The sequence below is a fragment of the Pseudoalteromonas sp. 0303 genome, assembly GCF_013349995.1.
In the GTDB taxonomy this organism is placed as follows: Bacteria; Pseudomonadota; Gammaproteobacteria; order Enterobacterales; family Alteromonadaceae; genus Pseudoalteromonas.
Genome location: NZ_JABVXF010000002.1, coordinates 57,672 through 173,014 on the forward strand (window position 1 = coordinate 57,672; position 115,343 = coordinate 173,014).

106 protein-coding genes, 1 pseudogene and 1 riboswitch (1 of these 108 only partly in view) are annotated in these 115,343 nt (G+C 41.9%); of the genes and pseudogenes, 42 read left to right on the forward strand and 65 right to left on the reverse strand.

What is annotated here, in order from left to right; genetic code table 11:
- A protein-coding gene (gene tkt, locus HUS62_RS02400) for a transketolase (RefSeq protein ID WP_175078426.1) crosses the window boundary here: on the reverse strand, positions 1-733 show its 5' end (the start). Its footprint begins 1,259 nt before the window's first position; the window shows 733 of its 1,992 coding nt (coding positions 1-733); its start codon is at positions 731-733; its stop codon lies beyond the left edge, outside the window.
- Between the two features lie 266 nt (positions 734-999).
- Here tkt and metK point away from each other — a divergent pair, with 266 nt between their 5' ends.
- Complete coding sequence (gene metK, locus HUS62_RS02405; protein ID WP_054551125.1) at positions 1,000-2,151, forward strand: methionine adenosyltransferase; 1,152 nt, start codon at positions 1,000-1,002, stop codon at positions 2,149-2,151.
- A 52-nt stretch (positions 2,152-2,203) separates the two neighbouring features.
- Here the strand turns inward: metK and HUS62_RS02410 are convergent, their stop codons facing one another.
- The 3 genes from HUS62_RS02410 to HUS62_RS02420 all read right to left on the reverse strand — a co-directional run bounded on the left by HUS62_RS02410 (position 2,204) and on the right by HUS62_RS02420 (position 4,854).
- Positions 2,204-2,608, reverse strand: a complete 405-nt coding sequence (locus HUS62_RS02410) for a diacylglycerol kinase (protein ID WP_054560915.1) — start codon at positions 2,606-2,608, stop codon at positions 2,204-2,206.
- A gap of 79 nt (positions 2,609-2,687) precedes the next feature.
- Positions 2,688-3,296 carry an START domain-containing protein gene (locus tag HUS62_RS02415; protein WP_175078427.1) on the reverse strand — a complete coding sequence of 203 codons (609 nt, stop codon included), beginning with the start codon at positions 3,294-3,296 and terminating at the stop codon, positions 2,688-2,690.
- A 37-nt stretch (positions 3,297-3,333) separates the two neighbouring features.
- Positions 3,334-4,854, reverse strand: a complete 1,521-nt coding sequence (locus tag HUS62_RS02420; RefSeq protein WP_175078428.1) for a CYTH and CHAD domain-containing protein — start codon at positions 4,852-4,854, stop codon at positions 3,334-3,336.
- A gap of 213 nt (positions 4,855-5,067) precedes the next feature.
- Here HUS62_RS02420 and HUS62_RS02425 point away from each other — a divergent pair, with 213 nt between their 5' ends.
- The gene (locus HUS62_RS02425; RefSeq protein ID WP_175078429.1) at positions 5,068-5,667 is read left to right on the forward strand and encodes a TIGR04211 family SH3 domain-containing protein; all 600 of its coding nucleotides are present in this window, start codon (positions 5,068-5,070) and stop codon (positions 5,665-5,667) included.
- Between the two features lie 48 nt (positions 5,668-5,715).
- Here the strand turns inward: HUS62_RS02425 and HUS62_RS02430 are convergent, their stop codons facing one another.
- Complete coding sequence (locus HUS62_RS02430) at positions 5,716-6,198, reverse strand: winged helix-turn-helix transcriptional regulator (RefSeq protein WP_054551119.1); 483 nt, start codon at positions 6,196-6,198, stop codon at positions 5,716-5,718.
- 166 nt (positions 6,199-6,364) lie between these two features.
- Between HUS62_RS02430 and putA the strand changes: the two genes are divergently transcribed.
- Positions 6,365-10,168: a bifunctional proline dehydrogenase/L-glutamate gamma-semialdehyde dehydrogenase PutA gene (putA, locus tag HUS62_RS02435; protein ID WP_175078430.1), complete on the forward strand. Its 3,804-nt coding sequence runs from the start codon at positions 6,365-6,367 to the stop codon at positions 10,166-10,168.
- A gap of 160 nt (positions 10,169-10,328) precedes the next feature.
- On the forward strand, positions 10,329-11,537 hold the full coding sequence (locus tag HUS62_RS02440; RefSeq protein WP_175078431.1) for an HD-GYP domain-containing protein: 1,209 nt from the start codon (positions 10,329-10,331) through the stop codon (positions 11,535-11,537).
- An 18-nt stretch (positions 11,538-11,555) separates the two neighbouring features.
- On the opposite strand, the gene HUS62_RS02445 is transcribed toward HUS62_RS02440, so the two are convergent.
- A complete protein-coding gene (locus HUS62_RS02445; RefSeq protein ID WP_175078432.1) occupies positions 11,556-12,608 on the reverse strand; it encodes a general secretion pathway protein GspB in 1,053 nt (350 codons plus the stop codon).
- Positions 12,609-12,621: 13 nt separating this feature from the next.
- Positions 12,622-13,539: an ExeA family protein gene (locus tag HUS62_RS02450; protein WP_058585795.1), complete on the reverse strand. Its 918-nt coding sequence runs from the start codon at positions 13,537-13,539 to the stop codon at positions 12,622-12,624.
- A 125-nt stretch (positions 13,540-13,664) separates the two neighbouring features.
- Between HUS62_RS02450 and HUS62_RS02455 the strand changes: the two genes are divergently transcribed.
- The gene (locus HUS62_RS02455; protein ID WP_175078433.1) at positions 13,665-14,774 is read left to right on the forward strand and encodes a tRNA nucleotidyltransferase; all 1,110 of its coding nucleotides are present in this window, start codon (positions 13,665-13,667) and stop codon (positions 14,772-14,774) included.
- Here HUS62_RS02455 and HUS62_RS02460 read toward each other — a convergent pair.
- The 4 genes from HUS62_RS02460 to HUS62_RS02475 all read right to left on the reverse strand — a co-directional run bounded on the left by HUS62_RS02460 (position 14,762) and on the right by HUS62_RS02475 (position 18,118).
- The gene (locus HUS62_RS02460) at positions 14,762-15,283 is read right to left on the reverse strand and encodes a DUF1566 domain-containing protein (RefSeq protein WP_175078434.1); all 522 of its coding nucleotides are present in this window, start codon (positions 15,281-15,283) and stop codon (positions 14,762-14,764) included. The two genes, HUS62_RS02455 and HUS62_RS02460, sit on opposite strands and share 13 nt — an antisense overlap.
- Position 15,284: 1 nt before the next feature.
- Complete coding sequence (locus HUS62_RS02465; protein ID WP_175078435.1) at positions 15,285-16,961, reverse strand: DUF1566 domain-containing protein; 1,677 nt, start codon at positions 16,959-16,961, stop codon at positions 15,285-15,287.
- A gap of 83 nt (positions 16,962-17,044) precedes the next feature.
- A complete protein-coding gene (locus HUS62_RS02470; RefSeq protein WP_175078436.1) occupies positions 17,045-17,377 on the reverse strand; it encodes a hypothetical protein in 333 nt (110 codons plus the stop codon).
- Positions 17,378-17,410: 33 nt separating this feature from the next.
- A complete protein-coding gene (locus HUS62_RS02475) occupies positions 17,411-18,118 on the reverse strand; it encodes a DUF2982 domain-containing protein (RefSeq protein WP_175078437.1) in 708 nt (235 codons plus the stop codon).
- Positions 18,119-18,359: 241 nt separating this feature from the next.
- On the opposite strand from HUS62_RS02475, the gene HUS62_RS02480 reads away from it, so the two are divergent.
- The 3 genes from HUS62_RS02480 to msrA all read left to right on the forward strand — a co-directional run bounded on the left by HUS62_RS02480 (position 18,360) and on the right by msrA (position 23,132).
- Positions 18,360-19,412 carry an efflux RND transporter periplasmic adaptor subunit gene (locus tag HUS62_RS02480; RefSeq protein ID WP_055198324.1) on the forward strand — a complete coding sequence of 351 codons (1,053 nt, stop codon included), beginning with the start codon at positions 18,360-18,362 and terminating at the stop codon, positions 19,410-19,412.
- A 3-nt stretch (positions 19,413-19,415) separates the two neighbouring features.
- Positions 19,416-22,514, forward strand: coding sequence for an efflux RND transporter permease subunit (locus tag HUS62_RS02485; RefSeq protein ID WP_175078438.1), 3,099 nt, complete (start codon positions 19,416-19,418; stop codon positions 22,512-22,514).
- 84 nt (positions 22,515-22,598) lie between these two features.
- Complete coding sequence (gene msrA, locus HUS62_RS02490) at positions 22,599-23,132, forward strand: peptide-methionine (S)-S-oxide reductase MsrA (RefSeq protein WP_175078439.1); 534 nt, start codon at positions 22,599-22,601, stop codon at positions 23,130-23,132.
- Positions 23,133-23,280: 148 nt separating this feature from the next.
- Here msrA and HUS62_RS02495 read toward each other — a convergent pair whose 3' ends face one another.
- The 3 genes from HUS62_RS02495 to HUS62_RS02505 form a co-directional block, all read right to left on the reverse strand.
- Positions 23,281-25,134 carry a TonB-dependent receptor domain-containing protein gene (locus tag HUS62_RS02495; protein WP_175078440.1) on the reverse strand — a complete coding sequence of 618 codons (1,854 nt, stop codon included), beginning with the start codon at positions 25,132-25,134 and terminating at the stop codon, positions 23,281-23,283.
- A 33-nt stretch (positions 25,135-25,167) separates the two neighbouring features.
- Positions 25,168-25,322: riboswitch (cobalamin riboswitch) on the reverse strand.
- A 165-nt stretch (positions 25,323-25,487) separates the two neighbouring features.
- Positions 25,488-25,727 carry a hypothetical protein gene (locus HUS62_RS02500; RefSeq protein ID WP_054551105.1) on the reverse strand — a complete coding sequence of 80 codons (240 nt, stop codon included), beginning with the start codon at positions 25,725-25,727 and terminating at the stop codon, positions 25,488-25,490.
- 143 nt (positions 25,728-25,870) lie between these two features.
- Positions 25,871-26,353, reverse strand: coding sequence for a YajQ family cyclic di-GMP-binding protein (locus tag HUS62_RS02505; RefSeq protein WP_054551104.1), 483 nt, complete (start codon positions 26,351-26,353; stop codon positions 25,871-25,873).
- Between the two features lie 157 nt (positions 26,354-26,510).
- Between HUS62_RS02505 and HUS62_RS02510 the strand changes: the two genes are divergently transcribed.
- Both HUS62_RS02510 and HUS62_RS02515 read left to right on the forward strand, forming a co-directional pair.
- Positions 26,511-26,861: a VanZ family protein gene (locus HUS62_RS02510; RefSeq protein WP_055021578.1), complete on the forward strand. Its 351-nt coding sequence runs from the start codon at positions 26,511-26,513 to the stop codon at positions 26,859-26,861.
- On the forward strand, positions 26,854-27,747 hold the full coding sequence (locus HUS62_RS02515) for a ketopantoate reductase family protein (RefSeq protein ID WP_175078441.1): 894 nt from the start codon (positions 26,854-26,856) through the stop codon (positions 27,745-27,747). The genes HUS62_RS02510 and HUS62_RS02515 overlap by 8 nt, the downstream gene beginning before the upstream one ends.
- Positions 27,748-27,911: 164 nt before the next feature.
- Here the strand turns inward: HUS62_RS02515 and thiI are convergent, their stop codons facing one another.
- Together thiI and HUS62_RS02525 are read right to left on the reverse strand one after the other, a co-directional pair.
- Complete coding sequence (gene thiI, locus HUS62_RS02520; RefSeq protein WP_175078442.1) at positions 27,912-29,369, reverse strand: tRNA uracil 4-sulfurtransferase ThiI; 1,458 nt, start codon at positions 29,367-29,369, stop codon at positions 27,912-27,914.
- A gap of 108 nt (positions 29,370-29,477) precedes the next feature.
- Positions 29,478-30,131 (reverse strand): TetR/AcrR family transcriptional regulator, encoded by a 654-nt coding sequence (locus HUS62_RS02525; protein WP_063529113.1) that lies wholly within the window; start codon positions 30,129-30,131, stop codon positions 29,478-29,480.
- A 217-nt stretch (positions 30,132-30,348) separates the two neighbouring features.
- On the opposite strand from HUS62_RS02525, the gene coaD reads away from it, so the two are divergent.
- Both coaD and HUS62_RS02535 read left to right on the forward strand, forming a co-directional pair.
- The gene (gene coaD, locus HUS62_RS02530) at positions 30,349-30,831 is read left to right on the forward strand and encodes a pantetheine-phosphate adenylyltransferase (protein ID WP_058585805.1); all 483 of its coding nucleotides are present in this window, start codon (positions 30,349-30,351) and stop codon (positions 30,829-30,831) included.
- On the forward strand, positions 30,828-32,204 hold the full coding sequence (locus HUS62_RS02535; RefSeq protein WP_175078443.1) for a capsule assembly Wzi family protein: 1,377 nt from the start codon (positions 30,828-30,830) through the stop codon (positions 32,202-32,204). Before coaD ends, HUS62_RS02535 begins: the two co-directional genes overlap by 4 nt.
- Before the next feature lie 10 nt (positions 32,205-32,214).
- Here HUS62_RS02535 and HUS62_RS02540 read toward each other — a convergent pair whose 3' ends face one another.
- From HUS62_RS02540 to argC, 8 genes and pseudogenes are all read right to left on the reverse strand, one after another.
- Complete coding sequence (locus tag HUS62_RS02540) at positions 32,215-32,742, reverse strand: hypothetical protein (protein WP_175078444.1); 528 nt, start codon at positions 32,740-32,742, stop codon at positions 32,215-32,217.
- 589 nt (positions 32,743-33,331) lie between these two features.
- Complete coding sequence (locus tag HUS62_RS02545; RefSeq protein ID WP_258536704.1) at positions 33,332-33,796, reverse strand: hypothetical protein; 465 nt, start codon at positions 33,794-33,796, stop codon at positions 33,332-33,334.
- 69 nt (positions 33,797-33,865) lie between these two features.
- Positions 33,866-34,072 (reverse strand): hypothetical protein, encoded by a 207-nt coding sequence (locus tag HUS62_RS02550; protein WP_175078446.1) that lies wholly within the window; start codon positions 34,070-34,072, stop codon positions 33,866-33,868.
- A gap of 250 nt (positions 34,073-34,322) precedes the next feature.
- Positions 34,323-36,187, reverse strand: a pseudogene (gene argH, locus HUS62_RS02560) (argininosuccinate lyase).
- A 52-nt stretch (positions 36,188-36,239) separates the two neighbouring features.
- On the reverse strand, positions 36,240-37,442 hold the full coding sequence (locus HUS62_RS02565; RefSeq protein ID WP_054551091.1) for an argininosuccinate synthase: 1,203 nt from the start codon (positions 37,440-37,442) through the stop codon (positions 36,240-36,242).
- A 9-nt stretch (positions 37,443-37,451) separates the two neighbouring features.
- On the reverse strand, positions 37,452-38,372 hold the full coding sequence (locus HUS62_RS02570; protein ID WP_054560941.1) for an ornithine carbamoyltransferase: 921 nt from the start codon (positions 38,370-38,372) through the stop codon (positions 37,452-37,454).
- A gap of 7 nt (positions 38,373-38,379) precedes the next feature.
- Positions 38,380-39,141, reverse strand: coding sequence for an acetylglutamate kinase (argB, locus tag HUS62_RS02575; protein ID WP_054560942.1), 762 nt, complete (start codon positions 39,139-39,141; stop codon positions 38,380-38,382).
- Entirely contained in the window at positions 39,141-40,151 is a 1,011-nt protein-coding gene (argC, locus tag HUS62_RS02580) for an N-acetyl-gamma-glutamyl-phosphate reductase (RefSeq protein WP_175078447.1), read from the reverse strand. Before argC ends, argB begins: the two co-directional genes overlap by 1 nt.
- A 221-nt stretch (positions 40,152-40,372) precedes the next feature.
- Between argC and argE the strand changes: the two genes are divergently transcribed.
- Positions 40,373-41,524, forward strand: coding sequence for an acetylornithine deacetylase (gene argE / locus HUS62_RS02585; RefSeq protein ID WP_175078448.1), 1,152 nt, complete (start codon positions 40,373-40,375; stop codon positions 41,522-41,524).
- 27 nt (positions 41,525-41,551) lie between these two features.
- On the opposite strand, the gene panP is transcribed toward argE, so the two are convergent.
- Positions 41,552-43,180, reverse strand: coding sequence for a pyridoxal-dependent aspartate 1-decarboxylase PanP (gene panP, locus HUS62_RS02590; protein ID WP_175078449.1), 1,629 nt, complete (start codon positions 43,178-43,180; stop codon positions 41,552-41,554).
- Positions 43,181-43,428: 248 nt separating this feature from the next.
- Between panP and HUS62_RS02595 the strand changes: the two genes are divergently transcribed.
- On the forward strand, positions 43,429-45,279 hold the full coding sequence (locus HUS62_RS02595) for a GGDEF domain-containing protein (RefSeq protein ID WP_175078450.1): 1,851 nt from the start codon (positions 43,429-43,431) through the stop codon (positions 45,277-45,279).
- On the opposite strand, the gene HUS62_RS02600 is transcribed toward HUS62_RS02595, so the two are convergent.
- The 8 genes from HUS62_RS02600 to folB all read right to left on the reverse strand — a co-directional run bounded on the left by HUS62_RS02600 (position 45,276) and on the right by folB (position 51,429).
- Positions 45,276-45,941, reverse strand: coding sequence for a tRNA (guanosine(46)-N(7))-methyltransferase TrmB (locus tag HUS62_RS02600; protein WP_062566421.1), 666 nt, complete (start codon positions 45,939-45,941; stop codon positions 45,276-45,278). The two genes, HUS62_RS02595 and HUS62_RS02600, sit on opposite strands and share 4 nt — an antisense overlap.
- Positions 45,941-46,708 (reverse strand): ABC transporter permease, encoded by a 768-nt coding sequence (locus tag HUS62_RS02605; protein WP_175078451.1) that lies wholly within the window; start codon positions 46,706-46,708, stop codon positions 45,941-45,943. The genes HUS62_RS02600 and HUS62_RS02605 overlap by 1 nt, the downstream gene beginning before the upstream one ends.
- Positions 46,708-47,637, reverse strand: coding sequence for an ABC transporter ATP-binding protein (locus HUS62_RS02610; protein WP_054551082.1), 930 nt, complete (start codon positions 47,635-47,637; stop codon positions 46,708-46,710). Before HUS62_RS02610 ends, HUS62_RS02605 begins: the two co-directional genes overlap by 1 nt.
- Positions 47,634-48,257, reverse strand: a complete 624-nt coding sequence (locus tag HUS62_RS02615) for a flavin prenyltransferase UbiX (protein WP_054551081.1) — start codon at positions 48,255-48,257, stop codon at positions 47,634-47,636. Before HUS62_RS02615 ends, HUS62_RS02610 begins: the two co-directional genes overlap by 4 nt.
- Before the next feature lie 22 nt (positions 48,258-48,279).
- Positions 48,280-49,623 carry a UDP-N-acetylmuramate:L-alanyl-gamma-D-glutamyl-meso-diaminopimelate ligase gene (mpl, locus tag HUS62_RS02620; RefSeq protein ID WP_175078452.1) on the reverse strand — a complete coding sequence of 448 codons (1,344 nt, stop codon included), beginning with the start codon at positions 49,621-49,623 and terminating at the stop codon, positions 48,280-48,282.
- Between the two features lie 159 nt (positions 49,624-49,782).
- Positions 49,783-50,586, reverse strand: coding sequence for an undecaprenyl-diphosphate phosphatase (locus HUS62_RS02625; protein WP_063703109.1), 804 nt, complete (start codon positions 50,584-50,586; stop codon positions 49,783-49,785).
- Positions 50,583-51,071 carry a 2-amino-4-hydroxy-6-hydroxymethyldihydropteridine diphosphokinase gene (gene folK / locus HUS62_RS02630; protein ID WP_062566423.1) on the reverse strand — a complete coding sequence of 163 codons (489 nt, stop codon included), beginning with the start codon at positions 51,069-51,071 and terminating at the stop codon, positions 50,583-50,585. The genes HUS62_RS02625 and folK overlap by 4 nt, the downstream gene beginning before the upstream one ends.
- A gap of 1 nt (position 51,072) precedes the next feature.
- Positions 51,073-51,429, reverse strand: a complete 357-nt coding sequence (gene folB / locus HUS62_RS02635; protein WP_055021570.1) for a dihydroneopterin aldolase — start codon at positions 51,427-51,429, stop codon at positions 51,073-51,075.
- A 228-nt stretch (positions 51,430-51,657) separates the two neighbouring features.
- Here folB and plsY point away from each other — a divergent pair, with 228 nt between their 5' ends.
- Entirely contained in the window at positions 51,658-52,260 is a 603-nt protein-coding gene (gene plsY, locus HUS62_RS02640) for a glycerol-3-phosphate 1-O-acyltransferase PlsY (protein ID WP_063527714.1), read from the forward strand.
- 9 nt (positions 52,261-52,269) lie between these two features.
- Here plsY and tsaD read toward each other — a convergent pair whose 3' ends face one another.
- From tsaD to HUS62_RS02655, 3 genes are all read right to left on the reverse strand, one after another.
- The gene (gene tsaD, locus HUS62_RS02645) at positions 52,270-53,283 is read right to left on the reverse strand and encodes a tRNA (adenosine(37)-N6)-threonylcarbamoyltransferase complex transferase subunit TsaD (RefSeq protein WP_175078453.1); all 1,014 of its coding nucleotides are present in this window, start codon (positions 53,281-53,283) and stop codon (positions 52,270-52,272) included.
- Between the two features lie 62 nt (positions 53,284-53,345).
- A complete protein-coding gene (locus HUS62_RS02650) occupies positions 53,346-53,936 on the reverse strand; it encodes a YjaG family protein (protein ID WP_058585822.1) in 591 nt (196 codons plus the stop codon).
- The gene (locus tag HUS62_RS02655; protein WP_055198283.1) at positions 53,920-54,285 is read right to left on the reverse strand and encodes a DUF2007 domain-containing protein; all 366 of its coding nucleotides are present in this window, start codon (positions 54,283-54,285) and stop codon (positions 53,920-53,922) included. Before HUS62_RS02655 ends, HUS62_RS02650 begins: the two co-directional genes overlap by 17 nt.
- A gap of 86 nt (positions 54,286-54,371) precedes the next feature.
- Between HUS62_RS02655 and HUS62_RS02660 the strand changes: the two genes are divergently transcribed.
- From HUS62_RS02660 to HUS62_RS02675, 4 genes are all read left to right on the forward strand, one after another.
- Positions 54,372-54,779, forward strand: a complete 408-nt coding sequence (locus HUS62_RS02660; protein ID WP_054560956.1) for a DUF2721 domain-containing protein — start codon at positions 54,372-54,374, stop codon at positions 54,777-54,779.
- A gap of 51 nt (positions 54,780-54,830) precedes the next feature.
- The gene (locus HUS62_RS02665) at positions 54,831-56,357 is read left to right on the forward strand and encodes a response regulator (RefSeq protein ID WP_058585823.1); all 1,527 of its coding nucleotides are present in this window, start codon (positions 54,831-54,833) and stop codon (positions 56,355-56,357) included.
- 115 nt (positions 56,358-56,472) lie between these two features.
- Entirely contained in the window at positions 56,473-57,360 is an 888-nt protein-coding gene (locus tag HUS62_RS02670) for a LysR family transcriptional regulator (protein ID WP_175078454.1), read from the forward strand.
- Positions 57,361-57,500: 140 nt separating this feature from the next.
- Positions 57,501-58,121: a 2OG-Fe(II) oxygenase gene (locus tag HUS62_RS02675; protein WP_175078455.1), complete on the forward strand. Its 621-nt coding sequence runs from the start codon at positions 57,501-57,503 to the stop codon at positions 58,119-58,121.
- Here HUS62_RS02675 and ubiA read toward each other — a convergent pair whose 3' ends face one another.
- Positions 58,122-59,000: a 4-hydroxybenzoate octaprenyltransferase gene (gene ubiA / locus HUS62_RS02680; protein ID WP_058585825.1), complete on the reverse strand. Its 879-nt coding sequence runs from the start codon at positions 58,998-59,000 to the stop codon at positions 58,122-58,124.
- Positions 58,997-59,542: a chorismate lyase gene (locus HUS62_RS02685; protein WP_175078456.1), complete on the reverse strand. Its 546-nt coding sequence runs from the start codon at positions 59,540-59,542 to the stop codon at positions 58,997-58,999. The genes ubiA and HUS62_RS02685 overlap by 4 nt, the downstream gene beginning before the upstream one ends.
- Before the next feature lie 201 nt (positions 59,543-59,743).
- On the opposite strand from HUS62_RS02685, the gene HUS62_RS02690 reads away from it, so the two are divergent.
- On the forward strand, positions 59,744-60,112 hold the full coding sequence (locus tag HUS62_RS02690) for a flagellar basal body-associated protein FliL (RefSeq protein ID WP_404936064.1): 369 nt from the start codon (positions 59,744-59,746) through the stop codon (positions 60,110-60,112).
- Positions 60,113-60,153: 41 nt separating this feature from the next.
- On the opposite strand, the gene glpG is transcribed toward HUS62_RS02690, so the two are convergent.
- From glpG to HUS62_RS02720, 6 genes are all read right to left on the reverse strand, one after another.
- The gene (gene glpG / locus HUS62_RS02695; protein WP_175078458.1) at positions 60,154-60,969 is read right to left on the reverse strand and encodes a rhomboid family intramembrane serine protease GlpG; all 816 of its coding nucleotides are present in this window, start codon (positions 60,967-60,969) and stop codon (positions 60,154-60,156) included.
- Positions 60,966-61,283 carry a thiosulfate sulfurtransferase GlpE gene (glpE, locus tag HUS62_RS02700; protein WP_175078459.1) on the reverse strand — a complete coding sequence of 106 codons (318 nt, stop codon included), beginning with the start codon at positions 61,281-61,283 and terminating at the stop codon, positions 60,966-60,968. The genes glpG and glpE overlap by 4 nt, the downstream gene beginning before the upstream one ends.
- A 54-nt stretch (positions 61,284-61,337) precedes the next feature.
- Entirely contained in the window at positions 61,338-62,363 is a 1,026-nt protein-coding gene (tdh, locus tag HUS62_RS02705; RefSeq protein ID WP_054551064.1) for an L-threonine 3-dehydrogenase, read from the reverse strand.
- A gap of 55 nt (positions 62,364-62,418) precedes the next feature.
- The gene (locus HUS62_RS02710; RefSeq protein ID WP_054560964.1) at positions 62,419-63,615 is read right to left on the reverse strand and encodes a glycine C-acetyltransferase; all 1,197 of its coding nucleotides are present in this window, start codon (positions 63,613-63,615) and stop codon (positions 62,419-62,421) included.
- 149 nt (positions 63,616-63,764) lie between these two features.
- Positions 63,765-64,316, reverse strand: a complete 552-nt coding sequence (gmhB, locus tag HUS62_RS02715; RefSeq protein ID WP_175078460.1) for a D-glycero-beta-D-manno-heptose 1,7-bisphosphate 7-phosphatase — start codon at positions 64,314-64,316, stop codon at positions 63,765-63,767.
- Positions 64,316-65,374: a glycosyltransferase family 9 protein gene (locus HUS62_RS02720; protein ID WP_175078461.1), complete on the reverse strand. Its 1,059-nt coding sequence runs from the start codon at positions 65,372-65,374 to the stop codon at positions 64,316-64,318. The genes gmhB and HUS62_RS02720 overlap by 1 nt, the downstream gene beginning before the upstream one ends.
- 124 nt (positions 65,375-65,498) lie before the next feature.
- On the opposite strand from HUS62_RS02720, the gene HUS62_RS02725 reads away from it, so the two are divergent.
- The gene (locus HUS62_RS02725) at positions 65,499-66,221 is read left to right on the forward strand and encodes a 3-deoxy-D-manno-octulosonic acid kinase (protein ID WP_175078462.1); all 723 of its coding nucleotides are present in this window, start codon (positions 65,499-65,501) and stop codon (positions 66,219-66,221) included.
- Here HUS62_RS02725 and hldE read toward each other — a convergent pair.
- Genes hldE through HUS62_RS02740 form a run of 3 tightly spaced genes read right to left on the reverse strand, consistent with a single transcriptional unit; the run spans position 66,211 to position 69,760 of the window.
- Positions 66,211-67,650: a bifunctional D-glycero-beta-D-manno-heptose-7-phosphate kinase/D-glycero-beta-D-manno-heptose 1-phosphate adenylyltransferase HldE gene (gene hldE / locus HUS62_RS02730; RefSeq protein WP_175078510.1), complete on the reverse strand. Its 1,440-nt coding sequence runs from the start codon at positions 67,648-67,650 to the stop codon at positions 66,211-66,213. The genes HUS62_RS02725 and hldE overlap by 11 nt on opposite strands.
- Positions 67,650-68,240 (reverse strand): SIS domain-containing protein, encoded by a 591-nt coding sequence (locus HUS62_RS02735; RefSeq protein WP_054560969.1) that lies wholly within the window; start codon positions 68,238-68,240, stop codon positions 67,650-67,652. Before HUS62_RS02735 ends, hldE begins: the two co-directional genes overlap by 1 nt.
- Before the next feature lie 32 nt (positions 68,241-68,272).
- Positions 68,273-69,760 carry a capsule assembly Wzi family protein gene (locus HUS62_RS02740; RefSeq protein ID WP_175078463.1) on the reverse strand — a complete coding sequence of 496 codons (1,488 nt, stop codon included), beginning with the start codon at positions 69,758-69,760 and terminating at the stop codon, positions 68,273-68,275.
- 153 nt (positions 69,761-69,913) lie between these two features.
- Here HUS62_RS02740 and waaA point away from each other — a divergent pair, with 153 nt between their 5' ends.
- Both waaA and HUS62_RS02750 read left to right on the forward strand, forming a co-directional pair.
- Complete coding sequence (gene waaA, locus HUS62_RS02745) at positions 69,914-71,173, forward strand: lipid IV(A) 3-deoxy-D-manno-octulosonic acid transferase (protein ID WP_175078464.1); 1,260 nt, start codon at positions 69,914-69,916, stop codon at positions 71,171-71,173.
- 50 nt (positions 71,174-71,223) lie between these two features.
- Positions 71,224-71,766, forward strand: a complete 543-nt coding sequence (locus HUS62_RS02750; RefSeq protein ID WP_054561196.1) for a DUF1415 domain-containing protein — start codon at positions 71,224-71,226, stop codon at positions 71,764-71,766.
- Positions 71,767-71,841: 75 nt separating this feature from the next.
- On the opposite strand, the gene HUS62_RS02755 is transcribed toward HUS62_RS02750, so the two are convergent.
- The 4 genes from HUS62_RS02755 to purL all read right to left on the reverse strand — a co-directional run bounded on the left by HUS62_RS02755 (position 71,842) and on the right by purL (position 78,853).
- Positions 71,842-72,177: a YdbL family protein gene (locus tag HUS62_RS02755; RefSeq protein WP_054551056.1), complete on the reverse strand. Its 336-nt coding sequence runs from the start codon at positions 72,175-72,177 to the stop codon at positions 71,842-71,844.
- 9 nt (positions 72,178-72,186) lie between these two features.
- A complete protein-coding gene (locus tag HUS62_RS02760) occupies positions 72,187-72,369 on the reverse strand; it encodes a YnbE family lipoprotein (protein ID WP_054551055.1) in 183 nt (60 codons plus the stop codon).
- Positions 72,362-74,830, reverse strand: coding sequence for a YdbH domain-containing protein (locus HUS62_RS02765; protein WP_175078465.1), 2,469 nt, complete (start codon positions 74,828-74,830; stop codon positions 72,362-72,364). Before HUS62_RS02765 ends, HUS62_RS02760 begins: the two co-directional genes overlap by 8 nt.
- 138 nt (positions 74,831-74,968) lie before the next feature.
- Positions 74,969-78,853 carry a phosphoribosylformylglycinamidine synthase gene (gene purL, locus HUS62_RS02770; protein WP_175078466.1) on the reverse strand — a complete coding sequence of 1,295 codons (3,885 nt, stop codon included), beginning with the start codon at positions 78,851-78,853 and terminating at the stop codon, positions 74,969-74,971.
- A gap of 311 nt (positions 78,854-79,164) precedes the next feature.
- Between purL and mltF the strand changes: the two genes are divergently transcribed.
- Complete coding sequence (mltF, locus tag HUS62_RS02775; RefSeq protein WP_175078467.1) at positions 79,165-80,646, forward strand: membrane-bound lytic murein transglycosylase MltF; 1,482 nt, start codon at positions 79,165-79,167, stop codon at positions 80,644-80,646.
- 102 nt (positions 80,647-80,748) lie between these two features.
- Positions 80,749-80,919, forward strand: coding sequence for a hypothetical protein (locus HUS62_RS02780; RefSeq protein WP_165385080.1), 171 nt, complete (start codon positions 80,749-80,751; stop codon positions 80,917-80,919).
- Here the strand turns inward: HUS62_RS02780 and tadA are convergent, their stop codons facing one another.
- Positions 80,920-81,417 (reverse strand): tRNA adenosine(34) deaminase TadA, encoded by a 498-nt coding sequence (tadA, locus tag HUS62_RS02785; RefSeq protein WP_175078468.1) that lies wholly within the window; start codon positions 81,415-81,417, stop codon positions 80,920-80,922. It abuts the gene before it with no gap.
- Between the two features lie 180 nt (positions 81,418-81,597).
- On the opposite strand from tadA, the gene HUS62_RS02790 reads away from it, so the two are divergent.
- Positions 81,598-82,902 (forward strand): inosine/guanosine kinase, encoded by a 1,305-nt coding sequence (locus HUS62_RS02790; protein WP_054551050.1) that lies wholly within the window; start codon positions 81,598-81,600, stop codon positions 82,900-82,902.
- A gap of 6 nt (positions 82,903-82,908) precedes the next feature.
- On the opposite strand, the gene glsB is transcribed toward HUS62_RS02790, so the two are convergent.
- The 5 genes from glsB to ftsY form a co-directional block, all read right to left on the reverse strand.
- Positions 82,909-83,829: a glutaminase B gene (gene glsB / locus HUS62_RS02795; RefSeq protein WP_175078469.1), complete on the reverse strand. Its 921-nt coding sequence runs from the start codon at positions 83,827-83,829 to the stop codon at positions 82,909-82,911.
- Positions 83,830-83,909: 80 nt separating this feature from the next.
- The gene (rpoH, locus tag HUS62_RS02800) at positions 83,910-84,773 is read right to left on the reverse strand and encodes an RNA polymerase sigma factor RpoH (RefSeq protein ID WP_054551048.1); all 864 of its coding nucleotides are present in this window, start codon (positions 84,771-84,773) and stop codon (positions 83,910-83,912) included.
- Positions 84,774-85,015: 242 nt separating this feature from the next.
- Positions 85,016-86,002, reverse strand: coding sequence for a permease-like cell division protein FtsX (ftsX, locus tag HUS62_RS02805; protein WP_054551047.1), 987 nt, complete (start codon positions 86,000-86,002; stop codon positions 85,016-85,018).
- Positions 85,999-86,676, reverse strand: a complete 678-nt coding sequence (gene ftsE / locus HUS62_RS02810; protein WP_054560978.1) for a cell division ATP-binding protein FtsE — start codon at positions 86,674-86,676, stop codon at positions 85,999-86,001. Before ftsE ends, ftsX begins: the two co-directional genes overlap by 4 nt.
- Before the next feature lie 53 nt (positions 86,677-86,729).
- The gene (ftsY, locus tag HUS62_RS02815) at positions 86,730-88,601 is read right to left on the reverse strand and encodes a signal recognition particle-docking protein FtsY (protein WP_175078511.1); all 1,872 of its coding nucleotides are present in this window, start codon (positions 88,599-88,601) and stop codon (positions 86,730-86,732) included.
- A 209-nt stretch (positions 88,602-88,810) separates the two neighbouring features.
- Here ftsY and rsmD point away from each other — a divergent pair, with 209 nt between their 5' ends.
- The 13 genes from rsmD (at position 88,811) to HUS62_RS02880 (ending at position 104,120) form a co-directional block, all read left to right on the forward strand.
- Positions 88,811-89,428, forward strand: coding sequence for a 16S rRNA (guanine(966)-N(2))-methyltransferase RsmD (gene rsmD / locus HUS62_RS02820; protein WP_175078470.1), 618 nt, complete (start codon positions 88,811-88,813; stop codon positions 89,426-89,428).
- 145 nt (positions 89,429-89,573) lie between these two features.
- Positions 89,574-89,789: a 30S ribosomal protein S21 gene (gene rpsU / locus HUS62_RS02825; RefSeq protein WP_002957797.1), complete on the forward strand. Its 216-nt coding sequence runs from the start codon at positions 89,574-89,576 to the stop codon at positions 89,787-89,789.
- A gap of 21 nt (positions 89,790-89,810) precedes the next feature.
- Entirely contained in the window at positions 89,811-90,257 is a 447-nt protein-coding gene (locus HUS62_RS02830; protein WP_054551044.1) for a GatB/YqeY domain-containing protein, read from the forward strand.
- A gap of 136 nt (positions 90,258-90,393) precedes the next feature.
- Positions 90,394-92,145, forward strand: a complete 1,752-nt coding sequence (gene dnaG, locus HUS62_RS02835; RefSeq protein WP_062566444.1) for a DNA primase — start codon at positions 90,394-90,396, stop codon at positions 92,143-92,145.
- 123 nt (positions 92,146-92,268) lie between these two features.
- The gene (gene rpoD, locus HUS62_RS02840) at positions 92,269-94,128 is read left to right on the forward strand and encodes an RNA polymerase sigma factor RpoD (RefSeq protein ID WP_175078471.1); all 1,860 of its coding nucleotides are present in this window, start codon (positions 92,269-92,271) and stop codon (positions 94,126-94,128) included.
- A gap of 64 nt (positions 94,129-94,192) precedes the next feature.
- The gene (prmA, locus tag HUS62_RS02845; RefSeq protein WP_175078472.1) at positions 94,193-95,074 is read left to right on the forward strand and encodes a 50S ribosomal protein L11 methyltransferase; all 882 of its coding nucleotides are present in this window, start codon (positions 94,193-94,195) and stop codon (positions 95,072-95,074) included.
- A 270-nt stretch (positions 95,075-95,344) separates the two neighbouring features.
- A complete protein-coding gene (gene dusB / locus HUS62_RS02850; RefSeq protein WP_175078473.1) occupies positions 95,345-96,316 on the forward strand; it encodes a tRNA dihydrouridine synthase DusB in 972 nt (323 codons plus the stop codon).
- Between the two features lie 21 nt (positions 96,317-96,337).
- Entirely contained in the window at positions 96,338-96,628 is a 291-nt protein-coding gene (gene fis, locus HUS62_RS02855) for a DNA-binding transcriptional regulator Fis (protein WP_002957804.1), read from the forward strand.
- Between the two features lie 230 nt (positions 96,629-96,858).
- The gene (gene purH, locus HUS62_RS02860) at positions 96,859-98,445 is read left to right on the forward strand and encodes a bifunctional phosphoribosylaminoimidazolecarboxamide formyltransferase/IMP cyclohydrolase (RefSeq protein ID WP_138619132.1); all 1,587 of its coding nucleotides are present in this window, start codon (positions 96,859-96,861) and stop codon (positions 98,443-98,445) included.
- Between the two features lie 102 nt (positions 98,446-98,547).
- On the forward strand, positions 98,548-99,369 hold the full coding sequence (locus HUS62_RS02865) for a class I SAM-dependent methyltransferase (RefSeq protein ID WP_175078474.1): 822 nt from the start codon (positions 98,548-98,550) through the stop codon (positions 99,367-99,369).
- A 15-nt stretch (positions 99,370-99,384) separates the two neighbouring features.
- Positions 99,385-100,671, forward strand: a complete 1,287-nt coding sequence (gene purD / locus HUS62_RS02870) for a phosphoribosylamine--glycine ligase (protein ID WP_175078475.1) — start codon at positions 99,385-99,387, stop codon at positions 100,669-100,671.
- A gap of 94 nt (positions 100,672-100,765) precedes the next feature.
- Complete coding sequence (locus tag HUS62_RS02875) at positions 100,766-103,264, forward strand: EAL domain-containing protein (protein ID WP_175078476.1); 2,499 nt, start codon at positions 100,766-100,768, stop codon at positions 103,262-103,264.
- Between the two features lie 46 nt (positions 103,265-103,310).
- Complete coding sequence (locus HUS62_RS02880; RefSeq protein WP_054560988.1) at positions 103,311-104,120, forward strand: DUF2797 domain-containing protein; 810 nt, start codon at positions 103,311-103,313, stop codon at positions 104,118-104,120.
- On the opposite strand, the gene HUS62_RS02885 is transcribed toward HUS62_RS02880, so the two are convergent.
- Complete coding sequence (locus HUS62_RS02885) at positions 104,117-106,621, reverse strand: EAL domain-containing protein (protein ID WP_175078477.1); 2,505 nt, start codon at positions 106,619-106,621, stop codon at positions 104,117-104,119. The two genes, HUS62_RS02880 and HUS62_RS02885, sit on opposite strands and share 4 nt — an antisense overlap.
- Before the next feature lie 78 nt (positions 106,622-106,699).
- On the opposite strand from HUS62_RS02885, the gene HUS62_RS02890 reads away from it, so the two are divergent.
- A complete protein-coding gene (locus tag HUS62_RS02890) occupies positions 106,700-106,993 on the forward strand; it encodes a hypothetical protein (RefSeq protein ID WP_175078478.1) in 294 nt (97 codons plus the stop codon).
- On the opposite strand, the gene HUS62_RS02895 is transcribed toward HUS62_RS02890, so the two are convergent.
- The 6 genes from HUS62_RS02895 to HUS62_RS02920 all read right to left on the reverse strand — a co-directional run bounded on the left by HUS62_RS02895 (position 106,990) and on the right by HUS62_RS02920 (position 111,929).
- Positions 106,990-107,910: a histone deacetylase family protein gene (locus HUS62_RS02895; protein ID WP_054560991.1), complete on the reverse strand. Its 921-nt coding sequence runs from the start codon at positions 107,908-107,910 to the stop codon at positions 106,990-106,992. The two genes, HUS62_RS02890 and HUS62_RS02895, sit on opposite strands and share 4 nt — an antisense overlap.
- 68 nt (positions 107,911-107,978) lie before the next feature.
- Positions 107,979-109,526, reverse strand: coding sequence for a serine hydrolase (locus HUS62_RS02900; RefSeq protein WP_054560992.1), 1,548 nt, complete (start codon positions 109,524-109,526; stop codon positions 107,979-107,981).
- Positions 109,523-110,038 (reverse strand): gamma-glutamylcyclotransferase family protein, encoded by a 516-nt coding sequence (locus HUS62_RS02905; RefSeq protein ID WP_175078479.1) that lies wholly within the window; start codon positions 110,036-110,038, stop codon positions 109,523-109,525. The genes HUS62_RS02900 and HUS62_RS02905 overlap by 4 nt, the downstream gene beginning before the upstream one ends.
- A gap of 7 nt (positions 110,039-110,045) precedes the next feature.
- Complete coding sequence (locus HUS62_RS02910) at positions 110,046-110,666, reverse strand: LysE family translocator (protein WP_054560994.1); 621 nt, start codon at positions 110,664-110,666, stop codon at positions 110,046-110,048.
- 6 nt (positions 110,667-110,672) lie between these two features.
- Positions 110,673-111,455 (reverse strand): hypothetical protein, encoded by a 783-nt coding sequence (locus tag HUS62_RS02915; RefSeq protein WP_054560995.1) that lies wholly within the window; start codon positions 111,453-111,455, stop codon positions 110,673-110,675.
- Between the two features lie 3 nt (positions 111,456-111,458).
- Complete coding sequence (locus tag HUS62_RS02920; protein WP_055196731.1) at positions 111,459-111,929, reverse strand: CreA family protein; 471 nt, start codon at positions 111,927-111,929, stop codon at positions 111,459-111,461.
- Between the two features lie 103 nt (positions 111,930-112,032).
- On the opposite strand from HUS62_RS02920, the gene HUS62_RS02925 reads away from it, so the two are divergent.
- Together HUS62_RS02925 and HUS62_RS02930 are read left to right on the forward strand one after the other, a co-directional pair.
- Positions 112,033-112,620 carry an outer membrane beta-barrel protein gene (locus tag HUS62_RS02925; RefSeq protein ID WP_175078480.1) on the forward strand — a complete coding sequence of 196 codons (588 nt, stop codon included), beginning with the start codon at positions 112,033-112,035 and terminating at the stop codon, positions 112,618-112,620.
- A 10-nt stretch (positions 112,621-112,630) separates the two neighbouring features.
- Complete coding sequence (locus tag HUS62_RS02930; RefSeq protein ID WP_054560998.1) at positions 112,631-112,960, forward strand: 5-carboxymethyl-2-hydroxymuconate Delta-isomerase; 330 nt, start codon at positions 112,631-112,633, stop codon at positions 112,958-112,960.
- On the opposite strand, the gene HUS62_RS02935 is transcribed toward HUS62_RS02930, so the two are convergent.
- The gene (locus HUS62_RS02935) at positions 112,961-115,090 is read right to left on the reverse strand and encodes a winged helix-turn-helix domain-containing protein (protein WP_175078481.1); all 2,130 of its coding nucleotides are present in this window, start codon (positions 115,088-115,090) and stop codon (positions 112,961-112,963) included.
- Positions 115,091-115,343 lie beyond the last annotated feature (253 nt).

The following is a 115,343-nucleotide window of genomic DNA, read 5'->3' on the forward strand; positions in this document are numbered from 1 at the left end:
TTTTACAACAGATTAATGATGGCTTATCAGTGATGCTACGCGCTTCTTCGATAGCGGCGCGAATTGCATCAGGGTTATGACCATCAACATCGCTTACTACGTGCCAGCCGTATGCTTTGAAGCGCGCTGGTGTGTCATCGCTGAACCAACCTTCTACTTCACCATCAATTGAGATGCCGTTGTCATCCCAAAACGCAACTAGTTTACCTAGGCCTAATGTACCGGCTAATGAACAGGCTTCGTGTGAAATACCTTCCATTAAACAGCCATCGCCCATGAATGCATACGTGAAGTGATCAACAATATCGTGACCTTCACGGTTAAACTGTGCAGCTAGCGCTTTTTCGGCAATTGCCATGCCCACTGCATTTGTGATCCCTTGACCTAATGGACCCGTAGTAGTCTCAATACCTGGTGCATACCCATACTCTGGGTGACCTGGTGTTTTTGAGTGCATTTGACGGAAGTTTTTAATTTCCTCTAGTGGTAAGTCATAGCCACTTAAGTGCAGTAGAGAATAGATCAGCATTGAACCGTGGCCATTCGAAAGAATAAATCGATCTCGGTCTGCCCACTCTGGATTCGTTGGATTGTGCTTTAGATAATCGCGCCATAGTACTTCTGCGATATCTGCCATGCCCATAGGGGCGCCAGGGTGACCAGATTTGGCCTGTTGTACTGCGTCCATTGATAAGACGCGAATAGCATTTGCAAGTTCTTTGCGTGATGGCATGAATTCTCCTACCTTTATGTATTTGCGCTGGTTGTTTATGAAGCCCCATTCTTACTTATTGTAAGGGTACAGTGCAATTAAAAATCCGCATTAAATGCACCAATTATGGGCGTTTGTTAAGAACAATACGTTATTAGTAATTTTAAATAGACGTCTAGGCGTAAAATTACTATGCAAACATATTTGTTTTAGATAAAATACGCCCCTTAATTTTTTAGCGCTATTACCGACGTTTGTGAAGCGCAATATTTGTGAGCAGAAATACAATGGCAAAACATTTATTTACTTCTGAATCTGTTTCTGAAGGTCATCCGGATAAAATCGCGGACCAAATCTCTGACGCGGTTCTAGATGCTATCCTTGAACAAGATTCTCATGCCCGTGTTGCATGTGAGACTTACGTTAAGACCGGTATGGTGATGGTTGGTGGTGAAATCACAACTAGCGCTTGGGTTGATATCGAAGAAATCACACGTAAAACAGTACGTGAAATCGGTTACACGCACTCAGACATGGGTTTCGATGCTGACTCTTGTGCAATCCTAAACACTATCGGTAAACAATCTCCAGACATCAACCAAGGTGTTGACCGTGCTCGCCCTGAAGAGCAAGGCGCTGGTGACCAAGGTCTAATGTTCGGTTATGCATGTAATGAAACTGACGTTTTAATGCCTGCACCAATCACTTATTCGCACCGTCTAGTTCAGCGCCAAGCTGAAGTTCGTAAAAGTGGTGAGCTTAACTGGTTACGCCCAGATGCAAAATCTCAAGTAACGTTTGCATACGAAAATGGCAAGCCTGTTGGTATTGATGCCGTTGTTCTTTCAACTCAACACTGTGATTCAATCTCACAAAACGACTTAGTTGAAGCGGTAATGGAAACGATCATTAAGCCAGTTCTTCCTGCTGAGCTAATCTCAAGCGCAACTAAATTCTTCATCAACCCAACTGGCCGTTTCGTAATCGGTGGCCCAATGGGTGACTGTGGTCTTACAGGTCGTAAAATCATCGTTGATACATACGGTGGTATGGCTCGTCACGGTGGTGGTGCTTTCTCTGGTAAAGATCCATCAAAAGTTGACCGTTCAGCTGCATATGCTGCTCGTTACGTTGCTAAAAACGTGGTTGCTGCAGGCCTTGCTGACAAATGTGAGCTACAAGTTTCTTACGCTATCGGTGTTGCAGAGCCAACATCTATCAGCATCGAGACATTTGGTACAGGTAAATTAGAAGAAGCGCGTCTAATCGAATTAGTACGTGAGCACTTCGACCTACGCCCTTACGGCTTAATCCAAATGCTTGATCTTGAGCGTCCTATCTATCAACCGACTGCGGCATACGGTCACTTCGGTCGTGATGAGTTCCCTTGGGAGCGTACAGACAAAGCAGACGCACTTCGCGCAGCTGCTGGCCTGTAATAGGTTTGATAAAATGAAAAAAGCGCCTTTTGGCGCTTTTTTTATGTCTGATTTAAAGGTAGGTAACTATCTTTTCGTAAACTGCGACACCCCAAACTAAGGCTAGAATTAGCAAGCTCAATGTCACTGCCGCAGAAGCCATATCTTTAGCTCGTCCCGATAATACATGATACTCAATCCCTACTCGGTCAGTGAGCGCTTCTATCGACGAGTTAAGTAACTCAACAATTAATAATAACAAGTAAGGAATAAACAACACTAACCAATGATTTAATGACTGCGCAAGAACCACTGACAAGGGTAATAAACACACCCCTAAATAGATTTCAGAACGAAATGCCGACTCTTCTTTAAATGCCGCTTTAAAGCCTTTAATAGAACACTTGGTTGCTTTTAAAATACGCCCAAAGCCAATACCATTTGGCTTATTAACTAGGGGAATTTTTGGTTCTTTCATTTTTTACCTACCCGCTCAGAATTAGCCTGATCATAATGATAAATTCTTACTCTGTCACCCAAATACGCTTGATTAAAAACTAGCAATCACCTGGAATGCTGCTGGTGCTAGCACGGGAAAACTGATTGTTAGTTAATTGTTCTCTCAGTGCTTGTAGCGTTTTATAAACGCTTTTTAGGGATACCTTGTTACTTAACCAATGCGGAATGGAACCACCTGGGTCTGCGTAGGCTTGATGGCTTACTAACAAGTTACTTTGTTGCTGCTCTAAACGCCAATAGGCGGTTAGGTCTTTAATACGCACAACACCAGAGACTTCGGCTTTTGCATAAGGTTGGCTTTTGATTTGTAACTCGGTTTTGTGCTCATCTAAAGCGTGATAACAAGAGTAACTGACTAAATCTCTATCTGATACCGGCCAAGGCGAATTAAAGTGGGTATAAACAAGGGTTTCTGAAGGGCTTAAGCGCTCCATTAGCGTCACGCTTTTGACATTTTCGAGCCAGTTTTCGGCGTTGTCGGTATCACTGAGCAATGCCATAAAGTCACTGGCCTTGGCGTTTTTTACCAGCACAGAAGCATTAATTTCTATAATGCCAGTTTCGTGCTTTTTATAGCTAACCTTTATGCCGTCTTGCTGTTTATAGGTTTGCCATTCAATAGGGTTAGCGACTGCCGAGAGACTCAAACATGCCAACCCTATCCATAGGCACAAGCGCATTTATTTAAAACCAATAAGGGTCTGTATTAAATGACGCGTGGCGACTTTGCTCCATCGCACTGACCAAAAACTCTGACTTTTGATCAAGCCATGATTGAATTTTTGTCAGCTCTAAGTCTTCTTGCCCTGCGCATAACTGCTTTAAGTACTCAAGAGTGCTTAACTCATAAATACCATGGGAGATATCAACCCACGGCATACGGAACTCATTTCTGTCTTCTTTATCGAACAAGGCACCTAAGCAGTTGCCGCTGAGTAATGAGTTTTCAAGACGGGTGCGTAGTGCCAAATAGTCTTTATCTGTAAACACTTGCTGCTCAGGAATAAGCTCGTGCATGTCGTGCCAATCTTTAGCAAATAAACGCTTAGCAATATCGGCAACTGGTTTTTCTGCAGCCTGAAACTCAGCCTGCCCCCATGATTTGCGCCATTGTTTTTCAATTAACCAGGTTGTTAATTGTAATAATAAGCGGTTGTATCGGGTGCTATGAAAAAGAGTTTCGATATCTTCAATACTTGGCTGTAACTCTTTTAAGTCATTAATAACTTGTGTGAGCTCAGGCGCACTGTTGATTTTTTTGTAGTATGCGTGGCGCTTAGATGTGTAAGTTTTTAGCTGAATAGCATTTTCAACCCACGCTAATTCGCTCAATAACCACTTTAACTCTGTACGCAATGAGTCGGTATCGTCTTTACTAACAATATCGTCAAACAGCCAAAATGTATGGCGAATTAAACGAATACCGTCGGTGACACGCTTAAGGGTTTTTAAGCTTGGTTTTATGAAGTAGCAGGCTTCATGTTTTTGTACAAAGCGAATCGCGTAGTTAATGCTTTCTACTAAAGCTTGTTCTTGGGTTGCACCACGTTTTAGTGGCACAAAGCCAATTGATTTGCTTGCTTTTAATGGTTTGTCATCTGCAAGGCGATAACCTCGAGCAGCTTTAGAATAAAGCCCTAAGCGAATATGGCTTTCACTAACCAGTTTATCTGCCAAAGCAAACAACTCACTACGGCTACCTTCGATTAGTTCGATTTCAAGTTCAGAGATTGGCTCAACCTGACCCGACGCAGCAACTTCACCTTTATCTAATACCACTTCAATTTTTGCGCCATTTTCGGTTTCGAGTAACCAAGTACGGCGTATAAAGTTAGTGCTAAAAATTGGGTACAAGTTTTCTGCAATACCAGTCACTTGCATACCATGCGGCCAAATAGCAGCATCAAATGCGAGTAAATCGGGGCGGTTACCTGACAGTGGTAAATTGTATTCTGGGCGCTGATGTAAGCCACCAACCACTTCGCCAGCAAGCTTGATGGTTTGCTCACACTCACCATCGCAACAGCGAGTACGAAGGCCAATATCTAAAGCACGTAGTTCTCGGCTTGGCGTATCGTAATAAGCATTTTGTAAGTTGCGTGACGGTTTATTGGTAACGGTTTTTGCAAATTGGGTAATTAATGCGGGGATCAGTGGAACAACGGCATCTGACACCAAAAACTTCAGTTCTATCTCAGTATCCATTCGCTTTGCGGAGTACATTTAAAATAAATAAGTGATCAAAATAAACAAAGCAGACTGTTAATGCAAATTTTTTCCTGTTTTTTGCGGTTAAGCTCACGCACGGATTACAATATCAGCCTTGCTATTAATAGTTGAAATCCCTACTATCTCTATACATAAAGAAATTATAAATTTAGCCACTTCTAGGCAAGATCACATTAACAAGGTAGATTGATGTTAAAACAGTGTATTTTTGGGTTGCTCCTTGCGGCCACCTCTTTTATTAGCTACGCAGAAGAAGCGCCAAGCAGCGACAACCAAAACACCGCCTACATAGTCGATAACCTGTACACCTTTATGCACTCAGGCCCAAGTAAAAACTACCGCATTTTGGGCTCAGTTGATGCTGGTACGCAAGTTGTGTTGTTGTCAGGTGAAGATAATGGCTACTTTAAAATTCGTGATGATAAAGATCGTGAAGGGTGGGTAGAGTCAAAATTTGTTACTGAAAACGCGGGTATTCAACAACAGTTTCAAGCGCTGAATAACGACATGACGGTAATGCAAGAGCAGCTTCGCCAAGCTGAAATTGAGTTGCCACAACTACAAGAGCAGAACAAATCACTAACAGAGCAAAACCTAGCTCTTAGCAAGCAAATCGAAACACTTAAGAACACCATTGAGTCTGAGCGCAATGCAAAGCAAACAGCCAGTGCTAAAGAGAAGCGTCAGCTACTTACATATGGCGGCGCAATTGCATTTATCGGCTTACTGTTAGGTATTATCTTAACCGTGGTGTTATCTCGCCGTAAACGTTACGACGGCTGGGCATAAGCCACTAAATAGTCAATAAAAAAGCACCTGATGGTGCTTTTTTTGTATCTATATATCGAACCTTAGTCCGGTATCTTGTTTAATTTTTTCGATCACCATATAGGTGTGATGCGTACCTACCCCTGGGATATCAACTAAATCCCCCAGCACTTGGCGGTATTCATCCATATCAGACACTCGTACTTTTAATAAGTAGTCATAGCCACCAGCAACCATGTCGCATTCAACCACTTGTGGAATATTTAAAATATATTCACGAAAGACTTTAAATACCGATGTATTCGAGGTCACTAACGATACCTGCACATGTGCTAACAAGCTCTGGTTAAGCTTTGCTTCGCTAAGCTTTGCGTAATAGCCTTCGATGTAGCCTTCTTGCTCTAAACGTTTTACACGATCTAGACACGGGCTTGGGCTCAGATTTACCTGTTTTGCGAGGTTTACGTTCGATATTCTGCCATTTTTTTGCAGAGCGTCTAAAATTGCTAAATCGATGCGATCTAACATGCGTAATCTATTCGGACTGGTCATAACAGAATTTTATGCGGCTAAGTTAACGGTATGCCCTGTAAATTATCGTAAATCGAAAAATTTAACCAGCATATTCTGCTGGATTTTAATTAGAATGCACGAATTATATCAATGGTAAGAAATGCAATAAGTTCATTTCTAGACTCCACATACCAGAGGGTTACATATGCTATTTAATGGCGATTTGACAACTGAATGTCCAATTAGACAAAAGATCCGTGATTTCTACCGTATTGACGAAAATGCGGTTATTGATCATATTTTGCCTTTGGCTGAAGTAGGCGTGAAAGCGCGTAGCCGAGCGTGGGAACGTGCTCGTCAAATGGTTTTAAATATCCGTCGCGATCAGGATGGTCAAAGCGGTGTAGATGCACTATTAAATGAATTCTCACTTTCAAGTGAGGAAGGCGTTGTATTAATGTGTCTTGCAGAAGCACTATTACGTGTTCCAGATAAAGAAACACAAGAGTCACTAATTCGTGACAAACTTGCTAAAGGTGACTGGAGCTCGCATTTAGGTAGCAGCGATTCTTTATTTGTAAACGCCTCTTCTTGGGGTCTGTTAGTAACCGGTAAAATGGTTAACTACAGCGACAAGTCAAAAGAGCAGCAATTCGGTGTTCTTAAGAAAACAATTGGTCGTTTAGGTGAGCCTGTTATTCGTAAATCTGTGAACTTCGCGATGAAGATCATGGGTAAGCAATTCGTTATGGGTCGTACTATCGACGAAGCAATTGAACGTGCAGCCGATAAAGAGCAAAAAGGCTACGTATACTCATACGATATGCTAGGTGAAGGCGCACGCACAATGAAAGATGCAGAGCGTTACTTCAACAGCTACATGACAGCTATCCACGCGATTGGTAAAGCAGCAAATGGCCGTGGTCCAATCAAGAGCCCTGGTATCTCAGTTAAAATTTCTGCAATTCACCCACGCTATGAGTTCACACATCGTGAACGAGTTATTGCTGAAATCGTACCTAAGTTAAAAGAACTTGCACTTGCAGCGAAAAGCTACGATATCGGCTTTACTGTTGATGCTGAAGAAGCTGACCGTTTAGATATTTCTTTAGATGTTATTGAAGCGGTATTCAGTGATGACGATTTAGGTAACTGGAACGGCTTTGGTTTAGCAGTTCAAGCATACCAAAAGCGCGCTATTTTTGTTGTTGAGTGGGTTGCAGAGCTAGCTCGTCGCGTTGGTCGTAAACTAATGGTTCGCCTTGTAAAAGGTGCATACTGGGATACAGAAATCAAAACCACTCAACAAGATGGTTTAGATCATTACCCAGTATTTACACGTAAAGCGACCACTGACGTTTCTTATAAAGCCTGTGCTATCAAATTACTTGAAGCACGTGATGTACTGTACCCGCAATTTGCTACACACAATGCCTACACTGCAGCAACAATCTTAGAAGTTGCAAAAGGTGATAACGAAGGTTTTGAATTCCAACGCCTACACGGTATGGGTGAGTCGTTATTCGACCAAATCGTAACCCAAGAGAAAATTCAATGTCGTGTTTACGCACCAGTGGGTCAACACGAAGACTTACTTGCCTACTTAGTACGTCGTTTATTAGAAAACGGTGCTAACTCGTCATTCGTTAATGCGATTGTTGATACGACTAAGCCTGTTGAATCACTATTACCTGACCCTGTAGAAACACTGCAAGGTTTACGTAACAAGTACAACACGCAAATCAAGATGCCAATTGATTTATATGGCGAAGAACGTGCTAACTCAAAAGGCATGGACTTAACTGATATCAACGTAATTACACCATTTAAAGAAAACCTTGATACCTGGTTTGATGAGCACCGCATTGAATTAAGCGATGTGCCAGAAGGCTCTCTTCCTGTGAAGAACCCTGCAAATCACAAAGAAATCATTGGTCATGTGAAACTACAATCTTCTGACGAAATGACTGCTCTTTTAGAGAATGCAGAAAAAGCATTTGAGTCATGGTCACAAACGCCAGTAAAAGAGCGCGCAAACTTATTACGTCGTGTTGCTGACATCTTAGAGCGTCACCACGATGAGCTTGTTGCTATCTGTATTAAAGAAGCTGGTAAAATTACCCAAGATGGTATCGATGAAGTTCGTGAAGCAGTGGATTTCTGCCGCTACTACGCAGCACGCGCTGAAGAACTTTCTGAAGATGAGCGCTTTGAAGCACGTGGTGTGATCTTATGTATCAGCCCATGGAACTTCCCACTTGCAATCTTCTTAGGTCAAGTAGCTGCAGCAATCGTGACTGGTAACACAGTTATTGCGAAACCAGCTGAGCAAACAAGCTTAATCGCACTTCGTGCAATTGAACTGATGCTTTCTGTAGGCTTACCTGAGCACGTTGTACAGCCAGTTATTGCCCGTGGTAGCGAAGTAGGTAAAACCATCGTTCCTGATGAGCGTATTCAAGCTGTTATGTTCACCGGTTCTACAGAAACAGGGACTCTTATTTCGCAAACTCTTGCTGCGCGTAATGATATCCAAGTACCGCTTATCGCTGAAACTGGTGGTCAAAACTGTATGATCGTTGACTCAACCGCTCTACCAGAGCAAGTTGTTGACGATGTGATCAGCTCTGGCTTCCAAAGCGCTGGTCAACGTTGTTCTGCACTACGTGTACTGTTCTTACAAGAAGACGTTGCTGATGGCATCATTGAGATGCTAAAAGGCGCTTTAAAAGAACTTCATGTTGGTGACCCGTCATTGCTTTCAACAGATATCGGTCCTGTTATCGACGAAAAAGCACTGAAAAACTTAAATGACCATGTTGAATACTTAAAAGGTAATGCAACTCTTCACTATGAGTGTGCGATTCCTGATAACAGCGAAAATGGCGCATTCTTCTTTGCTCCTCGTCTTTACGAGATCAAAGACTTATCTGTGCTTAAACGTGAAGTATTTGGCCCGTGTGTGCATATCATTCGTTTCAAGGGCACAGAGCTTGATAACGTAATTGATCAAATCAATGGCACTGGCTTCGGTCTGACCATGGGGATCCACTCACGTATCGAAGAGCGCTGCGAATACGTAGCGAAGATGTCACGTGCAGGTAATGTTTACGTCAACCGTAATATGATTGGTGCGATTGTTGGCGTACAACCATTTGGTGGCCGTGGTTTATCAGGCACAGGCCCTAAGGCCGGTGGCCCTAACTACTTACAACGTCTTGTGAAAGAAAAAGCATCACCAGATAACGTACAAATGACAAACCTAACACCTGATGAGCTAGATACTCACCACTACTCAGGTGCAGCTGAGCAAGTTGCTAAGCTGATGGAAAACTCATTACGCGATGAGAAAATCTGGCGCTCAACACCACTGAACGACCGAGTTTCTGCTGTGCGTCAATTACTTGCAAAAGTAGCGACTGTAGAAATCATCGACGAGCTTGCGGATGACTTAGCATTAACGCTAGCTGATGCACGTGCACAACTTAACCGTCTTGAAAAACACATGCGTAAGCACACTGTGTTACCTGGACCTACGGGTGAATCTAACACTCTTCACTTAGAGCCTCGTGGCTGTGTGGTTTGTTATGCTGATAAGAGTACGTCATTTAACTTCTGGGCAATTTCGATTATCACAGCACTTGCTGCTGGTAACACAGTAATCACGGTTGCTTCTGAGTTATTCTTTGACGAAGCGGTTGCATTCAGAGACAAGTTTATCTCAACAGGTATCGCTGAAGGTGTATTCCAAGTAGCTAAACCTAATCAGTTACAAGCTATCTTGGCGCACCCTCACCTTGCAGGTGCGGTTGTTGCAGCTCGTTCATCACGCTTAGGCTACTTTAGCCAGCAGCTAGCACAACGTAAAGGTGCAATCCTGCCAGTGATCAGCTCTGAGTACTATGACACGCTAATCAAGCGCTTACTCACTGAGAAAACAATCAGTGTTGATACAACCGCATCAGGTGGTAACACATCACTAATGACCTTAGTTGAAGACGACGAGTAATCGTATAAGTTAAAGGAAATTAAACTTTCCTGAGCTACTTAAAAGCCCTCGCATTTGCGGGGGCTTTTGATTTTACAGATACCTTTTTACTATTCTTGTTTACCGAGCTACAAATTTTCTGCTAGTTTTATAGTAATGTATTCGACTAGAAGTAAAGGCTTTGAAAACACTCCCTATCAATCAACTTAAGCCCGGCATGTTTGTCCAAAGTGTGACAAAACAAAAAGGCAAGATCCGTATAAAAAACCAAGGTTGGGTAAAAACACAGGGAAGCATAGACAAGCTGATCAAGGCTGGCATCTTAGAAATAGCGATAGACCCAGACAAAACACTGACCTTAGACAGTGAGAATAAAGTGGTTGAGCAGCAACATAACCCGCAACCTGTTGGCGAGACTACCGCTTTTGATCCTTGGCACACCACTCACAGTGTGTCGGCAGAAATGGGCAAAGCAAACAGCTTATATAACGAAGCAAGGTCATTACAAAGCAAAGCCTTTGACGATATCCGCGATGGCAACAAAATTGATATAGCCCCTTTTAAAGAACTCGCAAGTGGCTTTATTGATTCGGTTTTTCGTAATCAAGATGCGCTTGCCTGTATCACGCGTATGCGTGAAAAAGATGCTTATCTACTTGAGCATTCAATCAATGTATCAATTTTAATGAGTATTTTTGCTAAGCACTTAGGTATTGAAAAAGCCATTATCGAAGAGCTTGCAACTGGTGCTCTACTCCACGATATCGGAAAAATAAATATTCCCGATGAGATACTCAATAAGCCTGGCAAGTTAACTGACGAAGAGTACCAAGCTATTCAAGACCATGCTCGTTTCAGTAAAGAAATTTTAGAGCAAGCAGGCTTGAGCGGGATTGCTGTAGATATAGCTGGGTTCCATCACGAACGCTTAGACGGCAGTGGCTATCCGTTTGGTAAAAGTGGTGACGAGATAAGCTTGTACGTACGCATGGCTTCGATTGTTGATGTGTATGATGCATTGACCGCTGAGCGGGTCTACAAAGCAGGCATGGAGCCAATTAAGGCGTTTAAGATACTTAAAGATGGCTGCCCAGATAGCTTTGACGGAGACCTAGTCACTAAGTTTATTCAGTGCATAGGTGTTCACCCAGTCGGCACCTTAGTAAAACTTCAAAGTCAAAAGTTGGGAGTGGTCACTCACAGTAACCCTACTAGTCCTTTAAAACCTCAAGTTAAAGTGTTTTATAACGCTAAACATGCACGCTATACCGAAGTGCAAGATATTGATTTGGCTAACAGCCGTTGTCACGATAGCTTAGAATCAGCAGTCAGGCCGAGAGACTTTAACATCGACCTGATCCGCTTTTTTAAGAGTGCGATTCTACCTTAGCCCTAAAATTTAGACTGGCTACTCAGGCCAGTCTTGTAATGCTTTTAACGTAAACTCATAGCCATCGTAGCTTAATAAGCTCTGCTCTGGAGTAATTTCAATCACAGATAACACACCGATGTTATCGCCTTCGTATAACTCACGCCCATTTAACTTGATCCAGCGCTTCGATGTTTCTGAAGCATAAATATGCGCTTGGTATTTAATGGTAGGAATAAGGCTTTGTAATGCATCAGGTAAGAGCTCAATTGGCTCTGCATAAGACGTATTTTTAGTGCTACGGGTAATATCAACACTGTGTTTGTTATCAACATCTTCAACCGCTTTAGCAAAAGCATCTTTCAATGTATCTGGCACATCTCTGAGCTCATCATTTGTTGATGATTGAGAGACTGGTTGAGTTGACTGACCATTAAGTGGCTTGCCGAGCACCTTGTATTTACTTAAATCAATACCATTACTGCTCATTTGCTGCGGATTGATTTGTTGCATTGGCTGCGAAAACTGTGGCTGTGACTGATACACTGGTTGATTTTGATACACAGCTTGCTGCTGGTACTGAGGTTGTACTTGATAACCCTGATTAGCATACACAGGGGCTGAGTTAACCGGAACTTGCACCCACTGATATTGCTGACCTTGCACTGGAACCTGCTGCATCATTTGTTGCGGTACAGATTGCTGCACTTGCCCTTGTTGCATCGCTGCTACTTGAGCTGGGTTATTAATCGTTTGCTGGAGTTGGCCTTGCGCTACTTGCTGTTGCTTAGCAGGTTGTTGTGTTTCAGGACTTGCCTGAGCCTCAGTGGTAACGTTTTCAGTGGTTTCATTGCTGTTATTAACAAGCTTTGGCTGCTCAGCAACAGGTTTAGTTTGCTGTAACCATTTACCAATCGAAAACCCTGCCATAAGCGTTAATATAGCCGCCAGTAATAGCCCAAATGAAAAAGCTAAGCGGCGATAGCGTGTTAATTCTTGCTGTTGTTTGAGCGCAAGTGCGGCTTGGTCATGATCAACTGCAGTTTGTGCGTGCTGATCAGCTTGTTTAATTGCATCTAGTAATAATGACATAAATGGACACTCGTTATATTAGGTAGGATAAACCAATACCCATTCCTAATACGGCTAAAAATGAAACTGGGTAGAGCCAAACATAACTCGGCTCTTTATTTGCTACAGCAACAGGAGTACTGGTTGGCGGCAGTGCTTCTGCGGCTGAGCGCATCACAAGTTCGCTGTCGATACTCAATTTTTGCTGTGAAAATGCCCCCACTAAACAGCGCTCACATAATAAGTTGATTAATCTTGGTACGCCTTGAGTAACTTGATAAATCGCTTTTAACGCATCCCCAGAGAATAAAGCTTGCTCTGTGCCCGCTTTAAACAAACGATGCTTAACATAGGCAAATACTTGCCCTTCTGTCAGTGGCAATAAGTGATAGCGCGCAGTAATACGCTGAGCAAGTTGTCTTAATTCAGTGCGTTTTAGTAACTCTTGCAGTTCAGGTTGCCCTACTAAGACAATTTGCAGCAGCTTTTTATGATCTGTTTCGATATTGGTTAACAAGCGCAGCTGCTCTAGCACATCAGGTGCGAGTAATTGTGCTTCATCAATAATTAAGATGGTGTGACCGCCCGCTTGATTGTTTGCCTCAAGGTGCTTTTTAATCACATCAGTAAGGGTCTTCAAAGTCGCATTAGTACTGTCATACTCAATCTTTAATTCGTCACAAATACTGGCAAGCAGTTCAAGCTGTGACAAAGCCGGATTATGAATTTGTGCCACTTGGGTGTTTTCAGGTAACTGCTCTTGCAAGCTTCTAGTTAGTGTTGTTTTACCTGTACCCACTTCGCCTGTTAATAGAACGAAACCACCCGCTTCACCTAATCCATAGGTAAGGTGCGCTAATGCCTCTTTATGGCGTTCACTAAGAAATAAATACTCAGGATTTGGGGCAATCGAAAAGGGTTTTTCTGACAAGCCAAAATAGCTTAAATACACCGTGTTATTCCTTGCGTTTAAAATCACGGTCTATAATGGCAAAAAACATCGCTACTTAAAACCTTGTTTACATTTTATTGGCTAAATAACGTAAAATAGCGAAAAGGCAAAATTATAGGTGTTTTATGCAGGTTTATTTAGTCGGTGGCGCAGTCAGAGACGCCCTACTTGGTCGTGACGTTAAAGAGCGCGATTATGTGGTAGTTGGTGCAACGCCTGAACAACTTATCAACCTAGGCTATCAACAAGTTGGTAAAGATTTTCCGGTATTTTTACACCCACAAAGTAAAGAAGAATATGCGCTAGCGCGCACTGAGCGAAAACAAGGTCAAGGTTACACTGGCTTCATTTGTGATTTCACGCCAGATGTCACATTAGAGCAAGACTTAATTCGTCGAGATCTCACCGTAAATGCCATTGCTCAAGCTCAAGATGGCAGCTTAGTTGACCCTTTTTCTGGCCAACAAGACCTTGAAAATCGTGTATTACGTCATGTCTCCGATGCCTTTAGTGAAGACCCTCTACGCATATTACGCGTAGCGCGTTTTGCTGCTCGTTATCATTACCTCGGCTTTACTATCGCCCCAGAAACCAAGGCGCTTTTAATTGATATGGTCAAAGCCAAAGAGCTAAACACACTAACTGCTGAACGCGTTTGGTTAGAATGCGAAAAATCCCTCAGTGATGGCGCATTTTGCGAGTTTTTAAATGTGCTTGCCAGCATTGGCGGCCTGCATGTAATCAGCCCTGAGCTTGAAAGTAAATGGTGTGATGAGCTTTACCATACCTTACAAGCTCGCTTTGCCTATGCGAATAAACTGCAAGTTAGTGACACTGCGTTATTATTTAGCCAAGTTACCTTAGCGCTTTCAAGCGACGAGATAAAAGCGATAGCTAGTAATATACGCTTACCTAATGAAGTGCGCGATTTAGCGCTATTTAGCCAAACACATCAAACAACGTTAAGTGCAGAAAAACCATCTAGCGAGGCCGTTTTTGCCTGCTTTAACCAACTTGATTTATGGCGTCGTCCTGAACGTTATGAGCAAGTATTAAAGGTGTTAGAGATAAGCCAGCAACAGCCAGTAGCCCGCTATGACTCTTTAGTAAATGCAGCCACACAAGCACGAGCAGTCAACCCGCAACAGTTTATTGCACAAGGTATTAAAGGCGCAGAAATTAAAACCGCGCTTGAGCAAGCGCGGTTAGAGATTATTAAAGACTACTTTTCGTAGCGCACCAAACGCAAATAAACATCGGACGTTTTTGCGTGAAGGCTGTTGATGCCTTTATCAAATTGATACACCCAAGCTAGATCAGTGCGACTGATCCCTGAAGTGCTACTCCAATAGTTTTGCAGCTTAGTCGATAAAAATGCGTTTTCATTGATACTAGGCTGCACGCAACTATGCTCTAAAATACTTGCTAACTCTTTAACATTTGGTACATGCCAATCGCTGTAATCAGCAAAGGTTGCATTTTCAGCCCCGCGTAAAGCTTCGCCCCAAGTAAGTTGCTGGCTAGTACCCTCACAGGTATCTGTGTCACTATCATAGCTTTGACCAAACGTACAACGTTGCCACATAAGACCCGTTTCGCTATCACTTACTGTGCCATCTTCGTTTATTAGAAAACGGCTATCAGGTGTCGTTTCAGTGACTTCGCTATAACATACCTGCGCAGCGGCAAAACCCGATTGCAGAGCAATAACGGTAAGTGCTGTAATTAAAGTTAACTTTCGCATATTACTCTCCCGGCGTTCTAACTAAGCGCACAAAGGCGGTATTACTTTTTGGATATGCTAAGTCATTAGCACTACTCATATCGATAATATAAGCTTGCGATAAACTCGTACCATCTGCCGCTGTTTGCGAAGTCCAATAAGGCATGAATGAACTGCTACCGCTGCTTAGCTGAGTATCACTTGGTTGATTAGGGAAGAAATCACTATTAAGTAACGTAGACTCACCTTGCTTGGCATAATCTAATAACCCTAATAATTCGGTGTAAGTTGGCACACGCCAATTTGTACCACCGCAAAAATCGCTGCTATTCACATCATTAATGTAAGTTTGCAGGCCACAGTCACTGGTGCTTGGGCAAGTAGAGCTCGCAGCCCCTTGCACACTGCCTGTTTGCACACCACTTGAGCCATTTAAATACCAGGTATAATGGTTTGTAGCTGCACGATCGGCTGTCGACGGTGGTAATGTTGAACTGGTTTCTTTTACTTCCCAAATAAGGCCCGTGACATTATCGCGTACACAACTAAAGCTGATCGCATCATCAGGGAGTTCGTCGGCATATTCGTTCATTTTAGTAAAATCAAACGCTAAGTCGCCCTGACCTACTTTATCTAGTTGGTTTGCGACACTATCACGACCTACATCGGCATCTTGGCTTGGGAAATCTTCGCTGTCACAGTTAATTTTTTGTGAGTTGTTATAGCAATCACTCATGCCTGTATCGTTAATTAAACCAAGTGGTTTTGGGCTAATATCGATAATCACAGTATCTGTGTCGCTTCGCGATTTACTGTCTGTCACGGTAACGTCAAAACTCAGCTCAGAATCGGTATCAACATCAGGGGCTACAAACGTCGTGACGCATTGGTTCTGATTTGCCAAGGTCACGGTTTCGCCTGTTAATTGCTGCCAAAAACATGATTTTGTTGCCGTCACAATTTCACTATTGCTGGCATCAAGGGTTACGGTATCAAACTCGATAACCTGTTGATCTTCGCCTGCATCCGCAATGATTACTTCAACGGTTTTGTTTAAGGTAAACGACGCCTCAGTGCTTGCTGAGCCACCTTCATCATCCGTTACAGTTAAACGCCATGTCATCGCTGTATTTGATTCAAGTAGTGGGTGAGTAAAGCTAATGGTTTGATTGTTGTAGCTGTCAGCCGTTAAATCAGGGCCATCAAGTTGAGTCCACAAGTAACTGTCAACTGAGCCATTTTCATCAATATCAGCAGACTCTTCGCCACTTAATGTAATAACATCATTATATTGCGATGGTAACTCTTCAGGAGCTGTTTGCGAGATCACTGCAACAGGCAGTTGGTTATTTGATGTAATAAAAATACTAACCTGATCGGAAACAAGTTGCCCATCGGTTTGATAATTCACTTTTAAAACAAGTTCAGAGTCGAGTTTAATATCAGGCGCGGTAATGGTTTGTTCAGCACCCTCTGCAGGGAACCCTTCTAGTGCGGGGCCACTGACTCGCTCCCAAGTAAAGGTGCCATCAGCTGGTGAGCCTTGGGCAGAGACAGTAAATTCACTTTTTTCAATAATTTGCTGATCTGAGCCTGCATTAACTGTTGCTGCCACTGGATTCGAATCATTCGAACCACCACCGCCGCCACAGGCTGTTAATGTCGTTAATGCAACTAGGGTAAGAGGCACTAATCTCATGTTTACCACCTTAAAATGCAAAGTCGGTCATGACCGACTGCCAAATAAGCTAATAACAAGCAATTAAAGTGCCAGAGTCAGGGTTATAAATAACTTTCTTGATGAATACGAACGAAGAGCTTAGTGCCTATTTTACTGTAATCAACTTTGTACTCTCTGCCATCTAAGGCTTGGATAAACAACAAACGCTTTTCTTCTGCAAATACATCTGGGCTTGCTACATACACCATCTCTAAGTAGCGCTCTTTGGCTTCACGACGGTTTTTTGGCAGGTCTTCTTTAAACGGCTCTAAACCATTTTGAGTAACTTTAATGCGTGGGTGGTTCTCACCATTCACAACCACTAAGTCGAGTTTTTTATCTTTATGTATAATTGTGTTTCGACCGCTTTTAATAAAAGAACGTTCTTGACTCATAGTCTTATCCTGCTACTTACTGCACCTAACTGCTTACTTTTTCTGTAAGCGAGTCTCAATAAACTCATTAGGGTTCAGTTTCCAACGATTTAAATCTGTACTAAATTGCCAAATATCAACATCAAGAACATTGGCTGGCAATAATAAATCGTATCCTGTTAACTGCCTTAAATGTTGCGTACGATTAGCAAACATGGCAATCAATCCTTTGTAAACCTGACCACTTGGGGCAGTGTAGTCCGTCTCTTCTATTAACCATTCTGATGGGCAATCACCATTTTTGCAATACTTTTGAATGACTTGCATAAATAAATGACGTTGCTCTATTAGTAATCGTCCGGCAATTCTCGGGGAAATCTGAGTTAAAAATTCATCTATGTTATTGAGTTTAATACCAACTGCGTTTAACTCAAGGTATTCTAAGCCCTGTTCCACTTTTGGTATACCACTATGATGAAAATTAGCACGATTTAGCTGCCAATTCCCAACCTTATGATGATAAATAAGTAAATTCTGAGTAAATACTAGGCTAAAGTATGGTTCTTGAGTTTTTAAAAAGCCAATAAAAATTGCCGCTATGCAGGTTGTGGCTAAAAAAATCTCAACAATGCTAATTTCACCGGGCCTCAATAGGTTAACTAGCATAATAATGATTAACCCAATACCACCAACAATTAAAAACTCACTGCCATGGCGGGATGCTTGTGCGCGCACTCTAAGTGCAGGAGGTTTCTTATCCATAAACAGAAAAGTAAAAAATAAACATCACAATTGTGACCAAAACTATCTTTCGGAGCGTTAAACAATAATTACATTTTGGCTCTTTACCCATACTAAAACCTCTCTTTTAGTCACAATAAAGGAACAAACTAGCCGAACTTTTAACTTTTACGCCAAATGCACAAATTTATGAGATACCTGACATACGGGGCACGTACTAATTTTGTACACTACACTCAACTAATTTTCTGGTAACACGATGATGTATTCTACACAATCTGGTAAAGCACTTTTTCCTTTTATTATTACCCTTTTACTAGGGTTATGTATTTATTTGTATTTACCTTCAAGCCAAGGTGAACAAAGCAACTTTGGCGACCGTGCAACTCAAGTGACAGCGCACACTGTTACAGCCGAAGAAAATGCTGTGCTAATAGAAGCAATTGGTAGTGCTCGTGCTAACCAAGCGATTTATATTCGCAGTGCACAAAACGACTATGTTACCGATATCTTTTTCAATGATGGCGACTTAGTTAGTAAAGGTCAAAAGCTGGTTCAATTGCAATCTCAAGAAGAAGAGTTAGCAGTTAAAGAGCTAAGTATTAATTTACGTGAAGAACGCCGTCAACTTGAACGCCTTACTGAGCTATCTCGCTCACAGGCTACGGCTAAATCGTTACTAGAAGAGCAGCTATCTCGCGTTGACGCAACCGAAGCACAACTTGAAAGCGCTAAAACAAAACTTGCCGAAATGACTATTAAAGCACCGTTTTCTGGCTTACTTGGTAAGCGCGAAATTTCAATTGGTACTTATGTTAGCAATACTACAAACATCACCACCCTTGATGATATCAGCATCATTAAAGTCGACTTTAAAGTACCAGAAAAATACCTAGCGCAATTACAGCTAGGAATGAAAGTAATGACACAAAACGATGCTTACCCAGATAAAACCTTTAACGGTAAAGTGACGCATATTAGCTCGCGTATCGATTCAGTCACTCGTAGCGTTGAAGTGACTGCAAGCTTTATCAATGAAAAAGGCCTATTACGCCCAGGCATGCTGTTAAATACAGCATTAGAATTAAGCTCAAACCAAGCGCTAATGGTACCAGAAAAAGCCGTCATTCCTCAGCAAGACAAACATTACGTGTTCCAAATTGAAGATGGCGTTGCTAACAAAGTCGAAGTACATGTGGCTGGTCGTCACAATGGCTGGGTAGCAATTGATAAAGGCCTTGAAAATGGTCAGCAAGTTGTGACTGAAGGCATCATTAAGATCCGTACTGGCAGCAAAGTAAGTATCAAGGGCTAAACCATGAAAATTACTGATACTAGCGTTAAACGCCCGGTCTTTGCGATCGTAATAAACCTGTTGTTACTCACCTTTGGTTTGGTGGCTTTTTCTATGCTACCACTGCGTGAATACCCAGATATTGAAACACCGATTGTCAGCGTTAGCACCGATTACACTGGTGCCAGCGCAGAGATCATTGAAACTAAAATCACCCAAGTACTCGAAAACCGCATTTCGGGTATCGAAGGCATTAAAAGTATTAACTCATCAAGCCGAAATGGCCGCTCAAATATAACCATTGAGTTTAATATCAGCCGCGATATTGATGCTGCATCAAACGATGTACGTGAACGTGTAGCCCGTGCCCTTGATAGCTTGCCAGAGCAAGTTCGCCCACCAGAGGTCTCTAAATCAAACAGTGATGAAAGCCCAATTGCCTGGTTCGTACTAAACAGTACCACTATGGATTCATTGCAGTTATCTGATTACGCACAGCGCTTTATTGTTGACCGATTAGCGGTTGTTGATGGTGTCTCTAATGTACGCGTTGGTGGCGAGCGTAAATACGCAATGAAAATCTGGTTAAACCGTAAAGCGATGGCAGCACGCGGTATTACCAGTAGCGATATTGAAAACACCTTACGCACTGAAAACGTTGAATTACCTGCCGGTGAAATCGAATCTATCGACCGTGATTTTACAGTACGTACCGCGCGTAGTTATAAAGATCAGCAAGACTTTAGGAACCTAGTGATCAAACGTGGCGATGATGGCTATTTAGTACGTTTAGGTGAAGTGGCTGATGTTCACTTAGAAGCCGCTGACGACGAAAGCCTATTCCGTGGTAATGGCCGTAATATGATAGGTTTGGGTATCGTCAAACAAGCCAAAGCCAATACCCTAACCGTGGTTGATAATGCCCGCGCAGAGCTTGAAAAAATTAAGCGTAACCTGCCAGAAGGCACCACCATTCAAGACAGCTATGACTCATCAATTTTCATCAAAGAGTCTATTGATGAAGTGTATAGAACCCTTGGGATTTCAATGGCGCTGGTTGTCTTAGTTATTTACCTATTTTTAGGCAATATCCGCGCGACCCTAGTGCCTGCTGTAACCGTACCAGTGGCGTTAGTGGGCAGCTTTATGTTCTTGCTGGCTATGGGTTACTCAATCAACTTGTTAACTCTTCTGGCACTCGTGCTTGCTATCGGTTTAGTGGTAGATGATGCGATTGTAATGCTTGAGAATATTCACCGCCGTATAGAGCTAGGTGAACCACCACTGCTTGCTGCGTTTCGTGGTGCCCGTGAAGTTGGCTTTGCGATTATTGCCACTACCCTCGTATTGATTGCGGTATTCGTACCGCTAGTGTTTATGGATGGCCGTATTGGTGCCCTATTCACAGAATTTGCGATGGCAGTAAGTGCCGCGGTGTTCTTCTCGAGTATTACTGCATTAACCCTTTCTCCGGCGCTTTGTTCTAAAGTATTAAAAGCTTCAGAAAAAGAGAGTAAATTTAGCCAGTGGATGGATAGAACCTTTAACAAAATCGAAAACGCCTATCGTAACTCTCTGGCTTCAAATATGGGCCGTAAGTGGAGCTTACTACTGACTATGATTTTGGCCGGTGTTGCCAGCTTTATGCTGTTTCAAAAAGTGCCTTCAGAGCTTACTCCAAAAGAAGACCGCGGTACTTTCTTTATCATGATGAGTGGCCCAGAGGGCGCAAGTTATGAAAATAACGCTGCAAACATGGCTAAAATTGAAGAACGTTTAATGCCTTACTCTGAGTCTGGTGAATTGAGCCGAGTGCTTGTTCGTGTACCTGGATGGGGCGGCCAAGGTGGTGTTGCTATCATTGGTATGGCCGACTGGGATAAGCGTAAGCGCTCGACCTGGGAAGTAATGGATGAAATCAGCGGTAAAATGACTGAAGTGACCGATGTGCGTGCGTTTGCAATTATGCGTCGTGGTATTGGTGGCGGTGGTTCATCTCGCCCGATTGAATTTGTGCTGCAAGGTAACGATTACGACCAGCTAGCCGATTGGCGAGACCGTATTATCAAACGTGCTGAGAAAAACCCGGGCTTGGTAAGAATTGACCACGATTACAAAGAAACATTCCCGCAGTTTTTAATCAACATTGATAAAAACAAAGCCGCTGATTTAGGGGTTTCTGTATCGGATGTGGGCCGCACACTCGAAACCATGTTAGGGCAACGCCGCGTAACAACCTTTATCGATCGTGGTGAAGAATACGATGTGATTTTAAAAGGCACCAAAGAAGACTTTGCTAACCCGACTGATATCTCAAATATCTATTTAAAATCACGAAGTGGCGAATTAGTACCGCTTGATAGCTTAATTAGCTTAAAAGAAGAAGCCACTGCATCGCGTTTAAACCGTTATAACCGTATGCGCGCAATTACTTTAAGTGCGAACTTAGCAGATGGTTATACCCTAGAAGAAGCGCTTAACTTTTTAAATCAAGTGGCAGCGGAAGAAAACGACATCGACGGTGCAATCGACTACAAGGGTGAATCGCAGCTGTTCTATGAAGGTGCATCGGCAATGACCTATGTATTCATACTAGCACTGACTGTGACCTTCTTAGTACTTGCAGCCCAGTTTGAAAGCTTTATTCACCCATTTGTGATCATGCTTACTGTACCACTTGGTTTAGTGGGTGCGTTATTTGGCTTGTGGTACACCGGGCTTACTCTGAATATTTACAGCCAAATTGGTATCGTAATGCTGATAGGTTTAAGTGCGAAAAACGGTATCTTGATTGTTGAGTTTGCAAACCAGCTGCGCGATAAAGGCGTTGAGTTTAACGAAGCGATTAGCCAAGCTGCGACACAACGTTTACGCCCAATTATTATGACCTCACTAACCACAGTGATGAGCTCGGTACCACTAGTTCTTGCAAGTGGCCCAGGTGCAGAAAGTCGCATGGTAATTGGTGTGGTGGTATTTACAGGTGTTATTGTTGCAACCTTACTTACCTTGTTCGTAGTACCTGCAGCATACAGCGCACTTGCCCGAAATACCCAGTCGCCTGAGTACTTACAGAGCAAGTTAGAACAACAAGCAAAAGACAAGCCGTTAGAAGAAATTTAAACAAGCTTGAGCTTTAACAAAACGCCGTCTTTACGGCGTTTTGTTTTTTCGGCTATAGTCAGCAAAACGGTAAGGAAGTGAAATATGGATAACAATATACAAATCGCCACTTTTGGCGGCGGCTGCTTTTGGTGTATTGATGCTGCATTTAGACGTGTAAAAGGCGTGCTTAATGTCAGCTCTGGCTATGCCGGCGGTGAGATTGAAAACCCAAGTTATCAGCAAATTTGTACTGGCTTAACGGGTCACGCTGAAGTTGTTCAGCTCGATTTTGATAGCAGTATTGTAAGCTATAACACCCTACTTGAAATGTTCTTTACTTTACACGATGCCACACAGTTAAACCGCCAAGGTAATGATGTCGGCACCCAGTATCGAAGTGTTATTTACTATCATGATGAAAAGCAAAAAGCAGAATCTCAAGCCATGATTGATGCTTTACAAAAGCAAATTCGTGAGCCGATTGTCACCGAGCTTAGCCCGCTTACAAACTTTTACCCTGCAGAGCCGTACCATCAAGACTATTACAATGAAAACCCAAACCAAGGTTATTGCAGTATTCTGATTGCCCCTAAGCTTGCAAAGTTCGAACAGTATTACGCAGATAAACTAAAATGAAAAAAGCCCGCTAAGTAGGTAGCGAGCTTTTAGACGCAGAACTAATAATAACGCTGAGCTTGTTTTAACTTAAGACTAATGACATCAACGGGCAAATTAATGTCAATTACTCGCTATAAGTAAACAACTCAGCTGACCTTAGTGGTTATTAGAACTGATAGCGGGCACCTACAAACAGGCGACGCTCAGCCGTGTTGTAGTAATAAAATTCGTCGTTGATGTAATCACCATCTAGGTCTGTACCATAGGCATCAACGGCGTTGTACTCTTTATCGAATAGGTTTTCTACACGTAGTGACACAGTTAAGTTGTCAGTTGCTTGGTAGTGACCTACTAAATTCCATAACGTATACGAAGGTAAGTGCGTTAACTTGCCATCACGATCACCACGGTATTGCATATCGATACCGGCATCAAAATCACCCCATGCTTTGTTTAATGACCAATTCACACTGTGATTTGACACATAGGTTAGTGACTGACCTGTCTCAGTATCTTCCGCTGAAAGGTAGGTAAAGTTAAAGCTGTGATCAAAGCCAAACACTTGGTTCTTAAAGCTAAATTCAACACCTTCGTGGCGAGCTTCGTTTATATTGGTTGGCTGCCACTGCCCTGATGCATTTGGTGCCCAAGCGATTTTGTTGTCGATTTCGCTGCGGAAAATCGCAATATCAAGGCTGATATCATTCACATTGAGTGATAAGCCAAGCTCTTGGTTATCTGATGTTTCAGGGTTTAACTCTGGGTTACCTGAGCCTGGGTAATATAGGTCATTAAATGTTGGAGATTTAAAACCCGTACTTTGACTTACGCGGAATGTAGCAATGTCATTTAAGTGATAGCCAACAGCTGCGGTGTAAGTTGTTTCATCACCAAACTGCTGATCATCATCTTGGCGAACGGTTAGGTTTGCCAGTACTTGTTCGTCGTCATAATAAGCGCCAACAAACGCAGCGAATACTTCACGGCTGTCTTTTAAGTAAGTACCTGAGTTAGTGTTCACTTCATCTTTATACCAATTCAAACCACCACTAAGAGTCAGCGCTTGATTGAAAAAGTATTGGCCATTGTAATCAATTTGCTCACGCTCAGTTTCAAACTTATCGACCACCGTTGCGCCTGTGTAATCAATACGTGAGTCATCTGAACTATCACTTGATATTGCAATATCAATGGCATGGCTGTGTTTTTCGAAAGCTTTTTTCCAACCTAGTGAAGCTTGGTAATTTTCGAACTCGCCTTTTTCTACAGTGCTGTCTGTAGGGCTATAAGCGCTATCGTATTTTGCTTCGCCTTCTGAGTATTGTGCTTGCGCTAAAAACTCACCTAACTGCTCATTTTGATAACCTAGATTAAAGCCAAGGTTTTTGTTCTCGTAGCCGTCTTCATCTGACGCTAAGCCTTGCAGAACATCAAATCCATCTGTTTTTTCATAACCGGCATTAACGGCCACATCAACACCCGCAAACTGACCACCTGTCGCTACTTGGTACTCTTGGTAAGAGTCTGAGCCAAAAGTAACATCTAGGGTCGTGTTTTGTGCTTTACGGGTAATGATATTAATCACACCTGCTAGCGCATCAGAACCATATACAGCAGCACGTGAGCCTTTAATTACTTCAACACGCTCAATACTGTTTAAAGGAATATTGCTAATACTTTTATAGCCAAGTGTTGCAGAGCCGGTACGTACACCATCAATTAAAATAAGTGTATGACGAGAACTTGCACCACGTAATGAAACACCTGAGCTTTGCCCAAAACCACCATTGGCATTAATTTGAAAGCCCGCTTGAGTGGCCAGTAAGCTTGGTAAGTCACGAACATAGCTTGCTTCAATATCAGCACGGTCAATGACAGAAACGCTGGCTAATACATCATTAATTGATTGTTCGAATTTATTGGCAGTAACTGTGATATGCTCGATCGATTGCTCGTCAGCAGATACAGAAAAAGACAACGCAGCAGCAACCGCTACGCCTAACGCAGATTTATTTAGCATGATATCCCCTAGCCTGTGCCCACCGCACACGCGAATAGTAAGTTACTTCAAGGCCGGTCTCCGGACTCTGTAAATGCATGGCATATACATTACCGTTGCGGGGGCAGTGTTGGCATTGTTTTCTCCCTGAAAACGCACCGACTTCCCGATTATCTTGCGACTATTTCACCCTTTGAAATAAAACGTATCTGAAGATACAGCAAGCACCTCGAAAATAGGCCGTTATTGTGATGATTTTGGGGAAGAAAGTCAATGGACGGCTATACTGCTAAAATGAAGTTTTAAGCTTTAAGCTGTAAGCCGAAAGTAAAAAAGCCAATCAGCATGGCTGATTGGCTTTTATAAAACAATGATTACCAGAAATACTCATGAGGTTTCGAGTTTCCTAACGGAAAAACAATTCCTTCTGGGTCAGCACCATTCAGCACAAGCTTACAAAGAGCTTTATTTAAACGTCTTCTTGGCTTGGTCATCGTCATTTTCACCCACCAACTTGGTGTTTGTTGGTAAAAATAAGTACTGTGTGGGCCTGTGTATTTTCTGTTTATTTTACCGTGTTTATTACGATCTATTGCTTTGTTTTTTACTGACATAAATATCCTCTAGCTGAAAATAGCTAGAAGATATCTTTTTCTCTGTAACCTAATATTTGTCTCAAAATACGCTCCTTGTAAAGTTCAGAAACTTGTGGGCTTATAGCTTAAAACTTACAGCTTAAAGCTAAAAACATAGAGTATTAATCGCGGAAGTTTTTGAACTGGAATGGTTGACCTAAATCAGCAGTACGAACAACTTGCATTGCTTCTTGTAAATCATCACGCTTTTTACCAGTTACACGTAATTCTTCACCTTGAATAGCAGCTTGTACTTTGATCTTTGAGTCTTTGATTAACTTAACGATTTTCTTCGCTACGTCTTTTTCGATACCTTGCTTAAGAGCAACGTCACGCATTACGTATTTACCGCTACGCGACTCATCTTTTAGCTCAAGGCTAGATACATCTAAGCCACGCTTTGAAATTTTCGCAGCAAGAATGTCAAAAAGTTGCATAACTTGTTGTGGTGCTTCTGCTTTTAACTTAATTACTTTGTCACTTAGTTCGATTGATGCATCAACACCACGAAAATCAAAACGCGTCTCTAGTTCACGCTTTGCATTATCTACTGCATTCTGCGCTTCGTTCATTTCTACTTCAGAAACAATATCAAATGAAGGCATGGGGTTCTCCTAACATAGTCTTTTATAAATTCATTTATGGTTGGCAATTATAACGCTTATTTATAGATTCTTTCTATTTTTATCCAACTTGTTCAGGTGCGATGCAAAAATTGTTTGATATACTGGCCATTCAATTTCGGCATTTTTAGGGTTTATTGTGACAAGGCGTGTTTACCAAGTTATCTTTTTAGCCAGCATTATTGGCTTTACAATTTTATTTGCCAAAGAAATTAAAGGGGTGAGCAACCTCTTTCCACACGTAGATAAAGTGGCGCATTTTGGTATTTTCTTTGTACTGGCCATGGTGATGGACAAAGCCTTTAAATTGCCACTTATGGTGCAAATTTTACTGTTAGCCGGATATGGTGCAGCCATAGAGTTTATGCAAGATATGCTGCCTTACCGTCAAGCTTCGGTTGGGGATTTTGTCGCTGATTTTATCGGTGCAGTTAGCTACTTTATCATAAAACTTGGGTTTCATTTAGGTAGTAAACAACGTAATGGCTAACATTTTAATTGTTGGCGACGGTGCAATTGGCTTGTTGTTTAGCCATTTTTTATCTGCACAACATGACATTACATTGCTGACCCGTAAACCGACCCTGACCACACGTTTTTATCAAGCGAGTAATGGTAAATCAAACCCAATTAAAGCTCGCCTTATTCACCACAAAGAGCTAAGTCAATCCGCCCCCTTTGACTTGGTGTTAATCACAGTTAAAGCATTTCAGGTGCAAACTGCCTTTGGACAAGTAAAACCTTACCTCAGTAAAACATGCCAAATCGTTCTTTCTCACAACGGCATGGGGAATGTCGATGAGCTCAATGCCCTGCTTTTAAAAACGCAAGGGTTAGCGTTTTTAACAACGCGTTTAGCTGGTTTTAAAACAACGCCTTATAGTGTTAGCCATACAGGTAATGGCGAAAGCGTGTTAGGTGCATGTAATGCAGCTGCAAGCGAAAACCTCGGTGAACTTAAGCAGCAGTTTAGTTACTTACCACACTTTTCAGTAAGCGATGATATTCACTCATTGCGATGGCAAAAACTGTTAGTGAATATTGCTATTAACCCGTTAACAGCGATTCATAACGTAAAAAATGGCCAGTTACGTGCACCGCAATTTAGCACGCGCATAATCAATTTACTTAGTGAAGCGTGCCTAGTCGCCAATAAACAAGGAGTTAAAGTAAAACTCAGCGAGGCGCTGGATCAAGCCTACTCTGTGATGACAGCCACCGCTGAAAACTTTTCTTCTATGCAGCAAGACATCAGCCATAATCGAGAATCTGAAATTGATGCAATTTGTGGTTATGTGTGCGAGCAAGGCGCTAAGTTAGGGGTAAAAACTCCCTATAATCAGGCCATGCTGAGCATGGTAAAAATAAAAAGTTAATTAGCTGCTAGTTACTAGGGGAAAGAGGAAAGTTTCAAGGGGAAAGAGTAAAGCTACAAGGGGAAAGGAGAAAGCTACAAGGGGAAAGGAGAAAGAGTAAAGTTTCTCGTAATTATTTCAGGCATCAAAAAAGCGCGAACATGTCGCGCTTTTGTTAGCATCCCTTACGGGCGATACACTTTTACGTTGCTAAAGCCTTCTTCGTGCAAGATCAGCGCTTGTAGCTGGCTCATCACACCTTTAGCACAATATAAGTAATATTCTTTATCTTTTGGTAAGTCACCAAATTTAGTCGCTAAGCGGAAGAAAGGTAAATGTACAACTTCAATACCTTCAAGCTCTAATGGGTTTGCGTCTTCCTCTTCAGGTGAGCGAATATCAACAACAACCGCCCCTTTAGGTAAGTCAGATACAGACTCAGCTTCTTTCACTTCTTCTTTTGCTTCGGTATCAATATCGCGAATATCCATCACACGCGCATTTTCAACAACTGTATTTAGCACGTCGAAGTCAAACTTAGCTTCTTCGGCAAGAATAGTTTTGATTTTCGCTTTAACCGTTGGCTTTTTAGAAATTACGCCACAGTATTCAGGCATGCTTTCTGCCATCTCAGCCGTGCCGATTTGGCGCGCAATATTGATTATATCTTGCTTGTCGTGTTGGATTAACGGGCGAATGATTAAAGTTTCCGTCACACGGTCAATCACACTCAAATTAGCCAATGTTTGGCTTGATACCTGGCCAATACTTTCGCCAGTTACTAGTGCTTGTACACCTAGTTTTTCTGCAACTTGACTACCGGCACGCATCATCATGCGCTTAAGCACAACACCCATTTGGCTGTTTTCAACGTTCTCTAAAATCTCAGCAACAACAGGCTCAAAATCAACAGTAACAAACTTCACTTTATGAGTAGAGCTGAACTGTTTCCAGATATAATAACTCGCCTGCTTAACACCGATTTCGTGCGCAGCACCACCTAAGTTAAAGAACAAGAAGTGAGTACGCGCACCTTTACGGATCATTTGATAGCTGGCAACACCAGAGTCGAAGCCACCCGACATAAGCGACAATACATCTTCTTGTGTTGGCAGCGGGAAGCCCGCCATACCTATGTGAGTTTGAGTAACAATGTATGCTTTATCATCACGTACTTCTAAGCGAACAGTCACTTCAGGGTGAGATAATTTAACGCGCGCACCTTCAACATGCTGGTTTAAACCACCACCTACGTAGCGCTCTACATCGCTCGATGTGAAATCATGCTTACCAGAACGTTTACAACGCACACAGAAGGTTTTGCCCGCAATCGTATGGCCGATTAGTTCAAGTGCTTTTTGGTAAATATCGTCAATTGAGTCGAAGTCTGTTTCTGTTACTTCAATAAACTGTACGATACCTGGAATGCGTTTTAAGCCATCGATAATATCTAAGCGAACTTGCTCAGATTCTAGCAAGCTAACAACAGAGATATTATCCCAGTTGTTTCTTACCTGAACTTTTTCGTCAACACGACGCAAAACGATCTTAATGTTATTTTCTAATAACTTGGTAAAACGCTTACGAACAGATTTACTCTTGATCGCGATTTCAGGGTGTAATTTGACGATAAATTTAAGCATAGTTCACTCTTAGACTGTGGATTTCACACGCCCTAAGGTATAGCAACCTCAAGGGCGCGCGATTATAACAAAAATTATAGCGTCTAGGAAATAAACTGCTTTGCGGGATTATTGTTCGCTTTGCTCTGTTTCAGCAAGGGCTAAATACTTAGCTCTTAATTGGTTAACTTGCTCTAGGTGTTGCTCAGTGCAATGAGCTTTTAATAGTAGTAATACTTTTAAAATACCATTGTAAATATCAGCTCTGGCAAGTTCACCACTTAAGCGGCGAGCTTTGATGTAAGGCGTCCAGAAACTTACGGTCATTTTAAGCATATGCGCAAGTTCTGTAACATCTTCGTCTTCAATGCAAATAACACCACCTTCACGTAATGCAAACAGCACATCTTTGACTTGCTCTAAAAGCTCAGCTTGAAACGCAATGTAGCCTTTTTTCAGCTCTTCATCACGAGATAAAATATCGCCTAAGTTGTCGTAGAAAAACTGAAAACGCCACATTAATTCAAACAGTGAATCTAGATAACCGGCTAGGTTTTCTAGTGCATCATCGTCAGGAGCCAATGGCTTAAAGTGAGTATGTAAATGGTCGCTATACAAAGCAAATATGTGGCGAATAATATCTTCTTTATTTTTAAAGTGATAATACAAGTTACCTGGGCTTATCCCCATATGCGAAGCAATATGATTGGTTGTTATGGCACGCTCACCATGGCGATTAAATAACTCGATGCTGGTGTGTATGATTTTGTCCTTTGTGCTCATAGACTATTTACTCTGTTTTTTATGATTATTACGGTCCCCAGCCGAGCAGTATAAACAAATGCGCGACAATTAAATACTACCTTGAAAAATATTAACCTCAATCGGCTTAGTACCTTATATAGGTGAAGGTTCCTAATCCGATACGCGTATTTTCTAAGCTGCATCGTCGAGAAAACACTGTTAATATAGCAGGCAAATTTATAAATCGCTGATAGTTATGAACGTTACTGCAATCTATCCGGGCACTTTCGACCCACTTACAAATGGCCATACAGACTTAATTCATCGCGCGGCAAAAATGTTCGATAAAGTGATTGTTGCCATTGCGCATAATCCAAGTAAACAGCCCTGCTTTACCCTTGATGAGCGCGTTGAGCTTGCTAATAAAATTTTGGCGCATCTTGATAACGTGAATGTAATTGGTTTTTCAGGCTTATTAGCTGATTTAGCTCGCGACCATAATGCCGAAGTGCTTATTCGTGGTATTCGTGCGGTGTCTGACTTCGACTATGAATTTCAGTTAGCGAATATGAATCGTCGCCTAAACCCTGATCTAGAAAGTGTATTTTTAACACCGGCAGAAAAAAACTCATTTATTTCATCAACTCTCGTCAAAGAAGTCGCACGCCACAATGGCGATGTGAGCGAGTTTGTTGACCCTATTGTAGCCAAAGCCTTACAGGATAAAATTCACGGATGAAATTAAAAAAGTTCATTAGCTTAACTGCATTACTAATGATCTCTGCGCCAACTGTTGCAGGACCATGGATAGAAAGTGACGACCCGTTACTTCGCGCTTCAATAGAAATGCTATTTAACCAAGGCATTATTAAACAGCCTATTAATAGCTACCCATTAATGTGGCAAGGTATCGCACGCGACCTAGACGTTGCCAATACCAGCCAACTAGATGAGCGAAGCTTATTTGCTTATCAGCATGTTAAGCATGCCCTTGATAATGCTAAACAAAGAACCAGCTCTGGTATTCGCCTAAACTACAACAGCGAACCACTCACTCAGCAAGGGTTTGGTAAACGCCACCAGCAAGAAAGCGGTGTAAATAGTTATGGTTCAATCACAGGGAAACGTGTTAGCGCTAAAGTCAGTGTAAATTACGCCGATGACGCCCTTGATAAGCAGCATGTTACTTACCAAGATAGCTATTTAGCCGTACTCCTGGGTAATTGGTCAATCAGTGCAGAGCAAGTTAGCCATTGGTGGGGGCCAAGTAACGATAACGCCCTACTACTATCAAATAATGCGTCGCCAATGAAGGGCGTGCGCTTTACCAGAGCAAATACACAATATGTAGGCCCAAGTTGGTTGTCATTTATTGGTAACTGGCAGTTAACGGGTATTTACGCCAAACAAAAGCCATATCTAAATAGCTCAGATGACGGTGACTTTTGGGCGCTCCGATTTGCAAGCACCCCATTAACAGGCCTCGAAATAGCAATTAACAGTACAGGCTCTGATTATTTGACTAACCTAGAAATTGACCCAGTTACACTCGAAAGCAATGAGTCAACACACCGTTTAACTAGTTTAGATGTTAAGTACTCAACCACTTTAGCGGCGAAACCTATTGCTTTTTATGCTGAGGTAATGGGTCGAAATGAAAGTGGCTTAGCACCGAGCGAGCCATTTTATACACTGGGTGTTGAAAGCTATTTTGGCTCGAAAGAGAGCCTATTAAAAAGTTACTTTGAATACTCAAATACAGAGCAAACTTGTGAGCAAATTAGCGATTGCGTATATGGCTCTGGTAGCTATACACAACGCTCGCGCTTAATTGGCAGCTCAACACCGCAACAAAGTAAATCTGCTATCCTTGGCGCCTATTACCACACTCTAAATGGTTATGGTGGCCATGCTAAGCTTCGTTGGATTGAAAGCGAAACCACACACGCTGAGCTCGCATCAGATATGAGTCAGCTGCAGTTAGAACTCGGTTATCAGCAATCTGTGTTTAACGGCCTGTGGAAAGTGACAGGGCTTATTTCAAAAGATGAAATAGGTGATGAGTCAGAAACAAATACAGCCCTTAGAACCAGTTGGGAATACCGCTTTTAACTAATTGAGGTCAAGCAGGTTCAGCTTGACCTTTCCTGTACAGCTTCACAAGTCCTAAAAAGTCTTTATTACTGAAAAGTGCGATGAGCATCATGATATCCATCAGGTTCACAGTGATACTGTAGACATCCCAAAACCACCAGCTTCCTGTATAGGCGTAGTTAATATCGATATACATACCTAAAAACAGTGATGAGTTAACTATAAGCCCTGTGTATATATAAAGTTTTGCCGGAACCTGCTCAAGATTTCGCTTACGTGCAATTAACCACACAATGAGTAGTATTGTTAAATCAGATAGCGCCCAAATTACATAAGCAAAGCTTGAGTCTAACATATCATAGCCAAGCGCCACGTTAAGTAATGGGTCGCTCATCATATAGGAGATAAACAGTGCAAGTGAAATCCACATCACTGTTTTGTCACCATTCGGGGCAGATGATTTCTTTACCATGTTATAAAGAAACGACATCAAGAAACCCCACATAATAAATGCTGCGAGGTATACTCCAAAATTGTCTTGGATTAGTTTAAGCATGAAGTAAGTCTTAAAATTCAGATACTCTTAAAATAGGGCGAGTTTCATTAAGCGTTAGTAAGGTGCTCTGATTTATCTAAAAATGACGGTCTAATTTTATATTTCATATAACTGCAAAATTTATGAAATAGTAAAAAGTCGCGATTTGTAATCAATGCAATGAGCATCATTATATCAATGGTATTTACTCCAAACGAATAGATACTCCAGAGTGCCCAAGGTGTTCTGTTTTCGGTAACTACAATATCTATAAATATGCAAATCATCAAAATTGCGTTTAAAAACAATCCCAAGACTATGTAGTAGATCGCATTAAAACCGCCTATTTTTGCATAGTAAGTCCACGCTAAAATTGTTGTTATGGTTAGCAGGTCGAAATAAAACCAGTTTAGATAGCTATAGATAGATAAGTTAAAAATACCACTTAGAAAGTATGAAATCATCATTATAAACGCCAAGATAACCAAGCGTTTATCAGGTTTATTAATGTGGGTCACTAAACTAAAAAGAAAAACCATCAAGAACCCCCATTCAATGAAGGATCCTATCAAACTTCCAACAACATCACTTATATACATGGCTTTTAATATTAAGCTAACTTATGGTTATTTGCAGAAGACAATACAAGGCTTTTTAGTTTGTTCAATAGTAGGAAGTCACGATCAACAATTAGAGCAATGATCATTGTAAAATCAACAATATTAACCCCAATCGAATATACATCCCATAAAATCCAATGAGTTGTGTTCTGGTAGACTTCAACGTCTACATAAACAGAAAGGAACAAGATTGTATTGATGATCAAGCCAGCAATGAGATAGATAAATGAAGGCGTAGTGCGTCTTACAAAATAGAAAGAAATAGCCAAAAATGTAAGTGTTGCTAGATCATACAGTGCCCAATCTAGAAAAGTGGTAGCGGTGTAAGTTATCCAATTAAAAAAGTAATCTCCAGCTAAGTAGGAGAACATCATTATGAATGAGCTTATGAGCAACGTGGTTTTTCTTTTATTTTCATCTATACAATAAACAAAAATATTAAAAAAAAATGCCATTAAAAATCCCCATGCACTCATTGCAGATAGGGAAAAAAACCTAGTTGCTCAATAAAAGACATTCAGTACCTATTGCTCTTTCTTACTAGGCGGGAGCATTGCACCGCCACCGCGTTGGATTTCAGCACCACCAGATAAAGCCAGCGCTTCACTTGATAAAGTTACTGTATCAGATTGCAGGGTTTTATTACTAGTAGTTTGTTCCAAAGCAGGCTTTGTTTGTTGCATTTGGCTGTATGCTTGCATTTGCAATTGGCTATTGTTTGAAATTTGCATAAGTTAATTCCTTTAAGTTAATTGTTTTTTAAGTACAGCTTACAATAGCTTGCAAGCTGAGTTAAGCGTTCTCATTTTTTTGACGCTTTTTTATACTTCATCGCGACGTTGCCACCGCGCTGATAATAAAAGCAATTAACGATCCAACTTTTATAAATTTTGATCTTTTTGATCATAAAAGTCAGCAAATCTAAATTTCAGGCATAAAAAACGCACAGGGGTAACCGTGCGTTTTTCTCATCCAGGGAATTTAAGCCACGTGTTTACACGGGATCACCGCGCTATTACTTGGCTTTAAAATATATTCCATTGCCACTTCATCGCAGTTCTCTTTGCGAAGGCAAAGCTCACAATCTTTGATCACTTTTTCTGGCAAACTGTCTTTGCTACAAAAGCTGAAACCTTGGCTTGCAAAAAACTCTGGCACTCTTGTCAGGACAATTACCCGACTAAGCGCCAAGCTTTTGGCTTTTTTTAGCAAATGTTCAACAAGTTGACGCCCCTGCCCGGCAATTCGTGATTCGGGGTCCACCCCGAGCGAGCGAATTTCAGCAAGACCAGTGTCGTAAATATACAGCGAGGCACAGCCTGCAACTTGGTTTTCAACTTCAGTGACAGCAAACTCATTAATTGAGTGAATCATGTCGCTTTTAGCTCGTGGTAGGTTTTCACCTACAGTAGCCCAATGCTGAATAAGCTTAGCGATGGACTCAACATCATTTAAGGTTGCGTCACGTACCGCTATTTGCTGTTTTTTTTTGCGTATTTGATGGCACTTGTTACTTGCTCAAGTGAGGTGCCACCCAGAGCTTGTCTTGCTTTAATACAGGCGTCTATTTCTAATACAGGATATACATCTGATTCGAAAATGCTATGCACTGACTTAAATTGCTCTAAACTTAAATCTTCTAAGTTATTCCCTTGTGCAATAGCCATTTGCACAAGCGTACCAACAATGTGGTGACCTTCTCTAAATGGAATACCTTTAGCCACTAAATAGTCAGCAAGTTCAGTCGCATTTGAGTGGCCGCCTTTTGCAGCAGCTAATGTTTTATCTGCATTAACTTTAATACCTTTGATACACGCTTGCGCCATATGAATACATGCCAGCCAAGTTGGCATCGCATCAAATAAGCCCTCTTTGTCCTCTTGCATATCTTTATTGTAAGCGAGTGGTAGCGCTTTAAGTGTCATCATCATGGCACTGAATGCGCCAAAAACACGGCCTGTTTTACCACGAATTAACTCTAGTGCATCTGGGTTTTTCTTTTGCGGCATTAGTGAAGAGCCTGATGTTACCCCATCAGAAAGCTCAATAAAGCCCGCTTCACCCGAGTTATAGAAAATTAAATCTTCAGCCATGCGCGACAAGTGGATCATCGAAATCGATGCGCAGCTTAATAGCTCAACTACAAAATCACGATCTGATACAGCATCAAGGCTATTGCGTGTGGCACCGGTAAAACCTAACCCTTCGGCAAGAGTTTGCCTATCAATTGGGTACGCAGTCCCGGCTAATGCACCGCTACCAAGTGGGCAATAATTCATACGATTTTTGGCATCGGTTAAGCGGCTTTCATCACGCTCAAGCATTTCAACATAGGCCATACACCAATGACTAAATAACACAGGTTGTGCGCGCTGTAAGTGTGTGTAACCCGGTAAAATAGTGCCAAGCTCACGCTCAGCTAAGGCAATAAACTCACCTTTCAGCTCTGCGATTGCTTCAAGAATATGCTCAGCTGTATCACGACACCATAAACGGAAATCTGTTGCTACTTGGTCATTACGGCTACGACCGGTGTGTAACTTTTTAGCAAGGTCACCCACTTTATCAATCAGTGCTGATTCAACATAAGAATGAATATCTTCATGTCCTGCTACAGCCACTGCTTGTGGGTTCGCTTTAACTTCATCTAACAGCTTATTAAGTGCTGCAACGAGGTCATCGTATTCTTGCTGGTTTAGAACGTTGACTTGTTTTAACGCCCCAGCCCAAGCAACTGAACCAATAATGTCTTGCTCTGCAAGTTGATAATCAAAAGGAAGTGAATCGTTGAATTGTTTAAACGCTTCATCTGGACCCGTAGAAAAACGTCCGCCCCATAGTGCCATTGAACTGTCTCCAAATTCGGCTATTGCCCTGCAATGCAGGGCAATAATTAAATTACTTTTTCGTTAGTGCTGAGATTCTGCTAGATAGCGAGAATAAACGAATGAAGCCTTCTGCATGTGATTGGTCATATACATCATCTTCGCCGAAGGTTGCGAAATCTTCGCTGTATAAGCTATTCGGTGATTTTTTCTGTACCGCCGTGACTTGGCCTTTATAAAGCTTAAGCACTACTTCACCCGTTGCTAACTTAGACAGTGATTCAGCACCTGCAAGAATCGAGTCTTTTAATGGCGTAAACCAACGACCGTCATAGACTAAGTGAGAGAACTCGCCACCAAGTACTTCTTTCCATTTACGGCTTGATTTATCTAGTACTAGCTCGTCAATCGCTTGAAGAGCAGCCATGATCACTGTGCCCCCTGGTGTTTCATAACAGCCACGCGACTTCATACCCACCAAGCGGTTTTCTACGATATCAACACGACCCACACCATGCGGCGCAGCAATGTCATTTAATTTAACTAAGCAGTCATATGGTTTTAGTGATTCACCATTAACAGCAACTACTTCACCTTCAACAACGTTTAATGTTACATATTCTGCTTCATTTGGCGCTTGCTCTGGCGAGTTAGTCCAAGTCCATACTTGATCACTTGGTTGGCACCATGGATCTTCAAGCTCACCACCTTCGTGAGAAATGTGCCAAGCATTAGCATCACGGCTATAAATTTTTGTTGCTGATGCAGAACACGGAATATTACGCTCAGCTAAGTAATCAAGTAATGATTCACGGCTTGATAAGTCCCACTCACGCCACGGTGCAATCACTTTTAGATCAGGTGCAAGGGCTGCGAAACATGACTCAAAACGCACCTGGTCGTTACCTTTACCAGTACAACCATGCGAAAGCGCATCAGCACCTACTTTACGGGCAATTTCAACCTGCGCTTTAGCAATGATTGGACGCGCCATAGACGTACCTAATAAATAAGTGCCTTCGTAAATAGAACCCGTTTTTAAAGTTGGGTAAATATAGTCACTGACCATTTCGTCTTTTAAGTCAACGATATGACATTCCGACGCACCTGAAGCTATGGCTTTTTCTTCAACGCCTTCAAGCTCTTCTGCGCCTTGGCCAACATCAGCAACAAACGCGATTACTTCACAGCCGTAGTTTTCTTTTAACCATGGCACGATTGCCGATGTATCAAGACCACCAGAATAGGCTAATACGACTTTTTTAATTGAACTCATTGGTGTTCCTTAAACAAAATTTGGATTTAATAATGTGACAAGTAGAGCATTTTGCGCATGCATACGATTCTCTGCTTGTTGTATAATTTTTGATGCTGGGCCATCCATTACCTCAGAGGTAATTTCAAACTCACGATGCGCTGGCTGACAATGCAGTACAGTTTGCGCACCGGTTTTCTCTAGTAGGGCTTGGTTAAGCTGATATGGCATATATTTAGCTTTAACCTGCTCAAGCGGTGTTTTATCACCCATTGAAACCCAGGTATCAGCATAGACTGCATTTGCGCCAACTGCCGCCTCAATTCTGTCACTCACCATAACAGACGCACCATTCATTGCTGCAATTTGCTCTGCTTGCTTAAGAATTTGCGAATCTGGCGAACTGCCTTTAGGACAAACTGCAACAAAATCAGTACCTAAAGTGGCTGCTAATAACATTAGAGAGTGTGTGACGTTGTTACCTTCACCTAAGTAAGCAAGCTTTAGTTTGCTAACATCGCCATGGACTTCTTGCAGCGTTAAAAAGTCAGCAAGCGCTTGGCACGGGTGATATAAGTCACATAAGCTGTTAACAACAGGCACCGATGAATATTCAGCAAGTGTGGTCAGTGTTTTGTGTGCATTCACGCGAGCAACAATGCCATCTGCCCAAGTTGAGATATTAAGAGCAAAGTCTTTAACTGATTCACGAGCGCCCATAGCACCATTTTGTGAATCTAAATAAACTGCGTGACCACCTAGTTTATTAATACCAATATCAAATGATAAACGAGTACGTAAACTTGGCTTTTCGAACAATGTAACCACTGATTTGCCCGCTAATGCTTGGCTGAAGTCTGTTGGGTTTGCTTTAATTTTTTGCGCTAAGTTAAGTAATTTAAGTGCGCCTTTTTGGTCTAATTCAAGACCATTTAAGAAATTCTTTAACATGAAATACCTATGGTGTAATTTTCGTTCCTACATGTTCGCCTTTTAATAAAGCGACTAAGTTCTCTGGCTTCAGCCAGCTTGAGATATACACACCACGTCGTAAATGTTGGGCAGCAAGAAGGCTGGTCTTTACTTTGACCTCCATCCCGCCCTGAATAACTCCTTCAAGGATAAGTGTTTCGATTTGCTGCGTATTAAGTTGATGTAGAGGCTGCTTATTGGCATCAAGCACAGCTTCTACGTCTGTCATAAAAATAAGTTCTGCATTAAGCTCTTTAGCGATAGCCGCTGCAGCTTCATCTGCATTGACGTTGTACCATTGGCCATCTTCTCCAAAGCCAATAGAGCTCACTAGGGGTAAACGACCTTGTTCAAGCATGCTAGGTAGCACGCTGTCACAACTACCTGAACACTGGCCTACTTGCGCCAACACTTTAAGTTTTTCAGATACCAGTACACCCGCTTCATAAAGGCTTAAACCCACAGGTTTGTGACCAGCGCTGATTGCTTGGCTCATTAATTGTTTATTGGCACAACCTGCAAGGGCACCAACAATATAAGGCATTTGCTCATTTGGGCTAATACGTAAACCTTGATGTTTTGCAGTTACAAAACCTGCGTCTTTTAACCAAGCATCCACCAAGGCACCACCACCATGAACAATGACAAAGTTATCTTGTTGCTCAGAAGCTAAAACATCAAAAAGCGCTTTTGCGGCATCTGCGCTATTTAACACAGCACCACCGACTTTAATGATCCAAGTTTTCATTACAGCGCTCCTACTAAGCCAGTATAGTGAGGTTCACCCATGGCTAAATTAATGCATTGTAATGCTTGCCCAGCTGCGCCTTTTAGGAGGTTATCAATCGCTGACATAACGATGAGTTGCTCACCTTTTTGTTGCCATGCAATATCAACAAATGGTTGCTTAGCCACGCCTTTAATGCTTGGAATTTTATTGCCAAGTAAGCGAATTAACGGCTCGTTTGCTAATACTTGATAAGCCGCATTCACTTGCTCTGCAGTTACGCCTGGTTTTAATTGCACATAAATAGTTTCTAAAATTCCACGAGGAAAATTACCTAAATGTGGCGTGAATAGCACAGGGTGACCAAGGTGCTGCTCAATCTCAGGTGTGTGTCTGTGGTTAAACAAGCCATAGGGAGCAAGTGACACTTCGCAAAAGTGGGTATTAACACTGGCTTTTCTACCAGCGCCTGTAACACCTGACACCGCATTAACAATAATGGCTTGATCAGCTAATAAACCCGCTTCTTTAAGTGGTTTTAAAGAATTAAGTGCTGCTGTAGGGTAACAACCCGCTACAGCAACAAGGTTTGCTTTACTAATCGCATCGCTATTCCATTCAGCTAAACCATATGCTGCTTGCTCTAAAAGCTCAGGATGTTCATGTGCGAAACCGTAATAAGTCAGGTAATCCTCATTCCCAGCTAAACGGAAACCACCAGATAGGTCGAATACTTTTTTACCCATGGCTAAAAATTGCGGAGCAAGATCAACACTGACCTTGTGATCTGTACACAGGCATACATAGTCAGCATTGCTTTCGATATCTTTGTACGATTCAGAAGTTAGAGGTTGTAGTGGGTACTCTAACAATCCAAGGTGCTCAGGGTATAAATCGCTTAATAACTTACCTTTATCTAAACTCCCTTCAGACACATAACATGCTTGTAGGGTCAGTTTTGGATGCTTAGCAACTAAACTTGCTAGCTCTGCGCCGCTATAACCACTTGCGCCAATAATCACTACATTCATTGCTTACTTTTACCTATTAAATCTGTTTATCGATACGCCTAAAATTACTCGCTCAATTGCGAATAAAAACACTGTCTAAAGTAATGAAATCAGGTTATCGTCGTTTCGTGTTCATCGTACAGCTTTACTAATATTTATGCTTAAAAAGTGAATTGATATTCATCATAAATACTTTTATATTGTTATGCAATTAGATTGAATAATTATTTTTGGATTTTTTTATGTCGCTACCCTCTTTTATATCTATGTATCAGCAGCTAATTGCTGCCCCTTCAATTAGTGCGATTGAAGATTCTTTGTGCATGAGCAATAAAGGGGTTATTACCTTGCTCGCAGACTGGTGCGAAAGCCTTGGTTTTACATGTGAAATCACAGAGCTGGAAAACGGTAAAGGCCGTTACAACTTATTAGCGAAACGTGGTAAAGGAGATGGCGGTTTAATGCTTGCAGGTCATACTGACACAGTGCCATTTGATGATAGCCGCTGGAATTACGATCCGTTTAAACTCAGCGAGCATGACAATAAACTTTATGGTTTAGGTAGTATTGATATGAAGGGCTTTTTTGCCTTTGTATTGCAAGCAATTAGTGAGCTCGATGAAACTAAACAAACAGAGCCACTATTAATTCTAGCCACAGCCGACGAAGAAACCACGATGGCGGGAGCACAACAAATTTGCCGCCATCCAGACTTAAAACCAGCGCGCTGTATTATTGGTGAGCCAACTGATATGACACCAGTATTTACTCATAAAGGCCATATGAGTACAGCGATCCGAGTAATTGGTCGCTCAGGCCATAGCTCTGATCCTGAACGTGGTTTAAACGCCATCGAAGTCATGCATAAAATGATTACAAAATTGTTAATCATCAAAGAAGAATTAAAGAATAAATATTCAGTTGAGCACTTTGAAATTCCGTACCCTACTTTGAACCTTGGCCATATCCATGGTGGCGATAATGCCAACCGCATTTGTGGCTGCTGTGAAATGCACATTGATATGCGGCCTTTACCTGGTTTAAGTGTGCAAGAACTACAAGCGATTTTGCTAACTGCAGCTGAAGAAATTAATGCCCAATACCCAAATGCAGTGAGTGTTATCGACATGCATGAACCTATCCCAGCATTTAGTGGTAGCACTGATACAGCACTTGTAAAGCTGGCCGAAAAAGTCTCAGGTCAACCAGCTGTCGCTGTAAACTATTGTACAGAAGCCCCTTTTATTCAACAGCTTGGCTGTGAAACCATCGTCATGGGGCCCGGCTCAATTAACCAAGCCCACCAGCCAGATGAGTTTTTGGCGATGGAAAGAATTAAACCTTCGCAAGCGATTATCAGTAACATGATTAAAGCAAGCTGCTTTAGTGAATAATAAAAAGGGAGCATCACGCTCCCTTTTCTAATCCATATACTTACTCAAGTACTTTTTAAATACCGGATCAGTTTTCGCCAGCTCTTTTTGCTCCGCTAAAATATCTTTTAGAATTGCTTTAGAGGTTAACGGGTTGGCTAGTACAACGCGAAATACCACGGTGGGTTGATGGTCATATTTTGCAGGAGTTAAACGAGTACGCGATACAAAAGAACGACCCGCTTCACGCTGACGTTTTTGCATGCTTGCAGTAAAGCGATTCAACGAAGCGTAAATATCTAATTTCGTTTCTTCGTCAGCATCTTTAAGCTTCGCTTGAATTTCTTTTGGTACGTAACGATAGGTTAATAAGCAAAGCTCAGGCTCTGAGATTAACTCAAAGTCTTCATCCTGCTTGATCATGTCGGCAAAAGTGCGGGCTTTCACGATACTGCGATCAATTAGCATCTCGTAGCCTTTACGGCCAATAACACGTAAGCAAGCATGCACTAACATTGCCATACCAGGGCGGCTGCCCTCAAGGGTATGACTGCCTAAATCTTTTGAGCCTTTACGAAGAATATATTCCGCATGATGCTCAATAGCATCCGTCGCAGCTGGGTCTTTAAATAACACCAGACCAGCCCCCATTGGTACATACATTTGTTTGTGTGCATCAATGGTTATTGAATCAGCGCGTTCGATACCGCTTAAAAGGTGGCGATAATTTGAAGATAGTAAGGTTGCCCCCCCCCATGCAGCATCGACATGAAAATGACAGCCAAGTTCTTTGCTCAAATCAGCCATTTCATTTAGTGGATCTATGCTACCTGTTTCAGTCGTCCCAGCAACACCCACGAGTGCCATTACCTTAATGCCAGAGGCTTCAAGCTCATGAGCCTTTTTACGCATTGCATCAACATCGACTTTATTATTTTCGCCGGTTGCAATTGCGACAATGTTATCGCGACCAATACCCAGTAAATCAACGGTTTTGCCTAATGAGTAATGGCCTCGCTCAGAAACAAGCACAGCTAAGCCTTTATAACCATAATGCAGCATTCCAGAGATTAAACCCTGCGCAGCAATACCTTTATAGTCACCATCCGCTTTTAATAAACGGTTGCGGGCAATCCATAGTGCAGTAATGTTAGCAACAGTGCCACCTGAACAAAATGCGCCTAATGACGTTTTCGCACTGTGCATCCATTTACTATAAAAACTGTCGTCTTCACCATAAGCAAGGTGATGCATCATACCCAAAACTTGTCTTTCTAGAGGCGTAAATGCCTTTGAAGTTTCAATTTTTACTAGGTTTTGGTTAAGACCGACCATTAACTTAGACAGCGGTAACACAAAATGCGGTAATGCTGAGGTCATATGGCCAATAAAGCTCGGCGCAGCGGTATGAACAGAATGAGCAACTAATTGCTCCATAATGTCTTGAGCATAGTCAGATACAAAGGTCGGCTCTTCTGGAATAGTAGCCGTTTGAAAGTCTTTTTCGATTTCGTGCAAAGGCTTTTCGATAGCAGCTATGTTCTCATTTAAGAACCCTGCTAAGTTGCTAGAAATTTCAGATTCGATTTTACTTAATGTCGAGTCTGGTGCTTCTGGCACCGTAAAAATACGAATCAAGCTTTCTTTAGAGGCGACGGCACAACGCTTTTGATCCATCCTAATACCCATAATTAGCAGCTAAAAATGCACCCGATGATGGGACATCTAGGTAAGCAGTTTTGCGGCACTGTTTCTACGAAATTGGCTAACTTTACTGGAATATCACGAAAATGTCTCGTTTAAAGCAAAAAAGCGCTAATTTCGATGACAAAAAAGTGATCAGTTAATGAGTTTTGCAGTCATTTTATACTATCAGGCACGCTTTTTTTGAGTATAATCAAATGATAACTGCTAAGGGAACCTCTATGCCCAAAGGAATGCAAAAAACCAGCTGGCTGCTATATGGCTTCGCCGCATTTTTTATAAGCTTATTTGGCTATATCTATTATACCTATGAAACCACGCGTAGTGAGATCATGGAAAATATCGATACCAAACTGCTTAATGCCGCAGTCAGTGTCAAACATATCCTAGGTGATGACTACCACAATGTAGTTAATGCGGGCTTACCAATCTCTTCGGCAATATATAAAGACAAAAGCCGAGCCCTATCTGAATATGCAAAACAAATGCAGCTTGCCTATGTTTACGCAATGGTACTGCGCGACGGCAAAGTCTACTTTAGTGCGTCGAGTTACACGCAAAAAGATCAAAACAATGGCCGCGTAACACAGTTTTTAGACGCCTACCCCGAAGCGACAGAACTTAACAAAGAAGCTTTTTTTTCAACAGAACCGGTATTTGAGATATCAAAAGATCAATGGGGCTATTTTAAAAGCATCTTTGTCACTTTTGTTGATGATAATGGTCACACCTATATAACTGGTGCCGACATAACCATTAGTGACTTAAATCAGCAACTGCAGCACAGTGTGACCCGTGCAATGATCACAGGCTGTTTCTTTTTCTTTATTGCAGCGCTAATTGCTGGGCTGTATTTTTTACAACTAAAACGCTCCCTCTCAACAGATGCCCGCACCGGCTTTGCTAACCATGTCGCGCTGGAATACTACATAAAGAAAACCACCAAACACCGTATGGAGCTAGCAGTTATTGCCATTAATGAGTTAGAAGACATTAGCAGTTTTTATGGCACAGAAGTGAGCGACAAAGTAATGGCTAACTTGCTTAGCTATTTTCAATCAAGGATGCCTAGCGAAGGGTTTGTCTATCGATTAGCAACGAATAAAATTGCGCTATTACGAACGCATAGTGATGAGCGTAATATCGATGATGTTATTAATGCTTTTAACTATGCAATTCCTGCGTTGAAAGAGCCTTATATCTACGTGAGCTTGTATGCAGGTATTGCTACAGGTAATAAATTAATGCTGATTGAAAATGCCCATGTTGCGCTGCAGCAAGCAAAGCTTAATAATCAGCGTATTGTACGTTATGAAAATGTGTTTAAGCAGGTTGAAGAGAAATTTAGAAGCAATGTTACGCTTGCCAAAGAAGTAAAAGAAGCCTTCGATAACAACCGTATCGTACCTTACTTTCAAGCAGTCTATAATAACCAAAGCAAACAGATTGACCATTATCAATGCCTAGCTAGAATGGCCAGTGCTACAGGTCGTATTCATGCGCCAGATTACTTTATGATGGTACTAAAGCGCTCACGTATGGACGGTCTTTTAAGACGCACCATGTTCACTCGATGCATTGAGCAGTTTAGAAAAACCAATGTGCGCTGGAGTATCAACATTACCGCACAAGATATTCTGGACCCAAGCTTAAGCGAGTTTTTAGAGTTACAACTTAGGCGCTATCCGCAGCCTCATAATATTATTTTTCAGTTTTATGAGCGTGATGCTATCGCTTACTTTAGTGAAGTAAAAACCTTTATTAACACCCTAAAAAATAAAGGTGCTCAGGTTATAATCAATGAATTCGGCGCGGGCTTTTCAAACTTACCCCACATTAGGAAGTTAGAAATTGATGGCTTGAAGCTAGATAAAGGGTTGGTGAGCCAAATTCATACCAATACAGATAACTATCTATTTATTGAAAACTTGGTGAAATATGCTCAGCAATTAAAGTTAGATGTAATCGCTGAGCAAGTTGATAACGAACAAATAGCAGATGCGCTTGCTCGTGCGGGTGTTACTTTAATGCAAGGGAGTCATTTTGCACCACCGACCCCCTATATTCATTAAAGGTTGATCACCAAACGGTGACTTTGTTGACCACTGGCCCAATATTTACGTTCGAATGGAGTAATTGCAGTATCGCTTTCATACAGCTCAACATCGCACTTATGCCCAGCAAGCTCTAATGAGCGAGCAAACTCTTTTACGTATATATCCCAGTTGCTTCTCAGCTCTAAGCGGCCGCCTAATTTAACGATATACGGAAAAATTGCAGCGCCGTGCCAGCGTCTTTGCAAGTGCTTTGCTTTTGGCCAAGGATTTGGATACAACAGGTAATGATGACTAGGTTGCCAGTTTGCAGCCACTGCTAAGCGCCAAAAATCGTTTAAATCAGCTTGTACTAAAATGTACTGCCCTGCATCTGTTTGCTTGTACTCGATATCATGCTTATCTAAACGATGTGATGACTTATCAATACCAATCACTAATGCATCAGGGTGACGTTTAGCTAAGTTAGCAGTACTTTCACCCACACCACAACAGGAATCAAGAATAATAGGCCCGTTAAATGCCTGCACCTTTTCGTTTACCTGATCAAAAGCCGCTTGCGTATGTTCTGCAATCGGCTTTTTAAATTCAGCACTTAAGTGCTTTAAAACTATTTCGTCTAGCTTTTCATGTAAGCCAGGTTGATTCGATACAATACTTCTCGAATTTGCATCCGTCATTAGTGTCTAAGCCCCACACCACGTTTAATAAGGGTTAACGCTAACGTAAATAAACCCACAATAAATAAACCAAGTACACCAAATGCTACCGATAAGTCGACATCAGACACACCTAAGAACCCATATCTAAATGCATTCACCATATAAATAATTGGGTTTACTTGCGATACGCCTTGCCAGAATTCTGGCAACAAGGTGATAGAGTAAAACACCCCACCGAGATAAGTCAGCGGCGTTAAAATAAAGGTCGGGATAATACTAATATCATCAAAGCTATTAGCATAAATTGCATTGATAAGTCCGCCTAACGCAAATACAGCCGACGTTAAAATAACCGTAGCCATAATCACAAAAATATTATGAATTTGAATATCAACAAATAGCAAAGAGACACAGGTAACAATTAAACCAACCAGCATACCTCGTGTCATACCACCGCCCATGTAGCCAAGTACAATGATGTAGTTTGGCACTGGTGCAACTAAGAGCTCTTCAATGCTTTTTTGAAATTTAGTCGAATAAAAACTCGAGGCAACATTCGAGTAAGAGTTGGTGATCACCGACATCATAATCAGACCAGGGACAATAAACTCCATATAACTAAAGCCACCCATATCACCGATACGAGAACCAATCAGATTACCAAAAATCACAAAATACAGGCTCATCGTGATTGCCGGCGGAACTAAGGTTTGCACCCAAATACGTAAAAAGCGAATACACTCTTTGATCCAAATACTTTTTAGCGCTACTCCATATTTCAACATTATTCGCCTCGCCCTTGTTCTAATAACCCTACAAACAGCTCTTCTAAACGGTTTGCTTTATTTCGCATACTCAGCACAGTATTACCTTGTTCAGTCAGCGCACTAAACACCTGGTTTAAGCCCTGAGACTTCGCCACTTCAACTTCTAAAGTGTGATCATCGGTCAGTGTGTATTTATAACCTTCAATGCTAATTGGCTGCACTGGTTGCTTTAAATCAAGTACAAAGGTTTCTTTATCAAGCTTGGCAAGTAACGCTTTAATGGTGGTGTTTTCAACAATCACACCACTGTCGATAATCGCGATGTTTTTACATAACAGCTCAGCTTCTTCTAGATAATGGGTGGTCAAGATGATGGTCACACCTTGCTTATTAATCTCGCGAAGAAAATCCCACATAGAGCGGCGTAGCTCAATATCAACACCGGCTGTTGGTTCATCTAAAATGAGTAATTTAGGTTCATGCATCAGTGCACGAGCAATCATTAAACGGCGTTTCATACCACCTGAAAGGGTGCGCGCTTGTTTATCTTTTTTCTCAAATAAACCTAGCTGCTTTAAGTATTTTTCAGCACGCTCATGTGCCAGCTTTCTTGGTACACCGTAATAGCCTGCTTGGTTAACTAAGATTTGATTTAGTGTTTCAAACTGACTGAAATTAAATTCTTGCGGTACTAAGCCAAGTTCAGACTTAGCAGCTTCAAGGTCTGTATCAATATCGTGACCAAATACCTGGACACGACCGGCACTTTTATTCACTAACGATGAGATAACACCAATAGTGGTTGATTTACCTGCCCCGTTTGGTCCAAGTAAGGCAAAGAAGTCGCCTTGCTGAACTTGTAAATCAATGCCTTTTACGGCTTCAACACCATTTTTATAAACCTTTTTTAGGCCTTCAATATTTAATGCGATCGTTTTTTCGCTCACTGTTTGCCCTCTCCATAACCCCAACGTTTCGTCAAAGTATGTTCAATGTTTAAATGATCTAAAATTCGCGCCACCATAAAATCAACCAAATCGGAAATCTGCTCTGGTTGATGATAAAACCCCGGTGCCGCAGGCATAATAGTTACGCCTAGTCGTGCTAGCTTCAGCATGTTTTCAAGGTGGATTTCGCTAAATGGCGTTTCACGCGGGACTAAAATCAGCTGCCCACGCTCTTTAATAACCACGTCAGCGGCGCGTTCGAGTAAGTTATCTGATGCCCCGACCGCAATTGCAGATACTGAACCTGCACTACAAGGGCACACCACCATTTTTTTCGGCGCGGCTGAGCCAGATGCAACAGGACTAAACCAGTTGTCTTTACCAAATACTTTTAGTTGCTCAGGAGCGGCATTAAAAAGTGTACTCAGTTGCTCTGTCGCTTTGTCTTCATTACCTGAAAGTTTGATATTCGATTCTGTATCAAAGACCACTCTTGCCGCACTTGAGATCAGTACATACACCTGAAACTGCTGTTCAAGTAATACTTCTAATAACCTTAAGCCATAAGGAGCCCCAGAGGCACCACTAAAAGCTAACGTTATTTTATCTTTAAATTGCATACAGTTAAGCTCCGTATACTGGTTAGTTTTGTTCAAGGGCAGTGATTAAACGCTGATGAATACCTTCAAAACCACCATTACTCATAATTAAAATATGTTGTGACGGCGCACTGTTGCCAACAACCTGAGTAATGATTTCCTCAGTGCTTTTCATGCAATGCATACCTGCTTTGTCTGCGTATTCTTTTAACGACCAGCTTAAATTTTCTGGCTCAAATAAATACACATCATCTGCTGCATCGAGTGAATCAATCAGGGTTTGTTGATGCACGCCCATTTTCATTGTGTTTGAACGAGGCTCTAAAATAGCAATTATCTTATCAGTGCCTACTTTTGCACGTAGCCCTGCTAAGGTTGTTTTAATTGCCGTTGGATGATGGGCAAAGTCGTCATACACTTTTATCGAGTTAATGTCGGCTTTAAGCTCCATACGGCGCTTAGGAGAGATAAACTCAGTTAAGCCTGCAATACTGACTGATACCGCAATGCCTACATGTCTGGCAGCTGCAATGGCCATAATGGCATTTTTGACATTGTGCTCGCCCATAGCTTGCCAACTGACAACACCTTGCACTTGTGAATTTAGTAGCACTTCAAACTCACTACCATCAGCTTTAAGTAAGCGGTAATCCCAATCACCCGAGAGTGTTTCGCTCTCGCTCCAAAGGCCGCGTTCAATCACATCTTGTAGTGCTTCGTCTTGGCTTGGCCAAATCACTTTGCCACTACAGGGTAATGTACGCATCAAGTGGTGAAATTGTTTCTTTATCGCGTTTAAATCTTCAAAAATATCAGCATGATCAAATTCAAGATTATTTAGAATTAAGGTGCGTGGTAAGTAATGAACAAATTTACTGCGTTTATCGAAAAACGCCGTGTCGTATTCGTCGGCTTCAATAACAAAAAATGGCGTTTCGCCAACACGAGCAGACACCCCAAAGTTTTGTACTATACCACCAATTAAAAAGCCCGGTTTCATTCCTGCGTATTCTAGTAACCATGCCAGCATACTGGCTGTAGTCGTTTTGCCGTGTGTTCCGGCCACAGCCAACACCCAAGAGTTTTGCAATAAATTATGCTTTAACCATTCTGGACCAGAAGTATAAGGCAAGCCTTTATCAAGAACGTATTCAACACAAGGGTTGCCTCGGCTCATAGCATTACCAATCACCACCATATCTGGCGCGGGTTCTAGTTGGGCAACGTCATAACCTTGGGTGAGTGTAATCCCTAGCTCTTCTAATTGCGTGCTCATCGGCGGGTACACATTTTGATCAGAGCCTGTCACTGTATGACCTAACGATTTAGCGATTGCGGCAATACCACCCATAAAGGTGCCACAAATTCCAAGAATATGAATATGCATCTACTGTCCTGAGCAAAATGAATAAGAGATAAGTAAGGCGTTATAATGCCAAATATAAGCTTTACTTACCATTACTACACGGCATTAGAGTATTGCCAAATAGCCAACATAAAAAACACCTCAACTTGAGGTGTTTTTTAATTAAGTTTAAAGCCTATTTTACAGCATTAAGAATGCAAACAAACCGACACCTAAAAGTAAGCGATAGATAACAAATGGCATCATGCCCATGCGCTCAATCACTTTTAAGAAAAAGAAAATACAGGCATAAGCCGACACAAATGATAAACCTGCGCCTAATAGAATTGCATGCCAATCAATCGCCTCACCCGCTGTAGCCAACTGATACACATAATATGAACCTGCTGCTGCAATTACTGGAATTGACATTAAAAACGAAAAACGCGCAGCACTCTGTTTGTTTAGACCCAACATCAAGCCCACAGTAATGGTAATACCTGAACGGGATGTGCCAGGAAATACCATAGCGAGAACTTGTGAAAAGCCTAATAAAAGCGCACTGAAAAAATTGATTTGGTAAATATTCTTAACTTGCTTTGCTTTTACATCGGCATACCAAAGTAACAAACCAAATACGATGGTTGAAGTAGCAATAACCCAGGCATTACGCGAGTAGCTTTCCACAAAATCTTTAAATAAATAACCAATTAATAATGCTGGAATGGTCGCAACAATAATCCACCAACCTAAACGACTATCGTCGGTTGCGCCTTGTGAACCAAACGATTTAAACCACGCACCGAGAATATCCACCACTTCTTTACGAAAATACAGTACCACAGCACCTAGCGTACCTACGTGTACCGCAACATCAAATGCCAGGCCTTGGTCGTGCCAACCTAAAACTTGTGAGGGTAAAATTAAATGAGCTGAGCTCGAAATAGGTAAAAACTCAGTCAATCCTTGAATTAAGGCTAAAACAATTATCTCAATAATACTCATGGGTTAGAAAACTCCACCTTCCATAGTTTTTGTTGTGGGTTGTTATAATTATTCCATAACTCAGCCAAAGTTAGCTTAGCTACGGGGTGATAAAAATCGGGAGCAATTTCAGCGAGAGGCTGCAATACAAACGCATTTTTGGTTATTTCATCCCGTGGTAATTGCGCAGGTGAATCACAGATAATGTCATCATAAAACAATAGATCGAGATCTAATGTGCGAGGGCTAAACTTTTTATCCTCACGGGTGCGTCCATTATCCAGTTCAATTTTTTTCAATAGCTTACATAGTTCAGCTAATGGCATATCTGTTTTTGCTGCGACCACTGAATTATAAAAATTGCTACCTGCAAACCCCACCGCTTCACTTTCATAAACAGACGAATGTATAAAGTCTGGAAAAAAAGGCTTTAAGGCAATAAGCGCTTGTCGAAGATAATGCTCTTTATTGACATTAGAGCCTAGGCTTATAAATATTTGCGCCATGTTAGTTTGCCTTACGACGGGTGATCTCAACTCCCACAGTTTGCGCTTGTGGCACTGCGGCTGGTTTACTAACACGTATAGTGACTTGGTTAGTCGCAAACTCAGCTAAAATAATGGCAGCTAATTGCTCAACTAAAGTTTCAAGTAACTCAACTGGTTTTGCCGTTGTGTGTTCAATCACTCGCTCACTCACTTTGGCGTAATCAAGTGCTAAATTTATATCATCAGTTGCCGCTGCGGCAGAAATATCACATAACATTTCGATATCAAAATACAGGCTTTGTTTACTTTCTTTTTCAAAATCATACACGCCAATAATGGTGTCTACATGTAGTTGTGATATATATACCTTGTCCATTGATACTCCAAGTGACATGAATATTAAAACAACTCCTCATACTAAACGCTTATTGATAACAATAATGCGCTATATAAGCTGTCATACTGTTTTAATATATAAAAATTACCCCTACAATAACTGATAGATGCATTGCAATAAGGTGCTTACATTCTACTCGATGAGAGCGGCAGATGGTTTTGCCGCCAATGATAGCCCAAAAGTGCAGATTAAAAAATAAGGAAGCGCGTGTTAGAAGTTTTAATGTTAGTTTTAGCTTACATACTGGGATCGGTCTCTTCCGCTATCCTTGTATCACGGCTGTTTAAACTACCAGACCCACGCAGTCATGGATCGAATAACCCGGGTGCTACAAATGTTTATCGCCTTGGTGGAAAAGTCCCCGCTGTTTTAGTTCTTGTCTTTGATATTTTAAAAGGAACCATCCCTGTCTGGGGTGCCTACTTTTTAAAAATAGACCCGCTAATGTTAGGTTTAATTGGTGTGGCAGCCTGTTTAGGGCATATGTATCCGCTGTTTTTTAGCTTTAAAGGTGGTAAGGCTGTCGCGACCGCTTTTGGCACGTTATTACCCATTGGTTTATCGCTAGGTGGAATGCTGATCGCAACCTGGCTCATAATTATTGCTATCACACGATATTCATCGCTTGCGGCACTGGTTACGGTTTCATTAGCACCTCTTTATACTTGGTGGATAAAACCTTTGTATACCTTGCCAGTTACCTTTTTAACCGTGTTGATAATTTTCCGTCACAGAGCAAATATTACTCGCTTGATGGCAGGGGAAGAGCCTAAAGTAGGGGCTAAGAAAAAAGCCCCAGAGCAGGAATAGTGTTATAAATTAAAGTGCTTCGAGTGAATCAATAGGCCAGCGCGGCTTTGTTTTCATATCAAGGCTAGCAAACTGACCTGCTTTCAAACGCTGCATACCAGCATAAGCAATCATAGCGCCGTTATCTGTACAAAACTCTGTGCGCGGGTAATAAACGCGCCCTTTCATGCCTTGCATTACTCGTTCAAGTTGCGCACGCAATTGCACGTTTGCACTTACACCACCGGCAATCACTAAACGTTTGATATCTGTTTGCTTTAATGCACGCTTACATTTAATGATTAGGGTATCTATTACCGCTGTTTGGAATGCATGAGCAATATCAGCTTTGGTTTGCTCGTCATCATCACTATCACGAATCGCAAGCGATGCCGCTGTTTTTAAGCCACTGAAGCTAAAATCTAAGCCAGGTTTATCAGTCATCGGACGTGGGAATACAAAACGCTCAGGCGTACCTTGCTCCGCAAGTTTTGCTAGACGTGGGCCACCAGGGTAATCAAGACCTAATAACTTCGCGGTTTTATCGAATGCTTCACCGGCAGCGTCATCAACTGACTCTCCCAGCACTTCGTATTCACCAATGCCAGATACTTTAACCATCATAGTATGACCGCCAGACACCAGTAGTGCGATAAACGGAAATTCCGGTTTGTCCTCTTCAAGCATTGGCGCAAGTAGGTGGCCTTCCATATGATGAACAGCAACAGCAGGAATATTCCAACCATAGGCCAATGAGCGACCAATAGAGGTTCCCACAAGGAGTGCACCAACAAGTCCAGGGCCTGCGGTGTAAGCAATGCCATCTAAGTCTTCTGGGCCACAACCAGCTTGTGCAAAAGCAGCATCAATCAAAGGTAAGGTTTTACGTACGTGATCGCGTGACGCAAGCTCAGGTACTACACCGCCGTAATCGGCATGCACTTTTACTTGGCTATACAGTTGATGTGCTAATAAGCCTTGTTCATCATCATAAATGGCAATACCCGTTTCATCACATGATGATTCAATACCTAAAATTCGCATCAATTACTCCACCAAGAAAAAACAAACGCGTATTTTACAGTGAAAATACGCATTACTGAATATTAAATTGCAATACCGATGTTGGTTTGGCCGTCAGATACTGCAAGTTGCTTAAGCTCTTTTACGTTCTGGGAGGTAATTCGGCCCATTTGCTCTACAAAATCAATAAGCTCAGCAAGTACATCAATTTCATACTGCATTAGAGGGTGTTCACGAACAGCTTTGTTATCAGCAATTTCACCATCTACTGTTAGTTGATATTCAATAAAACGAGCCACTGAAGCCTGTGAAATTTTACTAATATTTAAAAACTCTTGTTCATCTTTAGCTATCAAACCGTGCAACATGCCAAGCAAAGCGGTTGCTGTATCGATTGCGGGATAAGTCCCGAACATGTCAAAGTCAGTAAGCTCTGGCACATTCGGCTCTATTTTTTCAATTTGCTTTTCAAGGCTGATTTTACTTTTTGGTAGTAAGATTTTTTCCCAGCAGACACTTAATGCGCTACGAAAAACCGCGGCATCACCAAACCCTGTTGCTTCACTAAATAAGCTGTAATTAGGCAGCATACGCTCAAGTAATGCGCCACCTAATACCGCTTTTTGCAAATAGTTTAATTCTCTAATACGTTGAAAATTATTCGCTTTTGTCATTCTTTACAGTCCCACAAGACCAACATATTTCAAATGTTGCTCCGTTAAGCTCATGACACTTAGGGCATACCCAGTCAGGAGCCGATTGTTTTAATTGCCGGTAGTTTAGCAATATTTCTTGCGCCTGGCGCTCTTTTAATGCGTAAACGAGTATATCGACCCCTGTTTGTTCAAATGGGATCTCTCCAAGCGCCCCTTGTAAAAGCTCACCTTGCAGTTGCGATTCGATCCCTTTACTTTTTAAAAGCCCTTTAATAATGTTGGCTTCTAAGCCATTTTCAGCCTGAAACACTTTCACCCAAGCGAATGGGTCCTGCTTAGCAGGTTGATTTAAATTATTGTTTTGCAAATCACTTCCCTTTTACTTTTCTATCTTTAAATCCTAAACTACGCTAGCAACTAACTTCGCTGCAATGCTTATTTCAAGGTAGCCACATGACTTTAACAACACCGGGATTGTTATTCCCTGCAATTTCTTTACTGTTACTTGCTTACACCAACCGTTTTTTGGTGCTTGCTCAGCTTATTAGAGAACTCAATGCACGTGAAGGGGAAAGTATCCGCCCATTAGTTGTTGCACAAATTACCAATTTAAGAAAACGCATTAAACTCATTAGGGTGATGCAGGTTTATGGTGTTGCCTCTTTTCTGATGTGTACCTTATCAATGTTTGCATTATTTATAGAGTTTAATACTACAGGAATCATTTTATTTGGTATCAGCCTCGCTTGCTTAGCCTTATCACTTCTCACCTCTTTGTATGAGATCCACATTTCTTGTGATGCTATTGAAATCGAATTAAAGAATATCGAAAAAAAACCAGTTTCAGATAAGGCAGAGTAAATTTCTGCCTCTATACTTATTGTATGAGATACAACAATAAGTGGTGTTTTTGTGGATGATTTCTTATTTTCTGAAGAACAGTTAGAAGAAAATAATATAGAAACTGAAGAGCCTGAATACTGGCATATTCTTGTTGTTGATGATGAAGAAGATATCCATCAAGTTACGAAACTAGTATTAGCTGGCTTCACTTTCGAAAATAAAGGTCTGCGCTTTTATGACGCCTACTCTGCGGCGGAAGCAAAAGAGTTTTTAAAAAAAGATATTCCCTTTTCTGTTGCTCTAGTTGATGTGGTAATGGAAACCAACCATGCTGGTCTTGAGCTTATTCAATACATTCGCGATGAAATAGAAAACCACGATATTCGTTTAATTCTTCGCACAGGTCAGCCAGGTGAAGCCCCTGAAGAAGCGATTATCCGCGATTACGACATCAACGATTATAAAAACAAAACTGAGCTCACCGCGATTAAAATTAAAACCTTGCTCTACTCGGCGTTAAGAGCACATCGCGATATTCAAATTATTGATCGCCACAAGCATGGTCTTGAACAGATCATCAACGCGTCTGCTAACTTTTTAAAATGTGACAGTGTTCATGAATTTGCTTCAACAATTTTAAGCCATGTTACTAACGTGATGGGCATTAATGACACGCAAATTTATTGTGCTGCGGCCGTTAATCTACAATCGTCACCAGCAAAAGATTTTCAATTACTTGCAGCCTCAGGTGTAGGCCCCACACCACAGCAAAACACCATTCCTGATGAAGTAAAAAACTTATTTATAGATGCACATGAGCGAAAATCATCACTAAAAACAAGTAATGATTATATTGGTTACTTTCCTACCAAAGCCGGCCTTGAAACCATGCTTTATGTTCATAAAGGCAGTAAGTTACAGGCCACAGAACATCAACTGTTAGAGTTTTATGCCAACAATATCGCGCTTGCTTACGATAATTTAAAACTCAGAGAAATGGTAAAAGAATCGCAAAAAGAGCTGTCGTACATTCTTGGAGAAGCAGTAGAAAAACGCTCTAAAGAAACCGGCTCTCACGTTAAACGTGTTGCTTTATATAGTGAGTTACTTGCTCAGCTTTCAGAGCTTAACCCATTTCAATGTGAAATTATTAAGCTTGCTTCACCGCTACATGACATTGGTAAAATCAGCATTCCAGACAGCATATTGAATAAACCTGGTAAACTCACTGATGATGAGTGGGAAATAATGAAAACCCATGCAGAAATCGGCTATGAAATATTAAAAAACTCAAGTAACGAGATATTGACATGCGGTGCTTTAATTTCTTACCAGCATCATGAAAAGTGGGATGGTTCAGGGTATCCGCAAGGTTTAATGGCAGACGATATTAATATAGTTGGCCGCATAACCGCCCTCGCCGATGTGTTTGACGCCCTTTGCAGCGACCGTTGTTATAAGAAGGCTTGGCCATTAGAAGAGGCGTTAACTCTCATAAAAGATCAGCGCGCGAAACATTTTGATCCAATTCTAGTCGACTTATTACTTGAAAATTTACCACTTTTCTTAGAGATTAAGGACCGTTATCCTGATTAGATGTAACTTTTCTGTAAAGTACTTCCTAAAATAGGTACAATAATTTACTATGCCTACCGTGAAGTATAATATTGCCTGGACGTAAAAGGCTTACTTATAACAAGGGACTATTAAAGTGAGATTTGAACAACTTGAACAATTTGTGGCGCTCGGGGTGCTGAGGCATTTCCGACAAGCTGCAGAAAAAACCCAAATAAGCACTTCAGCGTTAACTCGTAGTATTCAGACGCTCGAAGATGAAATTGGTTATGAGCTCGTTACCCGCTCTACACGCTCAGTTAAGTTAACCAAAGAAGGTGAACTTTTCCTTGAGTACGCTAAACAAACCCTCGACAACCTAGAAGAAACCAAAAAGCGTTTATTCGAATCTTTAAATGGTTGCACTAACGAAAAATTAGTTATTGGTTATACCAACAAGGCAAGCACGGTTGTGCCTGTTTCTTGCGGCCAATTTTTAGCGCAGTATCCGCATGTAAAAATCGAGATGCAACTACAAGAGCAAAGTGAACTTGTACGTAAACTGCAATTAGGTGAAATTGATATTAGCGTATGCTCGCAGGCAATGAACAGCATTGGTAGTGATATACATTTACCTGATCAACTGATTATTTTTGTAGCTAAAAACCACCCACTTGCACATAAGAGCGACATTAGTAAACGCGACTTTGCAGACTACCCTATGTACAGCTGTTTTTCACAGTCTAAACAAGTGCAAGCTATGCTAAACGATGCTATCGAATCTTTTGATAAAACATCCAGCATCAAAGTAGGTAGCATCGAGCAAGTAATGGATGGCCTTAAAAAGTCAAACCACATCGCAATAGCCAGTATTGAACACACAAATATTGTCTCTTCAGACCCAGATTTACTGTTATTGAAAACCAATAAAGGTATCGTACACGAGCAGCTTGTGATCCAAACAAATCAACAAATCAATGAGAATTCTCATGTTAGTCATTTACTTGACCTCATTGAAAAAACGGCGTTATCAAGCCAAAGCTAATAGCTATAATATATACTGCTAGCCTGTAATTAATCAGGCTAGCCAATCCCCTTTATTTCTTCATCTTTTACTGCATAAAAAGCGTGCATCGCAGAATTTTTCATATACACTTACGCACCTTTTTTTGATTGTGCACATGAATGAACGCACCGCTAATTACCGACACATACTTAGATGCTATTGAACGTACAGGATATGCTGTTGTTGAAAACGCGATTGATGAAAGCTTAATTGCTGATTTAATTGCAGATTGCTATCGCATTAATCCGCATTTTCATACCGCAGGTATTGGCCGATTAAACGACCAACAAATAGATAAAACTGTGCGTAAAGATAAAACCTTTTGGTTTGATAGCTCTAGCCAAGCACAAATTACTTATCTGGCGACCATGGAAGCAATAAAGACACAGTTGAACCGTAGCTTCTATTTAGGCTTATTTGATTATGAATGCCATTATGCAAAGTATCAACAAGGTGACTTTTATAAAAAGCACTATGATGCCTTCAAAGGCCGTTCGAATCGCATTTTTACAACGGTTTGTTACTTAAATACGCCAGAGTCTGGCGGTGAATTGGTGATCTACAAACCAAAAAGTAAAGACATTGAAATAGTTATTAAACCTCAAGCGGGCTTATTGGTTATGTTTGAAAGCGAACGCTTTATGCATGAAGTATTACCCGCAAGCGATGTACGCTACTCTATTGCGGGCTGGTTCAGAAAAAATGCCTCAATCAGCGGCATTATCGACCCACCAAGGTAATTAAAATGGCAGTGGCAAGGATGCTGCTATACCGATAAAAATCACTAAGCCTACATAATGGTTATTCAAAAATGCTTTGAAACAAGGATCTCGCTCTCGTTTATGAATAAGCATTTGTTGATAAAGTAAAAAACCAACCGCTGCTGCTAAGCCCAGCCAATAAGGAAAACCAAGGTGATTACTCATACCTATGTAAGCAAGAATCGTAATAAACAAGGCATTGAGTAAAAAAATGATGTGTCTGTCATAGCTGGCAAACAAGATTGCTGTTGATTTAACGCCAATCTTTAAATCATCATCTCTATCAACCATGGCATACATAGTGTCATAAGCCACAGTCCAAACAAGATTCGCGGTAAATAGTAGCCAGGCTTCTAATGGCACTGAGCCAATCGATGCCATATAGGCCATTGGAATAGCCCAGCTGAATGCAGCACCAAGCACAACTTGCGGTAGTTGCGTGTAGCGCTTCATAAAGGGATAACAAAACGCCAGTGCTAAGGCACCAAACGATAGTAATATCGTTGACCATCCGAGTGTTAACACTAAACCAAAGGCCACCACAATAAGCAGTACAAACAAACTCAGAGCTTCACCACTTGATACCAAACCTGCTGCCAGCGGTCGCTGGGCTGTGCGCTTAACAGAGCCATCTATCTTACGATCGGCAAAGTCATTAATTACACACCCAGCACTGCGCATCACAAAGACGCCCAAACTGAAAACCACAAAATTTAATAAGCTCGGTGTGCCAAGCTCAGCAAGCCACAGCGCCCAATAAGTTGGCCATAATAGCAACAAGGTGCCAATTGGCTTATCGGTACGCATTAACTGTTTATAGTAAGGTATATGTGCGACCTTAAGTGCAGCTAGCTTCATAGGTAAATATACGCTCCAGGTAAGAATACTTCAGCCACGAGAAAATGAGCATTAGATAAGCTAAAAACACTGCGTCTTCCCCACAATGGTTGTGAAGAGAAGCCAATTTCAGCTGTTAAAGCTTGGATAGCGTGCTGCTGTGAAAATTTAGCAACTTCTATTTCTGTGCGCGATAAGCTTGGGTCTTGAAAAATAACATCACCAAGCGGCCTTGTTCCCATACTTAGTAACTGCTGCTTTTTTAATGTATCATCTGCCGGCAACCAGCTTTGTGCATAAACCATTGGTTTACCATCGCATAGAAGTAACACTTCGCGATTTAATGCCTGACTTAGAGAGGTATTGAGTAACGCTTGTTGCTCGGCGGTTAGGTCAAATGGCGCCTCGTTTAAAACTTCAACTGAAAAAGCCTGACAGTGACTTTTAAGCTTGGCTGTTAATGACCCAGCTTCAAGCAACCAACTTTGCTGTTGTTGCGTCAAATCTGGAAATGCTGAAGCAGGCTGCCAACTTGCAGCTAATGAAACTGGGAATGTGATCACAACGACTCATTATTTTTAAAAACCGTGCAAATGATATCACTGCTGCACGTTTCGAAAAAGTCATGATTTAATCTCAAGCAGGGTTAAAAAACGCAGAACAGCCTGTATCTTAAGTGAATTTGGGTATAGACTAAAAATCATTGAAAGGGTGGAATATTCTTAACTATGAAAAAATCATTGTTATCAATTTACTTGATAAGCATGCTACTTGTTACTGCAACAAGTTGGTCTGTACGCGCTGAATCAAATGTTGGCTACTTTGGTTTTGAGCCTGACATCATCACAAACTACATAGGTCAAGGTAATAAAAAACTTGGCTATGTTCGTATAACGGTGGATCTCATGCTCAATGATCTATCTGATATCGCAATCGTAGAACATCACACTCCACTATTGCGTGATGCGATTGTTGAAATACTCTCAAAAGAGCCTGTAGAAAACATTAAATCGCTTACCGGTCGCGAAGAAATCAGAAAGCGCTGCACCGAAAAGCTAAAAGCACTACTAAAACAAGAAACAGGACAAGAAATTGTCCGAGAAGTGTTATTTACTAAGTATTTATATCATTAATTGTAAGATGGCGGCATTAGCCGCCATTTTTATTTACGCGATTATTTTCGTGAAAGCAGCTTGTCTGACACGGCATAAGCCATACCAGCCAATAACCCCGCTAAATGCGCCCAGTTCGCCATACTCACAGGCAACATATCTACAAAGCCTAGAATAAGCCATACCAGCATAAAACCGACAATACTATTACTTACTAGTGGCGGCTCTGTTGGCCTCATTACGCTGTAGATCCAACAAAAACCCAGTAAACCATACACAACGCCGCTTAGACCACCAAAGTTAGGCCCAACTACTAAAAACTGTGCCCAGTTACTAATGAATGCCGTCACTAAAAATAAACCCACTAAGGTTAATTTGCCACTGCGTTTTTCTATATCGTTACCCAGCGTCATCCACCAGATCAAATTAAAAATAAGATGAATAGCGCTAAAATGCACAATGGCAGGTGTAAACCAAGTTAGTGGCTGTGCAGGGTTGAACTGCAACATACTGTAAATAGTTTCAAAACCACCTAATAAGAAGGCAATAAATATAGCTATCGAGACTAAAGTAACCGTACGGTTTAGCCAGCTTAATGCCTTAAAGCGAGCTTTTAAATTAAGGGATTGCCCTTGATATGACAGAGGCGATTGCGTACTGCCTACCTGCCATGAAGCTTGTTGGTATTTTTCGTCATGAGGGTTAGCAGCAAACTCCTGCCAAAGAGGTTGAGCTTGATGAAAGTGCTCTGGAGCAACACAAATAATCACAGTTTGTCCATCTTGCGAGCGCAGCTCTCCATGTAAGCCCTTACTTTTTATGTAATCTATAAAGCCTTGTGCGGCGCGAGGATTATTTATGCTACCCAACTCAATCATCGTTCAATGTGCTCCGGTAGTTGTGCCTGCCAAGCTGTAAAGCCACCATCCATGCTGTATACGTCTTCAAACCCCTGCTCTACTAAATAGCTCGCAGCACCTTGAGAACTCACACCATGATAGCAAACAACGATGATTGGCTGATCAAACTCTTTATGTATCATAAATTCGCTGATGTTGGCATTTGATAAATGCTCAGCACCTGGGATATGACCCGTTTGAAATGAGTTAGGATCGCGAATATCAGCAATCACAACCTCTTCTTTATCTAACAGCGCAAATGTTTCGCTCACTGAAATATGTTTATACGACATAGTACTCTCTAAACTAAAAAGGCGGCCAAAGCCGCCTTATCAAATTACTCGGTATTAATCCCAGTTGAGGATTACTTTACCTGATTGGCCTGAAATCATTGTATCAAAGCCTGCTTGGAAGTCATCCACGGAGAACTGGTGAGTGATAATTGGTTTCAGATCAAGGCCTGACTGAATTAGACTCGCCATCTTATACCAAGTTTCAAACATTTCACGGCCGTAAATACCTTTAATAATTAGACCTTTGAAAATAACCTGGTTCCAATCAACCGCCATATCTGAAGGTGGAATACCTAACATGGCAATTTTACCGCCGTGATTCATGTTGTTTAGCATGCTGTTAAATGCAACTGGCACACCTGACATTTCAAGACCAATATCAAAGCCTTCGGTCATGCCAAGCTCTTTCATTACATCTTCAAGCTTTTCAGTTGCTACGTTTACAGCACGAGTCGCGCCCATTTTACGTGCTAAATCTAAGCGGTATTCGTTCACATCGGTGATAACCACATGACGTGCACCAACATGTTTGGCAACAGCAGCAGCCATGATACCAATAGGGCCAGCACCTGTGATTAATACGTCTTCACCTACTAAGTCAAACGACAACGCTGTGTGTACTGCATTACCGAATGGGTCAAAGATTGATGCTAGTTCATCAGGAATGTTATCTGGAATTTTAAATGCGTTGAAAGCTGGGATCACAAGGTATTCAGCAAATGCACCTTCACGGTTTACACCAACACCTGTTGTATTACGGCATAAGTGCACACGACCAGCGCGACAGTTACGACAGTGACCACAGGTAATATGACCTTCGCCAGAAACACGGTCACCCACTTGGAAACCACGGACTTCCTGACCCATATCAACCACTTCACCTACATATTCGTGACCAACAACCATTGGCGTAGGAATTGTATTTTGTGCCCACTCATCCCATTTATAAATATGGACATCTGTTCCACAAATTGCTGTTTTGCGGATTTTAATAAGCAGATCGTTATGGCCAACTTCAGGTTTTGGTGCATCAGTCATCCAGATCCCTGGTTCTGCTTTTAATTTAGATAATGCTTTCATGATTTATACTCAATTAAACAAAACCGAAGCAAAAGCTTCGGTTTAGGAAATAAAATTAGATAACACCCATTTCTTTACCAATACGGGTAAAGGCAGCAATAGCGGTATCTAATTGCTCTTTTGTATGCGCCGCAGAAATTTGCGTACGGATACGTGCTTGGCCTTTAGGTACTACAGGGAATGAGAAACCTGTTACGTAAATACCTTCGGCAAGTAATTTGTCAGCCATGGCTGAGGCAACTTTAGCATCGCCTAACATGACAGGGATAATAGCGTGGTCTTTACCTGCACAGGTAAATCCTGCTGCTTCCATTTGTTCACGGAAGTACTTTGCGTTATCCCAAAGCTTAGCGCGTAACTCGCCGCCATTGCTTAGCATCTCAAGCACTTTAATTGATGCAGTAACAATTGATGGTGCAAGTGAGTTTGAGAAAAGGTAAGGACGAGAGCGTTGGCGTAACCACTCAACAATTTCTTTTTTACCTGAAGTGTAACCACCTGATGCACCACCAAGTGCTTTACCAAGGGTACCTGTGATGATATCAACACGGTCAAGTACACCGCAGTACTCCGGCGTACCTTTACCATTTTCACCAACAAAACCAACCGCGTGAGAGTCATCAACCATCACTAATGCATCATATTTATCAGCTAGGTCACAAACCGCTTCAAGATTACAAATGACACCGTCCATTGAGAAAACACCGTCAGTGGCGATTAACTTAGTTTTAGCACCCGCTTCATCAGCAGCAATAAGTTGCTTTTCAAGGTCGCTCATGTCGTTATTTGCATAGCGGAAACGCTTTGCTTTACAAAGACGCACACCGTCAATGATCGAAGCGTGGTTAAGAGCGTCAGAGATGATTGCATCATCTGGGCCTAAGATTGTTTCGAATAAACCTGCGTTGGCATCAAAACATGATGAGTAAAGAATAGTGTCTTCGGTTTCTAAGAACTCAGAGATCTTTTGCTCTAAAGTTTTATGAATATCTTGAGTACCACAAATAAAGCGTACAGACGCAACACCAAAACCATGATCGTCAAGGCCTTGTTGAGCTGCTTTAATTAACTCTGGGCTATTTGCTAAGCCAAGGTAGTTATTAGCACAAAAGTTAATGACCTTATCACCAGAGGCAACTTCAATTTGAGCCTGTTGCTGTGACGTGATAACACGCTCGCTTTTGTATAAGCCTTCAGCTTTCACTTCATCAATTTGCTGCTGCAACTGATTAAAAAACGCAGATGCTCTCATCTGTAATCTCCACATATTCTTGTATCTAACCAGAAATGATTAGCATGACATTAAATTTTGCGCCTATTGTAAAAGCTTAGACGAACAATTGCACTGTTTGCAGTTCGTCGCAGGCCTTAAGGCTTGCGAAATAAAACTGGTCTTACCTGCTAAGACTGTAAAATTAAAACAGGTAACTCAGCTAAAGACTCACAGACGACATCGGCATGTTGTTCTGTTGACTCGGCATAGCTTTGCCCTGAACGAACTAAAACGCGGGTAGCGATATTGGCTCTCTCAGCGGCAATAAGGTCGCCAAGCTTATCACCAACCATAATACTTTGAGATGGATTGATTTGATGCTCATCAATGGCTTGTAAAAGCATACCTGGAGAAGGCTTACGACAATTACACTCTTGCAAATAGGCAGGTTCTGCTTTGCTTGGATGATGCGGACAAAAATAGACATCAAGAATAGCAACGCCATGGCGTAAAAACTCGCCTTTCATCCACTCAGTGAGGTTGTAAAAATCTTGCTCTGAATAATAACCACGGCCAATACCTGACTGATTAGTTACCACCACAATTTTATAACCAGCATCAGCAAAAGCTTTGCACGCCTCAAATACACCGGGTACAAATTCAAACTCTTCTGGTTTGTATACATAGCCATGATCAATATTGACCACACCATCACGGTCTAAAAATAAAACTTTGTTCATTACAATTGCTCTTTATCTACCACGTGGTCAAACATCGAAATCACCTTTTCAACACTGATTTGCGCCATTAAATCAGCCCCTTTAACACGTGTTCCCCAAGGTAGCTCTTGCGCTGTTTTGCCTGTTTGCTCACGTAAATTTTGGTGATAAACCTCAACAACATAACCTTGGTATAAATAAGGCCCTGTGCGTTTTGGGTTTGAGTGGGCATACAAACCAATAACAGGCGTTCCTACCGTTACAGCCATATGTGCAGGCCCAGTATCAGGAGCTAGCACTAACGCCGCACGTTTCAAAACACATAACAACTCTTTTAGCTGAGTTTTCCCTACTAAGTTAAGCACAGGTGCCGAACTCTGCGCGATAATTTGCTCGGCAAGTTCAATTTCTAAAGGGGTTGGGCCGCCAGTAATAACCACCGAAAAGCCTTGTTGATGAGCATATTCAGCAAGTGCAGCATAACGCTCAGGTAACCAATTACGCTCTTTTTTACTTGCCGCAGGCGAGATAACAAAAATACGCCCAGCTAAACGCTCATCGCCTAATAGCGCATCGGCTGCTTTTTGGTGCTGTGCAGTAATTGGCATTTGCCATTGAGGTGTGTAATCAGGGGTCCCTATTGCTTGAGCAAAACCTTTAAAGCCTTCTAATACATGTGCCTCTGATTGCGGGGCAATACGCTTATTAATAAACAAGCTATGTAACTCTTTTGAGCGCGCCCAATCAAACCCCACTTTGACTTTTGCCGGAATACAACGGACTGCTAGATTCGCTCTTAGTGCTACTTGCATATGTAATAGCACATCAAATTTACGCCCCTTGAACGAATCTTTTAGTTGCTGATAAGCCTGCTTGCCCTGCTTTTTATCGAATACAACAAACTCAACACCTGGTAAATCAGCCAGTAACATGGCCTCAACTTTACCAATCACCCAGGTAATTTTTGCCTTCGGATGTGCCTTTTGAATCGCTTGCACTGCTGATACGGCATGACATACATCACCAATTGCCGAAAGCCTTAAAATACAAATATCTGAATAGGAGGTTGATTGAGTCACGTGCGCCCTTAGCTACAGCAAATAATATGCGATCTTAAATTAACTTGATGCTAATGCAAGCACTTATGCGAAAAGCTAAAAATACGGTAAGATAGCGCTAATTTTATTTACTCTTGAAGTTGTTATGTTTGAAACTCAGCATCTACAAAACACCACCCTTTTGTGTCATCCAGCTTATAAAGATGAGCTCACGCCACAGTGGTTCGATGCCAATTATTGGCAACAACAAGATAAAATCGTTGGTGCAAAAAAAGGTCGCGCAACAGCGTGGTTTTTTAAACATCAACAGCTTACAGGCGTTCTGCGTCACTATTGGCGTGGTGGTTTAATAGGTAAGTTGCTGAGCGATCAGTACTTATATTTTGGTTTAAAGCAAACTCGTGTCTATAAAGAGTTTACACTGATGATGCGCTTAATTGAGCTTGGCCTAAATGTGCCTACACCTATTGCGGCAAAAGTGACCACCCGTGGCTTAATCTATCGCGGCGATATCATTACCGAGGCAGTGACAGGCGCAAAAAGTGTGTTAGATATTTTAGTCACGCGCCCACTTAGCCAGTCTGAGCTAAAAGCGATAGCAGTGACTCTCAGCGAGTTTCACAATAACGGCGTCTATCACGCAGATTTAAACATCAATAACATCTTGTTCGATGATACAGGTAAGGTGTTTATCATCGACTTTGACCGCGGTGAAATCAAACAGCCACATGCTAGCTGGCAAACAGAGAACATTAAGCGCCTTGCCCGTTCGTTTGCAAAAGAGCAAGGCCGTAATGAAGTGATGCATTGGCAACAAAGTGATTGGCAGTCACTGGTGTGTGACTACCAAGCATTGCTTAAGACTTAATTTTGCTAATTACGTTTGATGTTGAGCACCCATTAAGAAACTCAAGTACTTCGACTTTGCCGCCATGGCGTAATACATGATCGGCACCAGCAATTTGGTCAACGGTGTAATCACCGCCTTTAACCAGTACATCAGGGCTAATTTGCTCAATAAGCTTAGCTGGCGTGTCATTTTCTTCAATGCTGCCAAATGGAATAACCCAATCAACTGACGCCAGTGCACTTAATACCATGGCGCGTTCATCCAGCGGATTAATTGGTCTTTCTGGGCCTTTTAAACGAGAGATTGATTCGTCATTATTTAAGCCAACAACAAGTCTATCGCCACGCGCTTTAGCCTGAGCAAGGTAGCGTACATGGCCTGCATGAAGAATGTCAAAACAGCCATTAGTGAACACTATTTTTTCACCATTTTGCTTAGCAAATTCAATATGCTGAAGCACATCTTCAAACGGCGTTTGGTAATGCTCGCCAGTTTGCTGCAAATATTGGCCAAGCTTACGGCTCAACTCTTCTGGCGACACAGTTGCGGCACCCAGTTTACTCACCGCAATTCCGGCAGCAAGGTTGGCAATTTCGACCGCACCTTTTGCTGCCATTCCCGCACCAAGCATCACTGCAAGCGTCGCGATTACGGTATCGCCGGCGCCAGTAACATCGCTAACTTCAAGCTGCTGGGCTGCAAAATCATGTTTTTCTGCTTGGCTGATTAACGACATCCCCTGCTCTGAGCGCGTTAATAGCATCGCAGCGATGCCCGCTTCACTAATTAACTTACGAGCGCTGTCAGTCAAGTTTTGTTCAGAGTCCGTCAAACCACCAGCAAGCTTAAATTCGTTTAAGTTAGGGGTTATGTAATCGGCACCACGGTATAAGTTTAAATCAGATGATTTAGGATCAATAAGAACCGTTTTACCTGCTTTCTTTGCAACCTGAACCATTTGTTGAATTAAGCTCAGTGAGCCTTTGTTGTAATCAGAAAACAACACAAAATCGTAGTCATCTAAAACCAGCTCTAAACGGTTTAATAACAATTGGCTGTGTTGCTCAGTAAAGCTCTCTTCAAGGTCTAATCGAACAACTTGCTGATGACGGCTGATTACTCGCATTTTAGAAATAGTCGGTAAATCACAAACACTCACTAGTTGCGAATCAATTTTCTCTGAACTTAAAATTGTTTCGAGGATTTGCCCGCTTTCATCTTCACCAACTAAGCCGAGTAGGCCCACTCTACCATCTAAACGGGCAATATTTTTTGCGACGTTTGCTGCACCACCAGCTTTGTCTTCAAATTTACTGACTTTAACAACAGGTACAGGGGCTTCAGGCGAAATACGTCCTGAATCGCCATGCCAATATCTATCTAGCATGACATCACCAACGACTAAAATACGTGCCTTTGAAAGGTTTTTTAGTAACGCTAAATCCATTACTTTTGCTCCGCTACAACCATATCGATGGCTTCGCATAGCCAATGCCCGATAAACATATGCGCTTCTTGGATACGCGCGGTTTCATCATTTTTAATAATAATAGGTAGCTTAGCGATATCTTTTACCTTGCCACCATCTCGGCCTGTTAATGCCACAGTAAAGGCGCCGATTTCATTTGCCGCTGCCAGTGCAAGATTGATGTTAGGGCTAGTGCCTGAGGTGGTTAAGCCAATCACCAAATCTTCAGGTTTACATAACGCCTGCACTTGGCGCTCAAATACAGTATCAAAGTGATAGTCGTTACTGTGAGCGGTTAAAATTGAGGTGTCTGTTGTTAATGCGATAGAAGCCAGTGGACCGCGCTCCAATTTGTAACGTACGACAAACTCAGCAGCTAAATGCTGTGCATCAGCCGCACTACCGCCATTACCAAACCAAATAACCTTACCACCTGCTTGCAAAGCGCTGTGACAAGCTTCGAGTAGTTGCATTACTTCAGGGTGATAGGTTTCCATCGTTTCAAATAACATTTGATGACGATTTAAACTTTCGAGGTAGCTTGCCGCTACAGAATCAAGATTAGACATATAAATTCCTTAAAAAGTATTAACGGCTTTGCTTACCAAAAATAGGCAACAGATAACCAAGTATAGTTATCTCCAAATACATCTTCACCATAGGTAAGAGTTGTCTCTAATGTATGCTCGTCTATTTGACGAGTGTTACTTAGTTGAAGTTCAACGGCACGTTCATAAACACCAGTCGTTTGACCCCACTCATTTAAATAGTTACTTTCATTCTCTATCAATGTTAGCTTACTACGCCAGAATGAACGGTAGCTTTCACTATAAGTTAACTCCATGCTGTGCACTTGTGTGGGAGGCGCATCGGCGTAAACTCTCGCAACGCCATTGGCATGTAAGTCAGTATATCGCTGATCAGCTGCATAGTGACCCGTTACAAAACCACCAACCGTATTACCATATGCAGGGTAAATTTCATTGACGTACCACAAGCTGTGCATATTGGTATATTCATACCTAAGCGACATCCCATTACTCAGCTTTGGTAAGAAGAAACCAAAATTACTAACAGTATTACCAAATTGGTAGTTCTTATGATTTTTTGTATCTTCACCACCATATTCAAAGTAAAGCTCAACTGGCATTCCCCAATTAAAATTCACAGTGCTGGTAATTGTTACGTATTGGTCACCTAACTCATTATCTTTACTACCAGTAAGGCCTGAGTTGTCATTACCTGCCGGATCAAAAAATGCGTCCACCACATCACCAGCATCTACTTTACGAGGACCACCGCCAAACTGCATCATTCGATTAAGACCCAGCTTCCAACCATCAAGTGGCTCAATACTAAAATGCGTTCCTGCGAGCTTTGGTGTACCACTATGAAGCTCACCTTGGTAAAGAATACCATTATCAACATGTTCTAATTCTGAATAATACAATTCAAAATCAAAATTCCACCAATTATGGGCCGGCTTTACCATTCCAATTGAGATAGAGGGCGCTGTTTTAGCGTTGGTAGAAATGATCTGCGCAGAATGCTTAAACGGCGAGAACCAATGTTCTTTGTAACCCAGGTTCAACTGTAAATCTTCACCAGCAAAACTGATAAACGAATTGTAATTTACAAACTTATTTGCTTTGGTTCGATAATCAACACCAACTTGTACTAACGTATAATCATTGGCGCGCCAAATACCTTCAAAAAAGCCTTGTCCCCACTCATCAGAACTGAGTCCGCGTTGGTTAGCAATTTTCTTTGTATTATCTGTGTCTACTTGCAGTTTTACACCAACGCGAGTAACTGCATCATCACTTTGATATGGCTTTATTTTTGAACGAATCGCAGCAGCTAACCTTGGCTCTTGCTTTTCAAGCACCAAAAGTGCTTTCTCGACTTCTGCTAAACGGTAAGGCTTAGCCATAGGAGTGCCAATTGTTAGTGCAAACAAAGTATCTAATTGATGATCAAGCTGTGCATCCATACCCATTGGTAAATAAGCGGTTGGTGTTGCAAATAAAGGCATTGAGCAACTTAATAAGGCACCTATTACCGAGGCTTTTATCATTTTAAATTTCATAATTGCTTCGTTGATTTGTTAAGTAACCGAAATACTACCAAATATGCCAATAGTAAACACTTAAAACTCTCATTGATAACCGTTTTTAACATTTTATATTTAGATTGCGTATGTTCCACGCTATCATAACGTTTTACCCATTTAGGCTAAGCAATGGCGCGCATTTTATACTCTTTACTTTTATACCTACTAAGCCCACTGGTTGTTTTTTACCTGTATGTTTTACGTGGCAAAAAGAATAAGGGTTACCGTGAGCATTTTGCTGAGCGCTTTGGCTTTTCGAATTTGTCGCATCACGATGTTGTTTTCCATTGTGCCTCTGTAGGGGAAGTTTTAGCAGCAACGCCGCTTATTAAGGCCGTTCAATCAGAAAATCCAGCACTTACTATTTTAGTAACCTGTAATACCCCAACGGGTCGCGAGCAAATAAAGAAAAACTTTAAAGATGCGGTTAGCTGCTGTTATTTACCGATTGATTTTTTCTTCGCTACGAATCGATTTTTAAAACGTATCCAGCCAAAGGTACTGTGTATTTTAGAAACTGAGCTTTGGCCAAACCTTATGGTGCAAAGCAACAACACCGGCACAAAAGTACTTGTTTTAAATGCCCGACTTTCAGCTAAATCACAGCAAGGCTACCAAAAGGTAATGCCTTTAACTAAGGTGATAATGCAGTCTATTAGTGACCTGGCCAGTCATAATCAAAATGATGCCAAACGTTTTATTGAACTTGGTTTAAAACCTGAAAAGGCACGCGTATTTGGCTCAATTAAATTTGATATCACGCCTACAGAAGAGCAATTAAATAAAGTCGCAGCACTAAAAAAACAGTATAACAATGAGCGCTTTATCTGGGTTGCAGGCTCCACTCACCCTGTTGAACATGAGCTTATTTTAACTGCTCATGAGAAGCTATTAAAAGCGTTACCCAACGCACTTTTGATTATTGCTCCACGTCACCCAGAGCAATTTGATAAAGTCGCTGAAGTTTTAAAAAGCTCAAATTTGAGCTTTAGTCGTCGCAGTGAAGATAACTATAACAACCAACAAGTTGTGTTAGCTGACACGTTAGGTGAGTTACAATGCTTATATGGTGTGGCAAACATCAGCTATGTTGGTGGTAGTTTAATCGAGCGAGGCGGCCATAATCCGTTAGAGTCAGCAGCGTTTTCTGTTGGCGTATTAGCAGGTCCTCATACCTATAACTTTGACCATATTTATCCTGAGCTGATTAGTGCTCAAGGAGCTAAAACCGTTACCGATGAAAATCACCTTGCTGACACACTTATCGCTTTGAGCACTGATCTACAAAAGACGATTAAGCTCGGTCAACAAGCTGCGAAATGCGTTGCTAACAATCAAGGCGCCATCAGTAAAACGGTTAATTTAATTGAGCATTACTTAGAAAAGTAAGATAGAAAAGTAAAATAGAATAGAGAAATAATGTGACTTCAAAGCAAGCGATGAATCGCCCAGAAATACAAATGCGCGAATGGGTATCAAGCGTAATCGTAAAATACAATTTCTGCCCGTTTGCCCGTAAAGAAGTTGAAAGCAATTGCATTCATTATCAAATCAGTCAGTCTATTACGCTTGATGATGCAGTAATGGATATGCTTGAGCAATGTAGCGCGTTAGACCAACAAGCAGAGCGCGAAACCACTTTGTTAATGTTTGAGCAAGGCTTTAAGGATTTTGAAGAGTTCTTAGATTTAGTCGATTTAGCCAATGCGCTTTTAGCTGCGCAAGGCTATGAAGGTAAGTATCAAATAGCCAACTTTCACCCTGACTATGTGTTTGCTGATAGCGATGACAGCGATGCTGCAAACTATACGAATCGTGCACCTTACCCAACACTGCATTTGATCCGCGAAGCCAGTATGAGCGAAGCGTTAGACAGCTACGATGAACCCGAATCTATCCCAGAGCACAACATTAAACTAGCAAGGCGCAAAGGCATCGACTTTTGGCAGCAGCTGCTGCAAAACTGCATCGATAAGCGCTAACACCTACCGGTGTTTAATAGATAAAAAGCCAGCAATGCTGGCTTTTTATTTTTTATAGCTATTAAATTTAGTGAGCTATTTTTTTACCCACTCACCGTTCACTTCAATGTAGTGACCCGGCTTAGTTTTCTCGATAGTTTTTGCCGCAGCAAGGGCTTCAACTTGCGCTAACGAAAGATTATTCTTTTTCGCAAGTTTTAAATATTGCTCTTTACGCTTTGCATTAATTTCATCAACGACCGCTTTTGCTTCGCTGTTATTAACCACTAAACCTAAATAGCCTGAGCTGTCTTCACCCACTAAGCCTTGGCTTTTTGCATCATCAAGGCTGATAGCCCAAGCAGAGAAAGATAAACAAACAGCACTGATCAAGGTGATCACATTTAGTTTTTTAAGTTGTAATTTACGCATGTGTGCTCCTTAGAATAATTCGCTGTCATCACTGAATAAGGTATCAAGTTCTTTATCCACTTTTACGCGGATCTCATGGTCAACTTTTACATTTAAGTTGATTGTAATCGGCTCTTTTGCTGCCACCTCAACACGGTGGGTACAGGCACTAAGCATGCCTACTGCCGTCAGCATTACTAACCACTTAGCCATCATTGCTTCCTTTTTTTGCATACTCTTTCTCAACTTTTTGAGTAATTTCATCACTTAAACGCAGCGCTCTAAGTAAAGTAAATACATTCTCTTCATGATTATAATTAAAGTTCACTGCTTGCTGCTGCGCTTCATTATAACCCTCTAAATTAACACCTAAATGCAACCATCCATCCGGTTTGAGGTTAACACTGCTACGTAGTTTTTTAATATCTAAATTCTCAAGTAAACTCAGCGTGGTACTCAGTTCCTGTTGCTGCGCTTTTACAGCGTCAAAACCCGCATTATTGGTGATCAGTAATTTACCATCACCTTGATTAACTAACTGCCCTTGCTTTACCTCAATGCCCTGTTTACTTATTACTACGGGTAAGGTGCCTGCTAAGCGCCCACTTAAGCTAATCCCTGATTCAGCATCAAGGGTGACCAATTTGCTGGCATCAATGTTTTCAAATTTAACAGTCGCTGTTTGGTTATCACTGAGTGGGCAGTACTTATTCACCACAAACGCCCCGCCCATAACCTGACCAGTTAGATTAACTGCGCAAGGCTGATTAGCCGTTACCTGCAACTGACCTTGTATATTTTTGACCACGGCACCTGCGCGCAGTTCATTGAGTGTAAATTTAGTCGCTGCAATATTAAGCTGCCCTGAATTAAACGTGCCGTTCAAATTCACTGCAAAATCATTCGCTAGATAATCATTATAAAGCGCACTGAATTTACTTATTTGCACGCGCCCTTGTGCTTGTTGAAGATTTACATCCCCTTTTATATTGCCCGAAACGACTCCGTCGGTGACTGTAGCAAGCGGCTCAAACTGAGCAATTATTGGGTTTAGTTTGGATACTGCCTGCTCTGGTATCACCAATTCAAATGGGTGAGCAACCTCAGACATATGATGACTAACAAGTGCTTCAAATCCATCTGCAAATACATGATGCGTTGCCTGCAAGGCGCGGCTTTGAAGAGCCTTTGAAACAACTGACAACTTATTTAAGGTGAGCTCTGCTGTTGATAATTTAGCGGCAGTGGTTTTGGCATCAATATCAGCAAATAACTCCCCCACACTGAGATCTGTACTAAGAGTAAGCTCATTGCTAATTTTTGCTGCGTTAATATCATCATAAGTTAATGATTTAACCTTGCTATTAGCGTTAACAACGAGGTGCTGCTGGGCATTATACTCAGCGTTAATTGCGCTGCTAAAATCAGCTAAATGTGCACCCGATATTAGGGCATTTTTAACACTGATATTGGTATTCAGTTTAGCTGTCGGGCTAGTAAATAACTCATCGATATCTAGCTTTCCTTTAGCCCCAATCCCCTCAACCAGAGCGCCATCAGCCTGAAAATCTAAAAATGTAGGTAGTGAATCCACCGACAGTTGAAAATCAGCGCTAACGCTGCTTTCATGCAAATGCGCGTTGAGCTTAAGCTCATCTATATCTTTACTATTAAAATCAATGCTAACTTGGCTATTCAGTGATGTGAGCGGATCCAGCAAAGAAAGGGATGTATTACTGACAGTCACCTCACTTTGCCCTTCTATAGCTTGCAGCTTTATGATTGGGGCTGAAAGATTTTTATCTTCTACACTCACTGGTTTTTCTATGTGTAACTGCCAAGTAAGCGGTAACTGGGCTTCAATAAATGATTGATGCTGTTGATCTGCTATGGTGTTTAAGCAATCTCGGTTTGCGCTAAGCTGATTTTGTAAAGCTGATAAATCCGCGTATAAGTGCTGTTGATTTAATTGATACTTAGCACTCAATTGTCCTTCAGTGTTAAAGCCTAGGTCGCACTGTTCTATTGCATGCTGATAACTTGCATTAATTGAGCTTTCAATTGCAACTGTAATTCCATCAAACTTAATCTGTGACTGAGTGGTAAAATGGCTGCTTGTTGGCAATGTTACGAACCGCTCAGCCACTTGCTCATCAAACGTGATGTTGGCTTTGACTTCATAATTAGATATTACAACGTCAGCATTGAGATCCCGTGAAATCGTAAAATGATTTAGGCGTTTTTCTTGTACCGCCAGCCTAACAGGGGTGTCGGTAAACGGTGAGACTACATCAAGCTGCTCAATGCTTATTAGCGGCCTTTGCTCGGGTAATACCAAGGCAAGCTTTTTAAATTCAGTCTTTGAAGCGTCTGGTTGTTGTTTATTTGTAAGGTCACTAACGATGAGGTTAGCGCGAGAAACCCTAACCTGTTGGTTATTCGCAATAATGCCAGCTAACTCTATTTGCTGCCCTTGATAAGTTAAGCATAATTTCTCGATATTTAAATCAAGCTGGCTGGTCAATGACCAATCAATGCAGTGAAGCGCAACGCCATTTTTACTAAGCATAGGCGTTAAGTACCACGATGTCAGTGGTAGCCTGAACAGATACGCCAACAGCAGCATGCTTAGCACGATACCTAGCAACCCTACGCTTACCCGCTTAAAACTCAAAAAACTCTCCTTGCCTTTGAACTTACACTTACTAGCACCATTATAAACAAAAAGGCTGCACTTAATAGTGCAGCCTTTTTAGTTTAAACGGTTTGTATGAACCTAGCTTGTATAGCTAGGTACATAACTAACTAAGTTCTAGCCAACGTTTTTACGAGCGTTGCGGAACATACGCATCCATGGGCTATCTTCACGCCACTCATCTGGGTGCCATGAGTTAGCAACCGTACGGAATACACGCTCTGGGTGCGGCATCATCACCGTTGCACGACCGTCAGTAGAGGTAATACCTGTGATACCTTCTGGTGAGCCATTCGGGTTAGCTGGGTATTGCGTTGTTGGGTTACCGTAGTTATCAACAAACTTCACTGCCACAGTACCTGACTCAAGCGCTGCTTTAACTGCATCACCATTTGCGAACTCAGCATGACCTTCACCATGTGAAACAGCGATAGGCATACGTGAACCTGCCATACCATTAAAGAATACCGATGGGTTTTCTTGTACTTCTACAAGGCTAAAGCGAGCTTCAAAACGCTCTGACTTATTCGTTACGAAACGTGGCCAGTGCTCAGTGCCTGGGATCAATTCTTTCAATGTTGAAAGCATTTGACAGCCATTACACACACCTAAGCTGAATGTATCTTCGCGGTGGAAGAAGCTTTGGAACTGCTCACGCGCCATCTCATTAAATAAGATTGACTTAGCCCAGCCTTCACCTGCACCTAATACGTCACCGTAAGAGAAACCACCACATGCCACTAAGCCTTTAAATTGCTCAAGTGTTAAACGACCTTCAAGAATGTCGCTCATGTGCACGTCAACCGCTGCAAAGCCTGCACGGTTAAATGCCGCAGCCATTTCTAAGTGAGAGTTAACGCCTTGCTCACGTAGAATCGCCATTTTCGGCTTCGCACCCGTTGCAATGTAAGGCGCTGCAACATCTTCGTTTAAGTCAAAGCTTAGTTTTACGTTAAGACCTGGGTCTTTGGCGTCAAATTTAGCGTCAAACTCTTGCTTAGCACACTCAGGGTTATCACGACGTGCCTGCATTTGGTAAGTTGTTTCTGCCCAAATCGTACGAAGCTCAGTACGCGTATGGTTAAGAACCACATCATCACCACGAGTGAATAGCACGCGGTCATCAGCGTTTAGTGCACCAATTTCATGACTGATAGCTGCTAAGCCGTGATCTGCAAGAACTGCTTTCACCGCGTCTAAATCAGCGTTTGCCACTTGGATAACCGCACCTAGCTCTTCATTATAAAGCGCTTCGATGTCTGAACCTGTTAAGCCAGCAAGGTCAACAGTTACACCTGTGTGACCAGCAAATGCCATTTCAGCGATAGTCGTGAATAAACCACCGTCTGAACGGTCATGGTAAGCAAGTAACTTGTTATCAGCAACAAGCGCTTGCATTGCTTCATAGAAACCTTTTAATAGTGCTGGGTTATCAACATCAGGTGTCACATCACCTAATTGCTTATAAACCTGTGCAAGGCTTGATGCGCCCATACGGTTTTGACCCGCACCTAAATCAACTAATAGTAGTGATGACTCACCTTTATCAGTACGTAGCTGTGGCGTTACTGTTTTACGAACATCTTCAACACGACCAAAAGCAGTAATGATCAATGATAATGGTGCAGTAACCGATTTTTGCTCGCCGTTTTCATCCCATTGAGTTTTCATCGACATTGAGTCTTTACCCACAGGGATTGTTAAACCAAGTGCCGGACAAAGCTCTTCACCTACTGCTTTAACAGCTTCGTAAAGACCTGCATCTTCGCCAGGGTGACCTGCTGCAGCCATCCAGTTTGCAGATAGCTTGATATTTTCAAGGCCACCGATGTTAGCACACGCGATGTTCGTTAGTGACTCAGCCACAGCTAAACGAGCAGAAGCACCGTAGTTTAAAAGTGCAGCTGGTGTACGTTCACCTAATGACATTGCTTCACCGTGGTAAGTATCAAACGCAGCGGCTGTTACCGCACAGTTTGCTACTGGCACCTGCCAAGGACCTACCATTTGGTCACGCGCAACTAAACCCGTTACCGTACGGTCACCAATGGTGATTAAGAATGTTTTCTCAGCAATCGTTGGTAAGCGTAATAAACGCTGTGCAGCGTCTGCAGCATCAATGTTAGCAACGTCTAATGGTTGCGATTGTGCTTTTTTCGATTCAACTTCACGGTGCATTTTTGGTGCTTTACCAAGTAAAACATCAAGCGGAAGATCAACTGGGTTGTTACCGAAGTGGCTATCTTCAACCGTTAAGTGACGCTCTTCTGTTGCTTCACCAATAACAGCATATTCTGCACGTTCACGTTTACAGATTGCTTCGAAGCGCGCGAAGTCTTCTGCTGCAACAGCTAATACGTAACGCTCTTGAGATTCGTTACACCAAATTTCGTGTGGTGCCATACCCGGCTCATCGTTTGGAATGTCACGAAGTTGGAATTTACCACCACGACCACCGTCGTCTACAAGCTCAGGGAATGCGTTTGAAAGACCACCTGCACCTACATCGTGGATGAAAGCAATTGGGTTTGCATCACCTAGCTGCCAACATTTATCGATAACTTCCTGACAACGACGTTCCATTTCTGGGTTTTCACGCTGCACAGATGCAAAGTCTAAGTCTTCGTTTGATTGACCTGATGTCATACTAGAGGCAGCACCACCACCAAGACCGATGTTCATTGCCGGACCACCTAGTGCAATTAGCTTAGCACCTACAGGGATTTCACCTTTTTGAACATGTTCAGAACGAATGTTACCTAAACCACCTGCAAGCATGATTGGCTTGTGGTAACCACGTACTTCTTCACCGTTATGGCTTGATACTTTCTCTTCGTACGTACGGAAGTAGCCAAGTAAGTTAGGACGACCAAATTCGTTATTGAATGCCGCACCACCTAATGGACCTTCAGTCATAATATCAAGTGCATTAACGATACGACCAGGCTTACCGAAGTCTGTTTCCCATGGCTGCTCGTAACCAGGAATACGTAGGTTAGATACAGTGAAGCCAACTAAACCAGCTTTAGGTTTAGAGCCGCGGCCTGTTGCACCTTCATCACGAATTTCACCACCAGAACCTGTTGATGCACCTGAGAATGGCGCAATCGCTGTTGGGTGGTTGTGAGTTTCAACTTTCATCAAGATTTCGATGTTTTCTTGATGGTACGCGTACTCACCTTCAACATTAGGGAAGAAACGACCTGCTAACGAACCCTTCATTACCGCTGCGTTATCTTTATATGCAGATAGTACGTTTTCAGGGTTTTGCTCGTAAGTGTTTTTGATCATTTTGAACAATGATTTTGGCTGTTCGATGCCATCAATTGTCCAGTCGGCGTTAAAGATTTTGTGACGACAATGCTCAGAGTTTGCTTGCGCGAACATGAATAATTCGATGTCGTTCGGGTTACGCCCTAACTTTTGGAAGTTTTCTACCAAGTAATCAATTTCGTCATCTGCAAGCGCAAAACCTTGCTCAACGTTTGCTTTTGCAAGCGCTTCACGGCCACCACCTAAAATGTCAACTGATGACATTGGACGCGGCTCATCGTGACGGAATAATTTAGCTGCATCAGCCATATCCGCGTGCGTTGCTTCAGTCATGCGGTCATGTAATAACGCTGCAACTTCAGCTGTTTGCTCAGCTGATAAATTACCTTCTACGTAGTATGCAATACCACGCTCAACACGGTGAACTTGGCTTAAGCCACAGTTATGTGCGATGTCAGTTGCTTTTGATGCCCAAGGCGAGATAGTACCTGGACGCGGCGTTACAAGAATTAACGTGCCAGCAGGGGTATGCTCGGCAATTGTTGGACCATAAGTAAGCAGTTTTTCCAGCTTGGTTTGCTCATCAGCTGAAAGCTCGGCTGTAAGATCAGCAAAATGCATGAACTCAGCATAAACGTCAGTGACTGGAAGTTGTGCCTGTTGGCAACGCGCTAAAATTTTCTGAACTCTAAAATCGGAAAGTGCTGGTGCACCACGAAGGATCAACATAGGTATTTTCATCCGGGGTTAGGGATTGAACGATATTTTAGGCGCATATTATAGTGCAAATAACGTCTAGATTTAACTCAAAATTACGCTTTTATTTAAATAATCTTCATAACCGCTTTTATGGTTGCAACAATTAACTATCTTAGTCGTCTTTATTTCTCTGCAGGTACTTGTTCTGTATGACTTATCTACCAGCTGCCTTGTTATAGTTATTAATTTTTAAATCGATAACTAAAACTATTCGCCAAGTGACGTAGCTTAGAAGTTTTGTTATAACACTAAGGTAATGGTTTAAGGGGCATTTATAATCTATGCAAAAGTTACTCGCTATTTTTAGTTTAGTGCTCATGTTATGTGCGTGTGATATGCAACAGCAACCGTCGCAACTTGCTCATATCAAGGCACAGAACAAAATTAGAGTAGGCACATTAGCTGGCGCGAGTAACTACTATCAGGCTCCACAAGGTGTGCAAGGCTTTGAATATGAGCTTGCCCAAGAATTTGCTGACTATGTTGGTGTAGAGCTCGAGATGGTGCCTTTTTTTAATCTATCCGATATGTTTGCACGCTTAGAAAGTGGCGATTTAGATATTATAGCTTCAGGTCTTACCTATAATACGATTCGGGCAGAGCATTATCGATTTGGCCCAACCTATCGCACAATTAGCCAAAAATTAGTTTATAAACAAGGCCGTACTCGCCCTCGAGAGTTTGAGGATTTAACTGGTAACCTGACTGTTTTAGCCAAAAGCAGCCACTCGTTGGCACTACAGCAATTAAAACAACTGCATCCTGAACTTAGCTGGAACGAAACAGAAGACATGGATGAAGAAGAGCTTCTGCAAGCAGTTATCGACGGTGAAATTGATTACACTCTAGCAGATTCACACACCTTATCGCTGTTTCGCCGCTATCACCCAAATTTGAGTATCGGCTTTTCGGTTACCCGTAACGACCCTATCGCTTGGTTACTAAGAAAAGATGGTGACGACTCTTTATATGCCTTGATGGTGCCATTTTTTGGCGACGTTAAGAAAAGCAACCAGCTTTATGTGTTAGAAGAAAAATACTTCGGCCATGTTCGTCAGTTTAACTATGTGAATACCCTTGCTTATATCGAAGCAATAAAAGACACCTTACCTAAATACCAACCTTGGTTTGAGCAATACGCAGGTAACATAGACTGGCGATTACTGGCAGCTTTGAGTTATCAAGAATCAATGTGGAACCCAAGGGCTAAGTCACCGACCGGTGTACGTGGCATAATGATGCTAACCCAAGCAACAGCAAAACAGGTCGGCGTAACAAACCGACTAGAGCCTGAGCAAAATATTAAAGGCGGTGCGCAGTATCTTGCCAAAGTGATTTCTTGGATCCCTGAACGCATTCCGCAGCCCGACAGAACTTGGTTTGCCTTAGCCTCTTACAATGTTGGCTGGGGACACGTCAACGACGCACGTATTATTACCGAGCAAGAAGGTGCAAGCCCCGATAAGTGGGCAGATGTTAAAAAGCGCTTACCGCTTTTAATTAAAAAGCGTTACTATCGAAAAACCAAATATGGTTATGCCCGTGGCGATGTTGCAGTAAAGTACGTTGATAATATCCGTCGCTATTACGACGCACTGGTTTGGCTTGATGAAAATGATGCGATTGCTAACCCAAGCGAAGAAGAACAAAGCACTGAAGAAGCTCAACCTGAAGCTCAACCTGAAGCGCAAGCGAGCGAACCAAAGCCAAATGACAACACGCAACAAACCAACTCAGAGCAGCAAGAATTAGAAAACAACTAACTTCAAGCACCGAAATCTGTTTACTTGTCATCAAATGATCATTATCTTTTAGTAGAAATGGAATGGACCATGCCATGCTTTACTCTCACTTAAGGAGCACTCATGTTAAAAAGAAGACGCACGACACATAAGTTCAAGCGGAATGTTATTTACTCAACGGCGACCCGCCGTCGTATCATGCTACGTAATACACACAAAAAAGTTATTTGGCGTCGCCGCTTATTTGCGATGCAGTTAATGGAAGCACAAGTTCCTGCAACGCCGGTTGTATAACTAGGCGTTGCGAGCAGCCTGCTTTGCCGCCTTTTTCTCTTCTCTACGGCGCTTAAAAAACGCTGAAATTAACGCCCCACACTGCTCACTTAGTACATCACCGGTTACTTCAACTTGATGATTAAGCCTAGGCTCTTGCAGCAGATTCATAATTGATCCTGCCGATCCCGTTTTGGCATCTTTAGCACCAAATACCAATCGCTTAATACGGCTATGTACCAACAGACCTGCGCACATAGAACAAGGTTCTAACGTAACATACAAGGTGCAATCGATTAATCGGTAGTTATTAAGTACTTTACCTGCTTCGCGGATTGCCATCATTTCAGCATGAGCGGATGGGTCGTTATCGATAATTGAGCGGTTATAACCATAAGAAATCAGCTGATTGTCTTTTACCAGCACAGCACCAACCGGAATTTCATTAATAGCAGCCGCTTCATTAGCGTAGTTTAATGCTTTTTCCATCCAATATTGGTCGCTAAATTGTTCGCTCATATATCACACAAATATTGTAAAACTGTGAGTAATTATACCTAGTTAGTGAAAAATGTCGGCAATAAATACTGCTACACTTAAAAATTAACGCAAAATTTAGTGGCTTTTTCATGGCTCAATGGACCCATATTGCGCTATAATCTCGCGCTTTTTTTATTTAGCTTACAACACGGGTAGCAAATGAAATTTCCTGGACGCCGCAGGCATAAACATTATTTTCCGGTGGAAGCCAAAGATCCACTGACGAATCAACTTAACTCAACCGACCGACTACAACGTAGTTATATTACGGGTATCGACCAAATTGTGGTAGATATTGAAGCGAAAGTTGATCAAGCTTTCCTAGATGAATTTCAATTGCGCCGTGGCATGTCGCAAGTGATCGATAACGATATTACCAACGCGCTATACGACAGACTAAAACTCGACAATATGATCGATTATGAGTTTGCCGGTGGTACGGTAGGTAACACCATGCACAACTACTCTACCCTAGCTGACGACCGATCAGTACTGTTAGGGGTAATGAGTGAAAATATCAAAATCGGCAGCTATGCATACCGTTTTTTATGTAACACCTCTAGCCGCGTTGACCTTGACTACCTTCAGCCTGTAGATGGCCCTATTGGTCGTTGTTTTACCTTAATTGACGAGACCGGTGAGCGTACCTTCGCAATCAGCGCGGGGCTTATGAATCACCTGCGCCCTGAATCAATCGATCAGGCACTTATTGAGAATTCATCAGCACTGGTGATCAGCGCATACCTAATGCGTACTCAAGGTGATGAAACCATGACAGAAGCGACCATGCAGGCAGTGAAATATGCCAATGATGCAGGTGTCCCTGTGGTTTTAACCCTTGGCACTAAGTTCCTAATTGAACAAGACCCTACTTGGTGGGCTGACTTTGTAAAAGAGCATGTTGATATTCTTGCGATGAACGAAGAGGAGGGCCTTGCGATTACCGGCTTTGAAGATCCGCTTCTGGCAGCCGACAAAGCGCTAGATTGGACTGATTTAGTTATTTGCACGGCTGGCGAAAAAGGCTTGTTTATGGCCGGTTACGTAGACGACTCATTCAAGCGTGAAACAGAATACCCGTTATTACCAGGCGCGATTGCTGACTTTAACCGTTATGAATTTTCTCGCGCAATGCGTAAAGACGACTGCCAAAACCCAATTCGTGCGTACAGCCACACAGCACCATTTATGGGCGGCCCAGATAGTATTAAAAATACCAATGGCGCAGGCGATTGTGCTCTGGCTGCGGTACTGCATGACCTATCAGCAAACGTTTACCACAAACTTAATGTGGCAAACTCAGCGAAGCATCAGCAACCTGCTATGACCTACTCATCGCTTGCACAAATTAGTAAATACGCTAACCGTGCAAGTTATGAAGTACTTGTTCAGCACTCGCCACGTTTATCTCGTGGCTTACCTGAACGTGAAGATTGTTTAGAGCAAGTTTACTGGGATCAGTAACAGCAACTAAAAAATCGAAATATCCAGTTTCTGGGATAAACGCTCAAGAGCCGCTATCCCAGCTACTGAGTTACCATACGAGTTAAGTCTTGGCGCCCACACAGCCACAGTAAATTGATTTGGTAATACAGCTAAAATAGTACCCGACACCCCAGACTTACCCGGCATACCAACACGGTAGCCAAAATCCCCTGCAGCATCGTATAAACCACTGGTAAACAGTAACGAGTTTAACTGCTTATTTTGCCTTGCACTGAGTACTTCTTGGCCATTGGCATCTTTACCTTGGTTTGCTAAGTAATTGTAAGCTTTTGCTAATTCTATGCAGTTTAACTCTATGGCACAGAAGTTAAAGTAAGCCCATAACACATCATCAACTTCATTATTAAAGTTGCCGAATGACTTCATTAGATGCCCCATCGCGGCGTTGCGATGACGAAACTCATATTCAGAATTTGCCACTTTCTTATCAATAACAACCTGAGCATTTCCTGATAACTGACGAAATGACTCAAGCATAGAGTGCATCGGCGCAGATAAACGGCTATATAACGCGTCACAGGTGACAATCGCGCCGGCATTAATAAATGGGTTGCGTGGTATGCCCTGTTCAAACTCAAGCTGTGTAAGAGAGTTAAAAGCGGTGCCTGAAGGCTCTTTACCGACTCGTTGCCACAGCTCATCACCATAACGCTGAAGTGCTAAAGTTAAGGTCATTACTTTCGAAACAGATTGAATTGTAAAACGCGCACTACAATCACCCGCGCAATAGGTTTGCCCATCTACTGTATGAATAGCAATGGCAAACTGGTTTGGCTCAACCTCTGCAAGCGCAGGAATATAATCAGCAACCTTACCTTGGCTCAGTAATGGTTGAACTTCTTTTGTGATTTCATCTAATACATGTTGATAATCAATCTGTGACATACCGCGTCCTTTAAAACAAAAAGCCCCGCATTTGCGAGGCTTTGTAGTCTACTAAAGATGGTTTGCTATAGCGATTGCTATTAGCTCATCGCTGATTGCAGTTTTTTCATCGCTGTTTTTTCTAGCTGACGAACACGCTCTGCTGAAACGTTATACTTCTCAGCAAGCTCTTGTAATGTTGCTTTATCGTCAGCTAACCAACGTGCACTTACGATGTCTTGAGAACGTTCATCAAGGGTTTTTAACGCGCTAAATAAACGTGCATGAGACTGTTCTTGCCATTGCTGCTCTTCGATATCATCAGCAAGGTCAGCACTGCCATCTGTTAAATACTGTACTGGCGAGTATGTACTTGTCGGTGCGTCGTCATTGTCGTCGCCCGTTAAGTCAAAGCCCATATCTTGGCCACTCATACGTGATTCCATCTCACGTACTTCCTTTTCACTTACACCTAGCTCATTAGCAACTGTGCTAACCTCAGCTTGGTTAAACCAGCCTAAACGTTTTTTGTTTTTACGCAGGTTGAAGAATAATTTACGTTGCGCTTTTGTAGTTGCAACTTTCACGATACGCCAGTTTTTCAGTACGTATTCATGAATTTCAGCTTTGATCCAGTGTACTGCGAATGAAACTAAGCGAACACCTACACTTGGGTCGAAACGTTTTACCGCTTTCATCAGACCAATGTTACCTTCCTGAATTAAATCAGCTTGCGGTAAGCCATAACCTGAATAGCTTTTCGCAATATGAGCAACAAAGCGTAGATGCGACATAATGAGTTGCTTCGCAGCTTCAAGATCACCTTCTTCCTGAAGACGTGTCGCCAACTGCTTTTCTTTCTCTGCATCAAGCATAGGAATAGTGCTAACCGCTTGAAGGTAGCCGTCCATACTTGCGCTCTGTTGACCTGCAGTAAGTGCCATTGCGTATAAATCTTTACTCATTTTTCACCTCAGTGATAAACATTTGAAACCATCTTAGCACTCTTTAAGCGAGAGTGCTAACTTCAATTAAAAACTTTTTTAAAGTTCAAATCAAGTGGTTTTTGCATCTATTTTTAGTCTACGCTAACACGCTGAATAAGCCATGAATTCTAGCTTGGAGTGATATTTTGATAAATTAACAGCGACTACTATTTATCGCTAAAAGAGCAGTGTAACAACGAATTGTTACACTTTATCGGGTATTACACTTTATCGGGTTCAATTTCTTTTATGTAGCGGTTAACTGATAAGTATGAACCAACAAACCCTAAGCCTGTTGCAAGAGCGACTAAAATACCAAACTCTGTGAGTGTTAAACCAATTAAGTCAAAGCTGGTTTCATAAACACCCGCAACATCACTTACAGCAGCACCAAGCCACCACATCATTAACGCAACACAAATAAAAGAGAACAAACCACCAATAATACCGTACCAAATCCCTGTCCATAAAAATGGCGCATGAATAAAGGTGTTTGTCGCCCCAACTAACTTCATCACTTGAATTTCATCTTTCTTATCCATGATTGATAAGCGGATAGTATTTCCTATGATAAGGGTGACGGAGGTTAATAATAGTAGAGCAATGGTGATCACGCTTTCTTTTAATAAACTTAAAAGTGCATTTAATCGCTCAAGCCAAGCAATATCGAGTTTACCAAAATCAACTTCTCTTTCGCCTTCAAGTTTTTGCAGTAATTGTTTTGCCGTATTTGGCTGACGGTATCGTGCTGTCGGTGTAACAATCACAACATCAGGTAACGGGTTTGCATCTAAATATTCAAGTGCTTGGCCAAATCCTGATACTTGTTTAAATTCAGTGAGGGCATCGCCTTTTGATATAAACTCCACTTTATCTACTTCAGGGTAGAGTGCTAAACGCTTAACCAAGGTTTGCGTTTGCTGTTCGCTCATAGTTTCTTTTACGAACAACGAGATCTCTGCGGCATCTTCAAAGCCACTGCTCACTTGCGAGACATTTTTAACCACTAAATAAAGCGTCGCTGGCAGTGTTAGGCTTAATCCCAATACCGCAATGGTCATCAATGAGGCTAAAGGCGTTCGCCACATTTCACCGAGGCTGTGCACACCTTGGCGAATAAGATTAATAAAGAAGAAATAAGGCGCTGCTAAAAATGACTTCTTCTGACGTTCGTTTTGGCTGTTGCGGCTTTTAAACAATAAACTCATAGTGCCCCCTCAGCTAACGGATCGTCAATCATACGGCCATCTTTCAGTGTTAAACTGCGATAACGCATACGTGCAATTAAACCAATGTCATGGGTTGCAATGAGTACGGTTGTACCATGATTATTAAAGTCTTCGAATAAACGTAAAATGTCCATCGAAAGTTCAGGGTCTAAGTTACCGGTTGGCTCATCGGCGAGCAAAATAGGCGGAGAATTGACAATAGCGCGGGCAATACCAACACGCTGCTGCTCACCACCTGATAAGGTTGCTGGATTACACTTAGCTTTATCAAGTAACCCTACTTTATCAAGCGCACCGTGAACACGTTTAGCTATTTGCTTATGGTGCGTACCTTCAATGATTAAAGGTAAGGCAACATTATCAAACACTGAGTAACGTTCTAGTAAACGGTGATTCTGAAAGATGATACCAATATCGCGGCGCACATAAGGGATCTGACGCGATTTAACAGCATTTAAATCAACACCATTAATAAGCACCTGCCCGGCTGATGGACGCTCCATCAAGCTGATAAGTTTCAATAGGGTACTTTTACCTGCCCCACTGTGCCCGGTTAAAAAGGCCAGTTCGCCAGGCTTAATATGAAAGCTGACTTTTTCAAGGGCACGATGGCCACCTGGATATGTTTTACTGACTTGCTGAAAATTTATCATTTTAGTTATCAATCATCTTGCAGCGAAAAAGGGAGCAAGCTCCCTTTAGTTAATTATGCGTCATCCTCGTCTTGGCTAAATAGTGCATCAATAAAGTCACTACTATTAAAGGTACGTAAATCATCAATACCTTCACCAACACCAATGTAACGAATTGGGATATTAAATTTATCTGCAACGGCGAAAATCACACCACCTTTAGCGGTACCATCTAGTTTAGATAAAGTAATGCCCGTTAAACCAACACATTCATTAAATAATTTAACTTGGCTAATTGCGTTTTGACCTGTACCTGCATCAATAGTTAGCATAACTTCATGCGGCGCATCTGGGTCAATTTTCTTCATTACACGGGCAATTTTCTCAAGCTCTTGCATTAGGTTATCTTTATTTTGCAAGCGACCTGCTGTATCGGCGATTAACACATCAGCATTACGAGCCTTTGCAGCCTGAAATGCATCAAATACCACTGACGCACTGTCTGCACCTGTATGCTGAGCAATCACTGGGATGCTATTACGCTCACCCCATACTTGCAGCTGCTCAACCGCTGCAGCGCGGAACGTATCACCGGCAGCAAGCATCACTGACTTACCTTCGTTTTGAAACTGCTTAGCTAATTTACCAATCGTGGTGGTTTTACCTACACCATTTACACCCACCATTAAGATAACAAATGGCTTTTTGTCACCACTTACAACCAGCGGCTGCTCGGCGGTTTTAAGCATACTAGCCATTTCTTGCTTCATTAACTCATATAAAGCATCGCCATCTTTTAACTGTTTACGATCAGCGGCATCGGTTAGGTTATCAATCAACTTCATTGTTGTATCAACACCTAAATCGGCTGTTAGTAATTGTGTTTCTAGTTCTTCAAATAACTCATCGTCAATTTTCTTACCACTAAAAATAGACGCAAAGCCAGAACCAATATTAACGCGAGTTTTTAATAGACCTTTTTTAAGGCGTGCGAAGAAACCTTCTTTCTTTGGTTTTTCAGCAGCGGCTTGAGCAGCTTTCTCTTTCTCTAAACGCTCAGCTTCTGCTTGTTCTTCAGCAATGCGTTCTTGCTCTAAGCGCTCCGCCTCTGCCTTTTCTGCAGCAATGCGTTCTTGTTCTAAACGTTCAGCTTCTGCCTTTTCTGCCGCGATACGTTCTTGTTCTAAGCGCTCCGCCTCTGCCTTTTCTGCAGCAATGCGTTCTTGTTCTATGCGCTCCGCCTCTGCCTTTTCTGCTGCGATACGTTCTTGTTCTAAACGTTCAGCTTCTGCCTTTTCTGCCGCGATACGTTCTTGTTCTAAGCGCTCCGCCTCAGCCTTTTCTGCAGCAATGCGTTCTTGTTCTAAGCGAGCAGCTTCTGCTCTTTCAGCAGCGATACTCTCTTGTTCTAAACGTTCCGCTTCTGCCTTTTCTGCCGCAATACGTTCTTGCTCTAGACGTTCTGCCTCGGCCTTCTGTGCAGCAACTTGCTCGGCTTCACGCTGCGCCTGTTCTGCTGCAGCACGCTCTTGCTCTAATTTCATTGCAGCTTCTTGCTCAGCAAGACGAGCTTGTTGTTCTTGACGTTGTTGTTCTGCCGCTTGCTGTTCTTGAGCTAAACGTCCAGCTTCTGCTTGTTCTGCCGCAATGCGTTCTTGCTCTAAACGTTCAGCTTCTGCCTTTTCTGCAGCGATACGCTCTTGCTCTAAACGTTCAGCCTCTGCTTGTTCAGCAGCAATGCGTTCTTGCTCTAGACGTTCAGCTTCAGCTTTTTCAGCAGCAATGCGTTCTTGTTCTAAACGTTCAGCTTCTGCCTTTTCGGCTTCAATTCGCTGTTGTTCTTCTATTTGCTTCTGGTTATCAGCCTCTTTTGCTGCTTGCTCTGCTTGTTGCTTATCTGATTTGCCAAAACCAAACCAAGACAGGAATTTACTTTTTTTTGCCATACTTGCTAATAACCACTTATAAAAATCTGATAAACTTACATGAATAATAGTTTGGTGACAGTTCAGCTTTTTAGCCAAACATAAACAGGTACCATCTATCGCTAAGGTCGCAATACTATCACTTTTAGCGCAGTAGAAAAATGACACGCTAGCTATTGCATACAATATTATCTGAGCTAGTGGTCAGTTACCAATGATTAGTGAGTTAAATGAGAAAAAAATCTACAGCTAACCGCCAAGCAAAAGCAGCGAACAATAAATCAGCAAATGGTTTTATTCGTATTATTAGTGGGCAATTTCGCGGTAGAAAATTACCCGTAAAAGATGTGCAAGGCTTGCGCCCAACCACAGACCGAATAAAAGAAACTGTATTTAACTGGCTAATGCAAGATACCCGAGGCGCAGCGGTACTCGATTGTTTTGCCGGTTCCGGCGGTTTAGGTTTTGAGGCGTTATCGCGCTTTGCTGATCATGCTGTGTTTTTCGAACTAGATAAAGGCGCCGCTAGCCAACTAAAAGAAAACATTAGCACCCTTAAATTGGATAATGCCTCCGTAAAACAAGGCAATAGCCTTTCATTATTGGAACAAAACACGCAAAACGAACAATTTGATCTAATTTTTGTTGACCCGCCATTTCGACAAAACTTGGCTGAAAAAAGTTGTTTTTTACTCGAAAAAAATAGCTGGTTATCTGCCCAAGCACTTATATATGTTGAGGTCGAAAGCGAACTAAGCGACCTAGACACCCCAGATAACTGGATGCTTTTAAAAGAAAAAGCTGCCGGACAAGTAATTTGTCGACTATATCAACGCGAGACAAATTAACTCTGTTTTGCAAACCTAGTTTCTGTTAATATTATTCTTTACATGTGGTGTTGCTTCAGATTACAATACCGCACCATTTTTGAACCACTTGGTCGTTATTCGATCAACTTGAGCAACGCTCATTATTTAGGTAGGTGAATTTTTAATGCCAGTAATTAAAGTAAGAGAGAACGAACCGTTTGACGTAGCACTTCGTCGCTTCAAGCGTTCATGTGAAAAAGCAGGTATCCTTTCAGAAGTTCGTCGTCGCGAGCACTATGAAAAACCAACAGCTGAGCGTAAGCGTAAAAAAGCTGCTGCAGTAAAGCGTCACATGAAGAAGCTTTCTCGCGATAACGCACGTCGCGTTAAATTATACTAATCAGTATTTGGTCTTGTATAAATGAGCCTTTTATTAACGCTAAAAGATGCGCAAAAAGATGCGATGAAGGCAAAAGACAAAGAACGTCTTAAGCCTATCCGCATGGTACTTGCTGCAATCAAGCAACGTGAGATTGACGAGCAAATTACGCTTGACGACGACGGTATTACCGCTGTTTTAGTAAAGCTTGTTAAGCAACGTCGCGATTCTTACACCCAGTACATTGATGCGGGTCGTGAAGATTTAGCTGAAATTGAAGCCAGTGAGATTAAAGCACTTGAAGAATTCTTACCTCAACAATTGAGTGAAGAAGAAATCATTGCTCTTATTGACTCGGCTATAGCTGATACAAACGCAGCGGGTATGCAAGACATGGGTAAGGTAATGGGAGTTATCAAAAGCAAAGCTGAAGGTCGTGCCGATTTAGGTAAGATTTCTGGCTTAATCAAGCAACGATTAACTGCCTAACCCCCACATACAGATGTATGATTCAAGCAAACCGAGCCTAGTGCTCGGTTTCTTGCTTTTAGTCTTTCATAAACACAGTAATTGTGTTCAAATCTTATTTTACAACGCATAGATAGCGCAGGAAAATACAACAGCTATGGCCGGAAAAATCCCTCGACAGTTTATTGATGATTTACTCGCTCGCACAGATATTGTTGAGTTAATTGATTCGAGAGTTGGCCTTAAAAAAGCAGGTAAAGACTACCAAGCCTGTTGCCCATTCCATAACGAAAAATCACCTTCATTTACCGTTTCTCAAGATAAACAGTTTTACCACTGCTTTGGTTGTGGTGCCAATGGCAATGCAATTTCGTTTGTTATGGAATACGACAAATTAGAGTTCGTTGATGCTATTGAAGAATTAGCGAGTATGCTCAATTTAGACGTACCTCGCGAACAAGGCACAAGCTCAGGCCCGCAACGAACTGCAGAACAAAAGCGCTCTGATTACGATTTAATGTTACATGCAGCTCGCTTTTATCAGCATCAGTTAAAGCATCATGCCAACTCAAAAACGGTTATCGACTATATCAAGGGTCGTGGTTTAAGCGGTGAAACAGCGAAAAAATTCATGATTGGTTATGCGCCTAGTGAATGGGAAGCGCTATGCCAACAACTTGGCCGCAATAAAGAACAAAAAGAACAGCTTGTAGAACTAAAACTAGCCTCTGAAAAATCGCCTGGTCGTCAATTTGACTTCTTCCGTGATCGACTCATGTTCCCTATACGCGATAAACGCGGTCGGGTGATTGCCTTTGGTGGCCGTGTTATGCAAGCGGATCAAGGTCCTAAATACCTTAACTCACCAGAAACCCGTATTTTCCATAAAGGCTTTGAGCTTTATGGTTTATACGAAGCCAAGCAAGCACATAAGAAACTTGAACATATTTTAATTGTTGAAGGTTATATGGATGTTGTTGCTTTAGCTGAGCAAGGCATCGAATATGCCGTTGCCGCCCTTGGCACAGCAACGACCGCAGAACATATGCACACTTTATTTAGAACCACAGATAAAGTGATATGCTGCTACGACGGTGACCGTGCAGGTCGCGATGCAGCTTGGCGTGCACTAGAAAATGCACTGCCTTATCTTGGTGATGGTAAGTCGTTAAAGTTTGTGTTTTTACCAGATGGTGAAGACCCTGATTCACTGGTACAACAAGAAGGTAAAGACGCTTTTGAAGCTAGGTTAAGCGAAGCGGATGATTTTACTAAGGTGCTGTTTAATAAGCTCAGCCAAGAGATAGACCTTACTCAAGACGCAGGTAAAGCAAAGCTCCTTAGTGATGCCCTGCCGCTAATTGAAAAAATCCCTAGTGATTTTTACCAAGAAAATATTTTGGAACATCTTGGCCGCTTAATTGGTCGGACAAGAGAGCAATTAAATAATCGCGTTAAGTCGCCAAAGCAACAGCATGCGATTGAGCGTAAATTTAAAATAACGCCGATGCGTCAAGCGATTGGTATTTTATTGCAACACCCAAATTTGGCGACCAGCATTGCTTATATGCCAGAATTAGCTGAGATGAAAATAGCCGGTATTGAGCTATTTTTACGCATTCAGCACTTAGCACTAGAACGTGAAGGTATTACGACGGCACAAATTTTAGAGTCATTTAGGGATGGTGCTGAATATGACGCGCTAGTGAAACTAGCAACTTGGCAGCACCAAATAAATGACGATCGTTTAGAGACGGTTTTTAAAAATACTTTTAAATTTATTGAAGACCAGTGTTTAAATTATCGACTAGAGACCCTATTAATAAAAGACAAGACCCAAGGCTTAAGCAGCGAAGAAAGGCTAGAATGCCACTTACTGACGCAAGCGTTAAAAGGCAGCAACAGCTAGTCAGAATTGAATAATGCTGTTATACTGTGCTATTCACTGCGTCTAGTTAGTTTTCGTGTCGCTTAATTAGTAAGCGAGCTGGCGCCTGTTGTATCAACTTTCAGAGTGGAAGAATAAATCTCTATGGATCCAACTCCTCAGTCACAATTAAAGCTTCTGATTCAAAAAGGTAAAGAGCAAGGTTATTTAACTTTTGCAGAAGTTAATGATCACCTTCCACAAGACATTATCGACTCAGATCAGGTAGAAGATATCATTAGCATGATTAATGATATGGGTATCAAGGTAAGTGAAAACGCACCTGATGCCGATGAATTAATGATGCAAGAAACAACGACAGACGAAGACGCAGCAGAAGCCGCGGCAGCTGCACTTGCGACTGTAGAAAAAGAGATCGGTCGAACAACTGACCCTGTACGTATGTATATGCGTGAAATGGGTACTGTTGAACTTCTTACGCGTGAAGGCGAAATCGTAATCGCTAAGCGTATTGAGGAAGGTATTAACCAAGTACAGATTTCAGTTGCTGAATACCCTGAAGCAATTACTTATCTACTAGAGCAATGGGACAAGTTCGAAGCTGAAGAAATGCGCTTGAGCGACATTATCTCTGGTTTCTTTGATCCTAATAATGAAGAAGAATCACAAATCTCTGCAACACACATCGGTTCTGAGTTAAACGAAGAGCAACTCGACGAAGAAGACGACGAAGACGATGATGACGAAGATAGTGATGATGATAGCGATGATGATAGCGATGGCGACACAGGTCCAGATCCTGAAGAAGCTCGTATTCACTTCGAAAACTTACGTGAGCTTTATAACAAAGCACGCGAAACGTTCGAAGAAAAAGGTCGCTCGCACCCTGATTCACTTGAAGCTATTGCAGAAATAGGCGAACTATTTAAAACCTTTAAATTAGTGCCAAAACAGTTTGACCGTATGGTTAACAACATGCGTGAAATGATGGACCGCGTTCGTGTACAAGAACGTATCATCATGAAACAAGCTGTACAAATTGCTAAGTTACCGAAAAAGAGCTTTATCAAGCACTTTGCAAATAACGAAACTGACACAAGCTGGATTGACCTTGAGATTGCTGCTAACGAGAAATACTCAGTAGCACTTGAAACAGTTAAACCAGAAATCATTCGTTGCATCAGCAAACTAAGTGCAATTGAAGAAAGCACGGGTCTTAGCATCGAACGAATTAAAGATATCAACCGTCGTATGAGTATTGGTGAAGCAAAAGCTCGCCGTGCGAAGAAAGAAATGGTTGAAGCGAACTTACGTCTTGTAATTTCAATTGCGAAAAAATACACCAACCGTGGTTTACAGTTCTTAGACCTTATCCAAGAAGGTAATATTGGTCTAATGAAAGCGGTTGATAAGTTCGAATACCGCCGTGGTTATAAGTTCTCAACTTATGCAACATGGTGGATCCGTCAAGCAATCACGCGTTCGATTGCTGACCAAGCACGTACCATCCGTATTCCTGTGCACATGATTGAGACGATCAACAAGTTAAACCGTATCTCTCGTCAAATGCTACAAGAGATGGGTCGTGAGCCGAGCCCAGAAGAATTAGCTGAGCGTATGTTAATGCCTGAAGACAAGATCCGTAAGGTACTTAAGATCGCTAAAGAGCCAATTTCAATGGAAACACCAATCGGTGATGATGAAGATTCGCACTTAGGTGACTTCATTGAAGATACCACTATCGACTCACCTATTGATTCTGCAACCATGGAATCACTACGTGGCGCAACAAACGATGTACTAGCGGGCTTAACAGCACGTGAAGCTAAAGTACTACGTATGCGTTTCGGTATCGACATGAACACTGACCATACATTAGAAGAAGTAGGTAAACAATTTGACGTAACACGTGAGCGTATTCGTCAAATCGAAGCGAAAGCGTTACGTAAATTACGTCACCCTTCTCGCTCTGACTTACTGAAAAGCTTCTTAGATGCTAAGTAATTTAGTATCGCGTTATTAACTAAAAGGCCGCTGTTGCGGCCTTTTTTCTATTCGAGAGATATTCATGGCTTGGATCCAAATTCGCATCAACGCAAATGCAGACAACGCAGAATTAATCAGCGACTTACTCATGGACACTGGCAGTGCGTCAGTCACCTATGTTGATGCCAAAGATACCCCTATTTATGAGCCAAAACTTGGTACTGTGCAGTTATGGGCTGATACCACTGTGATTGGCCTGTATGACGCTAACCACGATATGGACAGCGTAGTAGCAACATTAAATGCTGAAACAACACTCGCCGATAAGCTCGTTTATAAAATTGAACAGCTTGAGGATAAAGATTGGGAGCGTGAGTGGATGGATAACTTCCACCCAATTCAATTTGGTGAGCGCTTATGGATCTGTCCAAGTTGGCGCGATATTCCAGATCCTGATGCGGTAAATGTATTACTCGACCCAGGCCTTGCTTTTGGTACAGGTACCCATGCAACCACTGCCCTTTGTTTAAAATGGCTAGAAAGCCAAGATTTAACAGGTAAAACCGTGGTCGATTTTGGTTGTGGCTCAGGAATTTTAGGAATTGCGGCGATCAAACTCGGCGCTGAACGTATGATCGGTATCGATATAGATCCTCAAGCTCTTGAAGCAAGCCGCGATAATGCAAAACGTAATGGCGTTGCAGATAAACTTGAAGTCTATTTACCTGAAGATCAGCCAGAGTTTACAGCTGATATTGTGGTTGCAAACATCTTAGCTCAACCACTTCGCGAACTACATGAAGTGATTTTAGGCCTTTTAAAACCGAATGGTAAAATTGCTATGTCAGGTATTTTAGAAGAACAAGCTCAGTCTGTAGCCGATGTTTATGCCCCGTTTTTAGCACTTGATGACGTGGCTGTTGAGGGTGAATGGACCCGAGTGAGCGGCATCAAGAAAGCCTAAATAGCACTAGAGTATTTACTCAAACATAATAGGTAAAGCCAGTATTTAACAGGCTTTACCTTATTTTTACAGTTAGTAGTTTCTCACTTTTTTGTGAGTAAAATTTTTTCTGTTCAAATATCAAACAAATCAACCAGCCCGTCAAACTGTTATCAAAAGTCAATACGAAAAGAGCAAAAAAAAGTCACTTTTGTTCAATTTATAGCCTTTGATTTTTGCTAAAAAAGCCGTAAACTTAGCGCCCCTTGAAAAGAGGCCAATTGAATAACAGTGCGTATCGGTTCATACCAACTTGAGAACAATGTAATTGTCGCGCCAATGGCAGGCATTACAGACAGACCATTTAGACAACTTTGCCGTCGCTTAGGTGCGGGCCTTGCTGTTTCTGAAATGCTCTCGTCAAACCCGAAAGTATGGAAAACCGAAAAATCGATGAACCGTATGGATCACAGCGGTGAGTCGGGAATTCGTTCGGTGCAAATCGCCGGAGCCGATCCTGAGCTTATGGCACAGGCAGCACAATTCAATGTCAGCAATGGTGCACAGATCATAGATATCAATATGGGGTGCCCAGCTAAAAAAGTGAATAAGAAACTCGCAGGCTCTGCCTTATTACAGTTTCCTGAATTAGTACAAGAGATACTCGATGCCGTTGTTAATGCTGTCGATGTCCCTGTCACTTTAAAAATCCGTACCGGATGGGATCAGGATAACCGTAATGGTGTCGAGATTGCGAGAATAGCTGAATGTTATGGCATTGCCTCACTGGCAGTACACGGGCGAACGCGCGCATGTATGTATAAAGGTGAAGCAGAGTACGCCACAATTAGGGATATTAAACGTTCAGTGTCTATCCCTGTCGTTGCCAATGGTGATATTACTTCACCAGAAAAAGCAAAGCAGGTTTTGGATTATACGGGTGCAGATGCCATTATGATTGGTCGAGCCGCCCAAGGTCGCCCTTGGATTTTTAGGGAGATAGACCACTATTTGCGAACTGGAGAACATTTGCCAGCACCTGAAATTTCAGAAGTGCGTAGCATTTTGATGGAGCATTTAGACAATCTTCATCAGTTTTACGGGGAGCCAATGGGAGCGCGTATCGCTCGAAAGCATGTATCTTGGTATTTGCAAACCCATGACAGTGACGGTCAGTTTAGGCGAGTATTTAATGCGTTAGATAACCCACAGGCACAAGTCGACGCATTAGAAGAATACTTTAAAACACTAGCAGCTAACTAAGAAAGAAAGAGACATATAACGATGTTCGAACAAAACGTGACTTCTCCATTTATCACAAACCCTCATGTACAGTCACACGAGAAACCACAGCCGTTGCGTGATGCAGTGAAAAAAGCTGTTCATCACTACCTAAAGCAACTTAATGGTCAAGACGTACAAGACGTATACGACCTTGTTCTTTCTGAGCTAGAAGCACCATTACTTGAAGAAGTAATGACGTACACGCGTGGTAACCAAACTCGTGCTGCAATCTTACTAGGTATCAACCGTGGTACTTTACGTAAGAAGCTTAAAAAATACGGTATGAACTGATACTGGTTATATTGAAATGGTAATCATTCTAACGAGCTATCGTTATAATTGCTTACAGCTTCATAGTAACTGGTAATAAGTTATTTGAAAAAAGCACCTTAGGGTGCTTTTTTTATAGCTGTTAAAAACTATGCAAAATCCTCACGCTTTAAACGTCGTTTTTTAAAGCAGATTCAGTTAAAATACCGCCTTTCTAAGCTAGCTCAAACATTGAGGTAATCAAAACTACAATGGATACACATCGTCCAATTCGTCGCGCACTATTAAGTGTGTCAGATAAAACCGGTATCGTTGAATTTGCTCGCGCTCTTGAAGCACAAGGCGTGGATATTTTATCAACTGGCGGTACTTGCAAATTACTTGCTGATAACGGCATCAAAGTCACTGAAGTATCTGACCATACTGGTCACCCTGAGATCATGGATGGTCGCGTAAAAACACTTCATCCAAAAATTCACGGCGGCATCCTAGCGCGTCGCGGTCAAGATGAAGACGTAATGAGCGAGAATAACATCTCTGCTATCGATATCGTTGTAGTTAACTTATACCCCTTCGCAAACACTGTTGCGAAAGAAGACTGCAGCCTAGAAGATGCGATTGAAAACATTGATATCGGTGGTCCAACTATGGTTCGCGCTGCGGCGAAAAACCATAAAGACGTGACTATCGTGGTAAATGCAAAAGATTACGACCGCGTAATCAGCGAAATGCAAAGCAACAACGGTTCAACAACGTATAAAACACGTTTTGATCTAGCTATTGCTGCTTACGAGCACACAGCTCAGTACGATGGCATGATTGCAAACTACTTCGGCAAAATGGTTCCTGACTACACAGAAGAAGCTGCTGAAGAGACTAAGTTCCCACGCACTATCAACATGCAGTTCACTAAGAAGCAAGATATGCGCTACGGTGAGAACTCACACCAAGACGCTGCTTTTTATGTTGAAAACGACTTAACTGAAGCATCTGTTGCGACTGCGGTTCAATTGCAAGGTAAAGCACTTTCTTACAACAACATTGCTGATACTGACGCAGCATTAGAGTGTGTAAAAGAATTCGACGTACCAGCGTGTGTTATCGTAAAACATGCGAACCCTTGTGGTGTGTCAATTGGTGACAACATTCTTGAAGCCTATGATCGCGCATTCAAAACTGACCCTACATCAGCATTTGGTGGCATCATCGCATTCAACAAAGAACTTGATGCAGACACAGCTGAAGCAATTGTTGCTCGTCAATTCGTTGAAGTTATCATTGCACCTAAAGTATCTGAAGCTGCAGCCCAAATCGTATCTGCTAAGCAAAACGTACGTTTATTAGAATGTGGTGAATGGTCTGGTAATGCAACAGGTCACGACATCAAGCGTGTTAATGGCGGTATTCTAGTTCAAGACCGCGACCTAGGCATGGTTACGCAAGGCGACCTTAAAGTTGTATCTAAGCGTCAACCAACTGAGCAAGAATTAAAAGATTTATTATTCTGCTGGAAAGTAGCTAAATTCGTTAAGTCTAACGCAATCGTTTACGCACGTGACGGTATGACGATTGGTGTAGGCGCAGGTCAAATGAGCCGTGTTTATTCAGCGAAAATTGCTGGTATCAAAGCCGCTGACGAAAACCTTGAAGTAAAAGGTTCAGTTATGGCATCAGATGCATTCTTCCCATTCCGTGACGGTATTGATGCAGCAGCAGAGGCTGGCATCACCGCTGTTATTCAACCAGGTGGTTCAATGCGCGATGAAGAAGTTATCGCTGCAGCTGACGAAGCTGGTATGGCAATGGTATTTACAGGTATGCGCCATTTCCGCCACTAATCACATAAAGGGTTAAGCACATAGCTTAACCCTTTTTGTTTGCCACAAATTCACGTATTCTGATTAATAATAATAATTACCCATATAATGAAGGAACAGATGATGAAATTTGCCGTAAAATCGTTACTTGTTGCCAGCCTTGCACTGACATCAGCACAGGCTTTAAGCCATTCTCATGAATCAGCGCTTACACAAGCTGTGCAATCAAGCGAACGTGATGCTAAAAATAGCGCACGTGATCAATATCGCCATCCAGTTGAGACACTTGAGTTCTTTGGCTTTAAGCCAAACATGACAGTTGTTGAAATTGCACCGGGCGGTGGCTGGTATAGCGAAATTCTTGCGCCAGCTGTAAAAGGCCATGGTGTTTACTACGCGGCACATTTCCCTGCTGATTCTGAGGTGGGTTATTACCAACGTTCATTAGCTGGTTTTAAGAAAAAGATGAGCGATGACGCACGCTTCAGTGAAGTTAAACTAACTGAATTTGCGCCAGTAACACATCTTGATATTGCACCAGCGGGTAGCGCAGATCTTGTCTTAACATTTAGAAATGTACACAACTGGTACATGGGTAAAGATAAAGAAGGCGCGTTAAGTGCGTTTAAAGCATTTTATAAAGCACTTAAACCAGGCGGCACTTTAGGTGTGGTTGAACACCGCCTACCTGAAGCGCGCAGCGACGAAGATCAGAAATCATCAGGTTATATGAAGCAAAGCTATGTAATTGAAATTGCAAAGCAGGCTGGCTTTGAACTAGTGGCAATCAGTGACATTAATGCAAACCCTCTTGATACAGCGGATCACCCTAAAGGGGTGTGGACACTACCACCACGTTTAGCACTTGACGAAAAAGATGCTGCTAAATATAAAGCGATTGGTGAGAGTGATCGTATGACGCTGAAGTTTAAAAAACCGCTATAAATAGGATTATACGCCATGAATGTACTTGTCATCGGCAGTGGCGGCCGCGAACACGCTCTTGCGTTTAAGGCTGCACAAAATACTAAAGTAAACACCGTTTTCGTTGCTCCAGGTAACGCAGGTACTGCACTAGAGCCAAAACTTGAAAACGTTGCTATCAACGTTGAAGACCTAGCAGGTTTAGTTACTTTTGCTAAAGAAAACAACGTTGAGTTAACTATTGTTGGTCCAGAAGTACCGCTTGTTTTAGGTGTCGTTGATACTTTCCGTGAAAACGGTTTAGCTATCTTCGGCCCAACAGCAGGTGCTGCACAGCTAGAAGGCTCTAAGTCATTCACTAAAGACTTCTTAGCACGTCACGATATTCCAACTGCTGACTACCAAACGTTTGAACAAATCGATCCTGCACTTGCTTACCTAAAGGAAAAAGGTGCGCCTATTGTTATTAAAGCTGATGGCTTAGCAGCAGGTAAAGGCGTTATCGTTGCAATGACTGAGCTTGAAGCTGAAGAAGCTATCCGCGATATGCTTGCAGGCAACAGCTTTGGTGAAGCGGGTAGCCGCGTGGTTATCGAAGAGTTCTTAGAAGGCGAAGAAGCCTCTTTCATCGTGATGGTTGATGGCAAAAACGTACTGCCATTCGCAACTAGCCAAGACCACAAACGCGCTTACAACGGTGACCAAGGTCCGAACACTGGCGGCATGGGTGCATACTCACCGGCTCCAGTGGTGACTGATGAAATTCATCAACGTATTATGAACGAAGTGATCAACCCAACGGTTGAAGGTATGGCAAAAGAAGGCCACCCATACACTGGTTTCTTATACGCTGGTTTAATGATCACCGCTGATGGTACGCCAAAAGTAATCGAATACAACTGTCGTTTTGGCGACCCTGAAACACAACCTATGATGCTTCGTCTTAAGTCTGACCTTGTTGAGCTTATCGAAGCGGCTAACCGTGAAGAACTAGATAAAACAGCAATCGAGTTCGACCCGCGTGCAGCAGTCGGTGTTGTATTAGCAGCAAAAGGCTACCCAGATAGCTACCCGAAAGGTGATGCAATCAGCGGCTTGCAAGTTACTTACCCTGAAGGTGAGAAAGTATTCCACGCAGGTACTAAGCAAGATGGCGAAAACGTTGTAACTGCTGGCGGTCGTGTGCTTTGTGCTACTGCACTTGGCAACACAGTAACCGAAGCGCAACAACGTGCTTATAAACTGGTTGAACAAATCAGCTGGGAAGGCATGGAATATCGTACTGATATCGCTTACCGTGCAATTGCTCGCGAACAGAATTAAGGTCAAACCAGTCTAATTCTGAAAAAAGCGCAGTTTATCTGCGCTTTTTTAATGCTACACTGTTAAGAACATTTACCTAGATAAAGAACTAATTTTGAATAATAAAGCACTGAAATATAACTTTGTTTCATTTCTTATTCTGACAATTTTGTTTTTTATCATTGCTACCCTAGCTGCACATTTAGCCAGCCCTACCCGCTACACCATAGATAAAACAGCCCCCATCTACAGTAATACAGCTTATCGAATTGATAGTAGTAAGGCGCTGACTCTCGAGCAGTTTTTAGCTGAACCAGACAAACTTAAACAGCGTCCTTTTAAAGATGTTGAGTGGGATTTAGCGGCGCAAGATTATTGGTTAAAGCTTGATTTAGAAAACCGTCAAGCAAAGCCTGTTGAGCTGGCGATTCACTTTGATAACCCTATGGTTGATTATCTTAGCGTTTATCATGTTGATGATAAGGGGCAGCTTATAGATACAACCGAGCTGGGTGATAAAGTATCTGGTCTTAGTTTGTTTCAATACAGTACACCGCACAGCATGCTTACAATGCAGGGCTATGAGCAAACATCCCTCATTATAAAAATTGATACGGTTGGTATTAGCAAAACACCTATTAATATTTATGGTGAAAAAGAGTTTCAAGATTTACTACGTTCGCAATCAGGAATTTGGGGGATCTTCATTGGTGTGCTGATCATGGCTGCCCTGTATAACTTGGTATTATTTTTAGGGATCCGTGATCGCGTCTACCTTATTTATATAGGCTACATCATCTCAGCACTGTTACTTATGGGCTCAGTGCTCGGCTTTGGTTTTTACTTATGGCCGTTATCGTGGCAAATCTTTTTTAATGAGCAAGTGGTCTTCAGTAACTATGCGATTGCATTTTTCACCGTGGCGTTTTGCACTATGTTCTTACGCTACCATAAAGACAATTGCCGCCTATACAAGCTTAGTATCAGCTTTTTAGCCCTGCTGTTTAGCCTCAGTCTTATCAGCTTTTTTATGCTGGAATACCATTCTTCAAAAATCTTTTTTGCCATCATGGTGCCGTTATACATTCTATGTATTTGCATGATTTACAAAAAGTTGGTGAGCGGTTTTCGGTGGGCAAAGTTTTATGTCATGTCGTGGGTGCCATTGATTGTAGGCGCAGCCATTCAGCCGTTAGAATTAACTGGCTTTATTCCCTACAGCTTTGCAGTTAGGCACATATTTTTAGTCGCCATTCTCTGTGAGATTGTGCTTATGGCAATGGCGCTGGCAGACCGGGTGCGTTATCAACGTGAAAAAGCGCTGTATCATGCAACCCATACCCAACAAACTGAGCTACTCAACCAAGCAATGCTCAAACAAGCCTATATGGCGATTGCCTCGGGGCATAGACTCGCTAATCTTTGTTTAGTGAAAATAGAGCAATTTAATGCCCTAATGAGCATTCTAAAGCCAAGCCAAAGCAGCCAAATAATTATCACTGTGGCTCAATCTTTAGAGCATCAAATTAATAAGAATAGGCAATTTATTAATTTAGAGTCAGCGCTAGATAACAGTCCAAAAGTGGCTGACTTAGGCAATGGTGTACTGGCTTTTATTTCTACCAAAATTCAATCACAAGCAGAGCTACACCAAGAACTTAGCAACTTATGCAAACAGCTGCCTAAGCAATATAAAGTGGCAGGCTTAGACCTGCAGCTTTACTACCGCTATAGCATTACCGAACCGGTTAGTGATGATGGCTTTGATATTTGGCTACAACGTGGCTACCTAGGGTTGTCACAAAAGCAGCAAAACATCGACTTTACTACACCGCATATCGATATGGATGTCAGCCTTGCCGCTGAGTTACAACAAGCAATGCGAAGCAATACCTTAGCCATTTACTTACAGCCCATTATTAATTTACGCAATGGTGCTATCTGTGGCGCAGAGGCATTGTTACGCTGGCCTACAGCGGGTAAATACCTGGACATTGAGCAACTCATTTTATTGGCTGAACGTACTGGTTTAATTAACGAGTTGAGCTTATGGGTGATTGATCAGGCTTGCCTAGCAGCTGCCCAGCTTAATCGACAAGGCTATCGCGAGCATACCATTAGCGTTAATTTAAGTGCCAAAAATCTAGCTATCCCAAAGCTTGTCGAAAAAGTCGAAAACACCATTTTAAAGCATGGCATTACTGCGGATCAGTTAAAGTTTGAGTTAACTGAGTTTGCGCTTATCAAAAACCATGATGAAATGGTTAGCTTTATCAGCGAACTTAATAAACTCGGTAGCAAGGTGGTACTCGATGATTTTGGTACTGGTTACTCGTCGTTAAACTATTTGGTAAATTATTCATTTAGCACGATTAAAGTCGATAAGAGCTTTATTCTTGATTTAGTGAATAACACCACCAACCAGGTAGTGGTAAAAACCGCCATTGATATGGCTCATAACCTTGATATGAATATCACCATCGAAGGCATTGAAGACCAAGAAACAGAAAAAATGCTGATCAAGATGGGCGCAGATCAAGGGCAAGGCTATTATTACAGCAAAGCGGTGCCAATTAATGAGTATCTAAGCTTTATTGCCTCACAATTCAAATAGGCCGTGTTACACTGCCCTTTTTAACATCTTTAGGGGCCATGTAAAGATGCAAGGTACGATCAGAAAATTAAAGTCGACACTGACTTCTCCTGTCGAATATCAATTACCTATCGGTGATGAGCTAGTTTCATTAAATGACTATATTGGTAAGCCGCTCACACTGACTTTTACCGGCAATATTTTTTGCTGTAACTGTGGTAAGAAAACCAAGAAAAGCTACTCTCAAGGCCACTGTTTTGTGTGTATGCGCAAACTGGCTAGCTGTGACATGTGTATCATGAAACCTGAAACGTGCCACTTTGATAAAGGCACCTGTCGTGAGCCACAGTGGGGTGAAGAAAACTGCATGATCCCGCACTACGTATATTTAGCCAACACTTCAGGCCTAAAAGTAGGTATTACCCGCCATACTCAAATTCCTACACGCTGGATTGACCAAGGTGCGACGCAAGCTTTACCTATCTTCAAAGTACAAACCCGTCTTCAATCGGGTTTAGTTGAGGTTGCCTTAGCCGAATTTATTGCTGATAAAACCAATTGGCGAAACATGCTAAAAGGCCAATCTGAAGCGATTGATTTAAAAGCTGCTGCTGCAGAGTTGATCCCACAGATTGATGCTAAGTTGAGTGAACTTGCAGAGCTATTTGGCGCAACAGCCATTGAAAAGCTCGATGAAGATGTAGTTGAGCTAGACTACCCAGTAAGTGAATACCCAAGCAAAATCAGCTCTTTCAATTTTGATAAAGCACCAGAAGTATCTGGTATTTTAAAAGGCATTAAAGGCCAGTACTTAATTTTTGATACTGGCGTCATTAATATTCGTAAGTTCACTTCTTACGAAATTAGCCTAGCTTAGGCACTTTTTTCGCTATTGAGATAAAAATCATACCATTGCTGCTTCGCTATTGGGCGGCAAAAGTAATAGCCTTGAATGGTATCGCAGTTAAGTGAACGTAAGTAATTTAACTGCTCTACCTTCTCTACCCCTTCTGCGACAACATGAATACTCAAGCTTTTGGCAAGGCTAATAATCGCCGTAACAATTTCACTATTACCGTATTCATCGGGCACTTTTGCGATAAAGCTGGCATCTATTTTTAACGTATCAATTGGCAGTTTGGTTAAGTAACTTAAAGCCGAATAGCCCGTGCCAAAGTCATCTAACGTAATATGCACACCTAGCTTTTTAAGCGCGAGTAGCTCTTGCTTAGCCTCACTAAAGTGGCTGATAAAACAGCTTTCAGTAAGCTCTACTTCAAGCTTGTGTGGATCTACATCGTAACGCTCAAGTAAGCGCTCAACATTCGATGCTAGTTGCCCCTGACGTAAGTGATTTGCCGAAATATTAATTGCCAAGCGCCCTGCTTCAATGCCTTGTTGCTGCCATTTTTCTAACTCTTTACACGCTTGCTCGATAACCCATAAATCAAGTTTCACAATTAGGCCAAGTTCTTCAGCAAGAGGGATAAACTTAGCAGGTGAAATCACTCCAAGGTTTGGCTCATGCCAACGTAACAGTGCCTCTACTCCTAAAATTTTGCCTGAATTTAATTGCTGCTTAGGTTGGAAATAAAGCTCAAACTCATCGCTTTCGATGGCGTTTTGTAATCGGCTCATCATTGCCAATCGCTCTAAAGAACGTGCATTCATCGCAGGTTTGAATAATTGAAATGAATTACGCCCCACTTCTTTAGCACGGTACATAGCAATATCTGCATGCTTAAGCAGTGTAGCGCTATCTACGCCATCATCAGGGTAAACTGCAGCGCCAATAGAAGCTGTAATTGCAACCACATGCTCGTTAATAGCAAGCGGCATACTCACTTGCTGCAATACTTGTTCGGCAAAGTTGAGCAGTGTTTCAACCCGATTTACTTCGCATAATAAAACAAACTCATCGCCACCTAAACGTGCAAGAGTATCCCCTTCAGGTAGAATTGATAAAATACGCTCTGCCACTTGCTGTAATAAGTTATCACCAGCGTCATGCCCTAAACTGTCGTTAACCTCTTTGAAGCGGTCTAAGTCGATAAACATCACCGCTAATAGATCATGGTTTCGTTTGGCAGAACTCAGCGCAATAGAGAGTCTGTCATGAAATAAGCGTCGATTAGGCAGGCCGGTTAATTCGTCGTAATAGGCAAGCTGGGCAATTTTTTCTTCGGCACGTTTACGCTCTGTAATGTCGCTGAAAATTGCCGCATAAAGCACTTCATCAAAGTTAGGATCTTTAATCTGGATAATGGTGAGCCACTCTACAAATTCTTCACCATCTTTTTTGCAATTGCAGATCTCCCCTTGCCAGACCCCCTCGTATTCAATGGCATGCCACATTTTTTGATAAAACGAACGGCTATGTTTTGTCGAGCTTAAAATATTGGGACGCTTACCGATTACTTCATGCTCGGCAAAGCCGGTCAGTTTAGTAAAAGCAGGGTTAACTTGAATAATAGTGCCGTCTTTACGGGTTAACATAATGCCATCGAGTGAGGCATCAATAATTTTATTTGCTAAAAATAGGTTACGTTGTGACTTTTGCAAAGCAATGTCACGCTGCTCTATGGCCCGTTCAAGCTCGCAGCAATAAGCTGACTCAATCTCTGTGATCAAATCAGCAAATGATATCACCCCGCAAATTTCATCATCTCGAACCACTAAATGACGCACATTACGCTCTGTCATAGTGCGATACGCATCAAATAAACTGCTTTCACAATCAATTTCAATTAACGGGTAGCTAGCATATTGCCAACAAGGATTTAGCCACTCGGTTTGAATGATCAGCTCAACAATATCACGCTGAGTAATAATACCGTGCAGTTCAAGCTCTCGGTTATAAACCAGTACACTATCAAGGCGGCCAGCGCGCATCAGTTGCACAACCTCTTCTATCGGTGTTTGCGCATCAACTATCTCTAGATCAGTGCGATACTGGTCATGAATGGGTCGAAATTGTAGGTAGTGGTCCAAACCTTGGTTATGCACAATATCAGATAAGTTCAACATACCCGCAGGCTGATTCTCGCTATCCATCACCAATAAATGACGAATGCCATGTTGTTGAAAACGCAAGGTTGCATCACTGACTGAGCATTGATTTGGTACTGTAATAACAGGCGCCGACATGACCTCGTGAATGGCAAGGTTCTTATAGAGCGGGCTGCTGATGTCAATTTTCAAACAATCAGCCTCAGTCCAAATACCAACTACAGACTGCTCATGCTTGATAAAAATCGCCGTCACATTGTGAACATGCATCAACCTTACCGCATCGACCAAAGGCGTATGCGCAGGACACGATACCAGCTTTTGCGAAAAGACATCACTCACCTTTTGATGTCGTCTTGGTTGATTCATAAGTCGACTTTCCTAGTTCTTACATGAATTGGCAATTATAATCATTTCAACCTATGCAACTTTGACACAGGACAATAAATGCACTCATCATTTCCTAAGATTATTTTTTCAGACCATGAAATAGCATTAGTAGAAGACGAAGCCGATATAGAAAGCTTTTTATATGGCTTAAGCAAAGAGCAGCAGCAAGAAGCGATGCTACTTTTGGCAACAGGGCACTATGTCAACTTGCAGGAAGAAAGCGTGAAAGCATTAACTGATATAGAGCTTGCTAATAGAGTGACTGAGCACCTAGCACAAGAGGGAGTATGCTGTTTAAGTAAGGTTACTCGGCTTACACCAACGCAAGCCTTTGCGATGCTGGCAGATTAAGGTGCATCCACCAGCGCTTTAATGTGCGCAACGGCACTACGACCTAGAGCTGATAAAGCATAGCCCCCTTCAAGATATGAGATAATCCCTTTGCAATCTTGCTGCTGACAAAACTCAGCTAATTGCGTGGTTAGCCATGCGTAATCGTCTTCAACAAACTTCAGGCTTGCCATGTCATCTTCAAGGTGAGCATCAAAACCTGCACTAATAAACAACAGTTCAGGTTTAAATTCGTTGAGTTTTGGTAGCCACTGCTCAAGGTAAACAGCTTTTAAGTCATTACCATCACTGGCAATTGGCAGCGGTGAGTTAACTAAAGTCGCGTTATTTTCAACCGCAGTATTTGGGTAAAAAGGATGTTGAAACAAAGAGCAAAACAACACATTGTCATCATCTAAAAAGATATCTTGCGTGCCATTACCGTGGTGTACATCAAAGTCCAAAATAGCGATACGTTTAACACCTTTGCTTTGCGCGTATTTCACGGCAATGGCTAGGTTATTAAAAACGCAAAATCCTGCCGAGGTGCTGCGGTTTGCATGATGCCCTGGTGGTCTAACCGAGCAAAATGCGGCATCCAGTTTATCAGCAAGGATTTCATCAACGGCGAGTAATCCAGCACCAACGGCTCGTTCAATTGCTTTCATTGAATCTGGGCACAACCAAGTGTCGCCGTCTAATTCAGCAAGTCCTTCATCGGGAATTGTTTGCTCTACATGGCTTACCAAAGGTTCATCATGAGCACGTAAAAAGTCGTCGCGGCTGGCTTTAGGAGCTTGTAAGTGAGTAATTGCTATATCAACACCACTTGCTAGCAAGCGGTCGGTGATCACATCTAAACGCGCAGGGCATTCGGGGTGATCCTCAATCATTTTATGTTTACGACAAAATGGATGTGAGATAACTGCCGTTCTCATAATACGCTCCTTGAATTATTTTCCCCCAGTATAACAAAGCCACCTAATGGTGGCTTTGCGACTTTGGTTTACTTTTTAGCGCGTAAATCTAAATTCCTAAAGTCAAAACTAAAGTCTGTGACCGCCGTTGAGACAGCACGCATTTTTGCACTACTCACTCGGTTATCCGGGCTCATTTGAAACTCAATGTAAGCATCTGCTTCAAGTAACTTTTCATCCCACTTCACAATAAACGTATTGCCCGTGTAATGCTCAAGCTGACCTTTCAAACGCTTTGTATGAGTAAAATCAATACGTAGCTGACCATTTAACTCCTCGATTACCACATCACCATACCAGTTATCGTGCAGCGTGCCTGTGTAGTTGATGTTTGGTAGTTTCGCTTGATAATCAGCAGGTGTTTCTGGTTTTGCGTTTGCGTAAGCTTCTTTTTTACCTTCAAAGTGCTTTTTAGCAAGGTCTTCAACCCAGTCTTTATCTTCAAGATCTAATGCATCTTCTAATACTTCGTAAGTCACCGCAGAGAGCGCGCTGAATGCTTGCTGGTTACTCAGAATAACAATACCGAGATTTTTCTCTGGTAATAATGTCACTTGAGACACCATGCCTAAGATACCACCACCATGGCCTAGCTTTTTAATGCCGTGGAAATCTTCAATGCTCCAGCCTAAACCATAACCTCTAAATTGTTGGTGGTAAGCTTCATAAGCACTTTTTGATGCCATTGACGTAATGTGCGGGTGCCACATTTGTTGCTGCTGCTTTTCAGTGAATAACTGCTGGCCATTTGGCATTTTGCCATGTGCAAGCTGCGTGCGTAGCCATTGGCTCATATCGCTTACGCTTGATGCAATCGCACCAGCGCCACGGAAATCTTCGAGGTAGTTCACAAAAAATGGGTGTAGTTGGCCATCCATTGGAATATGACCCGTCGCCCAGTTTTTATTGCTACTAGGAATACGTGAAAAACCTGCGCGTGAGTTTTTCATATCAAGTGGCTGAAGAATATTTTTCTCGATGTAATCATTCCAGCTCATGCCAGATACACGGGCTACCACCTCACCTGCAGTGACAAACATTAAGTTGTTATAGGCGTATTTACTGCGAAAGCTACTCGCTGGTTTTAAGTATTTTAGCCCTGCGATAATTTCATCAATCGATTTGTCAGTATCTGGCCAAATCATTAAATCGCCTTGCCCTAAACCCAAACCGCTACGGTGGCTTAATAAATCGCGAATGGTCATTTCACGTGTTACGTAAGGGTCATACAGACGAAACTCAGGAAGATGATCAATTACTTTGTCATCCCAGCTAAGCTTACCTTCATCAATTAATTTAGCTAACGCTGCTGCGGTAAATGCTTTGGTGTTTGACGCGATACCGAATAAGGTGTCTTTATTTACTTTTTTACCGGTATCAAGGTGAGATACGCCAAAACCTTTTGCTAACACGACCTGGTCATTTTCAACAATCGCTACAGCCATACCCGGTACGTCAAAACGTGCCATTGACGTTTCGATTACTTTTTCAATTTTTTTAGTATCAATATCGGCATAACTGTAAAACGAACAGCTCGATAAAAGCGCCGCTGCAACGGCTAATTTACGAAATATCATAATATCCCTTGGTGATTTTTATTGTTGTGAATAGCGAACTCTTTCGCTGCTCGGGTTTTATCTGGATCATCGCAACTTGGTCTTGCGAGTATTGCTTCACTGTAATGATTTGGTACACCTGCTTCAAGCGCTCCGCGATGAACATGCTGAAGATACCAGTCGAATGGCAGTAAAGACTCATCTAAGGTGTTAGCGATATAACAATGGGCAGCAAGTTGCTCGCCATCTAGTAGCTCAACGGTGATATCTACACAGTCATAACGCGGCCCTTCGATATCATCAAGAATCGACTTTTCAGCTTCGTTTAACTGATACACAACACCATATACCAAGGCATCTGCCTGATCTGTTTTGCGCACGCTACACTTTGCAGAGCCGTCGGTACTTACCATATCAAACGTCAGCTCATAGCCCTTTAAAATAGCTGTACCTACCCGCTTTGCTTCAGGCAGCCTTGCCAGCAATCTGCTCGATGACATATTTGAACCAAATGAAAAGTTATATAGCGTCATACTTACCTCACACAACAACGCGAATAGCTAAGGCAATTAAGATCACGCCAATGCCTCTATCAAACCAGTATCCGCTTTTTAAGAAAAATGCTCGCACTGATGCTTTTGATAACACCAATGATAAAAATGAAAACCACAGCCAAGTCGCCATTGCCATATACACGCCATAACCAGCCTGCACTACAACAGGTGTTTCAGGGCTTATTACAAGAGTAAACAACGACATAAAAAACAGTGTTGCTTTGGGATTAAGGGCATTGGTAAAAAAACCGCGTCGAAATGCTTTATACACCGATTCAGGCTCAGCAGGGGCAAGGGTTTGCTGTTTACTATCGCTAGGTTTTGCGCTTCGTAAAGCTTGCACACCCAAGTATGCCAAATAAGCCCCTGCAAGGTATTTTAAAGCCATGAATAAGCTAGGTGACTGGGATAAAATTAATGCCACACCTAATACACAATAAGCAATATGCAGCAAAATAGCCGCACCAACCCCAGCACTGGTCCAAAGCGCATTTTTACGACCTTGTTGAATACTTTGCTTTAGTACAATTGCAAAGTCAGGACCTGGGCTTGCTACCGCAAAAAAGTGAGCTATGGCTATCAATAAAAACTCATCTAAATACTGCACTCAATATCACCCTACTGCTTGTTCATCTAATGCTAATAACAACGGATTTGCACTGTCATTTACCAATGCTTTAATTTGCTTTTGCGCTTTTTTATATTGGCTGCGTAAATGGGGTTTTAAAAACTTCTTCGACTGATTATCCCCTTTAAAATGCGTAACCAGCGCATGCATAAATAGCGTTTGTGGCTCAGTCAGCGCTGCTTGGCGATTGGCATAAGGGTTATAACCGCAGCCGCAGCCACCTTTAAATTGATACACCGTATTACTCATCATCACCCCAAAGCCTAAATAGCATGCCAACGCATCGCTTGCTTGCGGTAAGTACTCTTTACCGCCGGGAGGTAAGACACCCACATGGTGAATCAAAATGGTCGCTAAGGTACCAGCAAAACTTGCCACTAAATCTTGCGGTTGATTGATTTGGTTCGGGTTAAAGGAGATATTCACCGGATGATTTGCCGGTACAATTAAACTCGCCTCGCTACCGCGTAAATTATCTTGAAATTCAAAATGCGGAAACACCTGAGGTGTAAGCCCAGATGGCGCAACTAAGTTAATTGGCCACGCCTGCATCCCCGCATAATCAACAACTCGACTAAATACCTTTTCAGCCATTTCACTGACGCTCGACACCCTATCCGGAAAGAACTGCCCATTAGGTAAAATGATTTGCGTGTGCTTTAAAAAATATTCACTATCAAAGTGTTCAACAGCCCATAAAAAAGTATCGATTAACCACTGCTGCTCTTGCTCATCAACAAGTGGGGCCGACTTAAATAACGCTAACATAAATTACTCTTGTGATTGTGCCCATTGCCATGCATCTGTATTGTAAAGAGGCACAGTTGATAAAGCATGATGATGGCTGCCGCTCGACTCTTTCGTTGAATAAGACAAATATAAAAGTGTGCGTGTTGGCGCATCATAAATACGACGAACTTTTAACGACTTAAACAAAATACTTTTCGATGACTTAAATACCACTTCGCCTGATTTACTGCGGTCAATTTGTTGTAATTGGTCAGCGGTAATGGGGCCTGTTTGACGACAGGCAATAGACATATCGGATGGATCAGCAAAATCAAGGTTCGCTTCAATATGGCTAATGTGGCAAGTTACACCGCTTATAAGCGGGTCTTGTTGTGATACCACTTTAATATCTTTGGTCGTAAATAACCCCAAACTCACCGAAGCAGCATCATCCGAGCAACCGCTCAACAAAATCAGTGGCGCAGTAAGTGCAGCTAATTTTAGTAACTTCATCCTAGTGTTCCTTATTAAAAAGCGATAGTTGTCCGTTTACAACGATTTGCTTGCTATGTTTCAATACTATCTCAAAATATCTTCAACAACGAGCACCTAAACAATGAAAAAATCGCTTGGTTTACTGTGTTTAATGTTCTTAAGTAGTACAGCTCAAGCTGACTACTCTATTAGCGCTGGTTTCGGCAAAAACTTTACTAACTCGGTGCAAACCGAAGAAAACCTAAAAATTGAGCTTGAGGATGACAGCCATTTTACTGTCAGCCTAGATAGAACCATTGATAATGCTCGTTATGGGTTCTTTTATTCAGCAACCGAACTTGATATGAAAGACCAAACCAACAAGCAAGTCGAGATGCAATACCTGCTATTTCAAAGTGCCGTAGAAGTGCCATTAGCTGACCGTATAGTTGGTTTTGTGGGTGCCCAAATTGGCGCAAACCACGTCAGCACTGACTTTGCCGACTCTGATACGTTTTTTACCTCTGGCCTATATGCTGGCGCAGATTATTTATTTACTGAACAAGCTCGGGTTTATGTTGAAACTCGCTGGCTGGCAACTATTGTAAATAATGCAAGTAACGTATCGTGCACATTGCCAACATCAGAAGACGACCAATGTCTATGGCACTTTGATGGTGATGTGTTAAACCAATTTCAGACAAACATCGGTTTTAGTTACCGCTTTTAAGGAAGACCCCATGCCGCACATTGTTATAGAACACTCAGAAGACTTGCCAATTCTGCCACAAGTGTTAGTTGAAAAAGTTCACCAAGCCGTTTTTGACTCAGGCTTATTTGAGCTTTCGACCATAAAGACTCGTGCAATTGCTTATCAGCATTACGAATTAGGTGAAGGCAAAGATGGCTTTATTCACATCGGCGCATCAATCATGGCAGGCAGAACTATAGAGCAAAAGCAAATGCTCAGTGAGCAATTACTAAGTTGCTTAAGAACATACTGCCGCCGCTCGTATAGCTTAAGCGTTAATATTTACGATATGGATGCTGACATCTACCGTAAGTGTTAACTACTTTGGTAAATAGGCTGCGGGTAAACGCTTGATTTCTATCTCAGGCGATAAGTACGCTGTATAAACCAGCCAACGCTCATTGGGTATGTAGGTCAAGCCCGATGAGCGACTATAAGCTCGTTCCGGTAAAGCAATTAAATCATGATGCTGCTTACTTGCTAAGTCATAGTAGCTAATACGGTAATCACCTAAGCGTTCTTTATAATAATAAATACGCCCCTCATGATACGCGTTCTTTGCCACCAGCAACCATGCATAACTGCGCGCCAACTTAACATCGTTCACCAGCATTTCTTCAACACCCGTATCATGATGTTTTATCCAAATAGCATGGCGCGAGTTGGTAAATAAAATATCGCCCGATTGTGTTTCAACGCCATACTGCGCCGGCACTTCAACAGCTTTACCTAGGCTTTTACCTGTTAAGTCATAACGATATAAGTAGTCACCATCAGAGACTAAAATATGCTGGCTATCAGCGCTAAACTTGGGTTTAATTACATGACTAAATGGCAGTTTGATTTGCTGACTTTGCTCTACTTTGAAATCATAAATATATAAGCGGGTACTGCCATTGTCATACAATGAAAACAAAATATAGCGTCCATCGGCTGACCAGGTTGGATCACGAACTTCCCCCGTGTTATGTGCAAAGTCAGTAAGCTGCTTTCGCGAGCTGCTATCAGGGTTAACAATCCAAAGCTGTGAACTGCCAGATTCATTGGAAACATACAGTAGTTTATTTTGCTGCTGATTATATTCAGGGAATAGCGAGCTAAAATTGGTCGACAACATAGAAAACGGCGAGTTGGCCACTTGTTCGTCTATTTTCAGACGCGTGATCACCTTATCTAAATCCCACTGATGGTAATAAACACTACCATCACTACTGTAATTAGGTGAACTCATGCCCGCAATTTGCGTGTTGATTAGGGTTTGATTCTTAATGTCAAAGAAGTAGCCATAACGTTTACCGCCCTCAACTGCACTAAACGCCAATTGCTCTTTAGACGGATGCCAATCTACACCATGAATATCAACAAAATCATGAGTTAGCCGTTGGCTTTGCCCTGTTTTTACATCTATTAAAAACAGTGCTTTTTGGTTGTTTTTAACATTACGCGTAACCACAACTCGCTGTGCATCTGGCGAAAACGACACAGACTCATACACAGTTTCGCAGTCATCATTACAAGGAATAACTGTTTCTTTTCTATGTTTTGCCTGTAAATCGAGCAGTTTGATACGAGTGACATAATCACCTGTCTTGCTCGTATGATCAGCAATGTAGGCCAAGGTTTTACCATCACTACTGATATCAAGATCAGGCGCATAGTTATTACTGCACTCCCCTAGCACGACACTGGTGGCATTTACCAAAGAGAGTTTTACAATTTCACAAACATCAGAGGCCATACGGTAATAATATAATGTGTTTGCATCTGGGCTAAACACAGAGCGCCCTTCTGTAAAAGGTGAGTCCGTTAATTGCTTTGCTGGGTGCTCAGGAAAATGTAAATCACGTAAATATAGGTTATTTGGTTTACCAAGCTGTCGCCATGAATACACCAAATAGTGCTGATCATCAGAAATTGAAGGATAAATCTCACGACCAGGGCTTGCCGTCACGCTTTCGATGCTATTAAGCGGCAACACAAAGCTTGAGTTAGATTGCTTTGCAGGCGAAGAGAACAGCCAATACATCACCACCAAGCTAATGACACACAAAGCCACAAACAGCTGGCGGAATTGGGCAGCTGTGATACTAAAACCCACAGGGTTTTCTTTATCGGATGTATCTATTAGCTCGGGCTTTAATAAAACACGATAACCCGTTTTACGTAATGTCTCTAGGTAAGTTTGTTCTGGATCGAGTTCCTTAAATGCTTTTCGTAGATGCCAAATAGCATTTGTTAAGGCTTTTTCACCCACGTAAAAATTGCCTTCCCATACATGATTGATGAGCTCTTCACGGGTGATTGGTTCGGGGTAACGCGCCACTAAGCAAGCTAACAACTCAATAAACTTAGGCTGCAAAAGCTGTTCACTACCATTGCAGATCAGTTTATTTTCGAGTGGGTTAACAATACATGAGCCCAGCTGATAAACGCGATTAGATGTTTCCATTTACTCTAAATAAAACCCCATTTTAGAAGTACAGCAGTATAAAGCCCTATCAATTTATCGTAAAAGCAGCCCTTTCACCAGCTTTAACGTTGCAAAACGGTTAACAATGAACATTTCTTAAACCACTGATTTTAAATAAATAGATATTCAATAGATATAAAATAGAGACATAAACGAGCCACCTAAGATTGTAGTTAGGTTCACATTTCTATAAAAATTTTTACGTCAATACCGACCAACCAGAGTGTTGCTC

What these genes read in the sequence shown, in the direction of transcription:
- metK (WP_054551125.1), top strand. Translation starts at nt 1,000, where the DNA reads ATGGCAAAACATTTATTTACTTCTGAATCTGTTTCTGAAGGTCATCCG.
- HUS62_RS02410 (WP_054560915.1), bottom strand. Translation starts at nt 2,608, where the DNA reads ATGAAAGAACCAAAAATTCCCCTAGTTAATAAGCCAAATGGTATTGGC.
- HUS62_RS02420 (WP_175078428.1), bottom strand. Translation starts at nt 4,854, where the DNA reads ATGGATACTGAGATAGAACTGAAGTTTTTGGTGTCAGATGCCGTTGTT.
- HUS62_RS02425 (WP_175078429.1), top strand. Translation starts at nt 5,068, where the DNA reads ATGTTAAAACAGTGTATTTTTGGGTTGCTCCTTGCGGCCACCTCTTTT.
- HUS62_RS02430 (WP_054551119.1), bottom strand. Translation starts at nt 6,198, where the DNA reads ATGACCAGTCCGAATAGATTACGCATGTTAGATCGCATCGATTTAGCA.
- putA (WP_175078430.1), top strand. Translation starts at nt 6,365, where the DNA reads ATGCTATTTAATGGCGATTTGACAACTGAATGTCCAATTAGACAAAAG.
- HUS62_RS02445 (WP_175078432.1), bottom strand. Translation starts at nt 12,608, where the DNA reads ATGTCATTATTACTAGATGCAATTAAACAAGCTGATCAGCACGCACAA.
- HUS62_RS02455 (WP_175078433.1), top strand. Translation starts at nt 13,665, where the DNA reads ATGCAGGTTTATTTAGTCGGTGGCGCAGTCAGAGACGCCCTACTTGGT.
- HUS62_RS02460 (WP_175078434.1), bottom strand. Translation starts at nt 15,283, where the DNA reads ATGCGAAAGTTAACTTTAATTACAGCACTTACCGTTATTGCTCTGCAA.
- HUS62_RS02465 (WP_175078435.1), bottom strand. Translation starts at nt 16,961, where the DNA reads ATGAGATTAGTGCCTCTTACCCTAGTTGCATTAACGACATTAACAGCC.
- HUS62_RS02470 (WP_175078436.1), bottom strand. Translation starts at nt 17,377, where the DNA reads ATGAGTCAAGAACGTTCTTTTATTAAAAGCGGTCGAAACACAATTATA.
- HUS62_RS02475 (WP_175078437.1), bottom strand. Translation starts at nt 18,118, where the DNA reads ATGGATAAGAAACCTCCTGCACTTAGAGTGCGCGCACAAGCATCCCGC.
- HUS62_RS02480 (WP_055198324.1), top strand. Translation starts at nt 18,360, where the DNA reads ATGTATTCTACACAATCTGGTAAAGCACTTTTTCCTTTTATTATTACC.
- HUS62_RS02485 (WP_175078438.1), top strand. Translation starts at nt 19,416, where the DNA reads ATGAAAATTACTGATACTAGCGTTAAACGCCCGGTCTTTGCGATCGTA.
- msrA (WP_175078439.1), top strand. Translation starts at nt 22,599, where the DNA reads ATGGATAACAATATACAAATCGCCACTTTTGGCGGCGGCTGCTTTTGG.
- HUS62_RS02495 (WP_175078440.1), bottom strand. Translation starts at nt 25,134, where the DNA reads ATGCTAAATAAATCTGCGTTAGGCGTAGCGGTTGCTGCTGCGTTGTCT.
- HUS62_RS02500 (WP_054551105.1), bottom strand. Translation starts at nt 25,727, where the DNA reads ATGTCAGTAAAAAACAAAGCAATAGATCGTAATAAACACGGTAAAATA.
- HUS62_RS02505 (WP_054551104.1), bottom strand. Translation starts at nt 26,353, where the DNA reads ATGCCTTCATTTGATATTGTTTCTGAAGTAGAAATGAACGAAGCGCAG.
- HUS62_RS02515 (WP_175078441.1), top strand. Translation starts at nt 26,854, where the DNA reads ATGGCTAACATTTTAATTGTTGGCGACGGTGCAATTGGCTTGTTGTTT.
- thiI (WP_175078442.1), bottom strand. Translation starts at nt 29,369, where the DNA reads ATGCTTAAATTTATCGTCAAATTACACCCTGAAATCGCGATCAAGAGT.
- HUS62_RS02525 (WP_063529113.1), bottom strand. Translation starts at nt 30,131, where the DNA reads ATGAGCACAAAGGACAAAATCATACACACCAGCATCGAGTTATTTAAT.
- coaD (WP_058585805.1), top strand. Translation starts at nt 30,349, where the DNA reads ATGAACGTTACTGCAATCTATCCGGGCACTTTCGACCCACTTACAAAT.
- HUS62_RS02535 (WP_175078443.1), top strand. Translation starts at nt 30,828, where the DNA reads ATGAAATTAAAAAAGTTCATTAGCTTAACTGCATTACTAATGATCTCT.
- HUS62_RS02540 (WP_175078444.1), bottom strand. Translation starts at nt 32,742, where the DNA reads ATGCTTAAACTAATCCAAGACAATTTTGGAGTATACCTCGCAGCATTT.
- HUS62_RS02545 (WP_258536704.1), bottom strand. Translation starts at nt 33,796, where the DNA reads ATGGCATTTTTTTTTAATATTTTTGTTTATTGTATAGATGAAAATAAA.
- HUS62_RS02550 (WP_175078446.1), bottom strand. Translation starts at nt 34,072, where the DNA reads ATGCAAATTTCAAACAATAGCCAATTGCAAATGCAAGCATACAGCCAA.
- HUS62_RS02565 (WP_054551091.1), bottom strand. Translation starts at nt 37,442, where the DNA reads ATGAGTTCAATTAAAAAAGTCGTATTAGCCTATTCTGGTGGTCTTGAT.
- HUS62_RS02570 (WP_054560941.1), bottom strand. Translation starts at nt 38,372, where the DNA reads ATGTTAAAGAATTTCTTAAATGGTCTTGAATTAGACCAAAAAGGCGCA.
- argB (WP_054560942.1), bottom strand. Translation starts at nt 39,141, where the DNA reads ATGAAAACTTGGATCATTAAAGTCGGTGGTGCTGTGTTAAATAGCGCA.
- argC (WP_175078447.1), bottom strand. Translation starts at nt 40,151, where the DNA reads ATGAATGTAGTGATTATTGGCGCAAGTGGTTATAGCGGCGCAGAGCTA.
- argE (WP_175078448.1), top strand. Translation starts at nt 40,373, where the DNA reads ATGTCGCTACCCTCTTTTATATCTATGTATCAGCAGCTAATTGCTGCC.
- panP (WP_175078449.1), bottom strand. Translation starts at nt 43,180, where the DNA reads ATGGATCAAAAGCGTTGTGCCGTCGCCTCTAAAGAAAGCTTGATTCGT.
- HUS62_RS02595 (WP_175078450.1), top strand. Translation starts at nt 43,429, where the DNA reads ATGCCCAAAGGAATGCAAAAAACCAGCTGGCTGCTATATGGCTTCGCC.
- HUS62_RS02600 (WP_062566421.1), bottom strand. Translation starts at nt 45,941, where the DNA reads ATGACGGATGCAAATTCGAGAAGTATTGTATCGAATCAACCTGGCTTA.
- HUS62_RS02605 (WP_175078451.1), bottom strand. Translation starts at nt 46,708, where the DNA reads ATGTTGAAATATGGAGTAGCGCTAAAAAGTATTTGGATCAAAGAGTGT.
- HUS62_RS02615 (WP_054551081.1), bottom strand. Translation starts at nt 48,257, where the DNA reads ATGCAATTTAAAGATAAAATAACGTTAGCTTTTAGTGGTGCCTCTGGG.
- mpl (WP_175078452.1), bottom strand. Translation starts at nt 49,623, where the DNA reads ATGCATATTCATATTCTTGGAATTTGTGGCACCTTTATGGGTGGTATT.
- HUS62_RS02625 (WP_063703109.1), bottom strand. Translation starts at nt 50,586, where the DNA reads ATGAGTATTATTGAGATAATTGTTTTAGCCTTAATTCAAGGATTGACT.
- folK (WP_062566423.1), bottom strand. Translation starts at nt 51,071, where the DNA reads ATGGCGCAAATATTTATAAGCCTAGGCTCTAATGTCAATAAAGAGCAT.
- folB (WP_055021570.1), bottom strand. Translation starts at nt 51,429, where the DNA reads ATGGACAAGGTATATATATCACAACTACATGTAGACACCATTATTGGC.
- tsaD (WP_175078453.1), bottom strand. Translation starts at nt 53,283, where the DNA reads ATGCGAATTTTAGGTATTGAATCATCATGTGATGAAACGGGTATTGCC.
- HUS62_RS02650 (WP_058585822.1), bottom strand. Translation starts at nt 53,936, where the DNA reads ATGACAAAAGCGAATAATTTTCAACGTATTAGAGAATTAAACTATTTG.
- HUS62_RS02660 (WP_054560956.1), top strand. Translation starts at nt 54,372, where the DNA reads ATGACTTTAACAACACCGGGATTGTTATTCCCTGCAATTTCTTTACTG.
- HUS62_RS02675 (WP_175078455.1), top strand. Translation starts at nt 57,501, where the DNA reads ATGAACGCACCGCTAATTACCGACACATACTTAGATGCTATTGAACGT.
- ubiA (WP_058585825.1), bottom strand. Translation starts at nt 59,000, where the DNA reads ATGAAGCTAGCTGCACTTAAGGTCGCACATATACCTTACTATAAACAG.
- HUS62_RS02690 (WP_404936064.1), top strand. Translation starts at nt 59,744, where the DNA reads ATGCTACTTGTTACTGCAACAAGTTGGTCTGTACGCGCTGAATCAAAT.
- glpG (WP_175078458.1), bottom strand. Translation starts at nt 60,969, where the DNA reads ATGATTGAGTTGGGTAGCATAAATAATCCTCGCGCCGCACAAGGCTTT.
- glpE (WP_175078459.1), bottom strand. Translation starts at nt 61,283, where the DNA reads ATGTCGTATAAACATATTTCAGTGAGCGAAACATTTGCGCTGTTAGAT.
- tdh (WP_054551064.1), bottom strand. Translation starts at nt 62,363, where the DNA reads ATGAAAGCATTATCTAAATTAAAAGCAGAACCAGGGATCTGGATGACT.
- HUS62_RS02710 (WP_054560964.1), bottom strand. Translation starts at nt 63,615, where the DNA reads ATGAGAGCATCTGCGTTTTTTAATCAGTTGCAGCAGCAAATTGATGAA.
- gmhB (WP_175078460.1), bottom strand. Translation starts at nt 64,316, where the DNA reads ATGAACAAAGTTTTATTTTTAGACCGTGATGGTGTGGTCAATATTGAT.
- HUS62_RS02725 (WP_175078462.1), top strand. Translation starts at nt 65,499, where the DNA reads ATGTTTGAAACTCAGCATCTACAAAACACCACCCTTTTGTGTCATCCA.
- hldE (WP_175078510.1), bottom strand. Translation starts at nt 67,650, where the DNA reads ATGGATTTAGCGTTACTAAAAAACCTTTCAAAGGCACGTATTTTAGTC.
- HUS62_RS02735 (WP_054560969.1), bottom strand. Translation starts at nt 68,240, where the DNA reads ATGTCTAATCTTGATTCTGTAGCGGCAAGCTACCTCGAAAGTTTAAAT.
- HUS62_RS02740 (WP_175078463.1), bottom strand. Translation starts at nt 69,760, where the DNA reads ATGAAATTTAAAATGATAAAAGCCTCGGTAATAGGTGCCTTATTAAGT.
- waaA (WP_175078464.1), top strand. Translation starts at nt 69,914, where the DNA reads ATGGCGCGCATTTTATACTCTTTACTTTTATACCTACTAAGCCCACTG.
- HUS62_RS02750 (WP_054561196.1), top strand. Translation starts at nt 71,224, where the DNA reads ATGAATCGCCCAGAAATACAAATGCGCGAATGGGTATCAAGCGTAATC.
- HUS62_RS02755 (WP_054551056.1), bottom strand. Translation starts at nt 72,177, where the DNA reads ATGCGTAAATTACAACTTAAAAAACTAAATGTGATCACCTTGATCAGT.
- HUS62_RS02760 (WP_054551055.1), bottom strand. Translation starts at nt 72,369, where the DNA reads ATGGCTAAGTGGTTAGTAATGCTGACGGCAGTAGGCATGCTTAGTGCC.
- purL (WP_175078466.1), bottom strand. Translation starts at nt 78,853, where the DNA reads ATGTTGATCCTTCGTGGTGCACCAGCACTTTCCGATTTTAGAGTTCAG.
- mltF (WP_175078467.1), top strand. Translation starts at nt 79,165, where the DNA reads ATGCAAAAGTTACTCGCTATTTTTAGTTTAGTGCTCATGTTATGTGCG.
- HUS62_RS02780 (WP_165385080.1), top strand. Translation starts at nt 80,749, where the DNA reads ATGTTAAAAAGAAGACGCACGACACATAAGTTCAAGCGGAATGTTATT.
- tadA (WP_175078468.1), bottom strand. Translation starts at nt 81,417, where the DNA reads ATGAGCGAACAATTTAGCGACCAATATTGGATGGAAAAAGCATTAAAC.
- HUS62_RS02790 (WP_054551050.1), top strand. Translation starts at nt 81,598, where the DNA reads ATGAAATTTCCTGGACGCCGCAGGCATAAACATTATTTTCCGGTGGAA.
- glsB (WP_175078469.1), bottom strand. Translation starts at nt 83,829, where the DNA reads ATGTCACAGATTGATTATCAACATGTATTAGATGAAATCACAAAAGAA.
- rpoH (WP_054551048.1), bottom strand. Translation starts at nt 84,773, where the DNA reads ATGAGTAAAGATTTATACGCAATGGCACTTACTGCAGGTCAACAGAGC.
- ftsX (WP_054551047.1), bottom strand. Translation starts at nt 86,002, where the DNA reads ATGAGTTTATTGTTTAAAAGCCGCAACAGCCAAAACGAACGTCAGAAG.
- ftsE (WP_054560978.1), bottom strand. Translation starts at nt 86,676, where the DNA reads ATGATAAATTTTCAGCAAGTCAGTAAAACATATCCAGGTGGCCATCGT.
- ftsY (WP_175078511.1), bottom strand. Translation starts at nt 88,601, where the DNA reads ATGGCAAAAAAAAGTAAATTCCTGTCTTGGTTTGGTTTTGGCAAATCA.
- rsmD (WP_175078470.1), top strand. Translation starts at nt 88,811, where the DNA reads ATGAGAAAAAAATCTACAGCTAACCGCCAAGCAAAAGCAGCGAACAAT.
- rpsU (WP_002957797.1), top strand. Translation starts at nt 89,574, where the DNA reads ATGCCAGTAATTAAAGTAAGAGAGAACGAACCGTTTGACGTAGCACTT.
- HUS62_RS02830 (WP_054551044.1), top strand. Translation starts at nt 89,811, where the DNA reads ATGAGCCTTTTATTAACGCTAAAAGATGCGCAAAAAGATGCGATGAAG.
- dnaG (WP_062566444.1), top strand. Translation starts at nt 90,394, where the DNA reads ATGGCCGGAAAAATCCCTCGACAGTTTATTGATGATTTACTCGCTCGC.
- rpoD (WP_175078471.1), top strand. Translation starts at nt 92,269, where the DNA reads ATGGATCCAACTCCTCAGTCACAATTAAAGCTTCTGATTCAAAAAGGT.
- prmA (WP_175078472.1), top strand. Translation starts at nt 94,193, where the DNA reads ATGGCTTGGATCCAAATTCGCATCAACGCAAATGCAGACAACGCAGAA.
- fis (WP_002957804.1), top strand. Translation starts at nt 96,338, where the DNA reads ATGTTCGAACAAAACGTGACTTCTCCATTTATCACAAACCCTCATGTA.
- purH (WP_138619132.1), top strand. Translation starts at nt 96,859, where the DNA reads ATGGATACACATCGTCCAATTCGTCGCGCACTATTAAGTGTGTCAGAT.
- HUS62_RS02865 (WP_175078474.1), top strand. Translation starts at nt 98,548, where the DNA reads ATGAAATTTGCCGTAAAATCGTTACTTGTTGCCAGCCTTGCACTGACA.
- purD (WP_175078475.1), top strand. Translation starts at nt 99,385, where the DNA reads ATGAATGTACTTGTCATCGGCAGTGGCGGCCGCGAACACGCTCTTGCG.
- HUS62_RS02880 (WP_054560988.1), top strand. Translation starts at nt 103,311, where the DNA reads ATGCAAGGTACGATCAGAAAATTAAAGTCGACACTGACTTCTCCTGTC.
- HUS62_RS02885 (WP_175078477.1), bottom strand. Translation starts at nt 106,621, where the DNA reads ATGAATCAACCAAGACGACATCAAAAGGTGAGTGATGTCTTTTCGCAA.
- HUS62_RS02890 (WP_175078478.1), top strand. Translation starts at nt 106,700, where the DNA reads ATGCACTCATCATTTCCTAAGATTATTTTTTCAGACCATGAAATAGCA.
- HUS62_RS02895 (WP_054560991.1), bottom strand. Translation starts at nt 107,910, where the DNA reads ATGAGAACGGCAGTTATCTCACATCCATTTTGTCGTAAACATAAAATG.
- HUS62_RS02900 (WP_054560992.1), bottom strand. Translation starts at nt 109,526, where the DNA reads ATGATATTTCGTAAATTAGCCGTTGCAGCGGCGCTTTTATCGAGCTGT.
- HUS62_RS02905 (WP_175078479.1), bottom strand. Translation starts at nt 110,038, where the DNA reads ATGACGCTATATAACTTTTCATTTGGTTCAAATATGTCATCGAGCAGA.
- HUS62_RS02915 (WP_054560995.1), bottom strand. Translation starts at nt 111,455, where the DNA reads ATGTTAGCGTTATTTAAGTCGGCCCCACTTGTTGATGAGCAAGAGCAG.
- HUS62_RS02920 (WP_055196731.1), bottom strand. Translation starts at nt 111,929, where the DNA reads ATGAAGTTACTAAAATTAGCTGCACTTACTGCGCCACTGATTTTGTTG.
- HUS62_RS02925 (WP_175078480.1), top strand. Translation starts at nt 112,033, where the DNA reads ATGAAAAAATCGCTTGGTTTACTGTGTTTAATGTTCTTAAGTAGTACA.
- HUS62_RS02930 (WP_054560998.1), top strand. Translation starts at nt 112,631, where the DNA reads ATGCCGCACATTGTTATAGAACACTCAGAAGACTTGCCAATTCTGCCA.
- HUS62_RS02935 (WP_175078481.1), bottom strand. Translation starts at nt 115,090, where the DNA reads ATGGAAACATCTAATCGCGTTTATCAGCTGGGCTCATGTATTGTTAAC.